Raw genomic sequence first — 114,130 nt, forward strand, 5'->3', positions numbered from 1 at the left:
GTCTGGGCCGCGTGCTGCTCAACGATCCGGCCACGGGCGTGATGCGCCACGCGGATGCCGGCTACGAACTCGCGCAGCAGACCGCGCGCGAGGCAGGCCTCAAGCTGCCGATGCTCGGCCGATGAGCAATGTGACGCCGCCGTTCAAACGCGGCGGCGTCACGCTTGCGGGCGCTTGCTCAGAGCGTTTCGGGCAGCCGGTGTGAGTCGTTGTCGACGCAACAGACTAGCACCTCGGCATCCCCGGCACCCGTGCTGAGATACACGTGCCCCACGGCGCTGTCGAAGTAGAGGCTGTCGCCGGGCGACAGCCTGAAGACGGTGCCGTTTTCCAAATGCAGTTCCAGCTCACCGCGCAGCAGGAACAGAAACTCCTCGCCGCTGTGGCGAATGTAATCGGGAAACGCGTCCATCGTGCGGGCGTGGATGCGTCCGCGCATCGGCACCATGCGCTTGCCCGTGAGGTCGTTGGCGATCAGGCCGTACTCGTAGTTCGGCGTGTCGTAGATCATCTGCTTGCCCGCGCGCGTGAGCGACGGCTTCATCGGGCCGGCCGCCTTGCGCTTCCTGCGCCCGAAAATCGTGTCGAAGTCCACGTTCAGCGCGTGCGCGAGCGCCGCGAACTTGTCATAGGTGAGCGCAATGTCGCCGCGCTCGGCCTTCGAAATCGTCGAGACGGCGATACCCGACAACTCCGATAGCTGCATCAACGTCAAGTCGCGCGCCTTGCGCGCCTCGCGCAGACGCGTGCCGACGGCCGCGTGGTCGATTTCTGTTGCCGCCTGTCCGGATGCTTTCCCGGTTGCGTGCTCAGTTGCGTGATTTCGTGCTGCGCTCTTTGCCATGGAAGGGACGGTTCCCGGTTACGGGTTTTGTCGTATACGAGAAATAATTTTTTCTCGTATATGATAACTCGCATCTCGACTCCCCTTTGAAGGAGCAGCGTCGTGGCCTCAATCGCACTGGGAAAAACGGGTCTTTCGAAGGGCCAGGTCATTGCTGCGACGACGCTGGGCACGGCGCTCGAGTACTACGACTTCACGGTCTACAACTTTTTCGCGATCCTGCCGTGCGGCGTCGATCATGCGGGCATACCGTTCGGACTCCAGATCGTGGGCCCGTTCCGCGGCGACATGAAGACGCTCGCGGTCTCGCAGGCGCTGGAGACGGCGTTTTCAGCGTATCCTCATCTGCGTCGCCCGCGTCCCGATCTCGCGCGCCTGACGCGAGCCAATCCGGCACTGACGTCCATTGTCACGGCGCCTCCCGTTTACAACCCGGCCGGTAGCGACGCTGCCGGTCTTTCGGCGGTATGAACATGAGCAACGATATCCAAAGACTGCAAACCAACGCACGCATGAGCCAGGTGGTGATCGCCAATGGCGTGGTGTATCTCTCGGGCCAGGTGCCCGATACCGCAGGCGCGCCGATCGACGTTCAGGCAACCGAAATCCTCACGCGTATCGACAAGCTGCTCGCATCGGCGGGCGTGGACAAAACGCGCGTGCTGACCGCGAACGTGTGGCTGAGCGACCCGAAGCATTTCGACGCATTCAATGCCGTATGGGACGCCTGGGTTGCGCAAGGGCACGCGCCCACGCGCGCCTGCGTGCAGGCCTTGCTGATGCGACCGGGCCTCGATGTCGAAGTGGCCGTCACCGCACTCGCCTGAGTGCCTTCGAGCCAGGAACTTTACGTGATGAATTTCGATTCGGTCGTGCTTGGCGGCGGTATCGTCGGCGTCTCGGTGGCATTGCAATTGCAGCGGCGCGGCCTCTCGGTCGCGCTCGTTGACCGCAGGGCGCCAGGCAATGAAACATCGCACGGCAACGCGGGATTGATCCAGCGCGAGGGCGTCTACCCCTACGCGTTTCCGCGCGAGCTTTCCACGCTGCTGCGCTACGCGCGCAACCGCTCGACGGACGTGCGCTATCACCCGGGGGCGATGCCGAAGTTGCTGCCGTTTCTCTATCGCTACTGGCACCATTCGCGCGCCGACCGGCACGCCGAGATCGCGCGTGCGTATGCCACGCTCATCGAGCATTGCGTGATCGAGCATCGCGCGCTGATCGAGGAGGCGGGCGCACAGGCACTGTTGCGCACCAACGGCTGGATGAAGGTGTTTCGCAGCGCGGCGGCCATGGACGCCACGCTGGCCGAAGCACAGCGCTGGCAGCGCGAGTACGGCGTGGGCCACGAGGCGCTGGATAGCGTGGCGCTGCGCGCCGCCGAGCCCGCGCTCAGCCACACGCTGGTGGGCGGCGTGCGCTACACCGATTCCGATTCGGTTAGCGATCCGAATGGAGTGGTGACGGCCTACGCAAAGCTATTCGAACAGCTAGGCGGCCGCGTGATGATTGGCGACGCCGCGACGCTCGAACCGTCGTGGCGTGTGATGACACAGGATGGCCCCGTGCTGGCGAAGTCGGCGGTCATCGCCATGGGGCCGTGGTCGGGCGATCTCACGGCGCGGCTGGGCTACGCGTTGCCGCTCGCCGTGAAACGCGGCTATCACATGCATTACGCGCTCACGAACGGAGCGAAGCTGAACCAGCCGGTGCTCGACGCCGAAGCGGGTTTCCTGATCACGCCCATGGTGCGCGGCACGCGCCTCACGACCGGCGTCGAACTCGGCTTTCGCGATTCGCCCAGGACGCCGGTTCAACTCGAAGCCGTGGAGCCGCTCGCGCGTGATATCTTCCCGCTCGGCGCGCGGCTCGATGCCGAGCCGTGGCTGGGCCGCCGCCCCTGCACGCCCGACATGATGCCGATCATCGGGCCCGCGCCGAAGCACGACGACCTCTGGTTCGCTTTCGGCCATGCGCACCACGGTCTGACGCTCGGCCCGGTCACGGGGCGCCTGATCGCGGAAATGATGACGGGCGCGCCGACGGTGGTGGACCCCCGGCCCTTCCGCGCCGAGCGGTTCTGACGCGGCGCGCACCGGCGCACGCGTTTAGAACCGGTAGTTGAGGCCCGCGAACGCCGTGATCTCGCGGCGGCTCTCGGTGATCGGGCTGTCGGCGGCGTAATGTTGAAGGCGTCCGAACGTCGCGTTCACCGAACCGACCCAGTGCTTCGAGAAGTCGTGCGTCATGTAGAACGTCATGTGCAGATCGCGAATGCCCGCGCCCGGCGAATAGGCCGGCAAGCCGGATGCCGCACTCTCATCCGGCGTCACACCGAACAGCGTGCGCGTGTAGACGCCGTTGGCCCACGTGAGCCCCGGTCCCACCGAGAACAGCCAACCCGTTAGCGGCAGCGACACATAGAGGTCCGCCGTTGCCGTCGTACCTTGCCCGTGGCCGCTGATGTCCTGATACATGGCAACTGCGCCCGTGAACGCCCACACCGTGTAGTCGGCGAAGAGGCGCAGCTTGGGGCCGTCATCGACATTGCTCAAGCCGTGCAGATGCGGGTCGTCCGACACGGTGCGCGACTGGAAGTCGAAGCTCAGCGAAGCGCCTACGTGGTAGTTTTCCGCCGAAATCACGTTCACGCCCAGCACGTCCGGCCCTTGCGAGAAGAAGCGGTCGCGGTACGAGATATCGAGCGACGGGAACGGATAGAACTTCATGTGGCGCGCGCCCGGATACTCGGGCGCGAAATAGGCGCCCGGACCGATCGAGATTTTCCACGGCGAGTCGGTTGTTGCGGTACTGGACGTATCGGTATCGGCCCACGCGTGCGAGGCCAGGGTCAGCGCGGCGACGCACGCCAGCCCTTTCGTTGCTACGGATTGCTTCACGTGTTTTTCCTTCCCACTGCCGCCAGTTGGCGCAGACGCCGGGCGAGCGCCTTGGAGACGACCGGCGCGTCTTTCGCGCCGCGCGCGACTTCGCTCTCGCGCAGGAACAGGGCCGTTTCGCGCGCAACGATCTCGCGTTCGTTGTCCGAGGTGATCATGTGATACGAATCGTCGAGCCACAGCGTGCGCAGGAAGTTCGAGCCGATGCGATCGATCACGTGGCGTGGATTGCGCGGGCTCGACGTTTCGTCGTCGATCGCGTGGATCACGAGCGCGTCGTTCTCGATCGCGGGGACATCCTTGCGCGCCGCGCGCGCGAGGCGCAGCGCCTGATGCAGTGCGGGCAGCGCGATCGTCGAGGGGCCGACCTCGCTGAAGTCGCTGCGCTGCATGGCGCGCGCGATTTTCTTGCGCAGCGCTTCGTTACGCACGCCGAACGGTTCGGCCTCGCGATAGCGGTAGCGGTGGCGCAGCGGCGTGAAGTATGCCCAGTCGAGCAGGAAGCGATACCACGGGATTGCCCAGCCGTCGTACGCGAGCGTGAGCGAGAGCAGGACCAGCGATTGAGCTGCGGGGCGCTTGCGAATCAGACGCAGCGCAAGCGCGCCGCCGATCGACAACCCGCAGATCGAGACGCGCTCGTAGCGCGCCGCCAGGGCGTCGAACTCGCGCGCGGCGTTTTCGACCCATTGTTCCATCGGCAGCTGGTCGGTGCCGGCGCTATAACCGTCGATGACGGGGGCGCATACCGTGAACCCTTCGCCCTGCAGATAGCGCGCAAGGTAGCGCAGCTCGATCGGCGAGCTGGAGAGTCCATGAAGCATGAGCACGGCGTGGCCGTCGCCTTCGCAGAAAAAGCGCGTGGATTGCACGGCTGGCGCTTCGGCAGCGGCCAGCTCCAAGTCGAGCGTCGCCATGTCAGCTCTCCGTGCGCAGCACGAGAAAATCGCCTGCGTGAGTGGTGAAGCGTTCGCAGTTGCAATTGACGTGCCGGTACTCGCGCCTGGGCTGCTCGTTGCGCAGACGCACGCGATGATGGCCCGGCGACAGTGCGTGCGTGAGGCGCTGCACGTCGTCGGGATGCAGCGCGTCGAAGAGCGGACCGGGCGCGACTTCGGCGGCGGCCGGCAGCGCTTGCGACATGCTCTGTCCCACGCTCGCGCGCTGGGCGGCATTGCGCTCGAGCCCCTTGATGAGGATGAAGCCTTCATGATGCTGCGCGAGATGCCGCAGCAGGCGATGCGTTTCGTCGACGGCGCGGCGCGCCAGCGCGCGCTCGTTGTCGTGGCGCAGCAGCATTTCGTAGCGGGACTGCGCGACGGAGGTGATCAACTGCGCGCGAAACTGCTCGCGCCGCAGACGCTCGATCAGCGTAATCACGATGATCGTGACGAGCGGATAGGACACCATCAGGATCACATCGCGGGTGTCGAGGAATGTAATGTAATTGTAGGGAGGCACGAACATATAGTCCGCAATGGCGAGACCCAGCACCATCACGGTCAGCGCAGGCGCGAGGCCGAGGAAGTATTCGACCAGCGAAGCGGCAATACAGAACGTCGTGCCCGGCATCATCGGGCCGAGCAGGGGATGGAGTGCGAAGCGGATGGCGCTCGCGAGCACGAGCGCGCCAGCGGCAATGCACCACCGGCGCGGGCCTCTTGGCGCCCAGAGGCGGGCGTTACGGACTTTCATGGTTTCCCGGGTCGCCCGCCGCGTGACGGGCCGTCGCGCGCGTATTGCGCATGGGCAATCGCTGACGCCTTAGTTGTGAGCAGTGCAAGGAATTCGACAGGAACGGCAAAACGGAGCAGCGGTGACCGGCCTGTCACCGTCAGCCCTCTGACGATTTTTGCGTGTCCCGGATATTACCACTGTTTACAATCATCGGATCAGCCGTGCGAGGCCGCCGGGAAACCGTGGGAGCTTTAGAAGTCAGGCTTCCACGTCGGCCAGGCTGAATATTCCGGTCTTGTCGTTATACGAAAAGATTTCGGCGTAGCGGCCCCAGGCAATCACGGTGTCGAGCGTTTCCTCTGCGGCGTCGTCGGCAAGCAGATCCTCCAGTTCCTGCTCGAAGCGCACGCGCGGGGCGCGATGTCCAGGGCGCTCGTTGAGCACCGTGTTGATCCGCGCGGCCAGCGGCACGTTGCGCAGCAAATGTTCGGCGAACATCAGCTTGCGCTCCTGCGTACTGAATTCGTTGAAGGTCTTGCCCGCGTGCGTGAGCACCACGTCGCCTTCGCTGACCTCCGCAAAGCCGAGATACTGCAGCATTTCCGCGACCGGGAAGAGCTCGTCGACCTCCAGTTGCAGCGCTCGCGCGATTTCCGGCATGTCTGCGCGGCCGTTGTAAGGCGCGGCGGCCAATGTTTCGATCAGGCCCGCCATCAGGTTCACCGACATGCCCGGCAGCCAGCTGCCCGGTTCGAGTTCGGGTTTCGCCGGGCCGCCCGGCTGGCGCGCGGTCATTTTCGCGTAGATCTCGTCGACGAGCGCGCGGAACGCCGGGTCGAGGCGATTGCGCGGGTGCTTGAACGCCACCGGAATTTCGGCCACCACGCGGCCGGGGTTCGACGACAACACGAGAATGCGGTCGCACATGAATACCGCTTCCTCGATGTTGTGTGTGACGATCAGCACCGACTTGATCGGCAGGCGGCCTTGCGTCCACAGGTCGAGCAGGTCGGTGCGCAGCGTTTCGGCAGTGAGCACGTCGAGCGCGGAGAAGGGCTCGTCCATCAGCATCAGCGTGGGATCGACCACGAGCGCGCGTGCAAAGCCCACACGCTGGCGCATGCCGCCCGACAGCTCGCGCGGATAAGCGTTTTCGAAGCCGTCCAGACCGATCAGGTCGATCGCCGCGAGCGCGCGCTTGCGCCGCTCGTGCGGGCCGACGCCGATCGCCTCCAGTCCGGCCTCGACGTTTTCCAGCACCGTGAGCCACGGGAACAGCGCGAAGGTCTGGAACACCATCGCGACGCCTTCGGCCGGACCGCGCAGCGGTTTGCCGAGGTAGTTCACGTCGCCGCTGGTAGGCGGAATCAGGCCCGCGATGATGCGCAGCAGCGTGGACTTGCCGGAGCCCGAGCGGCCCAGCAAGCCGACTATCTCGCCTTCACGCAGCGTGACGTCCACGTCGTCGAGCACCAATTGCTCGCTCGGGTTCTTGCCGAAGCCGCGGCACACATGCTGGACGCACATCACGTCCTGGCCGATGCGGGGCCGCGTCTGCGGCATGTCGGGAGCGATCGTTTTGAGGTTTTGCATGAGATTGATACTCAATCAAGGCGAAGACAGGACTCGGCATACGCGTACAACAGCCGATTCATGGCGAAACGAAAAGCGCGCGAAAGGGAATATTCAACTCACGGCCACGATCAGGGAGCGCTTCGCTCTTTTAACGATGGCGAAACTTCGTGACCGGAGTTTGGCAGAACTTAGGAAAGCCGGGACTTGATGCGGCGCCACAGATTCTTCCAGGGGTGACGGCGGACAGGTTCGAGCGACAGCAGCGCTTCGTAGTGCGCGCGCGCCTCGTTGACGTGAGGCAGATGCGACAAAAGCAGACCGAAAATCATGATGTTTCTCCGGACGTCTGGCGTGTATGGGCGAGTGCGAAGCCCGCAGACGCGGGCGCAAGCGCTCGCGAGGTCGCGCCAATGCCAAGCAGAGCAGAGATTCGATTCTGAAGGTTGAAGCAACGCGATTGAAAGAAATGGGAGTCTGCGGGGCTGTTGCTGGCCGGCCTCGTGTTTATGCTTTTTTTACTTGCTTTTTGGCCTGCGTGCCCAATACAATCCGCCCCGTCATAGCAAAGGAGTCCTCCGTGGACGCATGTTCTAGTAGTGGAAGTCCGATGCCGGCCAGCGCCGGCAGCACCACCGCGAGATAGTCGCCGCAGGTTCACTCCTTCGCCGCTAACTCGCTTACGCCGGGTTAGCGCGCTTCGTTACTGACTGGTCTCAGTCGCCTTCGCGACCAGTCTGCCAGCAGCACGCTCCCTCTTGTCGATTGCCATTTGCAAGCTTGCTTGCAGGAATGGCTGCGCTTTCGCATTTCGTCCGCTTTTGAAGCGGTCAACGCGGGGGGATGATGTTCGTCTTTCTTTTTCCTGTTTTTCAGCTGCGCGCGTTGCGGACTGTCTGCCGTCGCGCACGGGCGCTGATGGCCGCAGCGGCGCTCGCCTGCCTGCACGGCTTCGCTTTCGCGGCTGCGGTTCGCGCCACGCCCGCCGGCGTGCGCCGCCGTTCGTTGCACCTCGCACGCCGCGTCGCGTATGTGGCGGCGCGCGGCGCGCTGCGCACCGTTCACGCGGGGCATCCGCTCACGCCCATGGGTTACGTGCTTCTCGGCGCGACCGTAGCCGCAGCCGCACTGGTTTCGCTGCTGTGCGCGTCCGCTTGCGCCTGCACCTCCGAGCCGGAGCGCCCTTTATGTCGGCATTCGGGCTTCGCGTAGAAACCTGCGCGCCGGACACAGTTTCATCAAGCTTCGCAGGCACGCTCTGCGTTGAATAGCGGCCTCGTCCGCAACTTACTACAGCCCCACAAATACTATGAAAAACATCCTCAAGAGCAGGCTGCTCGGTTCTGGCGCACCTATTACACTGAGCGCGGTTCTCTCGCTGGGCGTCGTGCCCGCCGCCTTTGCGCAGACCAGCAGCGATAATGCGTCCGCCCAACCGGCTCCGCCTGCAGCTGCTTCGTCATCGGGTGCAGCGGATCAGCAACAAGCGCCCGCTGCCGATCAGAGCGCTGCCGCGCCGACGGGCCTTTGGGAACGCTCGAATCTCTTCGGCGACATGGGCGGCTTGCGGCCCTGGCTCGCCCAGTACGGCTTGTCGTTCGGCCTGCAGGAAACCAGCGAGTACATGGGCAACGTGAGCGGCGGAACGAGTCGCGGCGGCGCCTATCAAGGTGTGACCGAGTTCAGCCTCGGCATGGACACGCAGAAGGCGTTCGGTTTGCCTGGCGGCATCTTCAATGTGTCCGGCTTCCAGATTCACGGCACGAGCCTGACTTCGCGCAATCTGCAAACGCTGCAGAACGCGAGCGGCATCGAGGCCGATGCCTCGACCCGCCTATGGGAATTGTGGTACCAGCAGACGTTGCCCGGCGACAAGGTCGACGTGAAGGTCGGTCAGCAAAGCCTCGACCAGGAGTTCATGGTCAGCCAGTATGCGAATACGTTCATGAACGCGACGTTCGGCTGGTCGGTGGTGCCGTCCGTCGATCTGCCAGCGGGCGGCCCTGCGTATCCGCTTTCGTCGCTCGGCGTGCGCGTGCGTGCTACGCCTACGGACGCGATCACCGTGCTCGGCGGCGTATTCGACGGCAACCCGGCGCCGGGCGATGGCGACCCGCAAAAGCTCAACGCGAGCGGCACGAATTTCAACCTGGGCAATGGCGCGCTGGTGATCGGCGAAATTCAATACGCAATCAATCAGCCGCCCGCCAATAATTCGGATCCCAAACCAGGTGGCATGCCCGGTACCTACAAGCTTGGCTTCTGGTACAACAGCAACCGCTTCGCCGATCCGGCAACGGGCGTGACGGGCGTGGGCGGCCCGGTCAGCCATCGTGGCAACTACAGCATTTATGCCGTGGCGGACCAGATGGTGTGGCGTCCGAGCGCCGATAGTCCGCAGTCGGTGGGCGTGTTCGCGCGCGTGATGGGCGCGCCCGGTGACCGCAACCTGGTGGACCTCGGGATCAACGCGGGCGTGACGCTCAAGGCGCCGTTCAAGGGACGCGACAACGACGTGGCCGGCCTGGCCGTTGGCTACGCGCACATCGGCTCGCATGCGCAGGACTACGCGAGCGCCCAGGCGGTCTCGACGCCCGGCTACCCGTCGCGCAGCGCGGAGACAGTTCTGGAAGCGACTTACCAGTATCAGATCGCGCCATGGTGGCAATTGCAGGCGGATTTTCAGTACTTCTTCCGCCCGGCCGGCGGTATTCCGGACCCGCAGAACGCGTCGCGACGTATTGGCGACGAGGCGGTGTTCGGCGTGCGTACGACAGTCGCGTTCTGATTGGAAGACGCCGCTCCTGCCGCTGGCTTGGCGGCGGCAGGAGCATGCAGGACGACGAGGCGTTGCGTGGTCTGCCCGAAAATCTGAGCGAAAGACGAGGGAAGACCCCGATTGGTCGTACTTGCGATTGATCTAGACTCCAGGGGCAAGTGCTGCGCAGTTATTCGATGCGGCACCAGTTTCCAGACGCAGATTTCGTTCCATGAAGCATCCGATCCAGGGATGGCTTTTGGGTGTCTCTCTGCTGGCGCTTGCCAGCGTCTCGGCGGCCGAACCCACCAAGTCGGCGCACACCCAGAAGCCCGTCCAGAAGCACGTCCAAAAGCACGTCCAGAAGGACGCGAGCGGCCGCGCCCCGAAACACGCCGTTGCGGCCGCACCGGCGCCGGCGGCGCCATCCGTCTCTTTGCCCGCCATTGCGAAGCGCTTCGAGTACCAGTCGCCGTTTGAACGGCAGTACGACGCGCATCTGGCGAAGACCACCGCTGCAACGCCTGGCACTCCGGATGAGACCGGCGGCGCGGTCGATGCGGCAGGCAACGGGGCGCGCACGCCCGGAGCCCAGGTTGACGGCAACGGGATCCCCAACCAGGCGCTCCATCCGCAAACGCCGCCGCTCGTCACGGTCGGCGACTGGGATCTCTCCGCCGATGCGCATCTTCCGCTGTCGCGCTCGCATGACACCGGGGCGGCGATCAGCGCCCGGCATGGGTTCTAACGCGCGAGCCGAACATCCCCCGCCACCCGCTTCCTTACCGCCGCGAGGTAATTGGTAAGGCATAGCCGTTGTGACACGTTGCTCCCGGAAATGCGAATGAGGCGAGTCAGTAAGCTGACAACCTCAACTTCCGCAAAAAAAATCCTCCCGGACCCACGCCCCATGTCACAACGACGCCCAACCTGTTCGCGCATTCTGGGTCAGTTCCTGCTCCCCGTGCTGCTCAGCTCGACGCTGATGCTGCAGGGCTGCGCGACCACCGCGGAAAATATTGCCCTGGGTTTTGGTATCGGCTCGGTCGGCACGATCTCCGCCCTGGGTTGCCTGCTCGCCTGCCAGATGAACGACGCGCGCTGGTAGCCGGCGCTCAGTAATACATCCAGCGCCCATACTGCGGCGACCAGTACACCCAGCGTGCCGGCGGTTGCTGGTACTGCGCGCCCCACGGTGCGGGTGGCGGGTAATAAGCGGGCCGGGGTTGAGCGTACACGGGCTGCTGCTGCGGGTATTGCTGCTGGGCGTATTGCTGCGCATATACCGGTTGCTGCTGCGCGTAGGCGGGCGGCTGCGCGTAGGCCGGCCGCTGCTGCGCATACGCCGGCTGCTGGGCATAGCCATACGGCTGGGGCGGCGGCGCGTATTGCTGGGCCTGCGGCGGGACTTGCTGCGGGACCCGTGGCTGCGCCGGCTGGTAGTAGGGCTGGGCGTAACCCTGGCCTTGCGTCGAGTAGATCTGCGCAGAGCGCGGCGGCTCCGGTTCGTCGACGGTTTCGTCGCTCGCCAGCGACTCCGGCGGCGCGACGTCGTCCTGCGCGGGCGGCGTGGCCGCAACGGGGCGATGGTTCGCACTCGCCTGCGCGTAGGCGTGCGCCTGCGCTTGCGGCTGCGGTTGCCGGGCGGCCGCAGCCGGCGCTGCGTTGGCTGCGCGCGCGACGGTGGCGCGCGCGTTCGTCTGCTCGGGCGCCGCCGCTGCGGCCGGAGCCGCGGCGGTGGAGTCCTGGACGTCTTGCGCCTCTTGAGTCTCTCCCGCGCTGTGTTCGCTTTGCGCGCCTTGCCCATCCGCGAGCGGCTTGACCACGACCGGTACGGTCATGACCGTCGAGACCTCGCCCGCGTCGCTATACGTATGCTTGATGTCGAGGATAGGTTTCTGCGCCGCCGCGCCGGCGGCCTTCTTCGCTGGCGCTGCAGCAGGCGCAGCAGCGGGAGCCGCCGCCTGCGCCATCTCCTCCCTGGCTGCCTTGTAACCCCGGTCATAGGCTGCCTGGACTTCGCGGTCCTGCGCCGTGGCGTCTTCCTCCTTGCTATAGGCGTGAGACGCTGCCGATATTGCGCAGCCCGTTGCAAGCAATGCAATGGCCGTCGCGTGCCGTGCGGTCGTGTCCATGGAGGGACCTCTAATTCTGTTCTTTGATGATCTCATCGTACTACGCGGCTGATGACATTCAAGCGGCGGAAAACCCCCTGGGTATGCAGACGAACGCAAGCGCTCACCCCGCCGACGCTTGCGCCAGCAATCACTGCCGGAATACGGCCAGGCGGCTCTGCTTGACGTCGGTCGTGCGGCACGAAAGGAAATGCGTTTCGCGTCAAAAGCGCGTGAAGCGGTCGGCGCCGACCTCCACCAGATCGCCGCGCGCAAGCTCGCGCTCGGCGAGGCGCGTGCTTTCGAGCACGATGCACATGCCGTCGGCCGCCGCCGAAATCGCCAGCGCCGCGCGATCGAACAACGGGCGCGGCCGGTCGGTCAACGGCAGACCGTTCGCGGCGAACCGGTCGCGCCAGGTCACGCGGCTCGATGGGCTGTCGATCAGCGTGGCCTCCTGCATCAACGCTTCCACCGAGCTTGCGCTCGTAAGCAACGCGGGCGAGCACATCGGCACGCGGCTCTGGCTGTAGAGCAGGCGCAGCGCCTCCGGGGTCGGATCGATGCGGCGATTGCGCCGGATGAAGAGCGGTCGCCCGAAATACGCCTCGAGCTCCTTGACCTGATGGCTGATCGCCGACGGTGTGAGATGGAGTTCGCGAGCCGCGAGCGCGAAGCTCTGGAGCCGTGCCGCGGCTTCAAAGGCGCGCAGCAGCACAAAATTCGGGATTTTGCGCATGGGGCCCGGACTCTTCTGAACGGTGGGCTTGGGAAATCGCTTCCAGGCCTGCCATCACGAATCGCGCGTAGTCCAAAACCATTGCGTCACGTTTGGTGCAAGCGGCGGCCAGAACCGCCGCTTGCACTCGCCTCGGGACGCCAGGCGAAACCGCGCATGCCAGGCGCTGCTCGCGCGCAAGTTATCGGGATTCCGAAAGAGTTGCCGATGCGCAATAGCCGAGCTGCGTCGCCGCCTTTTCGGCGAGTGCGAGGAGCGCGTTGTCCGTCGTTGGCGTGGGCGGCACGATGTAGAGATCGGCGATATCGGTCACCGGATCGCTGAACGGCGTTGGGGCGCTGCGCTGGGCGTGCAGAAAATCGCGCATCGGCGCAGGGTCCGCGAGGCCCAGAAAACGGCTGATGCTCGCGATCGTCGTATCCGCATCCTCGATGAGATTGCGATAGCCGATCGTCAGCGCCTGCTCCTTCGGGATTTCGGCGAAGAAGTCGATGATCTCGCTCACATACTGGCCCCAGACGCGCACGCCGTCGTTGACGGACCCGATCCAGTGCTTGCGCACCAGAGAATTGGCAACCCAGCCAGGATCGCGATGAAGATGGATGAAGCGAGCGTTGGGCAGCAACTCGTGGATGAGCCTCAGGCACGATCCGGAGCGCGGCAAGCGCTCGATTGCGCCGGTGCGCCCGGAAAGAATCGTCGGATCGGCGTAAGGGGGATGCTTGTCGCCCCAGATCGGTGCCGACATGTCGAGGTCTTCACGATAGAAGCGCTCGACCCAGGCGCCGAGCGTGCGCCGGCTATAAGCGTTGAAGCGGTCGCGGCACGCCGCGCCAAGAAGATCGGGGCGCTGGCTGTCCACATCCAGCATTTCCTTGACCAGCGCGAAAATACGGCATTCGTTGGTGAGCTGGATGTGCGGGTGCGCATTGAGAACCGAGCAGAGGAACGTCGTTCCCGAGCGGGGTGCGCCGACAATGAATAGCGGAAAAGAATGCATTCTGCCCTCACCTCTGTTGCGTCCTGCGCCATGGCTTCGTTTGCATCGATCTTACCTGCCGACGCTGGCGCGAAACTGACGCCGCGATGGCCAGGGTGACAAAGCGGTTATGCCGGCCGGGCTACCGGGCAGCGTGAGAGCTAGCGCCGGGAAGATTGATTGCGGCCACAACGAAGCCCGCATCGGCGAGCACTTCGGCAAGGTCATGGGGAAGAACGAACTGCGGATACGAGGAGTCCGAATGCGCAGCACTTTCCGCACTGCAAGGTGAGTCATCCTGATTTCCTGCCGCGTGCGCGGCTGCGCAACTGGTCACGCTGCCCGAAAACCACGGCAATCGTCACTGCAAGCCGGTTTCTCATGACAGTTGCGCCTCGATTGCAGACTTGTCGATGACCGACCAGACCTGTGCGATTTTCCCGTCGCGCCAGGCGTAGAAGACATTTTCCGAAAACACGATGCGCCGCCCGTCGACAGGCAAGCCCAGAAAGACTTGTCGAGGCGTGCAATCGAAACGTAAGCGGGTGGCAACGAGCGGCGGCTCGACGGCAAGCAGTTCGATTTCGAAGCGCAAATCGGGAATGTCGTGAACGTCCCGTTCCAGCATGGCGCGATATCCCGCGAGGCCAAGCGGGCGTTCGTTGTGAATCGCGTCCTGAGCGACGAATTCCCCGAGAGAAGCCCAATCGCGCCGGTTCAGGCAGTCGATGTAGCGCCGGTAAAGGGTGCTCAGTTGCTGTGCGTCCAATACGGTCTCCTGATCGGATGACGAAGCATACGCGATGGTAGACGAAAGCGGCGTGAGGGGCCTCGAACGCGCCGTATGGGCATGCGAACCGTGCGCGCCCGGTCTCCCGCGCCCTGGCACCCTCCTTGCGCATCCTGGATGCGACGAGATCGGGAGGGCATGAGCAATGAAAGACATATCGGCACTCGCAGTGGTGCGAAGAGAGAACGCGTGCACGCTCGATGCACGCATTCTGCTCGACGAGATGAGCGCCATGCTGGCGCTCTACCGGGGGGACAGCGTGCAGTCGCAGTTCTACCTGGGCGACCTGGGTTCGGCGCGCAGCGCCTTTGTCATGGCGCGCACCATGGATGGCCTCGCGATCGGCTGCGGCGCGCTGTGCCGCTTCTCGTTCGAGGTGGCCGAATTCCAGTGCCTCTACCGTCGGCCCGAATGGCCTGGAACCGGCACGGCGATTCTTCGTTTTCTCGAGACGGTGGCGGCCGGGGCGGGCTATCGGCGCGTCATTCTTCAGGCGCGCGAAGCCAACCGGCGCGCGATCGCGTTTTATCAACGGCACGGTTACGAGCGGGCTGAGCCGTTCGCGGATTGTGCCGGTTTGAGCGACGTGCGGTGCTTCGCGAAGGCGCTCCCGCTCCGCGCGGACGAATGACGCTGCCCCTCCGCCCGCGCGACGGGAGGCACAGAGATTGCGGAAACGAGGGGTTGGGGCGCGGGCTGCGGCCCGCGCACCGCCGCAACTATCGACGAGGAGGGACGTCTTTCGATGCCGGAGGAAGCACTGTGGTTTTTGCTGATCGGCGTGCTGCTGATGTTCGTGGCGCTCGCGCGCGGCCCGATCGCGCGTCTACCGCTCACGGGCGCGATGATCTATCTGGCCGTGGGCGTGGTCGTCGGACCCGGTGTGCTCGGGCTCGTGCATGCCGACCTTGCGCAGAACGTGCGCACGCTCACCGTCGTGGCAGAAGCCGGGCTCGTGATTTCGCTGTTTTCGGTCGGCATGCACCTGCGCGTGCGGCTACGCGACCGCCTCTGGCGTTTGCCGCTGCGCCTGGGCGTGCTGGCCATGGCGCTCAGTGTCGCGCTGATGTACGCGTTCGGCGTGGCGTTGGGTGCGGCCACCGGCGTGGCCCTGTTTCTTGCCGCGGCGCTCGCGCCGACCGACCCGGTGCTCGCCAACGAGCTGCGCGTTCATGAGGCCGGCGACGCCGAGCCCGTGCGATTCGCGCTCTCGGGCGAGGGCGGCCTCAACGACGGCGCGGCGATGCCGTTTGCGCTGCTCGGCCTCGCGTTGTGCGGCGTGCATGGTGTCGGCACGCAGAACGCGGCGGCATTCGCCGGGTGGGTGGCGTGGGGCATCGCGGGTGCGCTCCTCGTGGGTGCCGTGCTCGCTACGCTGTGCGTGCGCATCGTGTTCCATCTGCGTACTCGATATGGCGAAGCGGTGGGCCTCGACGGCTTCATCGCGATCGGGTTGATGTCAGTGACCTACGGCGTGGCGCTGCTGCTGCATGCGTACGCGTTCGTGGCCGTATTCGCGGCGGGCGTGGCGCTGCGCCACGAGGAACTGCGCGCAACGGGCGAGCGCCGCCCCGCAGAAGCGCTCGAAAGCGTGCAACTCGGCGAGCGCACCGAGGTCGCGAAAGACCCGCAGCGCGCGCATGCCTGGCTCGCCGAAGGCATGACGGGGTTCACACTGGAAATCGAGCGGCTGGCCGAGTTCTCGGTACTGCTGATCATTGGTTGTGTGATTTCCGCGCATTGGCGCGAGATGCTCGATCTGCGCCCCGTGCTGTGCGCACTCGTGCTGGTATTCGTTGCGCGGCCCCTGGCCGTGTTCGCGGCAATGGCGGGTTCGCACGCGGACGCGCCGCAGCGCGTGCTGATGGCGTGGATGGGCATACGCGGCGTGGGTGCGTTCTACTACGCGGTGTGGGGTATCGACGAGGCCGGCGACGTGTTGCGGCCCGTGCTGCCCGCGGCACTCGACGCGATCGTGCTGTCCGTCGTGCTGCACGGCGCGACGGCGGGCTACGTGCTCGAACGCTATTACCGGCGCCAGGAAGCGCTCGCAGCAGCGGAGCGCGGCGTGCGCGCGAGGCAAGCGTACGACTAGCCGGCGGGTGGCGCGGCACGCATCGATGTAGACCCGGGTCGTGCCGCATCCAGCCCGATGGTTACGGCACGCGCCGCTGGGAAATGTCTTCGAGCGTATTGGGGATGCGCTCGCGCTGCGCGCCGTCGCAGCGCGTGGCGATGTCGCCGAGTGAGAGCGTGCCGACCAGCTCGCGTTCGTGGTTCACCACCGGCAGCCTGCGCACCTGCGCCTCCGCCATGCGGCGCTGAACGACGTTCACGTCTTCGTCCTCGTAGCACCACTGGACGCCCGAGGTGGCCACGTGCGAGACCGTTTCCTCGCCCGTGCAACCCTGGGCAAGCCCGCGCATGGCGAGGTCGCGGTCGGTCACCATGCCGACGATCTGCTCGCCTTCGCATACCGGCAGCGCGCCGATGTCATGGTCGCGCATGAGCTCTGCGGCGTGCCGGATTGTCGTATCTGGCGCGATATGGACGACCTCGCGTGACATCACTTCGCGAACCTGGGTCATTGTCTTCTCCTTTCGTGGTTGTCGTGTCTTTTCTCATGCAAATTGCGCCGCGCGCTCGAACCGCTCGGGCGGCACGTGCGGCGGCGGATCGCCTTCGGGCAGCGTGGGCGGCGGGCGGTCGTCCGGTTGCGGCGGCAGCGGCGGGCGTTGCGGGTCGTCCAGCGGATCGGGCGGCGGCAAATGAAACGACGTCATGCAGGCGTACGGCATCGGCATGAATAACTCCTGTGGAGAGGCCATGGCGGTTGGAGGTGAGACACTTGCGTGCTACTGCGGTTTGGACACTTTCAGCTCGTTCGTTACGTAGACCACGCCGTCGAGCCCGTGGACCACGCTTTCGGCCTTGTCGCGCTGCGCCTCGTCGGGGACGGTGCCCGTGAGCGTGACGGCGCCGCGCTGGGTGGTGACGTGCACGTCGCTGGAGTTCACGCCGTCTGCAGCCATCAGCGCAGCCTTTGCGTGGGCGGTGATGAACGTATCGCTTGCCTCGCCGCCGTACCCCGGATTGCCCCCCGCGAGGTTGTGCGGCGGCAACTGATTGGGCCGCGCGGCGTGCTGAGACTCGCCGCTGCCCGCCTGTGGGCTACTCTGGGAAAGCGCCAACTGCGTGCCGAGCACGGCACAGAGGCCGACGAGGCCCGCGCGCAAGGCGCATTGCAACGGGTACATGGCAGCCTCCTTCACTTTGAGAGCCACAACTTGCCTGCCGCAACAGGCGTGCCGCAGCACTCAGCGCGTCCCGAGACACGCATCGCTCTCGCAAAAGCCGGTTCGGGCACAGCCGGTGCGCATAGGCGGGGAGACCTTTTCAAAGGAGCCGGCAATGCTTTACTACGCGATCGTTTTCTTCGTGATAGCCATCATCGCGGCTGTGTTCGGATTTGGCGGGATTGCGGCGGGCGCCGCGAGCATCGCCAAGATTCTGTTCGTCATCTTCGTGATTCTCTTTCTGGCGAGCTTGCTATTTGGCATCACGAGGCGATAAACATTCCCCGGCGGCGGTCAAGGCGCCACTTCGCCTGGGCATGCATGATGCGCGCGCCGGGGAGAAAGCGGCATGGAACCGTTGAAAATCGTGGTCATAGCCGCTTCGCGCGACGGTTTTTCTGCGCTGCGTACGCTCGCGGCCGGGCTCCCTGGCGATTTGCCGGCCGCCGTGTGCGTGGTTTTGCATATTGGCCGCCACAAAAGTACGCTGCCCGAACTGATGTCGCGCAGCGGTCCGCTGCCAGCCGCCCACGCCGCCGATGGCGAAGTGATACAGGCGGGCCGGATTTACGTGGCGCCGCCCGACCGGCATCTGATCGTCGAGAAAGGGCGCCTTCGGCTCTCCGATGGCGCAGCCGAGAACTTCTCGCGGCCCGCCGCCGATCCCTTGTTTCGCAGCGCCGCCATGGCGTACGGCAGCAAGGTGGTCGGCGTCGTGCTGAGCGGCGATCTCGACGATGGCTCAGCGGGCCTCGCAGCGATTCGCGCGTGTGGCGGCGCGTGTCTCGTGCAGGATCCGCAGGAATGCGAAGCGTCGTCCATGCCTGCAGCGGCCCTGCGCGCGGTAGACGGCGCGGCGACGGTGGCCGGCATTCAGGACATGGCTGCCGCGATCGGCGACGCCGTGCGTGCGGCGCCATTGGCTACCCTGGCTAAGGAGCGTGCCATGAAAGCGGGCTCGCAAACTGAAGAGGAGGCGCGTGTGGCCGCGCGCGGGTTCGTTTCGCCCGAAGAACTCGACAACGTCGGCGAACGCACGGCCCTCACATGCCCCGAGTGCGGCGGTACGCTCTGGCAGATAAAGAACGCGCGTCCACGCCGTTACCGTTGCCATACGGGTCACGCGTTTTCGGAGATGTCGCTGGAGGAGGGCATCGTCAGTCAGGTGGAGCGCGCACTGTGGACCGCGGCGCGCTCCGTCAGGGAGCACCTGGTGTACGCCCGCGAACGCAAGGACTGGGCTCAGCGTTCCGGCGACAGCGACTTCCTCGTAGTCGAAAGCGCGCGCGTGGCGAGGGCGCAGGAACTCGAAGCCATCATGCTTGAAGCGCTACGCGCGGTGGCGCGTACATCCGGCGTGAGCGGCTAGGACGCGTCGAGCAGATTGGTCGGCAAGCAATTCAGGAGTCCATCGATCATGAAAATCACCTTTCCCGAAGGACCGGTCGAGTACGACACGGAGGAGCTCGCGCTAACCTTTGTTGCCGTGGCGGATTCCGTCCCTGTGGACTGTGCCATTACGGCCGAAGCGCTGGAAGACCGCTTCGGCGCGAGATCGCTGCGCGAGCCCGATCTGCGCCAGGCATTTCACCGCAACCGCGACGCAATCGAAGCGGCGGCCGCCCGCCTCATCGAAGAGACGGACGGCAAGCCCGTGATGCTGCACAGCGGCTATTTGCGCATGTACGGCACCGGCAGGCACTGACTACTCGTACTACTCGCTCGCGCCAGCCTTGCAGCGCGCAATCTGCTTCTTCGCCTCTTCGACCACGCGCTCCGGCGTGAAGCCGAATTTGGTCTTCAGCGCCTTGAGCGGCGCGGAGGCGCCGAACGTGTGCATCACGATCTGCGAGCCGAAGCGGCCGACGTAGCGGTCCCAGCCGAGCGTCGCCGCCTGCTCCACGGCCACGCGTGCATGGATGTGCGGAGGCAGCACCGACTCGCGGTACGCCTCGTCCTCCAGTTCGAACACGTCCCATGACGGCATTGAGACCACGCGCGCTGCGATGCCCTCCTGTTTCAGCGTCTCATAGGCGGCAATGCAAAGCGAAACTTCGCTGCCCGTGGCGAGCAGCAGGACTTCGGGCTGCTTGCCGTCGGGTGCGTCGGCTAGCACGTATGCGCCGCGCCGCACGCCTTCCGCGCTCGCATATTTTTTGCGGTCGACGGTGGGCAGCGGCTGGCGCGACAAGACCAGGCAGGCCGGTTCGCGCGAACGTGCGAGCGCTACGCGCCAGGACTCGGCGACTTCGTTGGCGTCGGCGGGGCGCAGCGTGAGCAGGCCCGGCACAGCGCGCAGCGAGGCGAGCTGTTCGATCGGCTGGTGCGTGGGCCCGTCTTCGCCGAGGCCGATAGAATCGTGCGTGAACACGAAAACGACGGGCAGCTCCATGATTGCGGCGAGCCGGATCGGCGGCTTCATGTAGTCGCTGAAAATCAGGAACGTCGACGCGAAAGGCCGTAAGCCCGAAAGCGCGAGGCCATTGGAGACCGCGCCCATGCCATGTTCGCGAATGCCGAAGTGCAGGTTGCGGCCGTCGTAGTGATCGCGCTCGAAGCTGCCCGCGCCTTCGAACTTGAGATTGGTTTTGGTCGAGGGCGCGAGGTCGGCGGCGCCGCCGATCATCCACGGCACGCGTTGCGCAATGGCGTTGAGCACCTTGCCCGACGACTCGCGCGTGGCCATGCCCTTTTCGTCGGCCTCGAAGGTGGGAATATCGGCGTCCCAGCCGTCGGGCAGCTTGCCATCGAGCATCAAGCTCAGTTCCTTCGCTAGCTCCGGGTAGCGCTTCGCGTAGTCCTCGTAGCGTTGCTTCCATGCTTCGTGCTCTGCCTTGCCACGCGCGCCCATGCCTTGCGCGAAACGTTCGTACACACCATCGGGTACGAGGAAATGCGCGTCCTCGGGCCAGCCGTACGCGCGCTTGGCGAGGCGCACCTCGTCCTCGCCCAGCGCCTCGCCGTGCGCCGCCGCCGTGTCCTGCCGGTTCGGCGCGCCCCAGCCGATGATGCTCTTCACCACGATGAGCGTCGGCTTGTCGGTCACGGCCTGCGCTTTTTCGATGGCGGCTTCGATGGCATTCATGTCGTTCGCGTCGTCCACGTGCAGCGTGTTCCAGTGGTAGCCGCGAAAGCGCGCTTCGACATCGTCGCTATAGGCGAGGTCGGTATGGCCCTCGATCGTGATGCGGTTGCTGTCGTAGAACCAGATCAGATTCGACAGACCCAGATGGCCCGCGAGCGAAGCCGCTTCATGCGAGACGCCTTCCATCATGTCGCCGTCGCCGCACACCGTGTAGACGCGGTAGTCGAAGATCCTGGCGTCCGGGCGATTGAAGTGCTGCTCGAGCCAGCGCCCGGCCATGGCCATGCCCACGCTGTTGCCGAGCCCCTGGCCGAGCGGCCCGGTGGTCGTCTCGATACCTGTCGTCATGCGATATTCCGGGTGCCCCGGCGTCACGCTGTCGATCTGGCGGAAGTGTTTGATATCGTCGAGCGAGACCGCGGGCTTGCCCGTGAGCTTGCCATTTTCATCGATGGCCTGCACGCCCGCGAGGTGCAGCAGCGAGTACAGCAGCATTGAAGCGTGGCCGTTCGAGAGCACGAAGCGGTCGCGATTGGGCCATAGCGGCGCGGCAGGGTCGTAACGCAGATGATGCTGCCAGATCTGGTACGCAAGCGGCGCGAGCGCCATGGGCGTGCCGGGGTGGCCGGAATTGGCCTTTTGCACGGCGTCCATCGACAGGGTTCGGATCGTGTCGATGACGAGGCGGTCGAGATCGGATGGGTCGGCTTTCGTGGGCCTGGCATTCGACGATGAGTTCGATGACATGAGCGGAGACTCCTCGGCAGGGGCGCACTGCAACCGGGCGGCAGCGCGCGAAGGGATGGACGCGCAAACGCGGTGCCAGCCAACGCATGGCGGTTTGCACCGTACTCTGGATCGCGTCAGGAACCGATGGGCATAGCCTTTGCGGATTGAGACTACTCCTCTTTCCGATTACCGGCCCCGATGCGCACCACGTCACAACGCAAAATTGCTCTCATCACCGGTGCGGGCGCGGGCGTGGGCCGCGCCGCTGCGCAAGCGTTCGCGCGAGCGGGCTACGACGTCGCGCTGCTGTCGCGCGAACCCGAACGGCTCGCGCGGGCCGCTGCGCAATTACAGGCAGCCTACAGTGTGCGCGCGCTTGCGGTGCCCACCGACGTCGCCGACGCACAAGCCGTCGAAGCAGCCGCGGCGCGGGTCGAGCGCGAACTGGGCGACATCGACGTCTGGGTGAACGTCGCCATGGCGACCATTTTTGCGCCGCTCTCGTCGATCTCGCCGCACGACTTCGAGCGTGCGACCCAGGTGACGTATCTCGGCCAGGTGTACGGCACGATGGCGGCGCTCGCGCGCATGCGCACGCGCAATCGCGGCGCGATCGTCAACGTGGGGTCGGCGCTCGCCTCGCGCGCAATTCCGCTGCAATCTGCGTATTGCGGCGCGAAGTTCGCGGTGCGCGGCTTTACCGACGCCGTGCGATCGGAGCTGATTCACGATGGCCTCGACGTGCACATCTCGCTGGTCGATCTGCCCGCCATCAACACCCCGCAGTTCGACTGGGCAGCCAACCGTACCGGGCAGGAGGCACGGCCCGTTGCGCCCGTGTATGAGCCCGAAGTCGCCGCGCGCGCCATTCTGTTTGCTGCGCAACATCGGCGGCGCACGCTCTGGCTGGGCTGGTCCACGGTGCGCGCGATCATTGCCGACCTGATCGCGCCGGGGCTGCTCGACCGCTATCTCGCGCATGCAGGGTATCGCGGACAATTGACGGGCCACCCGCGCGCGCCCGACGTGCCCGACAACCTGCATGCACCCGTGCCGGGCGAGATCGGCGCGCACGGCCGCTTCGACCGTGAAGCGCGCAATGGCGGCGCGCCGCTCTTCACCGAACGCCATGTGCATGCGTTGATGGGCGGTGTGGCGATGGGTGTCTTTGGCGTGGCGATGGCATTCGCACGTTTGCGCAGGCAGGCGCGCTCACGCAGGTAATCGTTTCGCTGGCGCACGCTTGCCGCTCACGTTCGGCACGCAGGATGCGCATGCGCGCTGGTGCACCTCACCGACGTACGCGACGGCGCATCGGTGCAAGTGCTCATCGACGCTACGGTCGCGCGTTTCGGGCGCTTCGACGTGCTATATCGCGGGCGTAATCGTGTTTCTCGCGAGCGAAGACGCGCGCTTCATCACCGGTGCGAATATTCCCGTGGATGGCGGGTCGAGCGCTTCGAACGGGCAGCCGTGGCAGGCGCGAGGGCGCGCTTTGCAAGGCACGCGTTCTGCGCGCGTCGTAGTCGCATCGACAATACAAGGAGCCTGCCATGAACAGCACGCTGGACCCCGACAACGATCTTCCCGACTCCATGCCGCCGGGGCACGACACGGGCTCGCTGGGCCCGGGCGATTCATCCGATTCCGGCAGCGACACCCAGGGCGCGAAGCGCCACGAATTCGACCGCGACACGGAACTCGACAATCATGCGCTCGAAGCGGGCGAAGACGAAGCGCAGAGCGACACCGATAGGGCGGGCACGGGCGAACGCGCCGCAGCAGACGGCGACGAATCGCTGGAACCCGACGGCGACGTGCATCCGGATCGCATCGACGATCTGGGCGATGTTTAAACAGGTGGGCGCCCGCGATATTGCTGTCGTGCCAGGCGCCCGCACTTCTACCACATGTGTCGCCGCAGCACGGCCACTGTTACCGATGCGCCGTGTCCTTTCCGCCAGATCGGCGGCATAAATTTCCGCACTTTCACTCACTATCACGCCGCAGTTGATTCGGTGTGCGAAGTCATGCGATGCTCTCGTTGCCCGGGACCCGGCGATGCCATTGCGCATCCAGCCGGACCCGCACGCCGCAAACAAACGGCGTGAACGGGCCGGTGCGAAGAGACCAGCGAAGTGCCCCAACACCAAGGAGGCAACATGAGCACGCAGCTGCAGTCTCGCATCCACGCCGCATCGCCAAACGATGCGCATCGCATTCAAGCCAGCTTACAGTCACTCCCGCCCCGAAAGTCGCCGCAGCGTTCCCGCACTGCGATCAGCGCGGCCAGTATCGCGACGCTTTTGCTCGCCTGTGCAAACTGTTTTGCGGACACCCAGGTAGGCGCGCCGCTGCCGCCGGCGCCCGATATTCTGTACGGCGATCTGTTCGTGGCGGTGCAGACCGCTCAGATCTTCTCCGACCAGAAGACCTTCGTCGATTCGACGCCGACCACGGACCCCGCAACCATCGTTCAGCTCTACGAAACGCAGAAGAACCAACCCGGCTTCTCGTTGCAGAATTTCGTAAATCAATACTTCACGCCGCCGCCGGACCAGAGCATCACGCCGCCTGCGGGGCAGACCCTGCGCCAGCATATCGACTGGCTCTGGACCGGGCTCACGCGCACGACCACGTCGGCGCCCGACAACAGCTCGCTCGTGCCGCTGCCGAAGCCCTATGTCGTGCCGGGCGGGCGCTTCCGGGAGGGCTATTATTGGGACACGTACTTCACGATGCTCGGACTTCAGGAGTCGGGCCATGAAGATCTCGTCGACGACATGCTCGACAACTTCGCGTACATGATCAACACCTTCGGCCATATCCCGAACGGCAATCGCACCTATTATCTGAGCCGCTCGCAACCGCCGTTCTATTCGTACATGGTGGAACTCGCGGCGCAAAAGGAAGGCAACAGCGTGTACCAGAAGTACCTGCCCGCGCTGCGTAAGGAGTACGCGTACTGGATGCAGGGTGCGAGCAGCACGCCGCGTGGGCAAGCCACGCGCAATGTGGTCGTGCTGCGCGACGGCATGGTGCTCAACCGTTACTGGGACGAACTCGACACGCCGCGCGACGAGTCGTATATCGAAGACGTCCAGACCGCGCAGCAGGCCACGGGCCGCCCCGCCAACGCGGTCTACCGCGACCTGCGCGCCACCGCCGAAAGCGGCTGGGACTTCAGCTCTCGCTGGTTCGGCGACAACCAGAACCTCTGGACGGTGCGCACCACGTCGATCATTCCGGTCGACCTGAACAGCCTCCTGTTCCATCTGGAAACGACGATCGTGCGCGCCTGCACAGTCGCGCGCGATTTTGGCTGTGTGGGGCAGTTCGCCGGCTACGCCGCGCGCCGCGCCGAAGGCATCAACCGGTACCTCTGGAACAACAAGGGCTACTACGGCGACTACGACTGGCAACTCGGCAAATCGCGCGACAACCAGACACCGGCGATGATGTATCCGCTGATGGCAGGGGTGGCGTGGCCCGAGCGCGCGAAGAAGACGGCGCAGACGATGCAGAACGTGCTGCTCCAGCAGGGCGGCCTCGCCACGTCGATCTACAACACCGGCCAGCAATGGGATGCGCCGAACGGCTGGGCGCCGCTGCACTGGATCGCCATCCAGGGCCTCAAGCAATACGGGCGCAGCGATCTCGCGCAGCCAGTCGGTACGCGTTTTCTTGCCGACGTCGAGAACGTCTATAACACGCAGCAAAAGCTCGTCGAGAAATATATCGTCGAGGGCGCAGGTGAAGGCGGCGGCGGGGGCGGCGAATACCCGTTGCAGGACGGCTTTGGCTGGACCAACGGCGTGACGCTGATGCTGCTCGATATGTACGGGGGCGGTCAGTAAGTGTGAGAGCGGACCGCTTCCGGCGAGGCTACGTAGCGGTCCGTTTTAGTTTCGTTCCAGGCAATGTGATCGGAAGTCCGAAGTCCTGTCTTTCGCCGGCAGAGAACTGCGTGATTTGCCGCTGTGCGCAAAGTGCGAGCGGCGGCGCTCCGGTTCCAATGCGCGTGAGCGACATCTGCGGGAGTACTTTTTGCCCACGAAGAAGAGACCGGTCAGGGGGTCGTCTTCTTGCGGATCGATCCGATCGGGGCGCGAGTCCAGATCGAACAGTCGCCTGACGCACGGCAGAAGCTGCCCCACGACCGGCATCAGCGACATCGGCAAGGTGACTTCGAGCGCGTAGCGGATTCTGGCCAGATTTGGACATAAGTATTCGGGCCCTGAGCACCGGTCTGCGACTTGTGCAGCCGTATGTCTTAACAGCGCCTTTATGACTCGAACGGATTAACGTATCGGATTTGCTTCGTTGTCAGCCGGTGGCCGGATCACGTAGATTGAAGCTGTTGCTTACCTGAAAGGCATGCTGCGTGACTACCACCGCGACATTTACCGCTTCTGCGGCGTCGAACGCGTCCCACCGCTTCGACATTCTTCCCTTGAGTGCACCGCTCGGCGCGGAAGTGGTCGGCCTCGATCTCGCAGAGCCGCTGTCGCGCGAAGATTTCGCGCGCATTCATCGCGCGCACCTCGATCACCATGTGTTGGTGTTTCGCGACCAACGCATCACGCCGGAGCAGCAGGTCGAATTCAGCCGCCGCTTCGGGCCGTTGCAGATCCACGTGCTGCATCAGTTCGCGCTGGCGGGCCACCCGGAGGTGCTGATCGTCTCGAACATCGTGGAGAACGGCAAGCCCATCGGCCTTGGCGACGCGGGACACTTCTGGCATTCCGATCTTTCGTACAAGGAGAAGCCGAGCCTCGGCTCGCTGCTGCATGCACAGGAGTTGCCGGCAGAGGGCGGCGACACGCTGTTCGCCAACATGCATCTCGCATGGGACACGCTGCCTGCGCATTTGCGCAGCGCCGTCGAGGGGCGGCGCGCCGAGCATACCTATCTCGCGCGCTATGCGGAACTCCAGGCGCGCAGCCCGTGGCGGCCGAACCTGACAGCGGAACAGATCGCGCAGGTCAAGCCCGTTGTCCATCCCGTCGTGCGTACGCACCCGGAAACGGGCCGCAAGGCGCTGTTCGTGAGCGAGCACTTCACGACGCGCATCGTCGATCTACCGGAAGACGAAAGCCGCGCGCTACTCGACGCGCTGTTCGCACACAGCGTGCGTGCGGAGCATTGCTACCGGCACGAATGGCGCGAGCACGATCTCGTGTTCTGGGACAACCGCTCGCTCATGCACCTCGCGGCGGGCACGCCCGATCATCTGCGCCGTAAGCTCTATCGCACCACTATCGAAGGCGACACGCCGTTTTGACGCGCCAGATACAGCACAGAAGAATAGCGAATCCATCGTATGTCGTGGGTGCCGGGCTCGCTCGAACGGCCGCGCTATGCGCAGCGGCCCGCCTCTGCACGAACCGCGCGGCACATTTAGCTCCCCATTGCGGGATCGCTGACACTGTCCGCCCCCGTTTCGACCCGCCCTGCAAATCGGCGGGTTACGCCGTTCTCGGCGGCGAGCGTGAAGTCATACCAGCCATTCGATGACGTCACCGACCAGTACGGCTCGACCTGCATGCCTGGCGGAACCGCGTAGGTCCACGGACCATCGCTCCGGTACGCGTTCGATGTGACAGTCGTATTGGTGGCGACGCTGCCTGTGTTCATGATGGTCAGATAAACGGCGTTGTTGCCCGTGTCATAGCATACGCGAACCTCAGGATTGGGCCCGCTTTTCGCTTTGGTAACGTTGCCGGTGAACTGGCGGTGCAGGCCGTTCGGGCCGAGCACCCAAAGATCATAGGCGCCCGCATCCGCAGCGGCTGGCGTCCAGACATCCGAAAGCTCCTTGCCGGCTTCCACCGTGTAGCGGTGAGGTGGTTTGTCGAGATGCAGCTTGTCGTAGACGTGAAAGACAGCGCCCGCGCTGCCAGTGTTGCTGAAGATGAGCCACACGTTGCCGTTCTTCGTGTCGACATTGGCGCTGGTGTGCAGCTGATACGGCAGGGCACGCGACGGACGCGCCATTAGCGACTGCTTTGGCATCGTCTGGCTCGCGACCGAAGGCACCGGCACCGCGCCGAGCGCGCTTTGCTGCGCACTCTGGGCATCGGCGGCGGATTTGGTCGGTGCGGGGAGCGGCGCGACGGCCGTATCGTTTGGATTACTGAAGTTGAAGCAGGAGGTCAGGTCGCCGAATACTGCGCGACGCCACGGGCTGATGTTCGTTTCGCGTACGCCGAATCGCTGTTCGAGAAAGCGCAGCACCGAGGTATGGTCGAAGACCTGAGAGTTGACGAAGCCGCCCGTGCTCCACGGCGACACGACGAACATCGGCACCCGCGGGCCGGGTCCGTATGGCTGGCCGTCCGGTGCGAGCGGTGAAGAGTCGCCCGGCGGATTGGGAAGGGTGAAATATTCGTATTGCGTCGTGACCGTCGACTTGCCGGCATAAGTGCCGTTGCCATTCGGGGAAGGCGGGTTGGGCGCAGGCATATGGTCGAAGAAGCAGTCGTTCTCGTCGTAGTTCACGAAGAGCACGGTCTTGCTCCAGACATCGGGGTTAGCCGTGAGCGTGTCGAGCAGTAACTGGAGGTAGTAAGCGCCCTGGCCTGGGGTAGACGATCCAGGGTGCTCGCTATACGCCCCCGGCGAAACGATCCAACTCACCTGCGGCATTTGTCCCGCAGCGATGTCGTTGGCGAGGGCCTGCAGGAATCCGCCATCGGGCATCGTGTTGCCGATGCCTTTATAGAGCGGCGAAAGCGCCTCCATTGCCGGTGTGTAGGGTGCGTTCGGCGAACCGGAAATGGTTTCGTTGACCTTGCGAAACGCTGCGAAGCCAGCGAGCGGGTTGTCACCGTAGTTATCGGGCTGGTTCTCGTAGACCTTCCAGCTCACCCCCGCGGCTTGCAGACGCTCCGCGTAGGTGGTCCAGGTCAGGCCCGTCGCCGACGGGCCGAGGCCGTCCCATCCATTGTTGTTGACGACCGCATAGTTAGAGCCGGTGGGGCCGTTCGTGCCGGTCCACATGAAGATGCGGTTCGAGTTGGTGCCGCCGTGCAGCGAGCAGTGGTACGCGTCGCAGATCGTGAAGGCGTTCGCGAGGGCGAAGTGAAAGGGAAGGTCGGTGGACTGCAGATAGCCCATCGATACGTCGCCCTTCGATTTCGGCCATTGCGTCATGCGGCCGTTATCCCAGGCGCTGTGCGTGTCGGTCCACGAATGCGCGCCACCCGCAAGCAGCGCATTGCCTTTGGTGCTGTCCAGATAGAACGGTAGCACGGTGCGGCTGCCGTCGTTCTGCTGCCAGACAGTAGAGCCGCCCGGCTGTGGGATCGTGAAGCGGTCGGCGAAGCCGCGCACGCCAGGTAGCGTGCCGAAATAATGATCGAAAGAGCGGTTCTCTTGCATGAAGATCACGACGTGCTGCACGTCGTTGATCGTGCCGGTCGTGTTATTCGCGGGAATGGCGAGCGCGCGCCGGATGGCGGCCGGGAACACGCTGAACGTCGCGCCGGCCGCCGCGGCGCGCAGGAATTGACGGCGATCCAATGAAGTCATGATGTGGTGGGTTTTCTTCTACGTTGTCTTCGCGCGTAGCCGCGCGATACGAGGGCCGAACCGAGGGGCACGAACAGGCACTTTGCGTGCAGCGCGAACCGTGCGTCGGGCGTGCGCTGGGCACGCCTTGCGCGCGGTTCGCGTGACGTTCATGGCGCGCAGTTCAACTGCGTGTTGAGCAGCGGCTGCGAGGCGGCCACGCCAAGGGCCGCGTAGCTGCCCGAGGCGGGCGCCGCCACGATCGCGACCGGCGCGCTTGCGCCACCCGCACCCGCAGCCGCAGCCGCTCGCGCGGAAGACCCGCCGTTCGAACCGGGGCCGCAGGCCGCGAGCAGCGTGCACAGCATTCCGGTGAGCAGCGCACCTGCGCTGCGGTGCAGGTGCTGTGCGCCGTGCATTGCGGGAAAGCTATTCGCATTCATCGAGGAGTCTCTTACGGGAGAAGGGTGGAGAGCGGCTTGCCCGAAGCGAAGACCGTCTTCAGTTCAGCCTCAGTGACGGTGCGGTTCCAGAGCGCGAGGTCGCTGAACGACTGCACATCCGGGGGCGTAGCCGCGCACTTGCCAGGCGTGTAGGGCGGGGTGTCCTTGCACGCGTTCATGTAGTACTGGCCTGTGCCGTCCTCGTTGAGGCCGAAAGCGCCGAGGCCCGGCAGCTTCGACGCGGTCACCGTGACCGAGGCCGTGTACTTCTCTTCGCCGAGCACGGGATCAAACACGTAGCCCGTCATGGTCTTGCCGACCGTGTCGATTGTGAATGCTACGTAGGCCCACTTGTTCGCGGTGATGGTCGCAGCGTTCATGTCGTTGCGCGTTGTCCCATCGCCGATATTGAAGCGCACGTTACAACTCGTGCCCGAACCCGGGAACAGCGCGAACGTGATACCGGGGTTGCCCCCCGAGTAGTAGTTTTTGTTCGAGAAGATTGGCGTGCCGTTGCCCGTGAGATTCTGGCAAGACGTCATGACCCAGAAGCCCATTGTGAACTGCGGCTGTTTCGTCACGTCGTTGTTCTGCACGAGCTTGTAGCCGTCGTACCCATTCGTGTCGACAATGTTCGTATCCACCTTGAGACCCTGGCCGCCAAACGGATCTGGCGTAAGCGAGCCGCCGTTCGCATCCGCCGCCCAGGGGCCGAGCGTGCTGGCCGCCATCTTGTCGGCGGCTGGCAGCGCGCCGAATGCATAGTATGTCGAGAGGCCGTTGGTCAGCGTCGTCGCGAGAGCGGGCGGCGGGGGCGGGGGCGGAGGGGGTGCCACATACTCGATCTGGATCAGCGACGCGAGCGGCGCATTGCCCGCGGCCACCACGTAGTTGAACGTATAGGCGCCGGTCGTGCTGACGCCGAGCTGGCTGTCTGTGTACGTCGTCGTGCCTGCAGGGAGCGTGGCGATCTGCTGGCCGTTGCGTAGCACCGAGATCGCGCCGCTCGAAGGCGGGGTCCAGCTGAGCACCGTACTCGCATTGTCGCTGCCGGTGACACCGATGAGCTGCGACACCGGCTGCTGGCCGACCAGTTCGCCGCCGTCGAGTGCATACGTCACCGCGCTCGGCAGCGCACTCCAATAGGCGAGCAGCGTGGGCGTGATGTCTGCAATGCTGGCGCGGGTATATAGGTCCGCGAGCGAGGTGGGGGCGGCCGGATTGGTGAGGCGCCCGTTGGGTTGCTGGTTGATGCCGATGAAGCTCGTCGACTCCGGCGCGAGGGGGAGGGCGTCGGTGCCACCCGCGGCATTGAGGCCGTGGCTGGTTGTCACGAGCACGAGCCAATTCTCCCCGCTGCGTTGCGACACGTCGCCGACGAGCGTGCCGACGGCACTGTCGAGTTGCGCGAGCGTGGCTGAATAATTCGACGAGTTGAGGCCCCAGTTGAGAGCGGCGTCTTCGGCGGAGTGATACTGGGCGACGACGAGCGAGTAGCCGTTGTCGATCATGCTCTTGCCTTGAGTCGTCACGCAGCTGTCGACTGAGGCGCAGTTGACCACGGTGTCGATGTAGCCGGCGTTCTGGTCGGGCGTCAGGATCGAGGCGAAACCAGGCGAATCGACAGCTGCACCCAACTTGCCCGCACCCGCGGACTTCAATATCGAGAATACGGTAGGCGCGTGCAGCGCCTGTTTTGGCGCGTCGGATTCGATCTGATGGCGGTCGGCCCAGGAACCGGTCACGATCGTGGCCCAGCCGGGCATATCGAGATTCGGTTGCTGGCTGAGCGTGCTGTTCACGCCGCCACTATAGGCAGGCGCAATGTTCAGCTTCGCGAGGTTCGGCAGAGTGCCGGCCGCGATGCCTGCAGTGAGGGCGCTATAGGTTACGCCGTCGAGCTCAATCACGAGCATCTTGTTGAGAGTGCTGCTGGCTGTGCCCGATGATCCGATCGCCGCGTCGCCTGAGAAGGTCCGGTTTGCCGCCGATTGCGTGCCCCCACCGCAACCGCCGAGCGCGGTGACGAGTGCGAGACCACATGCGGCGTATACGAATGCCTGTCTTGTCATGGTTATCCCCCTGCAAAGATTCGCCGGTGTATCCAGCGATTGAGGGCGATATTAGGCAGCAGGCAAGACGCCTATATTGCGTTCTGCGAAAGATCCCCGATACACGTATCGGTTTTTTTTATGGGGAGGCCGATCGTCTCGGCCAACGTCGCCATGAATGTGGTGATGAGACGCGCGCCCGAACGGCTGCGCAGGTGGTAAAGATATTCGTATACGGCAGGGCATTCCGGCTCGATGGACACGGAAACGAGCGCTGAGCCAAGGGGCACCTCGCCCGCGGGCATCAGGGCGCAGCCGAGGCCGAGGCGGATCGCTTCACAGATCGCTTCGCGGCTGCCGATCTCGATGAGCGCGCGAGGCTCCACGCGGCGCTGCCCAAGCGCGGCCTCCGTTGCGGCGCGCGTGCACGAGCCCTGTTCGCGCAGCAGCAGCGTTTCGGCCGCGAGCACGTTCAAGTCGACGTTGCGCTGCCCCGCAAGCGGATGGCGAGGTTCGACGACGAGTACGAGCCGATCACTCGCGATGCGATGCAACTCGAGGCTCGCGTCGTCCACGTAATGGGATGAGACCGCGATATCGACGCGATGCTCCGCGAGCGCGTCGAGCACGGCTTGCGAATTGCCGATCTCGATGCCGATCTGGACGTGAGGATAGCGGCGACGAAATGCGGCGATGGTCGGCAGGACGTAGTAGGGGCCGGTGGTCCCGAGCCGGAAGCTGCCCGCGAACAACTCGCACTCGTTGCGCAGTACGAAGTCGATGTCGCTCTCCGCCTGCGTCATCCGGTCAATGAACGGCATGAGCGCCGCGCCGGTCTTCGTCACGTCAAGGCGGCTGCCGCGCCGATGAAAGAGTTGCACGCTGTACCGTTGCTCGAGCTGCTGGATGCGCGCTGTGACGGTAGGCTGACTTATCCCCAACCGTCGCGCGGCAGCCGTGACGCTGCCCTGTCGAACCGTTTCGTAGAATGCAGCAAGCAAAGGAGCAAGCATTTTCTGTTTTCCCAGACATTATCCGGCGGAGGGGATGCAGCATGTGGGGCGACCGTACACCACCGGTCCAGTCTCACGTTCGTGAGATAAGTAAGGACTGGAAGCTTTATCCGGGGCACGCGCTACCGAGTTATGAAGTCATTTCCTTGCGGTAGCGATTTGCCGTTCGAGATACGGGGCGGGCAGCACCGGCGAACGCCAGTACGTCGTCCACTCCCATGAAATTGTCCGGCAGTTCTTCGATTTGCTCGATCGGTGGGCTATATTGCGACCATGCGTTCGCTTAATCTCTCGGCAAATGCCGGCGGGGTGTATTCCGAGCGGTCCACGTAGATGTAATCTCTCATTCGGTCGTCGACATTCTGAACGATTTCCATGGCGTCGCCAAGGCAGCTATCGAGCGGCTCCGCGTTTCTCGCTTTGAGCAAAGCTGTTGCCTTTCAGCAAAAGCCGTTAAATAAGGCCACTCAGCAACCGCTTAGTTCTATGCGTCGAAGCAGTCGAAGGATTCAATGCGCGACGGTCAACGCACGCGTGTGACACGCGCCGACGGTCATGCCGAGCGTGAAGCGGCCAAGGATCATGATCCACGACGCTCGGCAAGCGGCAGAGGGTCCGGACGCAGAAATCACGCTGGATGCAGACAAGGGTTACGACGCAAGGTCGCCGGATGTATAGCGCCGCGACGCAGCACAACTTACCCTCAACCAATCTCAACCACAACCTTGCTAGCCGCACTCCCGTCGGCGACAGCCTCATAAGCCCACTCGGTGTCGTTCAGCGAGAAGCGCCGCGAATCCACCCGCGGCTTAAGCTGCCCCGCCTCGACAAGCCGCGTAGCCTCACCAAGCATCTCACCGTGATGCCCACGGTTCTTCCCACTCAAAAGGGGATAAAGCGTAAACACCCCCGAATAAGTCGCCTCACGAAACGACAGCGGCGCGAGCGCATGCGTGCCCCACCCAAGCGCGCTCACCACGTGCCCAAAATGCTTGACCGCGGCAAACGAAGCATCGAGCGTCTTGCCACCCACCGTGTCCACCACGAGATCAAACCCGGCACCTGCCGTATGAGCTTGAACGTACTGCTCGACGCTCAACGCGCCGTAATCGATAGGCGTCGCACCCAGTTGCGAAATCACATCGGCATTGCGCGTGCTCCCCGTCGCGAAGACAGTCGCATGAAGCGCGCGCGCAATCTGCACGGCCACGTGGCCGACGCCACCCGCGCCGCCCTGAACGAGCACGCTCTGACCCGCCGCCAGGTGTGCGCGATCGACGATGCCCGACCACGCCGTGATGAACGCAAGCGGCAACGCGGCGGCTTCGCGCATCGAAAGATTCGCGGGCTTGCGCGCGAGGAGGTCCGCGTCGACGGCAGCGTACTCGGCCAGCGAACCTTGGATGCCGCCCACGCCGCCCGTCATGCCGTACACCTCGTCGCCGGGCGCGAAACGCGTGACGCCCGCGCCGACCGCTTCCACCACGCCTGCCATGTCGATGCCGGGCACGAGCGGCAGCGGATGCTTCGCATGATCGGCCTTCCCCGCACGAATCTTGACGTCGAGCGGATTGAGGCCCGCAGCATGAACGCGCACGAGCACCTGGCCCGTTTGCGGTTCCGGGCGATCGAGCGTGGTCAGTTCGAGCGGACCATCGTACTGGCTGAGGACGAGTGCTTTCATTGTTAGTGTGTGTGCCGTTGCGAATTGAAATGGTTAGCCACGCGAGATTCACTCAGCCCTTGTGATTCAGCTGCGAGGCAGCGTCTCGCAATGCCGTGCGCAAGCCTTCTTCGACCACCGGGTGATAGAACGGCATCGCCAGCATGTCGTCCACGCTCAATCCCATCTGCACGCTCCACGCGAGCAGGTGCCCGATATGTTCCGCCGCCGGCCCGAGCCATTCCGCACCCACGAAGCGCCGCGTCGCACGCTCCACGTACACGTGGCCCAAGCCGTGGTTCTTGAGCATCACGCGGCTGCGCCCCTGATCTTCGAAGCTCACGGCGCCCGTCACGAAGCGGCCTTCCACCAGTTCCCGATGTGACTTGCCAACCATGGCGATCTGCGGATCGGAAAACACGACTGCTAGCGGTGCGCGGCGCGCAACGGGTTCGACTTCGGGAAAGCGAGCCGCATTGCGGCCCGCGGCGCGGCCCTCGTCGGCGGCTTCGTGCAGCAGCGGCAGCACGTCGTTCGCGTCGCCCGCCAAAAACACCGGCGCGGTGCCGATCTGCAGCGTAGCCGCGTCGAAACGCGGCACGCCGTGCGCGTCGAGTTCGAGCGAGGTGTTTGCGAGGCCCAGCTTCGCCACGTTGGGGTTCCGGCCCGTTGCTGCCAGGACGTAATCAAACGTTGCTTCGGACTGCGTGCCATCCGCACGGGCATAGCGCAGCGTCACGCCCGCGTCGCTGCGCGTAGCCGATACCACACGTCCCTGCGTCTCGAACTGCATTTCTGCGCCGAACACGCGGTGTGCTGCGCTGATCAGACGCGGGTCCGTGAGCGGTCCCACGCTGCCGTGCGAGCCGCCGTACAACGTCACCCGCACGCCGAGCCGCGCAAGCGCCTGGCCGAGTTCCAGACCGATTACGCCCGCACCGACCACCGCCACACTGCGCGGCAAGTCCTCCCACGCGAACACGTCGTCGTTGACGATCAGCCGCTCGCCTAGTCCGGCGAGCGACTCGGGTACCGTGGGCGTCGAGCCCGTGGCGATCACGACGCTCTTTGCGCGCACCTGTATATGCTCGCCAACCTGGAGGAGCCCGTCGTCGATGAAGCGGGCGTGCCCGACCAGGCGGTCCGCTTCGGGCAGGGCGAGCGTGCTGTCAACGACGAACCCAACGAACCGGTCCCGCTCGCTGCGCACGCGCTCCATCACAGCCCGGCCGTCGATCTCCATACCGAGCGGATTCACGCCGAAACGCGGCGCCATCGTTACCGCGTGCGCCGCCTCGGCCGCCGCGATCAGCAGCTTCGAGGGCATACAGCCCACGCGCGCGCACGTCGTGCCGTAAGCGCCGCCTTCAATGATGATCGCGCTTGCACCTTCCGCCTTCGCGGCGCGGTAAGCGGAGAGTCCGGCCGTGCCGGCGCCGATGATGGCGACATCCGTTCGCAGGGTTTGCATCGTGTTTCCTCGAGGGGTTCATGCATTCGTTTCCATGACCCAGTCTAGGAGGTCCACACACGCGGGTGAATGTCGGCGCTGCTCAAGTTCATGCCCGATCGTCTCACGGGCGGCGGCGCGCGGGCCGCCGGTCAACCGGGCATGTGCTGCGCGAGCCAGTCGATCAACACGCGCACCTTCGGCGGTAAAAACCGGTTGGGCGGATAGAGCATCCACACTGGGCCGCTGTAAGCGCGCGGCTCCAGCGACCACTCAGGTAGCACACGAACGAGCAGACCGTCGCGCAGAGCATCCGCCGCGGCGAATTCGGGCAGGCTCGCAATGCCCCAGTCCGCGAGCGCCGCATCGCGCCGCGCGCCCACGTCGTTGGCGATATAGCGGCCCTTCACCTCGACGGTATGCGTCTGTGTGCCGCGCCGGAAGGTCCAGCGGTTGTCGTCGGGCGTTTCGCCGAGATAGAGGCAGTCGTGGCGGGCGAGGTCCTTTGGGTGCTTCGGCGTGCCGTGCGCGCGCAGATAGCCGGTGGACGCGCACGGCATCCACTGCAGCGTGCCGAGCCCGCGCGCCGCGAGCCCCGGCGGCGGCGTGGGCGTCGGGCGAATCACGATGTCGACGCTGTCTCGTACCGGATCGACGTCGCGGTCGGTAAAGATGAGCTGCACCGCGACCTCCTCATACGCGCGCAGGAAGCCGGAAATCAGCGGATGAATGACGCTTTGCGCAAACGAAATCGGCGCGCTGATGCTGACGCGGCCATGCGGGCGGTCGGTGAGGCGGCTGGCGGCTTGCGCCGCGCTGGCGGCGGCTTCGACCATGTCCGTACAGTGACGGTAGACTTCGGCGCCGGATTCCGTGAGCCGCAGGCTGCGCGTGGAGCGCTCCAGCAGGCGCGTGCCGAGCGCGCGTTCGAGCCGCTGCATCTGGCGGCTCACCGTGGAAGGGGTGCTGCCGAGCTGGCGGGCCGCGACCGAGAAATTACCGGCGTCGACCACGCGGGCGAAGGTGGCTAGATCGGGGAGCAGGGGCAGGAGGTCAGCGGGATTCATGGCGGTCAGGGTTGAGCCATCTGTGCATCCAGAGCATAAATGATGTTCCGTCGAAGTGGATTATCGCCGGGAAGTCATTGCCGGACAATGTGCCCGTTCCCGGCCAATCTGCACGCTCGTTCCCCATGAATGCCCTGACCCGTTCGTCCCGCACCGTCGATCTATTGCTTGTTGCTGTCGCGCTTATCTGGGGCACGAGCTATGGCGTGGTGAAGGGTGCGCTGCTTGTCTATCCGGTGCTGGGTCTGCTCGCGCTGCGCTTTGGCACCACCTTCGTGCTGCTGTCGCCCGCGTTACGCGGTCTGCGTCATGTGACGTGGCGCGAGCAGATCGGCGTGATCGGCGCAGGACTCCTGCTGCTCGGCATCTTTCTGGCCGAGACGTTTGGCGTTTCGCTCACGAACGCCTCGAACGCCGCGTTTCTCATCAGCCTGTGCGTAGTCCTCACGCCGCTCGTGGAGTGGGCGTGGCTCAAGCGCGCGCCGCGGCCGGTGGAATGGGCGGCGGCTGGCGTGTCGCTGTTTGGCGCGCTGCTCCTGACGGGCGGCCATGTGGCGGCGAGCCCCGGCGATCTGCTGGTCGTGCTGGCCGCGCTGCTGCGCGCATTGACGACCTGCGCGGTCAAGCGCGTGATGAAGTCGGGTGCCGTGCCGCCGCTCACGGTGACGGCGGTCCAGTCCGCCATCGTTTCGATCGGCTGCGCCGCGCTCGCGTTGACTGTTGCGCCCGAACAGTGGCGGCCGTTGCCGCCCTGGCAGGGGCACGGCGTGTTCTGGGGCAGCGTGATCTATCTCGTGGCGGGCTGCACGCTGTTCGCCTTCTTCGTGCAGAACTACGCCGTGAGCCGCAGCAGCCCCACGCGCGTGGCGTTGCTCATGGGCAGCGAGCCGGTGTTCGGCGCGCTCTTTGCATGCGTGTGGCTTGGCGAGCGGCTTACTTTGGCCGCGTGGATCGGCGGCATGCTGATCGTTGCCGCTTCGCTTTTCGCGCTCAAGCGCGAACCGCAGGCCGAAGCGCAGATAGAAGCGCAGGACGCCGTGAAAGCGTAGGCCGCGCCCACATCCGCAAAGCTGATATGCAATTGCGAATTAACTGGTAGGGGATCGGGACGCAGGCTGTTCCAATGGGCGTTTGGACCTTCGATGCCGCAGGAGCGAGCCTTACGATGGCGAAAACGAACAAACCCATTTTGCTCAACGCGTTCAACATGAATTGCGTGGGACACATCAATCACGGGCTGTGGACGCACCCGCGCGACCGCTCGACCGACTACCGCACGCTCGCGTACTGGACGAATCTCGCGCGTACGCTGGAGCGCGGGCTCTTCGACGGGCTTTTTCTCGCCGATATCGTGGGCGTCTACGATGTCTATCAGCGCAACGTGGACGTGACGCTGCGCGAGTCGATCCAGTTGCCGGTGAACGACCCCACGCTCGTCGTGCCGGCCATGGCCGCTGTGACCGAGCATCTCGGCTTTGGCGTGACGGTGAACCTCACATACGAGCAGCCTTATTTGCTGGCGCGGCGCTTTTCGACGCTCGATCACCTCACGCAGGGCCGCATCGGTTGGAACATCGTGACGGGCTATCTGGACAGCGCGGCGCGCGCCATGGGACTCGAGCAGCAACTGCCGCACGACGAGCGCTACGACCGGGCGGACGAATACCTGGAAGTCCTCTACAAACTCTGGGAGGGCAGCTGGGAAGCGGACGCCGTGCGGCGCGACAAGGCCGCGCGTGTTTTCGCCGATCCCGCGAAGCTGCATCGCGTGGAGCATGCGGGACGTTACTACCGCGTGGACGGTTATCACCTGGCGGAACCTTCGCCGCAGCGCACGCCGGTGCTGTTCCAGGCGGGCAGTTCGGGGCGCGGGCAGCGCTTTGCGGCGCGTCACGCGGAATGCGTGTTCATTTCGCCGCCAAGCCGCGCCGCCGCGCGCGAGACAGTGCGCGCGTTGCGCGAACAATTGGTGCAAGCGGGGCGCCGGCCCGACGATGTGAAGGTCTTCGTCGGCGTGGCGGTGGTGCCGGGCTCCACTGAGCGCGAAGCGCGCGAGAAGTATGCCGACTACCGGCAATATGCGAGCCGTGAAGCGGGGTTGGCGCATTTCGCGTCGAGCACGGGTGTCGATTATTCGCAATACGATCTGGACGCGCCCGTGGATTATGCGCCGGGCAATGCGATCGAATCCGCCACGCGGACGGCGAAGCAACACGGCTGGACGCGGCGCAAGCTGCTCGAGATGTTCGAGCTGGGTGGGCGCTATCCGGCGATTGTCGGCAGCGCTTCGCAGGTGGCAGATGAACTGCAGGCGTGGATTGACGAGGCGGATGTGGATGGGTTCAACCTGAGCCGCACTGTCGTGCCCGAGAGCTACGAGGATTTCGTGGATCTCGTCGTGCCGGAATTGCAGGCGCGTGGGCGGTATAAGACGGCGTATGCGCCGGGGACGTTGCGGGAGAAGTTGTTTGGGGGGGAGGCTACCTTGCCGCAGCGGCATGCTGGGGCGGGGTATCGTTGGGCGGGTGAAGTGGCTTGAATGGGATTTAATGGGAGAGGCCAAAGCGCCGGGGAGCCGCGAACAAAAAGCATCACGGCGCCCCGCGGCAAACCCACCCACTCGCTTACTGCTGCGGCGCCCCCTGCCAGGCAGGCAACGTAGCCCCGTGATACACAGCAATAATCTCCGACGCCACATTAGGCTGCTGATAGCTCTCCACAAGCGCACGCACCCAACCCGCGTTAGCGTCCTTCTCATTCACGGCAATGAAGTTGCGATAAGGATTGCCAGTCACCTTCTCCTGAGCAATCCGCTCCTGCGGAATCTTGATGCCGGATTTGACGGCCCAGTCCGTATTGACAACGGCCGCATCCAGATCGCCAATCGCGCGCCCGACGATACCCGAATCAAGTTCCTTGATATGGATATTCTTCGGGTTCTTCGCGATGTCGCGTGCGGTCGGCAGCAGGCCGACGTCCTCGCGCAACGTAATGAGTCCCTGTGCCTGGAGCAGCAGCAGCGAGCGGCCTTCGTTGCTCGGATCGTTCGGCACGCCAATGGTCGCGCCCTGCGGCAGGTCCGCCACTGACTTCACCTTGCGCGAATACAGCCCGATAGGCTGCACGTAGGTAAAGCCGACCGGCACGATCTTGTAGCCGCGCGCCTTGATCTGCGCGTCCAGATACGGCTTGTGCTGGAACGAATTGGCGTCGAGGTCGTGGCTGGAAAGCGCTTCGTTGGGCTGCGTGTATTCGGAGAACGTGGTCACCTTGATCGTGAGGCCGCGCTTCGCGGCGTTGGCGGCCACCACGCGCCATACGTCCTCGTCTTCACCCGACATGATGCCAACGCGCAACGTCTGGTCTGCCGCGTGCGCGAGCGTCGCGCCCCCAATACTTACGCCCAGCGCGAGCGAAGCCAGCAGCGCGCCCAGCAAGGTTCTTTTCTTCATAGAATCCATTATTCGAAGAGTTGTGGATAGGGCGATGCTAGAGAGCGCGCGGCAAGCGGACAACCAATTTTGGGAGGATTGCTTAGCTATATTCGTCGTTTTGCGGCACGCAGCGACGTGGCTAGGATGCAGCGATTCCATTCCTCACGCGAGTCTCGTTCCATGTCCACTCTCGCCGTTCCCGCTTCGGAACTCGTCGAAGCCACCGGGCAAGCGCAAGCCCCGCAACATGCCGTGATCCGCTCCGCTCAGGACGTCTCCCGTATCGTCAACGCCGGCGCAGCGCAGGGCAGCAACGCGCGTATCGTGATCGCGATCGCACTGGGCGGTGTGTTTCTCGATGCCTACGATCTCACCTCGCTCGCCTATGGCATCAAGGATATCGCACGCGAATTCTCGCTATCGCCAGTGCAAGTCGGCTTCGTTTCGGCGGCCATTACGTTCGGCGCGATTCTCGGCGCCCTGTTCGGCGGCTATCTCACGGACCGCATCGGGCGCTACCGCGTATTCATGGCCGACATGCTGTTCTTCGTGGTGGCCGCAATCGCGGCCGGGCTCGCGCCCAACGCCTGGGTGCTGGGCGGCGCACGCTTTCTCATGGGCTTCGGGGTGGGGCTCGATCTGCCGGTCGCCATGGCGTTTCTCGCCGAGTTCTCGCGCGTGGCGGGCAAGGGCAACAAGGCGGCCAGCGTGGCGGCGTGGTGCCCCGCGTGGTACGCGGCCACGAGCACCTGCTATCTGCTCATTCTCGGCCTCTATGCGATCCTGCCCGAGCATCAGCTCGGCTGGCTCTGGCGTATCACGCTCGCGTTCGGCGCGGTGCCGGCGCTCGTCATCATTGCCGTGCGTAGCCGCTATATCAGCGAGTCGCCCGTGTGGGCCGCGAATCAGGGCGATCTGGAAGGCGCGGCGCGCATTCTCAAGCGCTCGTATGGCGTGGATACCGTGGTCGAGCGAGGCGAAGCGCCCACGCGAGCGCCGCGTGCCGCTTCATGGCGCAACTACGGCGTGCTTTTCAACGCCACGTATCGTCGCCGCACGATTCTTGCCGCAACGATCGGCGCGGCGTCTTCTTTCGGTTACAACGCGATCATTTTCGGCCTGCCCGTGATCATCGCGAGCTTTCTCCAGCAGGGTCCGCTCACGACCATCGTTGCTTCGCTCACGCTGAACCTGTTGTTCGCTTTCGTTGGCGGGTTGATCGGCGTGCGTACCGCGCCCACCGTCGGCGCGTGGAAAATGACCGTTCTCGGTCACACGCTGCAGTTCGTCTCGCTCATCGGTCTTGCGCTGATCGGCCATCCGGGGAGCGCCTTTTTCGTTGTGGTCGCCATTCTGCTGCTGGGCGGCTATCTGTTCGGGCAGGGCTTCGGCCCCGGCTCGCATTGCATGACCTATGCATCGCTCAGTTATCCGACCTCGCTGCGCGGCATTGGCGTGGGTTTCAATCAGACGCTCGTGCGCTCCGCTTCCACGGTGTCGCTATTCCTGTTTCCCGTGCTCGCCGCGGCGCTCGGCACGAAGGTCTTCTGGGTGATCGCCATCGCGCCGCTCGCTTCGCTGCTCGTGTTGCTCGCGATCCGCTGGGAACCCTCGGGCTACGACATCGATAGCGAGGATTATGCGGATGAGCGCGAAGACGCTGCGATTGCAGCATAAGCAAAGAGGAATAAGTCATTTTCGTTTCGAACATGCGCATTCCATACTGAGTGCGAGGCGCGTGCTTCGGGATGTGTAGCGCCTGTTTAACGGCGACATGGCGATTGCCGCAATCGAGGTTTGAACAGGGGAAAACTAACTATGAGCCATACGACTCTTGCGGATGAGGGTGGCAAGCGCGCGGGTGAGACCGTCACCGCGCAACGCAGGCCGTTCGGGACGGAAGACTGGTGGGCGGTTGCAATCGGGCTGTTCGTAATTGCGATCGCGTATGGGCTGTTTGCTTCGGGCGGCAGTATCAAGAGCCTTGCCGTGGCGCCCGGGCGCTGGAACGACTTCGACGAGCTCGCTCGCAACCTCGCCGCGCATGTGGGAGCCTATGTCGCGCTTTTCGTGGGGTTTGCGGCCGTGTTCTCGGTGGCCATTGCGGCGCTCGGCTTGCCGGTCGCGCAATTCATTCGGGGATTCTTCGTCCTCTTCGTGGTGTCGGCGGCCATCTTCATCGTCGGCGCCTGGGCGCAGGCCGCGCGCTACAACCTTGAGCCGCCGCTCATCGCACTGGCGCTCGGGCTCATCGTGTCGAATATTTTCACTGTGCCCGCCTGGCTTGCGCCGGCGCTGCGCGTGGAGTTCTACATCAAGGTCGGGATCGTGCTGCTCGGCGCGACGCTGCCGCTCACGTTGATTGTGTGGGCGGGGCCGGTTGCCGTGGGGCAGGCTACCATCGTTTCGCTCGTCACGTTTTTCGTGATCTATGGCACGGCGCGGGCGCTGAAGATCGACCAACGCTTCGCCGCAGTGCTCGGCGTGGGCGGTGCGGTGTGCGGCGTTTCGGCCGCGATCGCGATTGCGGGCGCGGTGCGCGCGCGGCGCGAGCAGGCTTCGGTTGCGATCACGCTGGTCGTGGTGTGGGCGATCGTGATGGTGTTCGCGCTGCCGGCGCTTTCGCGTGCGTTCGGCCTGCCGACCGGTGTGGCTGGGGCGTGGATCGGCACTTCGGAGTTCGCGGACGCGGCGGGCATTGCTGCCGCCCAGGCCTACGGCGACTTTGCGCGACACGCGAGCGGCGCAGTGGCGGGTGCGCCCGATGCATCGCTGCAAGCATTCGTGTTGATGAAGGTGGTGGGCCGCGACATCTGGATCGGCATCTGGGCCTTCGTGCTGGCGATCGTGGCGACCACGCGCTGGGACCGCGAGGCCGGTGACGAAGTGCAGACCACGACGCGCGCCCGCGAAATCTGGACGCGGTTTCCCAAGTTCGTGGTCGGGTTCGTGATTGCTTCGGCGTTTGTCACGTGGGTCGCTTCGCACTACACGCTGGCCGAATACCGCAGCGCCGTAACGCCAGGCTTCGTCGCGCCGATCGTCGCGTTGCGCACGTGGGCGTTCACGTTCTGCTTTCTCAGCATCGGCCTCACGACACGCTTCGCCGCGCTTTCGTCAACGGGCGTCAGGCCGCTCGTCGCGTTCACGGTCGGTGTGGCCGTGAATGTGGTGCTCGGGTATCTGCTTTCGGCGCACCTGTTCGCGCCGTACTGGCTTGCGCTCGGAAAATGAACTTGAATGGCGCGGCGCAATCCGGGAAGCGCCCACTGTGCGGGCAGTGTGCGCACTGGGCCGAAGACCGCGCGTTGCTGGAGGCACGCATCCCCGGGTTGGCTTCGTTCGGCTCGGCTTATGGGGCGAGTGTCGGGGAGAGCCGGTTATGTCTGCGGCACGACCGTTTGACTCAACCGGAGGACCGCTGCGCGGCATTTGTTGCGCGCATCGCGTGAGGCCATTCAACGAAGCTCGGGATAGCCTTGCTGCGCGGCGGCATTCGCGATTGCTTCGATCTCGGCGTACGTCTCTCCCCTGAGTCGCGCGAATCCGCGCAGGCGCAACGTGCGTGCGCGCTCGGCGTCGGCTGCATGAGCGGCATCTAGCGCATCTCGCAGCGCCTGCGTCTGATCCTCGCCGAGCGCACGTGAGGCGATCAGCGGAAGGCCTGGGGCTGAGGCTGTCATGCCGATGGTTTGCACGCCGTCGAACCGTTCGGGGTGCGAATCGTGCAGCAATGCGAACGTGACGCAGTCGATCGCGCCCACGTCGGCCGCGCCGCTCGCCAGCGCGCGTAACGTGGCCGCGTGCGAGCCTGTCCAGAGCACCGAGGCGAAGAAGCGGCCCTCGCGGGCGAGCGGCGCGACCGCGTGGCGCAACGCGTTCATGCCGCTATGCGAATCCGCGCTGTTGCATGCGGCGCGCAAGCCGCGGCACGCTTCGAGCGTTTTCGCGCCGCGTTCCCACGCCTGGGATGAAACGGCGAGCACGCTTCGATAGCGCGGGCCTTCGCAACCGGGTGCGTCGAATATCGGGGTCGCGATCAGGCGGACTTCGTTGGTGAGTCCGAGCACGCGGTACGGAAACCCGCAGGTCTGCGAGAGCAGCAAGTCCTCGCGGCGCCAGTGCGGCATGAGTTCGCCCTCCGGCGTGTTCTCGATCGTGACGTCGCCTATGTCGAACGAGCGCGCCACGATGCCCAGACTGTCACTCAACAGCGAGCGCCACGCCGCCGCATGTTGCGGCGTCACGTTGTACATCGGCAGGGAGGCGATCCAGCGGGTCATGGGCGCATTCTACGCCGCACGCAACTGGCGCGTCGCGCAGCGCGGGGAGATAAGCAAATGGCAATTCGTTGGTTGGTGAGGCGCCGCGCGTTCGGTATGGTGAGGACCTGCGTTGCTTTGCTCTCCGTATGGAGTGGCACCATCCTTCATCGCGGGAACTGGCGGACATGGCCGAATATTTCGACGCAGACCACGCGCGGGAAGTCGCCGCGCTCGCCACCGGGTTCACGGCCCGCACGGAATGGCCCACGTGGCTACTGATTGCCGTGATCTACGGCGGCTGGTTTGCGGTGCTGGCCTTCGTGCGCTCGGGGCTGATCACGCTCGTGGCCGCCACGCCGTGCCTCATCGTGCTGTGCGCATGGCACATGTCGCTCCAGCACGAACTGCTGCACGGTCATCCCACCCGGTTCGCATGGCTGAACATGGCGCTGGGCTGGCCGCCGCTCGCCGTCTGGTTTCCCTATGCGGTCTACCGCGAGAGCCATATGGCGCATCATCGCGACGAAGCGTTGACCGTGCCCGGCATCGACCCCGAAACGAACTACGTGCAGCACGAGCAGTGGGCCCGCCTGCCGCGCTGGCATCGCGTGCTGTGGCACGCACGCAAGAGTTTCGTGGGCCGGGTGGTGATCGGGCCGCCGATGAGCGTGGCTGCCATGCTCGCCGGCGCGGCGAAAGCGCTGCGAAGCGGTGACTGGCGAGACGTGCCGATGTGGCTCGCGCACTGCGCGGCCGTCGTGGTGCTGCTCGCGTGGGTGCAGCGTTACGCGGGCGTGCCGTGGTGGTGGTATCTCGCCGCCGTCACCTGGCCCGCGCTCGGGCTCGCGATGGTCCGCTCGCTGTACGAGCATCGCGCGGTGTCGCATCCGAAGGCGCGCATCGCCATCAACGAGGCCGGGCTCGTCATGCGCTTTCTGTATCTGAACAACAACTACCATCTCGTGCACCACGATCTGCCGCGCTTGCCGTGGTTTCAACTGGCGCGCGCCTATCGCATGCGGCGCGACGACTATCGGCACAAATGCGGCGGATTCGTGATCGAAGGCTACGCCGCGCTGCTCAGGCGTTACGCGTGGCGCGCGACGGATGCCCCCGCGCATCCGTTCGGCGACAACGCCGCGCAGTGACCTTCATTCCCGAAACCGTTTAAAGAAGCGGCGAATGTCGGCCGCGAGAAGATCGGGCTCTTCCATGGCGGCGAAATGGCCGCCGCGCGGCATGTCGGTCCATTGCGCGACATCGAACACGCGCTCGAGCCACGACGGCGGCGGATGATTGATCTCCTTGGGAAAGCGCGCGAAGGCGACGGGCGGCGCCACGCGTTGCTCGGCCGCGAAGCGAAACGGCTGAAGACGGTTCTCCCAGTACATCTGCATGGATGTGCCGATGCTGCCGGTGAACCAGTACAGTGAAAGATCCGTCAGCAAGGTGTCCTTCGAGAACCGGCGCTCGATGTCACCGTCGCAGTCGCTCCATGCGCGAAACTTCTCGCCGATCCACGCGGCCAGTCCCGCGGGAGAGTCGTTGAGCGCCGCTGCCGCCGTCTGCGGCTTCGTGCTGTGCATATGCGCGTAGCCGCCCTCCAGCGCTGCCCAGTCGGTCTTTTCGCGCAGATAGGCCTGTTCCGCCGGGGTGAGCGGGGCTTGCGCGGCGTCGATTGCCGGTTCGTAGGAGCTGGGCAGGAAGTTCAGATGGATGCCCTCGACGGCCGGGCTGTGCCGCGCGGCGAGCGCAATGGACACGCCCGCGCCGAGGTCGCCGCCCTGCGCACCGAAACGCTCGTAGCCGAGACCGCGCATCAGCGCGGCCCACAGGTCTGCGATCTGGAACGCGGAGGTGCCGGGCGCCGCCGGCGCGGGTGAAAAGGCAAAGCCCGGCAGCGACGGGACGACGACGTCGAACGCTTCGGCCGGGTCCGCGCCGAATGCGGCGGGGTCGCAGAGCCGGTCGAGCAGCGCATGGAATTCGACGAACGACCCCGGCCAGCCGTGCGTGATGACGAGCGGATAGGGCTTCGGGCCCGCGCCGCGCCGATGCACGAAGTGCACGCGCTGGCTACCTGCGCCACCCGCACCGCCTACTTCGGCCATGAACTGCGGCAACTGGTTCAGCGCGCATTCGGCGGCGCGCCAGTCGTATTCGTCTGCCCAATACGCGACGAGCTCGCGCAGCCACGCAGTGTCGGCCCCTTGTTGCCACGCCGGCGAGGGCGTAGCGTTGGCCCAGCGCGTGGCGCGCAAACGCCGGCGCAGGTCGTCGAGTGCCTCTTCGGGAACGCGAATTTCGAATCGGTCGATATGCATGGTGGTTCATCCGTACGCTGGCAGGCCGAGGAACTGACGATTATGAGCGAATTCGCCGCAGCGCACCGGCCGCCCCCAGGGACCCTTCGAATTCCATCGATCGCTTACCAGATGTTTATCGAGCCATCGATTTAATTTATCGGCATTTGGCCGGCGCGGCAGGGCGGTGCGCCGCCTCATCCGGGCGAGGCGGCGCGGCGCAAACCCCACGGCGTCCATGGTTGCCGGTATTTTCAGCCGTCGGCTCCCGCACTCGCGTATTGGCGCCAGCGGTATTATTTGCGCAGTCCAGGTAATAGCCCTGGCTACTAGCGCGGTGGGGCCGATTCGTACCGTAGCGCCACGCTTCGAATCAGCAGCAGAGGTCCCAATGATCATCGACATTCACGGCCACTACACTACGGCGCCTGCAGCGCTGGAGGCGTGGCGCAAACGCCAGATAGCGGGCATCGCCCATCCGTCCGGGATGCCGAAGGCATCGGAGCTGAAGATCAGCGACGACGAATTGCGCGAATCGATCGAACTCAATCAGCTCAAGCTGATGCGCGAGCGCGGTCTCGATCTGACGATTTTCAGCCCGCGCGCGAGTTTCATGGCCCATCACATTGGCGACTTCGAGGTGTCGAGCACTTGGGCCGCGATCTGCAATGAGCTGTGCCACCGCGTGAGCGAGCTTTTTCCGGAGCATTTCGTGCCGGCCGCGATGCTGCCGCAAAGCCCGGGTGTCGATCCCGCCACGTGCGTGCCGGAACTCGTCAAGTGCGTGGAGCAGTACGGCAATGTAGCGGTCAACCTGAACCCCGATCCCTCGGGCGGCCACTGGACGAGCCCGCCGCTTTCCGATCGCCACTGGTACCCGATCTACGAGAAGCTCGTCGACTACGACATTCCCGCGATGATCCACGTAAGCACGAGCTGCAACGCGTGCTTCCACACTACGGGCGCGCACTACCTGAACGCGGACACGACTGCGTTCATGCAGTGCCTGACGTCGGACCTGTTCCGCGATTTCCCCACGCTGCGTTTCGTGATTCCGCACGGGGGCGGCGCGGTGCCCTATCACTGGGGACGCTTCCGCGGTCTCGCGCAGGAGCTGAAGAAACCGCCGCTCAGCGAGCATCTGCTGAATAACGTGTTCTTCGACACCTGCGTCTATCACCAGCCCGGCATCGACTTGCTCACGCGCGTGATTCCCGTGGACAACATTCTGTTCGCGAGCGAAATGATCGGTGCGGTGCGCGGCATCGACCCGGAAACGGGCCACAACTACGACGACACGAAGCGCTATATCGAAGCCGCGCATGTCGATGCCGCGGATCGCTACAAGATTTACGAAGGCAACGCGCGCCGCGTGTATCCGCGCCTCGACGCGCGGCTCAAGGCAAAGGGGTTGTGAGCGCGCGCGTAGCGGCTCGCAGTCCATGCGACACCAGCGAAGCGCAAGACAAGGCGGCCTCGCTCACTCTGGACTGAAACGGAAGTCAATGACAAAGGACGATGTGAAAAGCAACGCCGCACTGGCGGGGGTCGGGTCGATGGCGACGCGTCTCCTGCTCGCGGACCTCGCCGAGCAATACGAGCGTGAAACGGGGCAGCGGCTGACCGTTGCGGCGATAGGCGGCGTGGAAGCCGCGCGCCGCGTGCAGGCCGGCGCGGCATTCGATTTCGCTGTGCTGGCCTCGGCGGCGATCGACCGCCTGGCGGCGGGCGGGCACCTCGTCGGTGCGCGCACGGACGTCGTGCACTCCGGCATGGCGGCGGCCGTCGCCGCCGGCGCGGCGCACCCGGATATCGGCACCGAGGACGCACTGCGCGAGACGATGCTGCGCGCGGCGCGCATCGGCTATTCGACGGGGCCTAGCGGCGACCATCTGTTGCGGCTGGTCGAGCGCTGGGGCGTGGCCGAAACGCTCAGGCCGCGCCTCGTGATGGCGCAGCCGGGCGTGCCGGTGGCGAGCCTGATCGCGGCCGGTGAGGTCGAGATCGGCTTTCAGCAATTGAGCGAGCTAAAGGATGTGCCGGGCGTGGACGTGATCGGGCCGCTCCCGGCCGGGGCGCAACTCGTCACGGTCTTTTCCGCGGCGATCTGTGCGGTGTCGCAGCAGCGGCAGGCGGCAGCGGATTTCCTCGCGTTCCTCGGTTCGGCGCGCGCCGAGGCGACCAAGCGGGCGTTCGGCATGGAGCCGGCCGGCAACGCGGCGTACGGGCCGTAGCAGGGCACGAGCAAGACGGCAATAAGGGAAATAGAAGGGGCAATATAGAAGGGGCAATAACGCGATTGGATTGGACATTTCATGTCGCATGGTCTACGTATCCAAAGTAATTAGGCTTACTAATCAGAAAAAACAGAATCGGAGGCGTGAAAGTGAATCAGAAAAAAACCAGGACGTACGACACCAGGAGGCAAGCATGAGAAACCTGCATACCCGATGGCTTTTCACGAGCGTGCGCGCTCGTGCCGCCTCGCTGCTCTCGCTGCTCTCGCTGTTCGCGCTCTTCGCGGCGGCCACGCTCGTGGCCGCGTGCGGCAGTGGCGGTAGTGGCAGCAGTAGCGCCGATGCATCGAAAGCGCCGCTTGCAGTCGTGGCGCCCGTGGTGGATTGCTCGAAGCTGGCGTCGGTCGATATCACCGATATTGGCGGCGCGGGCAGCGCGATTACTTCGGCTAGCGTGACCACGGCGACCATCAACGGTGCTTCTGTCAACTTCTGTACCGTAAAGGGCACGCTCGCGCCTTCGAATACGTTCGAAGTGGCACTGCCGGTGAGCACGTGGACGCAGCGCTTTGCGGCGCTGGGCTGTGGAGGCCTGTGCGGCAACCTGAGCGACCCGACCCAGCAGTCGTCGTTCAGCTTCAGCTACACGTGCCCGCTCGTGCAGGAAGGCGGCTTCGTGACGGCGGCGACCGACATGGGCCACTCGGGCAACGACACGACGTGGACTACGGACCCGCAAAAACAGGCCGATTTCGCCTATCGCGGGCAGCACATCACGACGCTCACGGCGGAGAAGCTCATCAAGGCGTACTACGGCCAGACGCAGAAGTACGCGTACTTCATCGGCTGCTCGGACGGCGGCCGCGAAGCGCTGATGGCCGCCCAACGCTATCCGAACGACTATAACGGCATCATTGCGGGCGCGCCGGCTGCGCACTTCCAGATCCAGAACTCGCTGTATCACGGCTGGAGCGTGGAGTCGCAAAGCACGACCGGCGACAGCACCGGCAACGCCGTTCTGTACGCCGACAAGGCGCTCATGCTGCACAAGGCAGTCATCGCGGCATGCGGCGGCCAGGCGGGTGTGCCCGATGGTCTGATCGCCGATCCGCGCACCTGCAATTTCGATCCCGCATCGATCCAGTGTGCGCAGGGCGCGACGAACACGAGCAACTGTCTGACCGCAGCCGAAGTCGCCACCGCGAGCAAGATCTATGGCGGACCGGTCGACGCGACAACGGGTGAGCGCATGCTGGCCGGCTCCCCGCAGATGGGCTCGGAGGAGAACTGGGTCGGCGTGGAAGTGCCCACGACGAATTCGACGGCCACGCCGGTATCGGTGAAGAGCCTGTTCAGCTACATGATCGTGACGGGTGCTTATAACCTGATCTTCACGGGCTCGCCCACCATGCCGACCATCGACACCTTCGGCTACACGGATGCGAGCTTCTACCCGACCTACCTGCAGGCCAACCATCCGCTGATGGACGCGACGAACCCCGATCTATCGGCGTTCAAGAAGGCGGGCGGCAAGCTGATCCTGTGGCACGGCTGGGCGGATCAACACATTTCGCCGCTCTTCACGATCCAGTACTACGAAGCGATGCAGAACACGATGGGCGCTTCGAACGTGAGCGATTTCGCGCGCCTGTACCTCGTGCCCGGCGTGGCCCACTGCGGCGGCGGCGAAGGCTTCCCGAACATCGACCTCGTCTCGCAGATCACGGCGTGGGCCGAGCAGGGCACGGCGCCGAATGCGGTCATGACGTACCAGACCGATTCGTCGAACAACGTGACGGCCAGCCGCCCGGTTTATCCGTACCCGGCCGTCGCGCAGTTCACGGGCACCGGCGACTGGCACCTCGGTGCGAACTGGACGCAGGGCGCACCGCTGTACAACCAGCCGACGCATACCTGGGCAGGCTCGAGCTTCTATGCGACGTACACGCCGACTACGCAGGCTGTTGCCGCGCCTTAACGGGTGAATTTCCGGCACACTCGTTTGATTCGACGTTGAACCGGCCAGCCCTTCGGGGCTGGTTTTGTTTTGGAAGCGATAACTGAATCGCATGGCATATGCGGGGCAAGGGCAGCGGCTCGAACGGCGCCGCCGCCTCGAAAAGCGGCGCGTATGGAAGCGGCCCCCGGCGATGTAGCGGCAACTGAATTCCGCACGATCGTCCAGCGCGTTTGCGAATCCTTTCGGAGAACATCGATTTTGTTTATCACGCTGGATTCGATTCCAGCCCCGGGCCGCGACAGGCAAAGCGCGGGCCGATTGCGCATGGCCTTTACGCGGCGCGGCTTCCCGGGCGGTATCGCGGGTGCGAGCGTGCGGGAATCGCCCATGCGGACGGGCAAGGACGTATCCAATACGTGGTTAACCCGCACTTTCAGACGAGGGGTTGGCCACCTATCGTGCCCCCGACGGATAGCAGTTCGTTGAAATTCGACTCGGGCACGAGCGAGCGGCAGACCACAGAACGGACAGGAGACGACAGATGTCTGGCAGCAAAACAATCGATATCAAGGCGTTCATCGACGAACGCCACATTTCGGCCTACCAGTGGCTACTGGTGGCGCTGTGCTTCCTCGCGGTGACAGCCGATGGCATGGACGTGGCCATCATGGGCTTCGTCGCGCCCTCCATCATTCACGAGTGGGGCATTTCGCGTCCCGAGTTCGGTCTCGTCATGAGCGCGGCGCCCATCGGTCTCGTGATCGGCGCGCTGGCCGCCGGCCCGGCTTCTGACCGCGTTGGCCGCAAGTGGGTGCTGATCACCTCTGTGTTCCTCTTCGGCGTGTTCACGATCCTCACGGCGTTCACGCAGTCGCCGGTTTCGATGGCGGCGCTGCGCGTGCTGACCGGCATCGGTCTTGGCGCGGCCATGCCGAACTCCACGACGCTGCTCTCGGAGTACTCGCCGCAACGCCGCCGCGCGCTGCTCATCACGATCATGTTCACGGGCTTCAACCTCGGCTCGGCGTTGATCGGCTTCGCGGCTGGCTGGCTCGTGCCGAACCATGGCTGGCGCGCGGTGCTGATTTTCGGCGGCGCCATTCCGCTCGCACTCGTGCCGCTGCAGGCCTGGCTGCTGCCGGAATCGGCGCGTCTGCTCGCCGTGCGGGGCGCCACGAGCAAGCGCATTGCCGCGACGCTGAACCGCGTGACCGGCGCGAGTTTCGCGGGCGACGAGAACTTCGTTTCGACGGAGCCGCCGCTGCCCACGCGCAAGCCGATCGGCGTGCTGTTCTCGGAAGGCTATGGCGTGATGACCATCGCGCTGTGGGTCACGTATTTCATGGGTCTGCTCGTCATCTATCTGCTGACCGGCTGGCTGCCCACGCTGATCAAGGACGCGGGCCTCTCCATCACGGTGGCGGCGAACGTCACGGCCATGTTCCAGATCGGCGGCACGATCGGCGCCGTGCTGGTGGGCTGGATCATGGACAAGGTGCGCCCGGCGCGCGTGATCAGCGCGGCGTATGTCGGCGGCGGCATCTGCGTGCTGGCGCTGGCCGGTGTGGGGGCGCTTTCTTCGTCGCTCGCGCTGCTGGTGTTTGCCGCGGGCTTCTGCATGAGCGGTGCGCAAACGGGCCTGAACGCCTACGCACCGGGCCGTTATCCGACGGTTGCGCGTGCAACGGGTGTGAGCTGGATGTTGGGCATGGGCCGCTTTGGCAGCATCTTCGGCTCGGCCATCGGCGGTGCGCTGCTGGGTCTCGGCTGGGAATTCGCTGCGATTCTCGCCATGCTCGCCGTACCGGCGGTGCTCGCGGCGCTTGCGATCCTTGTTTCGCAGCGTGCGCGTCATTCGGAACCGGCTACGCAGGTGAGCGCGGCACACTGAGCTGGATTTAACAGCAGCGCTGGACTGATCGGCGCGGCGGTGCGAATTGCACTGCCGCGCCGTTTTTTTATTTGGTGTGAGAGCGGAGGCAGCGCCTCCGCCTTAGTGCCGTTCGGCTAGTCAAATTCTGAACGCACCCACCGTTTCGATCACGGTCTGCGCATTCCTGCCCAGCGTATGGGCCGAAATCGAAAAGTGATTCACGAGTGCGCTGTCTTGTTGCGTGAGCGCTTCGATAGGATCGAGAGCCTGCTTGATCTCGGCGATGCCGGCGCTTTGTTCGCAGAGTGGACGCCGTCTGGTCCTGGTCATTGTCTGTGTCGCCGACTCATCCGTTACTTCGTCAGGCGAACCACATACAGCCCCGTCCGGTTCGGAATGCCGGCGACGCTGTAATTCGGGCTGACGGTGAACAGCGCTCCCGGAATTGTTGGAGAATAGGTCACGCCCGCAGCCGTAACGGTCGCCAGCTCGAGTGCAGGAGTGCCCGTCACAGGCTGCGTTGTCGAGAAATTGAACGTCAGCATCCGGTTGTCAAACTGCGTGATATCGCCAGCGCCACCTTCCGTGATTTCGTAGGCGAAGGGCGTCGTGATGCCAGCGGGCACCGGGTCAGGTTTGCCGAGGCAGAGCGTCAAGGCGCGCGTAACGCCACCTGTGGGGGCCTTGAATGTCAGCGTTGCGATATTGTCATTGGAGACCATCGTCATCGCCGTGCCCGCAGCGGTACTCGGGGGGATATCGAGGCGACTGTAGCTGGCCGGACAGTTGAACGTGGTCGATTGCGGCGATGAGGCCGCGTCAGGCGCAGAGGCCGCACCTGGCGAGGATACTCCCGCGGAAGCCGACGAATCCGCCCCTGATGCTCCGCCACCGCCGCCGCTGCCTCCGCCACACGCGGCCAGCAGCACGGCGGCGCTAATCAGACCCATCGAAAATTTTCGGCTCATCAACATTGTTAGCTCCTTATCGTCAGTGAATCGCACATCAGAATTGTCCCGTCACCTGAAAGCCCAGCGTCACGCCCGGCGCGGGGAAGCCGCGCGGCGCGTAGACCGGCGTGCCGGCGAACACGTCATAGGTGAACGCGCCCAGGCGCGAGGATACGGAACCCTTGAAACCAAGGACCGCGCCCGCGAGCTGCGTTCCGGCAAGAAACGCCGTAGATGGTCCCCAAAGGTGGCCGTAGTCGAGGCCCGCATAAAGCAACTGGCCTGTTGCCCCAAGCGGATACTGGAGTTCGTTGCGCCAGTAGAAGCCCTTCTCCGCGGCCAGCATCGTTTCACCGCTGAAGCCGCGAACCGTGTAGCGGCTGCCGATGGTCAAGTCATCGATATAGTTCAGTTCGTCGTTGGTGAACTGCCCGTGCAGCGTGCCGACATAACGCAGCGTCTTACCGGCCACCGCGAACGGCACCGAGAGATTGGCGTCGAGTGTCGCCATGTGGAAATAGTACGTAGGCCCACTCGCTGTATCCGGCATCGCCCCGAGCCAGCCGATACCCTGGCGATAGGCGAGCGTGCCGTCGAACTGCGCCGCGCCGAAGTAATGGCGATTGGTCAGCCCCGCCTCGATGAACGTGTTGTCGCGCTTCTGCTGTGGGATTTCGACGTCATTGATGAAGCTCGCGCCAAAGCGCTTGACTAGCTGAAACTCGACGCCCGAAACATCGTTCTGGCTACGACGAATGACGCGCTCCAGCTTCAGACCCGCTGTCTGCGCGTTTCCGCTCGAAACGAACGTCTGGTTGACCCCGGCAATTTGCTGGTAATACGTGTTCGTGTAGCCGAACAGCGTGCCAGTCCAGTAGCCCCACGGCACCGCATACGAGGCATTCCAGCCGTGTGTCCCGAGGTCATGGTTGCCGAACTGCAAATCCTGGTTGTAGCCACCTGAAAGCACGTCGTTGATGCCCAGGAGGTTATAGAGCGCGAGCGACACGTTGCCGATGTAACGGCCCGTCGCGTCGCTGCCCGAGTTATCCGCCGAGACGACGAGCGACCATGGCTTCGTGCGCTTGACCGTAACCACGACATCACTCTGGCCGGGTTCGGTACCGGGCACTATCTCCATGGAGGCGTCCTGGTTCGGGACGCGCTTCATCTGCTCCAGTCCCTGTTCAAGGTCGCGCAACTGGAGGATGTCGCCGTCGCGAGCCGGAAAGGCGGTTTTCAGCGTGCCCCGTATACTGGCGTCGGCAAACTTCAGGTTGCGGATCACGCCCGGTATGAGCGTGAATTTCATCGTCCCTTTCGAGAGGTCCTGGGTCGGCGCGAGTACGCGTGTCCTGATGTAACCGTGGCTCAGGATGACGCCATGCAGGCCCTTCGCCAGCATGTCAACGCCTTGTTTGCCAACACATTGGCCCTCATAGTGGCGCAGCCAGTCGTGCAGGAATCCGAACGGATCGAGCGGCAACGCCGATGCACCCTTTACACGAACTACCTCAGGCAGCGTATCGGGAACCTCGACCGTGAACGTGTCGATACGAAAGCACGTCGTCTCGACGGGCAGTACAGGGTACTCGCCGACTGCGGTCGCGGTCGAGCGTACAACGGGCGCGGCGACGGTCGCAGCGCGCTGCTGCGCGTCGCGCCGCTGCTCGACCTGCTGTTGCTGCGCCGCATTCGTGCGGGCTGCTACGTCGGGCGCAGTCTGCGCATAAACGGCAAGCGGTACGAGTACCGCGAGCGGCAGCACCGCAAGATTCTTCTTACTTTTCATCGTTATTCGCTGCTTTCGTTATGGTTCTTTTCGTAGCGCTTGCGGAGTTTCTCGTAACGGTTTTCGAATGGATTTGATGCGCGACATATATGCGTGACTCGACTGCGGCCACAAAACACTACTGAGCATTGGTCGAAACCGATGGAGCCTCTGCCACGCATTTCAAGGCGCGCGTCACGGGAACCGGTTCGTCCATACCGTGGTCGTCAATATGCCGAACCGCAGTCCAGCATGCGCCCCGTCCGGTATCGAGAAAGACGTCGTAGTCCTGCCCGGCTACGGGTTTGAACATTACCGCCGGCGCTGCACAGCCGCTCGTCCCACCGTAGCTGCCATAGTAGGTACTCGTTGCGAGTGCCACCGTTACCGGTTTTCCCGCGGGGACGACATACTCTCTGATCATATCCTTGGAAAACAATCCATCGACCTGCATCGATTTTCGTGGACTTGGAGGCATCCCGATCACAACGCTCCGTGATGAATATTTCCAAGAGGTAAGAAAGCCGTCACTTACCCTAACGGCCGTCGCGTCGGTTTCCGACTTGTAGCAGTCTCCCTCCCAGAATGTTGCACTTCGGTCCGGGCCATTAGAAGACAGGACTCTCATGCGTGCGGACACGGCCGGGTCATAGACCGGCGTAGCCGTATCAACGTAATGGGGAGGGGGAATAACGTAAGCGCAAGCACTTAGGCATGCTGATAGTCCAGCCAAAATGAGATGACGTTTCGTATTCGATTCAGTCATAAGAGAGATCAAGCTCAATCTACCATCTAAAAGGATGGGGCCGTACTGATAGCCCCTGTTGAATATTTGCTTTAAGTTTTTCAACCAACCCTGACGAGCCAACCCGCTAGTAAGCCAGCACACACGCCGCCAATCCAGAAAATTGCGAAACAGCGAAGTGATTTAAGTAGACGTGATCGAGCTAGTTTTCCTTCTTCACTTAGGTAGAGATCAGAAAACAACGATTTTCCTTTCAGCATTCTGGCATCGAAAACTGTCTGACCAGACTGAGGGCTATTCACCATTCGAAGGAAGAAGTAGCCCGACGCAAAAAACGATACGGCAGTCAAGACCAGCAGTACGATAAAGACTGCTGCGATGACACTTGCGCAAAACTTGATAGGCAACGAGCGTATTGTGTTGAAGGTCTCGCCAAACAGCAGCGCCGCAATGACCATTACGATCAAAGCCGCGCTCGCCGCAAGAGTCCTTGTATGTACTCTCATCTTCGGTAACGTCCTCACTTGCAAATAGATTGAGTCAAACCGCTCGTGATGTTACTAATCCCCAGCGTACACGTGGTCATATTGGTAACGGACGCGGTTCCCCCTGCGACGGACGGTACGCCTTTGATCGCCACTCCGTAGGACGCGCCGGTCGCTTGACCGTTACTGTAAGTCACCGAGCCACCTACGCCAACGTCAGCAAGGGATACCGCAGTGTTCACGTTAGAGGCTACACCGCGCAAATCGGCCGCGCTCCCTTTATTGAAGCCGACAGAGCCACCAGCAGACGGGTCAAACCCATACCCAGTACCGTATGTAGCGTAGAAGCCTGCGTCGAAATTTGTGTTACCGAATCCCGGCGTGAGATAAAAGCCAACTCCCGCCGAAATCCCATACCCAAGGACGAACGTTCCTCCGACACCAGCCACGGCAGTCACCGCTGGCAACCCTGCTGTCGTGTTAAGTGCCGCCTGCGCATTCGCGCCTGTCGCGTTCATCTGTGCCGTCATCACCGATTCATTGCAAGGCCCAGTCGCCGTGCATGTAGACGGAACCAGGCTCTTTCTCTTCATCAGCGGATCAAGCTGCCGGTTGTAAAGCTGCACATTCGACGCCGTTGCCGCGCCAGCCGTGCCGCCCACCAGAGCGCCGCCCACGCCGGCAACCACGTTCCCTGCAATATTACCCAGCAGGGCAGAACCCGTTGCGGATTCAACGCCTCCCGCAACGTCGTTCAATGCCTGGGCCTCCATCGAGGCCAGGCCTGCGCCCGCTGCACCACCGACGGCCGTGAAAACACTGCCGCCGCCAAGGCCGCCAATCAGCGCGCCGCCTGCCGCCTGCAAGATCGCGCGGCTATCGCCTCCTTCCGTCCATGCCGCAGCGGTTGCGGAATCGCCAGCGTTCTTTGCGGCTTGCTCCTTCATGTCGGCATACGCGCCGATACCCTGTGCGACAACCTGGCCTGCTGCCTGCGCAGCCTGCATCGTGTCGGCCTGCTGGTTCAGGATTGCATTCACGTCCGGCGTCTGCGCGACAGTGCCGTTGGTATTGGTCGTATCGCGGCTCAGGGTCGATACATCCTGCGTCTGCGCTGCCTGGTTCGTGATGTTGATCGAACCCGCGCTGATCGCGCTGCGCGTGGTCGCGCTCGAATCACCGCTTTCGTTCTGCGACATCATCGGTGATACACCACCTGTCCCGCCGACCGAGCCCGGCCCGATTGCCTTGCCGGTACTGCCAACGCCTACGCCCGCGCTAATACCGTTGCTCGTCGCGTCATAATGCGACTGGTTCTGGATATCGCTGAACGTGAGGGTACCGGTCGTCAAAATGTCCCACTGTTCGAAACGGTTCCCTCCGTGCCAATCGCGGTGTTGCCCAGCGCGTAGATGGTGCCCGTATTCGCGACGCCCGTCGCACTGATTCCGACATTGCCGCTCGCATTGACCTTGCCGGACTGCACAAGCTGACCCGCGCTCGTGAGGATGAGGTCGCCCGCCTGCGCTGCAATGGCGCCCGCATTCGCGACACCCACGCCATTCTCCGTGCCGACCAGGATGATGCGGCCACTGTACATGCCACCCAGTTGCGATACGTCGATGGCGACGCCGGGTGCAGGTCCCGTACCTGCGATGGGCGTGGGAACGAGGCTCGTGTAATCGATGTTGTTGGCGCCCGTCACGACATGAAGTGTATTGCCGCCATATATGGCCGCATTCACTTCGAGGGCTCTGGACAACAAATCGACCTCATCGATATTCGAGGCGTTCAGGCCCGCGCCCTGGACAGTAATCAGGCCGCCCCTTACACTGAAGCCCGTCAGATTCCCACTGCCATCGATAAGCGGATTACCGGTCGTTAAAATTCCACGTGCGGTATTGATAAAGCCGCCGCCATCGACCACGATCCCGGAACTGTTCGCAATCACGACATCGGCTTTTTTTCCTGCGACTTCGACGTAACCTCTCAACTGGGACGGATTATTGCTGTTAACCTGGTTGACGATAATCTTCGCTGCGTCATTCGGACCAAAATTCGGATTCCCCGATATTTGCCCGGCGAGTTGCGTGCCTGCAATAACAGGCGAATTATTTAGAATTGTTCCGTTTTTCTGGACGTCGAATTGTGAATATGTATTAAGTGATACGCCAGCCCCGGAGGGCTTGGTGACGTTCACTTGCGGGAGCCCGTTTGCCGTAGTGATTACGTTTGGCGCGTGCGCGCCGGACGGTGCAATCTGTGCTTCGGAGAGGGCTGGCGCGAGACCAAAGAGAACGAGCGCAGCAAACGCTGCATGACGCATTGAAAAGAGCGCAAAGGACTGAAGCGCGCGCGCGGGGCCGGTTTCCCCATGATAGGCGCTACTGTGTCCCGTCGCTGTTTCTGAAACTGCGACCAACATGCCCCGCAGCTTGCTGAAGACAAGCCGATAACAACGGTCATTCATTTTTATTAACTCTTGAGGCCAGATGATGTCCGGCATCGCTACCAAAGGCGCGCGCGAAAGACAAAATCATCGCCTGGGCGGCAGAAAAAATCCGTCAACAATCGTTAAGCGAAATGACGATCGACAAGAATTCGGGCTAAACAAATTTCGAGATACCTGATTCGCATTACTTACGCTTCGCTAGCGCCGTGCATGTCCCGTTCTATCAGTTGTGCTGACAAGATTTTTGGACTGCGGCTCAGCATGCGGATAACGGCTTCCATGCAAACGGTTGGATATCGACGCGCGGTAGGTGTCGATTACGGCGCTCAGTTCGCCGGCCACTGGCGGGTGTGCACTCGTGGTCTCCGACGTTTTTCGATTGGGTTGTCCCGCTGACCGCTGCTTATCGGCCAGTGTTTTTCGATCATGAATGGGGCGGTTCGGGGGCAAAATTCGTCGCCGCGGCGAAGGAGGGCGATAAATGGAGCGGGGTGCCGGGGCGCCACGGCTGAAACCGCACGGCATAAGGCTTGCAGCCAGGAAGGCAAAGGGTTCGAGGCATTCGAGCGGGCGTTTGCATGCACGATACCCGATGACTTCTTCGCAAGTCCCTAAAAGCAGATTCGATACGACCGTTCGAAATGCATCCCGCAGGACCTGGGCGGCTACGCCAGGCGCGCCGCCCGGAAGCGCAGCAAGCGACATAACGCATACAATTGAGCCAGACACACTCAAAATTGAACGGCGATGCGCATTCTCGTGATCGAAGACGAGCCGAAGACCGGCGCGTATCTGAAGAAGGGCTTCGAGGAATCCGGCTATGCCGTGGATGTCGCGGCGGACGGCGCGGAAGGCCTGATTCTCGCGAAAGAGGCGGCGTACGACGTGATCGTGCTCGACGTCATGCTGCCCGCGATGGACGGCTGGACGGTGCTCAAGACGCTGCGCGCCACGCACACCACGCCGGTGCTGTTCCTCACCGCGCGCGACGACATCAGCGACCGCGTGAAGGGCCTCGAGCTGGGCGCGGACGACTACCTCGTCAAGCCGTTCGCCTTCGTCGAACTGCTCGCGCGCGTGCGCACGCTGGCCCGCCGCGGCCCCCCGCGCGAAAGCGACGTGCTGCTGCTCGGCGACCTCGAAGTGGACGTCACGCGCCGGCGCGTGAAACGCGGGGCCACGCGCATCGACCTCACGCCGAAGGAGTTCTCGCTGCTGCAGCTGCTCGTGCGGCGACAGGGCGAAGTGCTCACGCGCACGCAGATCGCCTCATACGTGTGGGACATGAACTTCGACAGCGACACCAACGTCGTGGAAGTCGCCATCCGCCGCCTGCGCGCGAAGGTGGACGACGCGTTCGACGTCAAGCTGATCCACACGGTGCGCGGCGTGGGCTACGTCGCCGAAATCAAAGGGAACGCCTGATGCCGCGCATGGCGGTGCGCTCGCTCGCCACCGGCCTCGCGCTGAGTTTCGCGGGTACGACGCTCGCGGTATTCGCGCTCGTGGGCAGCACGCTTTATTTCACGCTGGACCGCGAAGTGAAGCAGCAGGACGACCTCGACATCGTGCTGATTTCGCGCCACACGCGCCGGCTCGCGCAGGAACTGCACAACGAGCATGACGTGCGCGAGCATGCGGAGCGGCTCACGAGCCAGGTGCTCGGCAATCCCGCGCTTTCCATGGAAATACTCGGTACCGGCGGCGCGCAACTGGTCGAGCACAACACGGCGGGCATTGCAGACGCGGCGTTTCCAGAAGCGGCGCTCGCGCGGCGTCTCCCGCCGACGCAACGCATTACCGAAGGCGATGTGGTGGAGTGGCGCAACGCGCGCGGTGTGCCCGTGCGCGGACTCGCTACCGACGCCGCGCTGGCGGACGGCACGCCTGTCACGATCGTCATCGCGCGTGACATGACCGATCGCTGGCAGCTGCTCGATCACTATCGCGAGCGGCTCTACGGTTTCGGCCTGGCGGGCATGCTGCTCGCGTTCCTCATGAGCTGGCTGCTCGTGCGCGAGTCGCTGCGTCCGCTGCGCGAGATGGCGGCGCGCGCGGCCACGGTCACGGTCGACCGGCTCGATACGCCCATCGAAGTCGAACGCGCGCCGAGCGAGCTCGAAGCGCTCACGAAATCGCTCAACGCCATGCTCGACCGTTTGCATGGCGGCTTTGAGCGCATGTCGCAATACACGGCGGATCTCGCGCATGACATGCGTACGCCGCTCGGCAACCTGCGCGGCGCGAACGAAGTGGCGCTCGCACGCGAGCGCACCACGGCCGAATACGAGGCGTTGCTCGAATCGAATCTGGAGGAATGCGAACGGCTTTCGCGCATGATCGAAAGCGTGATCTTTCTCGCGCGCGCGGAGCACCCGCAGTTCATGACGACGCTCGCGGAGTTCGACGTGCACGATGCGCTCACGCAGATTGCCGACTACTTCGAAGGTCTCGCCGACGAAGCGGGCGTGCAAATCCGCGTGGAGGGCGAGGGCCGCCTGCGCGCGGACAAGGAGCTGTTCCGGCGCGCCGTGGGCAACCTGCTCGCCAATGCGCTGCGCTATACGCCGCGCGGCGCGGCGATCACGCTGAGCGTCGAGCAGACGCCACGGGCCGTCGAGGTCACGGTGGCCAATCCGGGCACGCCGATCGAAGCCGCGCTGATGGAACGCATTTTCGATCGCTTCTATCGCGCGGATGCGTCGCGCCATCGCGAGGCGCGTGCGGGTGCTTCGGCGGGTTTGGGGCTCGCGATCGTGCGCACGATCATGGCGCTGCACGGCGGCTCGGCGCGCGCCGAAAGCGACGCGGCAAGCACGCGGTTCATCCTGACGTTCGCCCGTTCCTAGCGCTCAGGTCGCTCAGCGCCGCGCGGTCCCAGCCGCCGCCGAGCGCCTGGAGCAGATGCACGCTCGCATCGAGCCTCCTTGCCGCGATCTGCTCCTCGTTGCGTTCGTTCGAGAGCGCGATGGTCTGCGCCGTCACGACATCGAGATAGTTCACCGCGCCCGCCTGGTAGCGGTTGGTGGTGAGCTTGAGCGAGAGTTGCGCGGCGGCGGTGGCGCGCTGCTGGCTTTGCGCTTCGCTCGCCAGCGTGTCGAGCGCGCTCAGGTTGTCTTCGACTTGCTGGAACGCCGTCAGCACGGTTTGCCGGTAGCCGGCTACTGCCGCATCGTATTGTGCGCTCGCGCCTTTGAGCGTGGCGTCGCGCCGGCCGCCGTCGAAGAGTGTGCCCGCCAGTTGCGAGCCGAGCGACCAGAAGAGGCTGGGCGCGCTCAGCCACGGCGCGAAGAACGTGCTTTCGAGGCCCGCCGTCGCCGAGAGCGTGAGATCGGGATAAAAGGCCGCGCGCGCTGCGCCGATTCCTGCATTGGCCGCGGCCACGCGCCGCTCGGCCGCCGCGATGTCGGGACGCCGTTCGAGCAGCGCGGAGGGCACGCCCGCGGGAATCGACGGCACGGCGGCGGGATCGACACGCGGCAGCAGACTGAACGTCGAAGCGGGCACGCCGATCAGCGTGGCGATGGCGTGCTGAAGCTGCGCGCGTTGCACGTCGATGTCGCTATCCGCCGTGCGCGCGCTCTCGAGCTGGGTCTGTGCCTGGGCGACGGCGGAGGCGTCGATCGCGCCATCGGCGAGCTGCTGCTGCACGATGCGCAGCGCCGCCGTGTAGGCGCTCACGGTGTCGTCGAGCAGCTTCTTCTGGCGATCGAGCGAACGCAAATCGAAGTAATCCGTCGCCAGCTGGCTCGCAACCGAAAGGCGCACCGATTCGAGGTCGGCTTGCGTGGCCTGGGCGTTGGCGTGGGCCTGGGTGGTCGCGTCCTTCACGCGCCCGAACAGGTCGGGTTCCCAGCTTGCCGTGAGGCCCGTCGAGTAATCGGGAATCGTCTTGCCCGCAAGCGAATGGTCCACGAGATTCTGCGAGGTCCGGTAACGCTGCGCCGCCACACCCGCCGTGACGGTCGGCGCATAGCCCGCGCGCTGATAGTCGATCATCGCGCGCGCGGCTTCGAGATTGGCGACGGCCTGGCGCACGGTCTGGTTCGACACGTCCACGCGGGCTTCGAGCTGGTCGAGGTCGTTGTCGCCGAAGAGCGTCCACCATGGGCCGCGCGTTTGGGCGTCGGCGGGCGCGGCGACGGTCCAGCCGGGTGCCGCTGCCGGTTGCGTTGTTTGTGTCGCGAAGTGCGCAGGCACGTCCGCCGAGGGCACGCTGTAATGCGGCAACGTGGTGCACGCCGCGAGCGATGCCGCCGTGCAGGCGACGACGATCCGGCGCAGCGCAGGGAGAGGGCGTTCGAACATGATGAGCCTCGCTTACGCTTTCGCTTGCGCAGCCGTCGAGGCTGCCGCCACGCGCACGCTCTGGCCGCTCGCAATGGCGTCGCCGGGATTGTTGATGACGCGATCGGTCGGCGCGAGTCCGGTGGCGATTTCCACATAGGTGCCGAAGTCGCGGCCGATGGTCACCTTGCGCAATTGCACCATGCTCTTTGCATCCACCACCGCGACGGTCACGCCGTCCGGGCGGAACAGCAGCGCGCTCACGGGCAGTTCGAGCGCCGGCGCGGCCGCCGTGAGCGCGAGGTGCACCTGCGCGTAGGCGCCGGGCATCAGCGCGCCGTCGTGATTGTCCGCATCGACTTCCACATGCAACGTGCGGCTCACGGGATCGATCACGTTCGAACTGCGCGCCACGCTGGCTTCGAAACGGCGGCCCGGATATTGCTGCGTCGTCAGCCAGACTGCCGTGCCTGGCGTGACGAGGCTCGCGTCGTCCTGAGGCACGTCCACGTACACGCGCAGCCGGTCGGTCTGCGAGAGATGGAACAGCTCGCCTGGCATCGTGGCGAGGCCGGGCGTGCCGCCCGCGGTGACGAGCGCGCCCACTTGCACGTTGCGCGCCGTGATGACGCCGTCGAAAGGCGCCGTTACGTTCTGGTAGGAAACCAGCTCCTGCAGCCGCGCCACGTTGGCCTGCGCCGCCTGGAGCGTGGCCAGTTTCGCGGCGGCGTCGCTCGTTTTCGCCTGGGCGTCCTGCTCGGAGACCGATTGCGTCTGCAGCATCGTTTGCCAGCGCTGCGCCGTGCTGCTGGCGAAGCGATAGTTGGCCTGTGCGGTGGCTTCGTCGGCGCGCGCCTGCTGGAGTTGCGCATCGAGTTCGGGCGTGTCGATCTGCGCGAGCGTCTGGCCTGCCTTCACGTGCGCGCCGATATCCGCGTACCAGTGCTGCACGTACCCGCTCGTGCGAGCGTAGATCGAGGCGTCGGCCCAGGACATCACCGAGCCGGGCAGCAACAGGTCCTGCGTGGCGGGTGCGCGCGTGGGCGTGAGGGTGGAGACGATCAGCTCGCGCTGTGCCGCGACCTGCTGCGCTTGCGCCGTGCGCGCCTGGAGGCGCGGTACGATGCCCGCCGTGAGGAGCGCCGCGGCGATGGCGAGGCAGGTCAGGCCGGCGACGACAGCCGAGCGACCTCGCGTTGCGGTTCGCGCCGCGGCATCGCGTTCTTCGTGCGGTGTCTGCGATTTCATTATGGAATCCTTATTCAACGTGAGTGGTTGTATCGGCTTGCGCATCGTTGCTGGCATCGCGCGCGGCGCGGCGTTGCGCGAGCCAGCCATGCACCATGCCGAACACGACCGGCACGAACACGAGCGTGGAAAGCGTGCCGACCGCGAGGCCGCCGATCACGGCGCGCCCGAGCGGCGCGTTCTGCTCGCCGCCGTCGCCGAGACCCAGCGCCATCGGCAACATGCCGATCAGCATCGCGAGCGCCGTCATGAGCACCGGGCGAAAGCGGCTGAAACCCGCGTCGAGCGCGGCGGCGAGCGGCTCCATGCCCGCGGCGAGCGACTCCCGCGCCGTGTTGATGACGAGAATGCTGTTGGCCGTGGCGATGCCCATGCAGAGGATCGTGCCCGTGAGCGCCGGCACGCTCAGCGTGGTCTGGGTGACGAACAGCATCCACGCGATGCCGGCGAGCGAGGCCGACAGGCCGCTCACGATGATGAGCGGATCGAGCCACGACTGGAAGTTCACGACCATCAGCAGGTACACGAGCGCGATGGCGAACGCCAGGCCCGCCGCAAGGCCGCTGAACGAGGCGTTCATCGACTGCACCTGGCCGCGCATCACGATCGACGAGCCAGGCGGCAGTTGCGCGCGCGCGGCGTTCACGAGGCGGTTCACATCGGAGGCGACGCCGCCCAGGTCGCGTCCCTGTGTCGACGCGAAGATGTCGAGCACGGGCTGCACGTTGTAGTGCGACACCACGGCTTCCTGCGAGCTGCGCGAGACCGTGCCGAGCGTGCCGAGCTGGTTTTGCGGCGAGAACGTGACGGATTGCGACGTCGTCAGCGGAATATTGGCGAGTGTTTGCAGCGAATGGATATCGTATTGCGGCACCTCGGTCACGAGCGGATAGCTCACGCCGTTCTTCGGATCGAGCCAGAAGTTGGGCGTGGTTTGCGAGCTGCCCGAGAGCGCGATGAGCAGGTTCTGCGCCACGTCGTGCTGCGTGAGGCCCGCTTGCAGGGCCTTCGTGCGATCTACGTCGACGTTGATGGTGGGCTCGTCCCCGGGCTGCTGGATGCGGGCGTCGACGAGGCCGCGCACGCCACGCATCTGGTCGAGCAGATGATTCGCCACGACGCGGTTCTGCGCGAGCTTGTTGCCGACGATCTGCACGTCGATGGGCGCAGGCAGGCCGAAGTTCAGGATCTGGCTCACGATGTCGGCGGGCAGGAACGCGAACGTCACGCCCGGAAACGAGGCGTTGAGCACGTTGCGCAGCTTCGCGACATATTGCGCGGTGGGTTGGTGCTTCGGCGTGAGCGTGATGAGGACGTCTGCGTCTTCGGGGCCGATGGGGTCCGACGAGTCATACGTGAGGTTAATGCCGCTCACCGGCACGCCGATGTTGTCGAGCACCGCGGCCTGTTCGGCGGGCGGAATCACGCTGCGGATTTTCGCTTCGACTTCGTCGGTAATGCGGGCCGTTTCCTCGATGCGCGTGCCGGTAGGCGCGCGCAGGTGCAGGCGGATTTCGCCGGTATCGACAGCGGGGAAGAAGTCGCGGCCGGTGAACGGCACGAGCACGAGCGAGCCGAGGCACAGCGCGAGCCACAGCACCACGAATCGGCGGCGCTGCGCAATCGCCGCCTGAAGCAGCGCGCGATAGCGGTTGCGCACCGCTTCGAAGCGTCGTTCGAAGCCCGCCTGAAAGCGCGTCAACGCACCGGCGATGCCGCGCCTGGGCGCAGCGTCAGGCTTACGCGCGCGCAGCAGATACATGGCGAGCGTGGGAATCAGCGTGCGCGAGAAGAAGTACGACGCGCACATCGCGAACACCACAGCCTCGGCGAGCGGCACGAACAGATACCGCGCCACGCCCGAAAGCAGGAACATCGGCACGAACACGATGCAGATGGAGAGCGTCGAGACGAACGTCGGCACGGCGATCTCGCCGGAGCCGTCGAGAATGGCGTCGTGCAGCGGCGCGCCGCGCTCAAGATGATGCGTGATGTTTTCGATAGCGACGGTGGCGTCGTCAACGAGGATGCCGACCGCAAGCGCGAGGCCGCCGAGGGTCATGATGTTGATGGTCTCGCCGAGCGCCGCGAGCGCGATGAGCGACGTGAGCACGGCGAGCGGAATCGTCACGGCGATGATGAGCGTGGCGCGCCAGCTGCCGAGAAAGAGCAGGATCATCGCGGCGGTGAGGCAAGCCGCAATGAGCGCCTCGCGCACCACGCCCGAGATCGCCGACTTCACGAACACGGACTGATCGGAGAGCGGCGTGATCTTGAGCGCGCTCGGCAGGCCCGCGGCGATCGTCGGCAGCATGGCCTTCACTTGCTGGATGATCGTGAGCGTCGAGGCGCTGCCGGTCTTTTCGACCGTAAGGAGTGCAGCGCGTTTGCCGTCCGCGCGCACGATGTTCGTTTGCGGCGCGTAGCCGTCGATCACGTGCGCGACGTCGCGCACATACACCACGCTGCCGTTCACGGTCTTGATGGGCAGGTCGTTGAGCGCCGCGGCGGTTTGCGTGCTGCCGTTCATCTCCACGTTGTATTCGCGCGAGCCGATCTTCGCCGTGCCGCCGGGCAGGATGAGGTTCTGCGCGTTCACGGCGTTGACGACGTCCGCGGGTGCAAGACCTTTGGCCTGCAACGCTTTCGGATCGAGCTGCACCATGATCTGGCGGATCTTGCCGCCATAGGGCAGCGGCACGGCCGCGCCCTGGACGGTCGCGAGCTGCGTGCGGATGAAGCTGTTGCCGAGGTCGTAAAGCGACTGCTCGGGCAAGGTCGCGCTAGAGAGGCCCAGTTGCAGAACAGGCACGGTGGAGGCGTTGTACGTGATGATGTTCGGCGGCAGCGTGCCGGGCGGCAGCACACGCAGGATCGACGCGGAGTTGGACGCCGCCTCGGCAATCGCGCGGTTGATGTCGGCGCCAGGATGGAAGAACACCTTCACGACCGACACGCCGTTGAGCGACTGGGATTCGATGTGCTCGATGTCGTCCACGTCCGAAGTCAGCGCGCGCTCGTAGTTCGAGGTGATGCGGTGCGCCATGTCCTCGGCGGAGAAGCCGTTGTAGGTCCAGACGATGCTGACCACCGGGATATTGATGTTCGGAAAAATGTCCGTGGGCGTGCGCATGATGGCGAGCGGCCCGAGGATAAAGAGCAGTACGGCCAGCACGATGAACGTGTAAGGCCGTCTGAGAGCCAGTTTGACGATCCACATGACGGGGTCCGGGTTGAGGCGGGAGTGGCGCAAGTATCGGGAGGGCGCGCTTACCCGGTGCTGACCTCGACATTACGGATTTGTCATCTTTGCCGTGCAAGGACGCTAGCCGCCGGGGGCGCGCTGCGCCCAGATAACGAACTCGTAATCAGCAGGTCAGCTTTGGGTCAGCGCCGCGCGACCAGAATGCGTTCAACCTTCGCGACATTGCCGAGGGTGGCTGAGGCGGCATCCCTTCCCGATGCAGCGGCCATTCATTGAGAGGTGAACATCATGAAAGCACTCGTTTCCACATTGCTCGTTGCCTGCGCCCTGGCCGCTCCCGCTGCCGCTTTCGCACAGACTGCCACCCCCGCCGACCCCGCCAACGCGCCGGTCACGCGCGCCCATGTGATCGCCGATCTCGTGCGGTTGGAGCAGGCGGGGTATCGTCCGGTGGCCAAGGACGTCAACTACCCGGATGACATCCAGCACGCGGAGGCGATCGTGGCGCAGGAGCAGGCGCAAAAGAACCAGCAGGCCGCGCCGGGCAGCACGGCGGTCGGCGGCGTGGCGATGACGGGCAGCTCGGACGCGGGTGCGCCGGTCGTGGCCAGCGTCGGCGAGCGGTCGATTTATGCGGGCCACTGAGCGGGCCACTGAGCGAGCCACTGGATGCTCGAACGCGGCGCAGCAGCCCCGGCGATAACGCCGGGCGCCCCCGCGCATTTCGATTCGCTTGAACAAACGTTTGCGCGAACGTAATTCGCCCCATTCGCGCGCAAGAAATCGCTATTCATTTTTATTGAAGCCCCGAACCTACCCTACTAATTACGGCGGCGTTAAATCAGCCGCATCGGCAAATTCCCCACGATACCGCGCGTTTTCACGGCGCTATCTTTCCGGATCACGCAAATTCATAATGCGCTGGTAAGATACGCGCGAATTGGGATGGCCGTTCTCCATTCCGGGCTATTGGCGCGAATCTAGACCACTCGCGCTGCCGGAACAGGAGTCTGCGCCGTCAGGCCGACGGGGAGCGGCCGTCTTGCACTACGAATAGCGCTCCATGTTTAAAAAAGCGCGTACGTTCGGTTCGTGTGTTTAATCGCAAGCGTTTGAGACTCGCGTTTCGCCTTTCTAGCGAATCGTCGTCCGCCGCTTGCTGCTGTTGCGCCTTGCGCAGACGGTCATTCCCCTCGCGGTCTAATCCCGCCGTCATGCCAATCAGGCGTAAAAAACAGTCGCACATACTGGCCGAACCCGTCATGTCCACCCAGTCGACCCACCATCACCGCCTCTTTATGGCGCTGGTCGGTGTCATCAGCGCGGCGCTCAATACGGGCGCGCTCGTGGCGCTGTTGTTGCTGCGCGGACAGACCGGCGATACGCCGTACACGCGGGCGCTGACCGGGGCGTTCGCCGTGGCCGCGTTCGTCGTGTTTGCGCGCTTTCACCTGGTAGCCAGCGCGCGTCATCTCTGGTGGATGCTGGGCCGCGGCGCATGGCGCTGGTGCCGGCTGCCGGTCGCGCTCATGGTGCTGCTGTTCGCGACGCATGGCGATAGCGGCACGACGGCCCTGCGTACGCTGGTCGTCCAGTGGGCCGCCATTGCGCTGCCGCTGCAACTCGTCGGCCTGGCTGTATTGCGCGGCGTGGCCCACAGCGTCAACAACGCGCCCGGCAACCTGCGCCGCGCGGTGTTCTTCGGGATGGGCCGCGAGGCGCGCAAGCTGAACCTGCGCCTGCAGCGTTCGCCGATTCTCGGTATTCACGTGATGGGCTATTACAACGATGCGCCTGCCACGCCGCGTGACGGGGAAACGCTGCCGCCGTATCTCGGCCGCTATGAAGACGCCGCCACGCGCATCCACGCGAACGACTATGAGATCGTGTTCCTCGCGATGGGGCAGGCCGCGATGGCGCGAGCCGACGCAACGCAAGTGAAGGACATCACGGCCGACATCGTGACGCGCCTCTACGATTCGACGGCTGCGATCTATCTCGTGCCCGAGCTGCATTACCTGGAGGACGTCGCGACGACCGGAGCGGACCTGGCCGGCGTGCCGCTGCTGGCACTGCACGACGTGCCGATTCTGGGGCTCTCGCGCATGCTCAAGCGCGTGGTCGACATTGCCGGCGCGGCGTTGCTGCTCGCGCTGCTGTGGCCCGTCATGCTCGCGATCGCGCTGGTGATCCGGCTCGATTCGCCGGGCCCGGTGATGTTCAGGCAGCGCCGCAACGGCGAGCACGGCCGGGCGATCGTCGTGCACAAATTTCGCTCGATGCGCGTCGCGGCGGAGAACGAGGGCGATGCACAAGAGCAGGGCGTGCGCCAGGCCCGCAGCGGCGACGACCGGATCACGGCCGTGGGGCGCTATCTGCGCCGGACTTCGCTCGACGAGTTGCCGCAGCTCTTCAACGTGCTGGGCGGTTCGATGAGTCTCGTGGGTCCGCGTCCGCACGCGGCCGAGCACAACGAAGAGTACCGGCAGCTGATTCCCGGCTACATGCTGCGCCATAGCGTGAAGCCGGGCATTACCGGCTGGGCGCAGATCAACGGGTTGCGCGGCTTGACCGATACGCCCGACAAGATGCAGCGCCGCGTGGAGTACGACCGTTACTACATCACGCACTGGTCGCTGTGGCTCGACCTGCAGATCCTGCTGAAGACGATCCCGTCGATCGTCTCGGGCCGCAATGCGGTTTGAAGCGCGCGCCGCGCGAGACGTGGCCGGACATGAGCCGGCCGCGTCCGCATCGGCGGCCTTACGCCGCGCGCTGCTGCGTGCGCGCCATGCGCCAGTGACGCCACAGGATGGCGAAGAAGCGGCGGTCGTCCACGAGGTAGCGGCGCCACAGGCGCGCGGGGTCCTGTTTGATGCGCCAGCACCATTCGAGGCCGCAGCGCTGCATCCACACGGGGGCGCGTTGCTGCAGGCCGACGGCAAACTCGACGGCCGCCCCGGCGCACAGCATGAGGCCGCCCGGCAGCTTGCTCGCGTGATGCAGGGCCCAGCGTTCCTGCTTGGGCATGCCGAGGCACACGAACACGATATCGGGCGCGGCCGCGCGCACGCGCCCGGCCACCGCATCACCCTCGGGGCCGGTCGGATCGAACGTCATGGAAGGTGCGATCACCTCGACGTCGAGGCCCGGATAGTGCTGCGCGAAGCCATTCAGGAGCGTGGCTTCGTGACCCGGGCGGCCGCCGACTACCACCACTTTCCAGCCGGCTGCGTGGGCGCGCTCGCACAGGGCGGGCAACAGGTCCGCGCCGGTCACGCGTTCCGGCAGCGGCGCGCCGAACAGGCGGCTCGCCCAGACCACGGGCATGCCGTCCGCAAACAGGAAGTCGGCGGTGCGGTAGAGACGATGAAGATCGGGCTGCGTGTCGAGACGCACCACGTGATCGACGTTTGGCGTGACCGCGACACGCGCCCGGCCGTCGCGCTGCAAGGCGGCGGTGCAAAGCACGTCGAGCGCGGTGTCGAACGACACGGCGGCGATGTTGAGGCCGAACAAGGGAATGCTCGGCTTGAAGACACCCCGTGCGGTCGCCTGCGGCGCCGCTGTTATGTAAGGCGTACTCATGTTGTTTTTGTGACCCCGACGTGCGCACACGACGAGAGCCACGCACGGCGCCCGTTGAACCGGCGTCGTGCCACCCCGTCATGCGACGTACGTTATGTTTTTTTCTGGTCTCCTGGCTTTTGCCAAGGCGTTTTGGACTTCAGACGGAATCTTACTGCTGTGTCGGTGCTGCGGGTAATACAACAGTGTTTTTTTAGAGACAAAAATCGGGATGCGTCTGAAATTTCTCTGGTGGCGCCGTTGGTTGCACGCGAGCGATCGGCTACGATCGCCGCGGCCCGTCTTCCCTTTCCCATACGTAACAGACGATGATCACCGACGCCCGTGAGATTCCCGCCGGCACGACGCTGCACGCGGACCTGTGCATCGTGGGGGCCGGCGCCGCCGGCATTGCGCTCGCGCTCGCGCTGGAGAAGAGCGGGCTCGACGTAATCGTGCTGGAAAGCGGCGGCGATGCGCCCGAGCCTGCCACCCAGCAGCTGTACGCGGGCACGGTGGCGAATGCGGCGCTGCATCCGCCGCCGGACAACTACCGCGTGCGGCGCTTCGGCGGCTCGACCACGCTGTGGGGCGGCCGCTGCATGCCGCTCGACGCGCACGACTTCGAGGCGCGCGATTACGTTGCGCACAGCGGCTGGCCGATCGCGTTCGCCGATGTGCTGCGCCACTACCCGCAAGCCAACGCGCTGTGCGAAGCGGGCGAATTCGCCTATACGGCCGAAGGCGCGTTCGCGGCGCCCCCGCGCCCGATGATCGGCGGCTTTGCCAGCGACGTGTTTTCGACGCACACGCTCGAGCGCTTCAGCTGCCCGACCGATTTCGGTCAGCGTTACCGGGCGCGCCTGGCGAAAGGCGGCGTGCGTGTGCTCCAGCATGCGAACCTGTGCCGCCTGCCGATGCTGGCGGGTTCGACGCGGCGTGTCGGCGCAGCTCAGGTACGCGTGCTCAATGCGAAGGACGCGACGGGCGGCGCGACGTTCGCGGTGGCCGCACGCGCCTACGTGCTCGCGGCCGGCGGTCTCGAAGTGCCACGCCTGTTGCTCAACAGCCCCGGGCCGAGCGGCGGGGGGCTCGGCAACGCCCACGACGCGGTGGGCCGCTATTACATGAGCCATCTCGCGGGCACGATCGGCACGCTCGATCTCGCGGCGGCGCAGTCCGTGTGGCACGGCTACGAGGTGACGGAAGAGGGCATCTATTGCCGCCGCCGCCTCGCGCTGCGCCCGGAACAGCAAGACGCGCTGCGCGCGGGCAACTTCATTGCGCGCCTGCATCATCCGCGCATTCCGGACGCCGGACACGGCAACGGCATCCTCTCCGCGCTGTATCTCGCGCGCGGCATCGTGCCCTACGAATACGCGAAGCGCCTCTACGACGGCACACCCGAAGGCTATGCGGGCTCCACGCTCGCGCACGCGAAAAACGTCGTTGCGGACGCGCCGAACACGGCGCGTTTCCTGTGGCACTGGCTGCAGCGGCGCACGCTGGCCGCGCGCAAGTTCCCCTCGGTGATCGTGCGGCCTGCGAATCTGCGTTTCTCGCTCGACTTCCATGCGGAGCAGGAGCCCAATCCGGCGAGCCGCGTCACGCTCGGCGATGAAACCGATGCACTCGGCCTGCGCCGCATTCATGTGGACTGGCGCTACACGCAGCAGGACGTCGCGACCGTGAGCCGCGCGCTCGCCGCACTTGCGCACGAAGTCGAGCGCGCGGGCGTGGGCCGTTTCACCTACGACCCCGCGCAGGTCGAGGCCGAAATGACGCGCTACGGAGCCTATGGCGGCCATCACATCGGCACGGCGCGCATGGGGCGCGATGCGCGCACGAGCGTGGTCGATGCCGACTGCCGGCTGCACGAAGCGGACAACGTCTATGTGACGGGCGCCGCGGTGTTCCCGACTTCGGGCCAGGCGAATCCGACCTTGACCATCGTCGCGCTCGCACTGCGGCTCGCCGAACACCTCAAGGGCGCCGCCGATCTCGGCGCGCTGCCCGTTCCAATCGCAAACCCTTCCGAACCCGCGTAATGAAAGCCCGTATTCTCGTTCTTGGCGCGACCGGCTTCGTCGGCCGCCATCTGGTGAAAGCGTTGAGCCGTACCGAATGGGCCGAGCCGGTGGCCGCCTCGCGCAGGGAAGGAAGCGGCTTGCGCAGTGTCGATGCCGCGGACCCCGCGTCGCTCGCCGCCGCGCTGGCCGACGTGCACGGCGTGGTCAACTGCGTGGCGGGTGCGCCGGCGACGATCGTCGCGAATGCGCGCGCGCTGGCGGCCGCGCTGGCGGCACGCGGTGCGCCGCTGCCCGTGGTCCACTTCAGTTCGATGGCGGTGTACGGCGCCGCCGAAGGCCGTATCGACGAAGCGGCGGCGCTCGACGCCGTGAGCCCCTATGGCCATGCGAAGGTCGAGTCGGAACGACTGCTCGCTGCGCTGCCCGCGCTCACGATACTGCGCCCGGGTTGCATCTACGGAGGCGGCAGTCCGCAGTGGTCGGCGCGCATTGCGCAGCTGCTGTGCGCGCGGCGCCTGGGTGACCTCGGCGCCGCCGGCGACGGTTGCAGTAATCTCGTCCACATCGACGACGTCGTGCAGGCGGCGCTGGCTGCGCTGCGCACGCCGGCTTCGGGCGCTCAGGCCTACAACCTCGCGATGGCCGAGGCGCCGCGCTGGAATGAATACTTCGTCGCCTACGCGCGAATTTTGGGGGCGACGCCCGTGGAGCGGATCGGTGCGCGGCGTCTTGCACTCGAAACGAAGCTGTGGGCGCCTGCGCTGAAGATTGCCGGGATCGCGGGGCGCAAACTGGGTGGCGTGAAGGTGCCTCCGCCGCTGCCGCCTTCGCTCGCGCGGCTGTGGCAACAGGACATCCGGCTCGACGCGCGCCGCGCGGAACAGGCATTCGGGATGACGTGGACGCCGTGGCGCGTCGCGCTGCAGGCCGAAGCGTTCATGGCGGCGTCGTCGCGCGCCGACTGAACCGGTCGGGTTAGGCGGGGTTTCGGCGCGTCGAAGGCTTCGGCTTCGACCCATCACTATAATTCGGAGTCCTGCGGATAAATTTTGGGACTTCAGTCGCTTCGACCATCGTACCCTCATCGCTACGCTTTAGTGGTGCCGGATCGCGCTTCGACAGCTATTCAGCGGCGGCGTAAAAATGCGCGCGTTGCGCTCGTCAAATCAGCGAATTGAGGCCATAAAAAAGGCCTGTTCGCGACGCAGACGTGCGCGCACGGCCCATAGAATTTGATCGTAGATCCACTCACGCAGCGTCAGGCGATCGATACCTGTCGGATCGCTCCCCCACATCGGATTTCCGGTTAATTCAGCATGACACGGCTTGCACGGCACTACGTCCCAGAACAACCGCAGCACGTTATCTTGCAGGGGCTCAAAGGGCCCGCATTCCTCGACGAAGGAGACTACCTTTACTTCCTCGCCTGCCTCGCGGACGCCGCGCGCGTCGCCGATCTGGCAGTCCACGCGTGGGTGCTGATGCCCGACGCGGTGCAGTTCCTCGTCACGCCTTCATACGAGTCGAGCGTAGCCATGGCGATGCAGGCGGTTTGCCGTCGCTATGTCGAGACATTCAACCGCCGCCATGGACGCCGCGGTGCGATGTGGCGTGGCGAGTACCGGGCAACCGTGATCGAACCCGACCGCTATTTCCTGCTCGCGAGCCAGGTCATCGATCATGCGCCGGTGCGCAACCGCCTCGTGGCCGAGCCGGGCAACTATCCGTGGTCGAGCTACACGCACCACGTCGGGCTGCGTGTCGACAGGTTCGTCAAGGATCATCCGCTCTATCGCGCGCTCGGCGATACGCCGTTCGAACGGCACGAGTCTTACCGCGACCTGGGCGCACAGCCTCTCGACGAAGCCGAGGTCAATAACCTGATGCGGGCGACGCTCGAGGGCTGGGTGCTCGGCAGCGCCGCCTATTGCGAATGGGCGGCGCAGACAGCCAACCGGCGCTTGATGCCGTTGCTGCTGCGCGACCGGCCGAGCAAGGTTCGCACGGCCAGCGCCCACGCATGACGAGGGACGGTGGGCTAGCCGCACAGCGGGGGCGGTCGTTCGTCCTGATGGGTCGATCGTCTACGAGATCCATCCGGACGGGGATCGTTCGCCGGCCATCCGCGCACGGCGTACCTGGGTCCTGGCTACGAATACTGGCACAACATGTATGGCACGCCGGCTTCCGAACAACCCGGCACGACGCAGACATCCGTGCCGATGTTCGGGGCCGAAATCCACTTCCAGGCAGCGGTGACGGTCATCGCCAGCCGCAGTGCGGGCTGCCGATGACCGCGGATAACGAAGCCGTGTCGCCTGACGGCTAGCCGCCGAGCGCAATGATCGCCATCGTCAGCACGATCCCAAGCAGCATCATCGCGAAGCCCGCTTTCATCGCGCCCGCGCCGGTGTAGCGTCCGAGCGCGAAACCGGCGGCGAAGAGCATCGCGAGCGTGAGTATGCGTGAGATGACGAGCGCCGCTATGTGATCCCTCACGAGGATAAAGGGCAGGGCAACCGGGAACGTCGATACGACCACCAGCAGAAAAACGCTCACTGCCCCAAGAAAGTCATCGCGCTTGAAATGCGCGCGAGGTGGCAGCGTAGGCGCCGCGGCGAGGCGCGCGCGAATCAGCTCGAGTTCTTCGTCGTCGACGAGCGGTTCCAGCGCCGTCGGCAATGCGTCGCGCAACGCCCGCACGGCCGCGGCGCGGTCTGGTTCGCGTTTCACGGTCAGGGCGAGTGTCAGGCGCTGTCCGCGATCCGCGAGCGTGCGGACGAGATACATCACGGCGTCTGCGAGGCCCCAGGCGAGATTGCATCCGAGGGCGGCCAGGAACAGTTTGCGGCCGGCGTCCTCGCCCGCTGTGACCGCCTTGACGGCGCCGACGAAAGTCAACGCCATGAACAGGCCAAAGCACAGTTCGGTCACGCGCTCGACGGTGTTGAGTACGGGCTCGCGCTTTTCGGCCGCGTTTTGCTGTGTCGGGGTAGTGGTATTCATATGGCCTCTTGCAAAAAGTAGATAAGCGCTCAGGGCGTTCTCTGTCCAGGGTGCCTACTGGCAGACGATACGTCATCGCGCGCAATGGCATGCTGCGCCTCCCACCACGCGGCTAGCGCCTGTTCGAGATTGAGAAACATGCGCTCGTGTCCAAGCACGCTGCCGAGCGGCGCCTTCTCGAGCACGGCAAAGACATCGGGATTGAGGCCCACGACCCAGACTTCGATTCCACTCTCGCGACACTTCTTCTCGGCCTCGGTCAGCATCTTCAATGCTGTGTACTCCACATCGAATACGGCCCGCATATCGAGCGCCATGACCCTGGGGCGCGTCTGGGCGAGGAGCGGCATGATCTTGTGCACGATGTTGGAGGCGTTGAGAAAGAAAATTCGTCCCTCGGGCCGCAGGAGCAGCAGTCCGGGAAAGTCCTCGTCGTCCGGATGCTCGTCCGATACCGGACGGAATACGTTCGTGCCGCGTTTGCGCCGCAGTACGTACACAGGGGGATCGGACACCTGATGGGCGAGTGCCACCAGCGATACGACGATGGCGATCAGGATGCCTTGCAGCGTGCCGAGCAGCACGACGCCCACCAGCGCCACGACCGCCCAGACAAACTCGGTGCGCCGGATGGCGAGGATCGCGCGGAAGTCCTCCGGATTGAGCAGGCCGATCGAATAGACGATCACCACGGCAGCGAGCGTGGCATGCGGCATGAGTCCGATGACGGGCGCGAGCAGCACCATGGTGCCGAGCGTCACGGCCGCGGTGGCGAGTTCGGCCAGTTGCGAGTGCGCACCGGCCAGCCGGTTGACGGCCGTCTGGGTCGTCCCGCCGCCCGCGGGCATCGAGCCGAACAGCGCGCCCAACGTATTGCCCAGGCCCGTCGCCAGCAGTTCCCGGTTCGGCAGCGGAACGGGCTCCCCGCTGAGCGCGAATGCGCGCCCTGAAGCAATCGTTTCGGTAAAACTCATCAGGGCAATACCCACCGCCGCCGGCCAGAGCGCGTCGATCAGGGAAAGATCCGGCATCACGAACGAAGGCAATCCGGTCGGGATCTCGCCGACGATCTCCACGCCGTACCGCTGCACGCCGGCGAAAGCGACACACGCTATGCCGAGCGCCACGGCAATGAGCGGGGCGGGGGACTTCGGATACCAGTGTTCGAGCGCGACCAGCACGGCGATCGTCAGTGCGCCCATGGCAACCGTCGACATCGACGCATGGGGAAGCCCGGCAGCGAGCGCATATACGTTATGAAAGAACGATCCTTTCACGACGTGAATGCCAATCAGTTTCGGCAGTTGATCGAGCACGATGACGATGGCGATGCCGGCCTTGAAGCCCGTCAACACGGGCTCGGAAATGAAGTTCGCGACAAACCCCAGCCTGAGCAAGGCCGCGAGAACGAGGAAGAGGCCGACGAGCAGCGTGAGTGTGGCGGTCGCGATGACCAGTTGGGCGGTGTTGCCATCGGGCGCAACCTGACCGAGCGCGGCCGCGCTCAGAATGGCCAGCGTCGCGCTGGTGCTGACGCTCAGTGGCCTTGACGTACCGAAGAGCGCGTAGATCACCATCGGCACGAACGCCGTGTAGAGCCCGGTCTCGACGGGCAGTCCGGCAACGCTCGCGTAAGCCATCGCTTTCGGCAACACGACAGCCGCCGCCGTGACGCCCGCAACGATGTCGGGTTTGATCCACGATGTCCGGTAGTCGCGTACCCATTCGAGAACGGGAAGACGAAAGCCGGATTTGCGGTGCGACGCGGGCTGATCGCGCATGATGCTGTGGCCTCCAGGGGCAGAAACACGACCGACGCACATCTACGTCGAATGTCTCACCGTTACTTCCCCGTGGGCTACTGCATTCAACATGCTGAAGCGGAAATTTGACGAATCCCATGTTGTTGATCAAGCGTCAATCGGACTTTGGTCCTACTGCTGCAAGGGCAATCGTTACGGCGGGGTATGGGCCGATGGTCCTATAGAGAAAGCACGCGAGCGGCTGCACGATTCAGTTCGTGCAGACGGAATCGTCGCCGGCCCGGCGCGGCGCCGTAACGAACCTGTCACGTGCGTCTGCCAGTGTCTGGAGAGATAGCAGTCATGCCGGCCTTTACGGCTACGCGCGCGACTGCCCAGCATATTCGTAAGCATTCCTTTCATTCAATCGAGGCGGCGGAGGTGGCTTTTGCCACCCCTTCGCGGACCAGAAGGTGATGCCATGACCGACCTAGCCAATCAATATGCGCGTTGCCAGGAGATCGGCGGCAAAGTTGCCCGGCTCCTCGCCAGGCGATCGGAACTAGCGCAAACCCAATTCAGTCAGCGTTTAGCGGATGCGACTGGGCGGCTGGCCGAAAGCGACAAACCCGCTTCGGCGAGCCCAGCATGGGCAACCGCGCTGGACCCCTGGGCCGGCTACCGCTACGCGGTGGATGTCGCCGAGCGGTCCGTGCTCTTCTGGGACACCCTGCGCCAGCGCGGCAATGGCTTCGTCGAGCAGGCCCGCAACGGTCTTCGGCCGGTCCTCCATTTCGGCCACGAACTCGTGATCGACGGCCGGAAGCTGGCGCGGCCGGTCAACTACGCGCTGGTGCGCCTGCTGCCGCCCGACGGTGTGGTCATCGACGTTAGCAAGCGTCCTTATGTGATCATCGACCCGCGTGCGGGCCACGGTCCGGGCATCGGCGGCTTCAAGGACGATTCACAGGCCGGTGTTGCGCTCAAGGCGGGCCACTCCGTGTATTTCGTCATCTTCTTTCGCGATCCGGAGCCTGGCCAGACCCTGCTCGATGTCTGTGCGGCGGAAGCGCAATTCGTCAAGAAGGTGTGCGAACTGCACCCGGACAGCCCGAAGCCGGCGATCGTCGGCAACTGCCAGGGCGGCTGGGCCGCCATGATGCTCGCGAGTTCCGACCCGGACCATACGGGGCCGCTCGTCATCAACGGCGCGCCGATGTCCTACTGGAGCGGCGCGTGGAGCGAAGGCGAGGGCGACAACCCCATGCGCTATTCCGGCGGCATGCTGGGCGGGACCTGGCTCGCCTCGCTGACGGCCGATCTCGGCAACGGAAAGTTCGACGGCGCCCATCTCGTGCAGAACTTCGAGAATCTCAATCCCGCCAACAGCCTATGGGACAAGTACTACCACCTGTTCGACAACGCCGATACCGAGCCGCCGCGCTTCCTCGACTTCGAGCGCTGGTGGGGCGGCTATTACCTGATGAACCGCGAGGAGATCGAGTGGATCACGCGCAACCTGTTCGTCGGTAACACGCTCTGGTCGGGCGAAGTTCGAGGTCTCAACGGGACGGCATTCGATCTGCGGGAAATCAAGTCGCCGATCATTCTGTTCGCTTCGCTGGGCGACAACATCACGCCGCCCCAACAGGCATTCAACTGGGTCGCCGACATTTACGGCAGCACGGAAGAAATCAAGGCGCGCGGTCAGGTGATCGTAGGACTCGTGCACCAGAGCATCGGCCACCTCGGCATTTTCGTTTCGGGCAAGGTCGCGAAGAAGGAGCATCAGCAGATCGCCTCCGTGCTCGAAGCGATCGAAGCGTTCCCGCCTGGTCTTTACGGCATGGAGATTGCCGAGCGTCGGGGCGAAGACGGAGAACCGGCATACGACGTGTCATTCCGCGAGTATCGGCTCGAAGAGATTGCCGCGCGCCTGAACCGCTTCGAGCGTAGCGACGAACAGCCGTTCGAGGCCGTCAAGCGCGTATCGGAGTTGAACCAGCGTGCGTACGAGCTGTTCCTGCAACCGTGGGTACGGATGTGGTCGAACGAAACGACAGCGAATCTGCAGCGGCAGTTTCATCCGCTTCGCGCGCAGCGCTGGGCGCTTTCGGATCTGAATCCGTGGCTCGCCTGGCTTGGGCCTGCTGCCGAGGCAGTCAGGGCAAAGCGGCATGCCGAAGTCCACGAAGAGACGCCGTTGAGGGAGTTCGAGCACTACGGTTCGGAGATGTTCAGTGCATCGCTCGACTTCTATCGCGCGATGCGCGACGCCATGACGGAGAGCGCGTTCTTTTCCTTCTACGGTAACCTGTACACCGTCGAACACGGTGAAGAGGCGCAAGCCAGACCCGCCGTGGCGGCCGGAGACCCCCGCGATCTGCCCTACGTGAGGGACGCGTTGGCGTCGATGGCCGAAGGCGGCTACACGGAGGCGCTGGCTCGCGCCGCCTGCCTGCTCGCGCGCCGGGGCGAGCCGCTCCCGCTCGCGCGGCTTGCCCTGCGCCACGAACTCGCGAAGGACTACGCCGCTTATTTGCCTCAGCTGCCGGGCGACCAATGGCGGCGCGTGCGCGGCGAGCAGGAAATCATCGTGCGTTACGAGCCGGAACAGGCGCTCGCCACGCTGCCGCATCTGCTGGCCGACCCGCAAGACCGGGAGAAGCTGCTTGAACTGGCCGAGAAGCTGCTGGACGACAAGCGCGTGCAGGAAGCCGGGCCGACCGCTGCCCAGCTCAGCATGCTCGACAAGATCCGTTCGTCGCTGCCGCTGGAACGCACACCGGCGGTAAGCACAGTCGGAGCCATGCATGAGGTTCCCGAGGCGCCGCCCACTCGCGTGGCGCCCGATCTCAAGGAGGCGTCGTGAATCGCGAATACGAAGAGTATGAGCGGCTTGTCCGCGGTCCGTCGTTGCTCGCCGGCGCGCGGGCGATAGGGTAGAACGATGGCCGACGTCATCCTCGTTCTCAATGCCGGTTCGTCGAGCATCAAGTTCAGCGCGTTCAATGCGCAGCCGGACGATCTGCCGCTTGTCATGCACGGCCAGATCGAAGGCCTGCTGTCGGCGCCGCGTTTCGTCGCGTTCGATGGGAAAAGCGTGCTGACAGGGAGTCACGATTGGGGCAATCAACCCCTCGGGCATGATGAGGCCGTTGCTCACATCGCCCAGTTCCTGCGCAGCCATCGCGACGGCAACCGCGTGGTCGCCGTCGGGCATCGCGTGGTGCATGGCGGCCGCGAGTTCTCGAAGCCCGTGGCCGTCACACCCGCTGTGCTGGACGCACTCGACAAGCTCGCGCCCCTCGCGCCGCTCCATCAGCCACATAACCTGAAGCCGATTCGTGTCATCGCCGGACGCGATCCTGAGCTGCCGCAAGTCGCCTGTTTCGACACGGCGTTTCATGCGACACAGCCTGCGCTTGCCTCGACGTTTGCGCTGCCGGCAGCGTTGACGGAGCAAGGCGTGCGGCGCTACGGCTTCCACGGGCTGTCCTATGAGTACATCGCCAGCACGCTGCCCCATGTCGCTCCTGACGCAGCGAAAGGCCGCACCGTCGTCGCGCATCTCGGCAATGGCGCGAGCATGTGTGCGATGGACGCGGGCAGGAGTGTGGCGAGCACGATGGGCTTCACCGCGCTCGATGGGCTGCCCATGGGCACGCGCAGCGGCAATCTCGATCCCGGCGCGATTCTTTACCTGCTAGACGAACTGAAAATGGATACGCGCGGCGTCGAGGACCTGCTGTACCGCCGTTCGGGTCTGCTTGGGGTATCGGGTATTTCGGGCGACATGCGTACGCTGCTGGCGAGCCACGACGCGCGCGCCGCCTTCGCCGTCGAGTTGTACGCGTATCGCATCGGACGCGAACTGGGATCGCTCGCCGCCGCGCTGCAGGGGCTCGACGCGCTGGTCTTCACCGCGGGCATCGGCGAGCACTCGCCGGAGATCCGGCGGCGGGCCTGCGAACAGGCTCGCTGGTGCGGAGTGGAAATCGACAGCAGGGCGAACGAAGCGGGCGGCCCCTGTATCAGCACGGCGTCGAGCAAGGTCTCGGTCTGGGTGATACCGACCAACGAAGAACTCATGATTGCGCGCCACACGCGTGAAGTAACGGGCGTTGCGTGACACTGCCCGTTGCGAGGGAGAGGACGGATGAGCCAGAGCGTTCAACATCCGGGTTTTGCAGCGGCCATGGACATTTCATGCCGCGTTGAGTGAATTTTTTGTGACGCGGCTTTCGTCGCGCCGCCCGAGCGCGCCGTAGCACGGTTCACGCGGGCAGCGGCGCCGGACGTGCCGCCGCATTCGCCGCGATGTCGGCGATCGCGCCGGCGCTCACGGCGTGGCTGTACAGGAAACCCTGGGCATGCGTGCAGCCGTTTTGCAGCAGGAAATCGCGGTGACCGCTGGTTTCGACGCCCTCCGCGATCAGTTCGAAATTGAGCGCCTTCGCCACGGCGATGACGGCGAGCGTGATCGCTTCCGTTTCCGTGTCCTGGCCAATCTCGCGCACGAATTCGCGGTCGATCTTGAGGCGATCGACGCGAAAGCGCTTGAGATACCCGAGGCTCGAATAACCCGTGCCGAAATCGTCGATGGCGACGCGCACGCCCATCTCCCGCAGACCGGCCAGCGTGCGCGCGGCGAGATCGGGCGTGCGCATGAGCGCGCCCTCGGTCACCTCGAGTTCCAGCAGCGCCGGCGGCAGACCCGAATCGCGCAGTGCCTCCCGCACCTGGCCCATCAGGTCGCCATGCTCGAACTGCAAGGGCGAGACGTTGACGGAGACGCGTATCGGCTGCGCCGGGTCCCGATTCCAGCGCGCTGCTTCCCGGCATGCCTCGCGCAGCACCCATTCGCCTATGCCGCGAATCAGGCCGGTTTCCTCGGCGACCGGGATGAACACGGCCGGCGACACGCTGCCGAGCTCCGCGTCGGTCCATCGCAGCAGCGCCTCGGCGCCGATCATCGTGCCCGTTGCCATATCGAATTGCGGCTGATACAGCACGGTCAATGCGCCGTTGCGGAACGCCTGGCGCAGGCGCGTCGAAATGCGCAAGCGCGAGGTCGCGGCTTCGCTCAATTCCGGGCGATAGAACTGGTACTGATTGCGGCCGTTCTGCTTGGCCAGATACATCGCGGCGTCGGCATTGCGCACCAGCGCGTCGGCATCGTCGCCGTCGGCGGGGTAGAGGCTGATGCCGATGCTGGCCTCGATGAAGAGTTCGTGGCCCGCTACCTGTATCGGTTCCGTCATCGCGGCGAGCAGTGAGTCGAGCAGCGGTTCGAGCAACGGAGCGGCGCCGTCGGCGACGACCATGAATTCGTCGCCGCCATAGCGCGCCACCGTGCCACGCTCGCCGACGACGCGCTCGATGCGCCGCGCGATCTGGGCGAGCAGCGCGTCGCCGATGCGGTGGCCGAGCGAGTCGTTGACCTCCTTGAAATTGTCGAGATCGAGGAAGATCATCGCGAGCGTCTTGCCCGCACGGCTAGCCTGCTGCAGTTCCCGGTTCACGCGCTCGTCGAAATACTTGCGGTTCGTGAGGCCGGTGAGCGCGTCGTATTCGGCCCGATGTCTCAGTTCAGCCTGTGCTGCGAGCTGCGTCGTGACGTCTTCCATCACGCAAAGGGTCGCGGTTCGGCCGTCGAAATCCGTTTGCAGCTGGAATACGTTCATCGAGCGCAACTCGCCGCTCTTCGTTCGGTGTTCCCAGATGGCTGTGCCGTCGTCGTGCCCGCGCGCGTGCGCGAACGGGGCCCCATGCAGCGCGGTCTTGTTCATGCGCAGATCGCCAAGCCTCAGCTCGAGCATCTCGCTCGCGCGGTAGCCCAGGGCTTTCGCCGCCATGTCGTTGACGGCGACGAGCCGCATGGACGCGTCGTCGACGATCCAGATCGGCAGCGGATTCAGCTGAAAGAGGCGCTTGTACTTCTTGCGGTTGACGTCCGCCGCCTGGAGCGCCTTGCGCAACGATTTCGTGATGCGCGCGTTGCGGCGAAGGAATGCCAGCAGCAGGCACGCCGCGGCCAGCCCCGACCCGAGCAGGAGCGCCGAAGCCATTTGCGAATCTCGCGACGCCCTCGTGACCGACTGGTCGAGATGCGCGTCTTCGTCCATGCGGATCTCGCCGATCTTTTGCATCGTCTGGAAAAAGCGCGCGTCGAGTTCGCCCAGCGACGGCGTATCCATCGTCACGCTGCCCGGCTTGAGCATGGAAAGCATCGCGAGCCGGTTGCTCAGGGCGCCCAGATGGCGAATCATGTCCTTCAACTCGTCGAGCAGGGCGATGCAGCGCTCGCGGCCTTCGCAGGTCCGCTGCGCCGCGTTGGCGTTGTCGATCAGTGCCGGAAGCGGATAGATGTAGGCGGCGCGCCGATAGAACGGCCGCGTGCCGATTACCGTGTAGAGCTGCTCATGCTCGTCGAGAAGTGCATTCTGCAGTTCGTCGAGATCCCGCTTGGCCGATTCGACCGCACGCTGCTGCGAAAGCGCATAGCGCTGCTCATGAGACTGCCGCAGGGCAATGGCGGTATTGAGCGCGATGGCCGACAGGATCGCAATGAGGGCCAGCGGCGCGACCAGCCGGGTTTTTTGTGCGCTCCATACGTGCAACACACGCCATAGGCCGATGAGCGCCGGCTTTGCGGCCGGATTTCCTGCGCTATCTCCCATCTTGCTGTCCTCACGCTGCATGCTCGTCACCCTGCGCCCACAATCTCTGCAATTGACATATCGACAAAGATCCGGGCAACTTGAGGGCGGCCAATCGCTATTTCGCCAGGGCCGATTTGGGGCGGATTTTGGGTCGGAAGGAGGCGGTCACGCCCAGACGCTAAAGTTTGTGTGCCGGCCGCCGAAAATCCCAGCATGGCGCACGAACAACCCAAACCACCGCAAGAGGATCCGATCCGGGCAGAAGCACGGGCGCTGGAAGGCAGCATCCGCGCGATCAGACGGGCTCAGGGAAAGCGCAATCCTGAAGACTGTGTGCCGGGCAGCCCGGAATCTTTCGCGGTCATGGAAGCGTTCGTGCGTGATGTCGGACGTGTGCTTGCGCTCGATATGCTCGAACATGAAAAGAACAATGACAGCGATGTGAACGGAGCGAATTCGACTGGTTAGACAATTAGCCGTATCAAATGATAAACGTTATCATCAGGATTCCAGATTTACACCGGAAATAGAGGAATCGACCGGCAGGATCGGTGCATTCACAACGTCGTGGAATCGCCGCACCGTCCTGATACAACCTGTTACATTGAATCAAACGCACGCCCATCAAGCCTCCCGCGCTCCAGTGGAAGACATCCGAAAGTAATCTTTCACGGCATTTACTCATTCCGCGACTTATCTCCTCTAGGGCGCATTCGCGCCCAATTCATAATTCATATCAAGAGGTGAAGAATGAACGAGATCGGAAAGCGGTTCGGAGTCAGGGCAATCTTCACTGCGAGCGTGCTGGCATTTGCGAGCATGGCCGCGGCAGCGCAGGATCAGGATGGCGATCACAACCAGCAATACACGCACGTTTTGCTGATCAGTGTGGACGGGATGCACGAGGCCGACCTGGAAAACTACATCAAGACGCACCCGCAATCCACCTTCGCGAAGCTCGTCAAACACGGTGTCGAGTACACCCACGCTTCGACATCCCGGCCTTCCGACTCGTATCCCGGCCTCCTCGCATTCGCAACCGGCGGCAGCCCGCTGAGCCATGGTGTCTTCTATGACGACACCTACGATGCGACGCTGTATCCGCCGGGCAGCAATTGCACGGGCACGCCTGGCACGGAGGTCACCAATTTCGAAGCGCTCGACTGGGATCTCTCCCAGCTCGACGGCGGTTCGCCGCCTGCGGGGGCCACGTATGACAAGCGCAATCCGCACATCAATCCCGCAAAGCTTCCACTGCGCAAGACGGCCGGCGGCGCCTGCGTGCAAGTCTGGCCGCATCTGTACATGAAGAACGGGACGAACACGATCTTCGAGATCATTCATCAGGCCGGCATGCGCACCGCGTGGTCGGACAAGCACCCGGCCTACGAGATCGTGAATGGGCCTTCGGGGCTGGGCCTCGACGAACTCTACGCGCCCGAGATCAACTCGACCTCGCTGCAAGCCAATGGCTTCCCGAGCGCGCCCGCGACCGTCGACTGGACCGCCGACCCGATATATACCCGGGCTTATGACGGCTTCAAGGTCAAGGTCGTCTTGAACTGGATTCATGGGCTCGATCAGACCGGGACGAAGCAGGTGGGCGTACCCGCGATCTTCGGCATGAACTTTCAGGCGGTGAGCGTCGGGCAGAAGGTCACGTCCGCGATGGAAGGCACGACCACGACGCGTGGCGGCTATCTCGACGCAGCCGGCACGCCGACCGTGCCGCTCGAACAGTCGCTCGACTTCGTCGATGCCTCGCTGGGCCAGATGTACGATGCGCTCAAAGCGGGCCATCTTCTGCATTCGACGCTGTTCATCGTCGGCGGCAAACACGGCCAGTCGCCGATCGACCTCAAGAAGCTTCACATGCTGAGCGGTTCGAAGAACGCCTATGCCACCGCCGACGTGAGCGATGTCGCCACCGTGCTCGGCAATGGCGGCGTGCCGGTCGCCCAGGAGACGGCCGACGACGTGTCGCTCATCTGGCTCAAGAACCACGGCGATACCGCAAAAGCGGTATCACTCCTCGACGCTGACGAGGCGAGCGGCAATTCCACTCGCATCCAGACGCTCTACCACGACACGGCGCTGAAGGCGATCTGGGGCGACCCTGCCCAGGGCCGTGTGCCTGACCTCATCATTCAGCCGATACCTGGGACGATCTACAGCAAGAGCGCGGCGAAGCTGGCAGAGCACGGCGGAATGTATACGGACGATACGAACACGCTGCTGGTGGTTTCCAATCCGAAGTTGCAGAAGAACGTCGTCGATTCGCCGGTGACCAACATGCAGGTGGCGCCGACCATCCTGAAGGCGCTCGGTCTCGACCCGCACAAACTCGTAGCCGTTCAGCGTGAAGGCACCCATGTCCTTCCGGGCCTCCAGACCACGGGAGACGACGACTCGGACGATCAATCGGAGCAGTAAGAGCAAGCGCGCCGACGGTCCCTTTGGGGTTGGGACCTTCGGCGTCTTCAGTGCGCTTCTGGACTGCGATCAGAACGGGAACATGCCAGCCGCGCCCTCGTTGCCATTGCCCGCTGCCGCCTGCCTGGCGGGCTGGAACTGGAAGGCACCGAACAGGTCGCCGATCGCCGGCGCGTTCGTCGGCACGTACGGGCTCGCGGGCAGCTGGACCGGGTTGGGGAGATTGTCGCGACTGCGCGCCGTGATCGGTCCCAGCGACCAGTTGCGTTCGATGAATTTCACGAGCGATACGTGATCCGAATAGTCGTGAACGACACGGCCGCCGCGCGAGTACGGTGAAACGACGATGAGAGGAATGCGCGGGCCGTCCCCGAAGAAGTCCACGGGTTGAATGTACCCTGAGTCGTAATAGCCGCCACCTTCGTCCGTCGTGATGAAGATCGCAGTGGAGGACCACAGCGCGGGGTTCGCCTGAACGGAATCGATGATTTTGTGCACGAACCCTTCGTAAAGACCGAACTTCGAAGAGGACGGATGCCCATCGAGCAGTCCGCCGGGTTTCACGAACGACACCGCGGGTAGCGTGCCGTTTGCGATGTCGGCATACAGGTTCGGCGTGTCCTGAAGATGCGCGGCCACCAGCGACGGATTGGTCATGATCGCCCTTTCATAGAGAAACGGATTGCAGATATTGCAGTAGACACTCGTTGACGGACGGGTGATGAACGTCTTCCAGCCTTCGCCGTAGTATTTCCACGAAATATTGTTCTCGAGGAGCGTATCGGCGATCGTGCGCACCGGCGAAGGCGGAATGGTGAACGTACTCGTGTTGACGGTGCCGTCACCGTTGTAGCCAGGGTTGTAGTTGTTCAGCAGATAGTACGTGCTGGGCGCGCAGTTGGCATTGGGGTGATACGGCAAGCTGTCGAGATATTTTCGTATCGCGCCGACGCCAGGCTGCTTCGGATCTGAGCAATTGCTATAGGTCCCGCCAGAGTAGCCGTCCTGCGCGTACCAGTTGTTGGTGCCAGGCTGCGGCCGCGGGTTTTCGATCTCGTTCTGGGGCGGCGTCGCCGGATTGCCTTTGCCGTCCGTGTAATAGAGCGCGTCGGCCGTTCCGATCATGATGCTGTTCGCGCCCGTGCCGCCCATCACCGGCTGGTGATAGTTGTCGCTGATCGTGTAATGACGCGCGAGATCCGTGAAATAGGGCATATCGCCGGTATTCACGTTATAGAACCCGAGCGCGGTCGCGCCTTCGTGGGTCGACTGATCGGTGAAGTGGGCCGCTTGCGCATTGCCATTCGATCCGGCGCCGACCGACACTTCGACCCACGCAAACAGATCCATCTTGCAGCCGCTCGGATTATCGAGGGTCGCGTTCGCGATATTGCAATCCGACTGCTGCCAGTTCTGGTAGAACCGATGCACCGGACTGTTCATGTACTGGTCGTAGTTCGGACCCACACGCGAGATCTGATAGGGGCCACTCTGCAGGTTGTACAGGTTCGACCCAAAGCGCGCGTCAGGCACGTCGTTGGGGAGGCCCGTTGCGCCCGTCGTCAACTGAACGACATCGTTCGATTCGAGGGCATAGCCTTCGGCTGCCTGCGCAGCCGCCAGTGTCGCGAACGGCGGAGGATTCGCGTCGCTCGCGGCGGTCGGCGCCGAGCCGGTATTCGGCGCCGGCAGCGTCGGGTAAGGCTGTTTCGACGTCGGGCTGGCGTCGAACTGCGAGGGATTCGTGGCCTTGGCCATGTATTGCTCGGCGACCTTGTAGTTGGGTCCGGGTCCCCCGTCAGCCCGGATGATGCCTCTCGACAGAAGATTCCATATGGTTTGGCCCGAGCGCGGCTGATAAGCGCCAAACACGTGATCGAACGTTCGGTTTTCGCCCACGATGATGATGACATGCTTGATCGGCGTTGCCGTGATCGAAGATGTATTCGCGGTGGACTGGCTATCGGCAGCAGAACAATAGAGTGCCGTCGCCGCTAGCGAAACTGCCGCAAGCAAGGCAGGAACAGCAGGCCGTTGGTGTCTGGATCTCGATGTCTGGCGCATGTGTCTCTCCATTGAAGCGTTGCACTTCTTTGCATGACGGTGGGGCGGCGATTGCGTCACTTCATTACGGCGTGTTACAGGCTGGAAAGCTAGACCTTCCACATGACGTTCCGAGGGCGGCAGTAAGTCGGTTCTGTGCAGGTCACGTGACCGTGCCTACGATTTACCTTCGCGGATCTTTCGATTGATGCAGGACTCGGGCTGCGCAAGATGACAGGAGTCCTGATGATGTGGGTGCTGATGTGGGAGATGCGGGGAAATAAGGGACCCTCCCCATCTGCACGATGAGTTGCGAGAATGCGAGTTCTTAGTGAGTCAAGCCAGGCAAGAAATGCGCGCCCATTACCGAAACCTTCACGACTGCACGGGCGTAAAGCCGTCGGGACTCCAGTCCTCGCTGCCCACGCCGTGATGGACGTAGAAGAAGCCTTCCGGATCGTAGCGATTCTTGATCGCTTTCAGCCGCGCGTAGTTGACGCCCCAAAACGCTTCACGCCAATCGCTGCGAAAAAAATCGGTCTCCGAAATATAGGAGCCGCTTTCTGGCGATAGCGCCTTGAGAATGGCCGCGGCCTTGGCTATGTTCGCGGCGTTGCGATGTGCCTGCGCCATGTCAGGCGCGGGGATGGGCAGGCCCGGAAAGGGTGGCGGGCCGCCTGTGGCGACGATCATCAGGCCGAAGGCGTCGGCGACTTTTGGGTTGGTCGCACACTGGCGCGCCTGCTCGTTCACCTCCGGCGGCGCGCCCGCGAGTCCCTTGTTGAAATGCAACTCGACGGCCTGAAACTGGGCCGCCGCCACGAAGGCGTCGACCAGCCGGCCGCGTTGCGCCGGTTCGAGAAGGGCCGCGGGCAGCCATTGCGACTCGTAGCCGTGCAGGAAGGCGGAAGCCTGCTCGCCATCGCCTTGCCACCAGCCATGGTTGTGCGCAGCGCCCGCGCGTGGGTCGGGCACGAGCCCCGGGTTGGCTTCGACGTCCCACCAGCGGCGCGATGGACCGGCGCCGACGCGAGGTCCCTGGTTGAAGGTGAAATCTGCCGGCGAGGCGCGCACCCACTCGATGACAGGCGCCCAGGCTGACTTGACCTGATGGTCGTCGAGACCCTGGCACACCATCGCCACTTCGATCTCGTCGCTGTGAAAGACGAAGCGCTCGCCCCATGCAGGGTTGAACAGATGCTCCGCATAGTGATCGACCAGTCGCGCAGCGAGCCGCCGGTAAGCCTCAGGCGATGAAGTCTTGACCTTGAACCTGGCCCAGCCGAAGTTCTCGGGCAACTCATGGGTCTGCAGCGTGAGCTTCGTCACCACACCGAAACTGCCGCCGCCGCCCCCTTTGAGCGCCCAGAAAAGATCGGGCTGCTGGCATGCGTTGACCGTGCGGACAACGCCGTCGGCGGTGACGATCTCCGCCTGGAGCAGACTCGCGGCCGCGAGTCCGTAGCGCTTCGAGTGGGACCCGAAACCGCCGCCGAGAACGAGTCCGGCAACGCCCACGGTCGTACATCCGCCGCCCTGAACGTAGCGTCCCGCCTGCGTCGTGACGGCGGTGTAGACGTCGATCCACATGCAGCCAGCCTCTACCGTCACGGCCTGCTGTGGCGGTGACTGGCAGCCGGCCGGCACGAACGCGTCATGGAGTGCGATGCGGTTCATCCCGCGCGTCCAGACCAACAGGGAATCGGGCGCGTTCGAGCCGCCAAGGTAGCTGTGACCGCCGCCTTTCACCACCAGGCGCAAGTTGTGTCGGCGCGCGAAATCGACGCCCGCGACGACGTCCGCGGTCGAGCGGGCTGCCACCGCGTAGGCGCTTGCGTGCGCCGTCCATGCATTGAGCCAGCCGGAGACCTGGGTGGCGCCGGGATCGTCGCCGAGCGCGAACGGATTGCGCGCTTCCTCGATTCTTGCCAGACATGCTGGTGCGTGGGGCGCTTGCGCGCAGGTCTGCCAGATCGTGGTGGGTTGCAGCAAATTTCCGCCGACTGCCTGGCTCAACGCCTCCCATTCCGGCGCTTTCGGCCACGCGGGGTCGCTGGGCCGGATGCGGCCCGCACGGGCCGCAGCGGGCTGCACGCCGGCGAAACCCGAGGTAGCGCTAAGGCACGGCAAAGCGACAACCCCCTTTAGCAGGCAGCGTCGTTTCATGACGTTTCTTCTCCTCGCGACGGGTGAAACGCTTAGTTTTCCAAATTATGACGCAGGGCTGCCACAACCCGCTGACGCGAGCGGCCGGCTTCGACGATCGCCTCGTCAATCCCGTCGAGAGCAAGCGCACTCGCGGATCGCACGGTCAGGATGGGTGTAGTTCACGGTATTGCCGAGCAACGTGGCGCACGGTGCGCGCCGTCCCGCCATCGGCGTAAAGCGGTTTAGTTCGCACCGGGGTGCGAGTTTTTTTCATGATATCAGCAAAGCTGCGCGCCTCATGGGCGCGCAGCATATCGCGGGCCGCGGCGCTTTTTTGCGACCGGCTGTCGCCCTGGTGTGCCGTTAGTGCTGGTCGGTCGGGGAAATCACACTCGGGGTCGCGAGCGAATTGTTGCTCTTCGGCCCGCTGGTGTGAGGCGCCACGTCAGGGTTCATGCCCTGCTGCTGGGGCGAGTTCGGCGGAGCCATGCCCATGCCGCTATCGGAGTTCGTCGCGCCAGGCATGCCATACCCGCTCGATGTGTCGTTCATCTGGTTCGTCGTCGCACCGGGCGCGGTGCCAGGGTTCGACGAACCGTTGCCGCTCATGCCTGCGCCCGCCGGCGCCGTTTGTGCATACGCACCCCCGGACAGGGCGAGCGCGGCGGCGGCTGCGATAAGGGTGCTGGTTGCCTTGTTCATGATCCGTACCTCCTTGAGACTGGGTATCGATGCAGACGATTGTTGCCTGCTTGACCATGAATTCCGCAATCGCCGTGCCCCCTGCGCGCGCCGATGCTTATTCGCGCCGGAACGACGTGTCGTTGAAAGCGCAAGCAGTTGAGGCTGGCGTGCACGACGATCCTAGGCGTCCTGTTTGCCGTCTCGCGCCGCGCTGCGTCCCGGCACGCGCCCGAGCACCCATTGCCCGAGCAACGCAAGTGGCAACACGCCCAGCAGCCGGTGCGCCGCCCACGCTGCGAGCGGCCAGGCAAGCTCGGGCTTCTTCAGCACGTCGTACGCGAAGGCGAATGCGCCCGCGCCAAGCGCGATCGACATGGCCGTGGAGGCGAGCAGCACCAGCCACAGCGCGCGACGGATGGCCGGCCGCACGGCGCGCGCCTCGCCCGCCGCGAGGTCCATCGCGATCTGCCGCGTGAGCGCCTGATCGATGCCGAGGCGCCCGAACCCCGCGAGCGCCACCATCGTGCTGAACACGATATAGAAGTCGCCTGTCTGCACCACGCCCAGCATGGCGGCGATCAGCAGATGGAAACCGTAGCGGCTCGGCAGGTCGAGCAGACGCACGCCGAGGCTCACGAGCGAGCCCCGGATCATCGAGCCGCCGGTTTGGCTCGCGGGCATCTGCGCTTCGCCGGCTTCACTCATGCTGCGCCTGTGCGCCGCGCAGTATGAACAGCGTCACGCTCTGCGCGGGCAGGCTCGCGCGCAGCGTGCTGTCCTGGTAGTGCGCGTCGGGCATGCGGAACAGCTGGTTGTTTGCGAGCCGCCAGGTTTCGGCCACGCCGCTCGCCGCAAAATGATCGAGCGTGACGGCGGCATCGACGGGGCGGTCCAGTTGCTTGTTGATGACCACGAGCGTCAACGCGTGGTCGCGCTCGCGCAAGGCGGCAAACGCGGAAACGGCGTCCGGATCGGGCGCGTTCGCGGCAATGCTGGTTGTGCCGAATGCCGCGCCGTTGCCGTCGTAGTTGCGGTAGAGCTTGAATGCCTTGTACACCGGCATCGAAGGATCGAGCGTGCCCCAGCGCGTTGCCATATCCAGCCCCTCGCGGCCGAAAATGCCGAGCACGTCGGCCTGGGCTGTCGCGCCGTTCATCAGCGTGTCGCCGCCCCAGTTGTATTCCGTAATGCCGATGGGCGTGCCCGGGTAGTAGTACGTATCGACCCAATGGCGCATCAGCGGGATCAGCGCGACGACGCTGTTGATCCACGTGGGGTCCTTGTAGTTCGGGTCCCACAGGTCGCGCGTGGAGCGGTTGCGCATGAGCGCGACGGCCTGCGAGCTCGTCACGCCCGTCTCGGCGTATTCGCCGCCCTGCGGGTAGAAGTGCAGGCTGAACACGTCGACCGGATGGCCCGCCGCTTTCCATTGCGCGAGCAGCCAGGGCACGTACGGCATGCCTTGGGTTTCGCTTGTGCGGTCGGGCGTGTGATCGAGGCCGTGGTCCGCGGCGTACTGCTGGTCGAAGCCGCTGTAGAAATAGCCCTGCCAGCCCCATTCTTCCGGCGCGACGATCTGCGCGTGCGGGTCCGCCGCCTTCACGGCGCGCGAATAGACGATCACCTTGCTGGCGATTTCGCTCGCATGGGCGCCCGTGGGGTGCACATCGCGGTGAATGAGCTGCCAGAGGCTCGGCTCGTTGTCGAGCGCGTAGTAGCGCACGCCGCCGCCGCTCGCGCCGCCGAATTGCTTGACCAGATCCGCGACGCGCGCCTGTTCGTTTTGCGGGTCGTCGGGTATCGAGGCGTCGTTCGCGTCGTTGCCGGCAATCGGCTTGCCGCCGGCCGCCACGCCGTTGCCGGCGTCGGCGTGGCCGTTCACGTCGTGATTCGGCTGCGGGCCGTATTTGGCGATCGAGAAGCTCGCGAGCGTCTCGCGCGCGGGCCCGAGTTTCGCCACGCGGCCGAGCATCGGAATGGTCACGATGGGCGTGGCGCCCGCCGCCTGGGAGAGTGCGACGAAGCGCTCGCCGAACTGATCGTTGATATCGGCGGGATTGACGGCGAGGCTCTCGAAATACCAGTCCTTGCCCGCGTTGCGTGCGTCGAGGCGCCAGTTATAGGCCGAGGCGCTGTTGCCGCCCGAGCGGTTGATGGGCGCGCGCAGGTCCTGCAAAACCGCCGTCGTGCCGAAGTTGATGCCGTAAATCAGCGGGCTGATGGGGTGCCGGCCGGCGGCGGCATCCACCGAGATGGCCACCGGCAAGGGCGTGCCCGAAGTCGCGTCGGTGCAGGCCGCCGCGCCCGACATGAGCAGCGCGCCGACCACCAGCGCGTGCAGGTTGGGGCGCTTGATACGCTTATTGCGCTTAAAGCGTGGCATGGTGAACCTGCAGATCGGCATGGTCGTCGTGATCGCCGTCCAGTTCGCCCACGCGCCAGACGTACGCGAAGATCGCGAGAATGACCGCAGTCTCGCCCGGAGTGAGGGTAGGCGGATAAAAGAATGAAATGAGCAGGACGTAGACGAGATAGTCGAACAGCGCGCCGAGAAAATCGTCGTCGACCTTCTTGCGCAAGCGCCGGTAGAACACGATGCCGCGCAGCTGGAAGAACAGGATGATGAGCGCGCCGATCAGGCCGTACTCGAACACGATGCCGAGCCACGTGATGTCGGCGAGGAAGAAGAAGTGGTGAAAGTAGTCGATCAGGTTGTCCTTGCTGGTCGAACTGATCGTGCCCACCCCGAAGAGCCAGCGCATCGGCTCGCTGCCGAGGAACTTCGTGGCGAGCATGATGGTGATGCGGCGCGTGTCGAAGCCCGTGCTCGCGTCGGTGCTGAAGGTCGTGGCGAGGTAGCCCGCCGAGAACAGGGTGACGAGCGCGACGGGCGCGGCGAGCAGCAGCAGAACGCGCGTGCGCATGCGCGACCAGGCGAAGGTGTTGATGACGACCACGCCCATGATGCCGATGACCATGGCGCGCGTCTTGACGATCAGCAGCGTGACCGCGAACGCGACGACCACGCCCAGCAGATAGCCCGCATGCTTTTCGAAGAAGGCGCGCCGGTAGCAGAAGAACAGCAGGATGAGCGGGAAATACATCGACATGCGGATGCGATGGCCGCGGTTGTCGCTGCTGAAAAAGGGCGACTGGCCGATCACGTACGACTCCTGGTACCAGTCCGAGGGCACCACGGCCCAGAGCACAATCAGCACCGCGAGAATGACGACGCCCAGCACCACGAATCCGCGCTCCAGCTCGCCGAGCGTGGGCTTGAGCGTGAGGAGCAGCGCGAGAAACGAGAAGAAGTACAGCACGGGCAGCAGTTTCACCTGTGCCGTGATGCTCGTGAAAAAGCCCTCGTGGAAGTAGAACACGGCCGCAAAGCTCGGCACCAGCAAGAGCCACGCGAAGCTGATGAGGATTTGCCGCGTCATGGGAAAACGCGGTTCGCCGCCCAGACGCAGCACGGCGGGCAGCGAAATGACCGGCAGCGCTTTCGAGAGCGCCCAGAGCGGCACGAGCGTGCTCAGGTAATGGAAGGTCTGGCCAAAGAGCGGCAGGAGCGCGAGCAGCCACCACGTGACCCGCCACCTGGCGGGCTCGCTCGAAAAGACGGGGGCAAGCCCGGTGGTCGTGGTGGCGGTTTCCATCGCGTGTGATTCGTTTGCGCGGCCGTGGAGAGCCGTCGGGCGGTCGAGGCTCGCAGAGCAGGCTTAGTACGTCGTGGGATTGTTCGAGATCGTGTAGTCGAAGCCCCGCTGGAACGGAATGACCTTGTCGATGTACTGATCGACCCACTGGTCGACTTCGGCGATCGAGGACTTCGGCACGAAGATCGTGTCGGTGGCCTGCAGGATGACGTCCTGCGCCGGGTCGCCGCGATGCGTGAGCGCGTCGAGGTCGATCGTGCGCAGCATCGGGCGGCCATCGGGGCTGCGGCGAATCAGCACGACTTCGTTGGTGCGCGCCGTGTCGAGCAAGCCCTGCGCGGCGGCGATGGCCTGCAGCACGCTCATGCCCGTGTGCAGCGCGATTTCGCCGGGGCGCGCGACCTGGCCGGCCACATAGATTTTAGCGGCCGACTGCACGATGGCAACCGAAGCGTGCGCGTTCTTCGCCATGCCGTTGGCAGCAAGCGCCTTGTCGATGGCGTCGCCGAGCTGGGCGACCGTGAGCCCTGCCGCCGGGATCGTGCCCGCGAACGGCATGGTCAGGCCGCCGTCCGGCGCGACCGAACCGCGGAAGTTCAGCTCGGCATTGAAAGGCATGACGACCGAGAGGTCGTCGCCGGGTTCGATGCGATAGACGCCCGGCGAGGCTTGCGACCACGCGGCGAATTGCGCCCGCTGCTGGAATTGCGGCTCCACCCAGGTCTGGGTGCAGGCGGTAAGCGTTATCAGCCCGAGGACGCAGGCTGGTCGGAGTATGTTCATCGGGCGCGTGGGTGAAGCGGTGGCTTGCGGTTCCTGATCTCTTGTCAAGTAACGGCAGGAATTGCCGTTAATGAAGGGTGGAACTCGCACGATTTTTTCGCGGATGTCAGTTTAACGCGACATCCTGGATGTTTTCTTACGTATTATATGCGCCGTCGAATCTTCACTGTTGGCCTGGAACCGCACCTGTATGGTTATTACTACTAGAACAAGGCCTGAAAGGAAGGCGGCTGTTGTCGAACTGACGGTCCGGGACTATCTCAACACCTTTTTTTATTATCGCAAGGTTGCAACAGCGGTATTTCTTTCCGTTGTGGCGATCGGCGTGGCGGTTGCGCTTCTGGTGCCCATGCCTTACCGGGCGCAGTCGACTTTGCTCGTACTCCTTGCAGGATATTACGACCAGTCGAACAACCCGAATGGCGGCGCCGCGGTGCAGCCCGCCATTGGCCAGCTCGACGGCGTCGAAGCGCAGATCCTCAGCAGCCCGGAACTGCATCGCGACGTGGTGATCGCGAAACTGGGGCCGAACGCAAGCGAACAGGAAATCGACAGCCATTTGCAGGAATTCGAGCATCGGCTGCATATCGAGCAAAACGATCTCGCGAGCACCATCAACCTCACGTATTACGACGCCGATCCCAAGGAAGCAGCCGATGCGCTTTCGCGTCTGCTCGACACGTACTTCCGCCGGCGCGCGACGATTTTCACGTCCGGCCGCGTCGATTTCCTCACTGGTCAGCGCGACGAAGTCGCAAGGCAATTGAAAAAAGCCGATGCCGACCTGCTCGCGTTCCAGAAAACGCACGGCATCGTCAATATCGACGACCAGACCTCGCGCGCCGTGCTGCTCGAAAGCCAACTGGTTCAGCAAAAGCTCGAGAACGACACGTCGCTCGCGCAGCATCGCGGCGAACTGAAGTCGGAGCAGGCGTCCTCGAAGGGGGTCAAGGCCACGATCCCGATCTTCACCGACGACTCCGAGGCCGCCCATGCGCTCGACACGATGCAGCTTTCGCTGATGCAGCTCGAAGCGCGCCGCGCCGATTTCGCCTCGCGCTACATGGACAGCTCGCCGTTCGTGCAGCAGCTCGATCAGCAGATCGCCGACATGCACGCGAGCATCGCGCGACGCAAGGCTCAAATGGCCACGGCCACGCGCTACGGCCACAACGATTACTACGACGTGGTGCAAGGGCGGCTGGCCGCACTGAACGCGAGCATCGCGGGCGAAACCGCGCGCCAGCAGGCGCTCGAAGAGCAGATCAAGGACACGCGCGCGAAGCTGCGCAGCCTGAGCGACATCTCCAGCCAGATGCGCCAGCTGCAGGCAACGCGCGACATTCTGGCCGACAGCTTCAAGGACCGTTCGCGCCAGGTCGAGCTGGCGAAGATCCAGCAGGGGCAGGTGAGCCAGGTGAACAGCACGAACGTGCGCGTGATCCAGGCGCCGTTCCCGCCTTCGCAGCGCAGCGTGTCGGCCAGCCTCATCATTGCGGCGAGCGTGGCGGCGGGTCTGCTGATTTCGGCGCTCGTCGTGCTCGTCATGGCGAGCCTGCGCGAGACCTTCCTGAGTCCGGAGCAGGCCGAGCGCTCTCTGCTGCTGCCGGTGCTGAACGCGCCGGTGATGCTCGGCGGCGGCGCACGCCGACCCGGCGCCGCGGGGGCCTCGGCCGACGCGGCCAAAGCGGCGAGCCGGCCCGCGCACATGGCGTATGGCCGCATGATCGCGGCCATCAACGCGAGCACGGACTCGCCCGCCAAGATGGTCATGGCGCTCTCGTTCGGCAAGAACGATGGGCTGCTTTCGGTGATTCGCGGCCTCGCCGTCGAACTCGAGCATCGCACGACCAAGCCGGTCCTCATTCTCGACATGGCTTCCGGCGCCGACTCGCCGCTCTATGGCCCGCCGAACGCGCAGGGCCTGCTGACGTGGTCGGGACACGGCGGGCAAAGCCGTGCGGCGAGCGCGGCGCCCACGGAGATCGCGGCTTCGAGCGGCCTCGTGTTCGAAAGCGTCGAGCGGCACAACATCGTCGTCGCGCGGCCGGAGAGCGGCACGTTCCCGACTTCGTGGCAGCAGACCACGACCCTGTTCAATACGCTGCGCGAGGCGCACGACTACATCGTCGTGCATGCGCCGCCCGCGAGCCAGTCGTTCGCCGGCATCGAAAACGCGGCGCTGGCGGACGCCACGGTCATGGCGGTGCGCGCAGAGGTGTCGCGCAAGCCCGTGGTCCTCGGCCTGAAAACGCAGCTGCTCGACGCGGGCGGCAGGCTGATCGGCATTGCGCTGACGCATCGGCGCGGCTATATCCCGAACTTCATTTACCGATTCTTCTAACATTCGGGACCTGACTGCCATGCACCAGATCAGCGCGATCCTGCCGGTGAAGACGCGGGGACGGCATTACGCCGACAATATCGGCCGTTGCGACATCCTCTTCTCGTCGCTGCGTCACTTCACGACGCCCAGGACGTTTCACCGTTTCGTCATCGTCGTGCCGCACGACGAACTCGAAGAGGTCAAGGGCTACGCGAAAGCGTGGTCCGATTTCCCCATCGAAGTGGTCGACGAATCGCTGTACATGGGCATTTTTGCGGAGTTCTCGCAGCGTCATCAGATCCGCAACTGGCACCGGCAGCAGATCATCAAGCTGAATGCACCCGAATGGATCGAGACCGAGTATTTCCTCGTGCTCGACCCCGACTGCTTCGCCACGCATCGCTTCAGCGCGGATACGCTGATTCTCGACGGTCGGGCGCTCACGCATGTTCAGCCGCGCACGGTCGAGCCGTATTACTGGGAGGCTTCGGCGAAGCTGTTGAATCTCGATCCGCAACTCGCGCGCGACGGCATCTGGTGGACGCCGGCCATCCTGTCGCGCACGTTGTGTCTGAGCCTGCAACAGCGCCTGGCGGCTTTGCACGGCACCGACTGGCGGCGCGTGCTGCTCGCCAATTACGCACTCGACTGGACCGAATACACCCTTTACTGGCTCAACGCGGAACACGAAGGGCTGCTGGAGCAGTACCACACGGGCCCGAAACCGGGCCAGCGCGCGCTGCACGCCGACGAAAGCGTCTGGTTTGCCGACAAGATGGAAGGCTGGAGCGAGGCCCGCCACCTCGCGCCGGAAAGCGACGGCATGTTCGCCGTGGTCCAGAGCAACACGCACATCTCGCCACAGCGCGTGGTGGAGAAGCTTGCGCCGTATTTCCCGATCACGCTGCAGCCTTACGAGCGCCATGTCGACCCAGCGCTCAAGGGCGCCGAGCTTTATTCGGCCATGGCGCGCCGCGGGCTCAAGCTGTTGAACAAGCTGCGCGGCTAAAGCGATCGTTGCGCCTGCAACGAATAGGAAGCGACGCAGGGCGCTTCGTTCATCGCCCCGGCTGCAGGTGGCCCCAGCTCACGAGAATGGCCTGAATGCTGCGCGCGTAGGCATCGCGCTCGTGCGGCGACTCCGAGTGGTATGCGCCAATCGCGCGCCATGTGTTGCCGTATCGCACCATCTTTTGCTTGAGCAGCCAGGCGGCCACGAAAATATTCACGCACGGGTCCGTGAGGGCGCCGTGCGGAATGCCCTCGCGCGAAAGCTCCGAAAAGTGGATCGAGTTGATCTGCGCTTGGCCGACGTCGATCGAGCCGTTCGCATTGTGATTGATGGCCGCCGCGTCGCCTTTCGATTCACGCCACGCTACGGCGCGCAGCACGAGCGGATTCACGCCCTGGTAGGCGCCGGCCTTTTCGAAGCATTCGTCGGCAGGCGGCGCGGCATGCGCGAGCGTCGCGCCGAGCGCCGCGAGGCTCATGATCGCGACCCACGCGCGCATGACTCGCGATCGTAGCTGGCGCAGGGCGTTGGTCTTCTGCTGCATGGGTCGAAGCTCCGGGTTGGGCGTCAATGCGCGACGTCACTGCGCGAGAGCGGAATCGAGTTTCTGCTCGATGTCCTTGAGATAGGCGCGCGAGGTGTCGGAGACAACGAGACGCGGCGTGGGCATGGCGCAGTGGCAATCGCGCTGACGCGTCTTCTTCTTGTTGTGCGACGACGAATGCGGCGCGGGAGCCTCGTCGTCGTCGCCGGTTGCGGGCGGCAGCATGGCGAGCGAGGGCAGCGGCGGATAGACCTTGTCGGCGGCAGGCATGGCGGCAGCGGCAACGACGGTGGAGGCGGGCGCGCTGGCGGCGGGTTGGCCCGCCCAGGCGGCGCTACCTAGGCCGAGTGCAGCGGCGAGAACGATCGGACGCATCGTGTCAGCTCCCAGCATGCATCGGTTCGATCGAGACGCTGTACGTCTGGTTCGCGCCAGCCGTCAGGTTTTCTAGCGCGGGCTTGGGCCCTCGCGCGGGCACGCCCCGCCAGATGGCCTGATTGATGTACTTGAAGTCCTCGCCCAGCGCCGTCACGCGGATCACGGTGGACTGCTTTTGCGCGGCGGCGAGCGCGCCGGCCTTGGCGAGCACGGCGCTCAGTTGCGGGTCGTGCGCGCCTAGTGCATCGGCGGGAATGTCGAACTTCATGATGACGTTCGACTCGGCGGGTTTCCCGGTTTGTGCCGTAGTGGGCGGCTGCAGTTGCGCGCAGCCTGTCACAACCATTACGGTAAGTAAAAGCAAAACGCGCGTCACGTCCGGGTCTCCAAAAATTCGTGGCGATGTACGCGTTGTCGGCCTCGCGCGCGCGGACTTGATACCCGAGAGGCAAACGTTTGCCAAAAAGAAAGACTTCGCTCGCGCAATGCGGCTTCCCGGAAGGTTGCTCGCGCGCCATGGTGTGTTCGGGCAGGGAACTGCCTCCCCCAATCTGGCGGGAGGAATGCGCCGCGCGTGCGGCGAATAGGTATGAAGAATGATGAATGGCGGCGCGGCACCGGCCCGGGTGCCGCGCGCCGGCGCTCATTAATTGAGCTTGCCGAGAACCGCCGTGAACTCATCCTTGCTCAAGGCGCGCAGCGTTTGCGTGCGGATATTGCCGAGCGACCCTAGCGCGAGGCCGAACGCCATGAAGCTTTCCTCGTCGGGCGCTTCGATGACCGTGACGATGTCGTACTTCCCGAGCGTCCAGTAGATCTGCTTCATTTCACAGCCGAAAGTTTTGGCGAGTTCCGCTGCCTGACCGGCCCGTTGCGCGCTGTTCTTGACGGCGCGGATACCCTGGTCGGTGAACTGCGCAAGCACCACATAAGTCGACATGACGATTCCCCTTACGATGACATCGAAACGCGGATTACTGGCTTCCCTCGGCCGACCCTTCGGGCCGGATGTTCTGGTTATGGCGGAAAAGATTGTGCGGGTCGTATTTCGTCTTGACGGCGACGAGACGGCTCATGTTCGGACCATAGGCCGCCTCGACGCGCGAGCGTTCGTCGTCGGTGAGGAAGTTCACGTAGACGCTGCCGAGCGCATAAGGCGCGGAAGCTTCGAAGAAGCCGCGCGCCCAGGCGACGCAGCGGGCGTCGTCGGCGGGATCGCTCCAGCGGCCGTGCACGTTCATGACGTAGAGCGCGTCGCGATTCGGGTAGGCCATCGCATCGGGCGCGACGCGCAGGGTCGCGCCGCCAATTTGCCCGAAGAATATTTCGCACTCCGGCGAGGGCAGCGCGGCGATGGCGTCGATCAGCGTGTCGATGAGGCCGTCGGGCAGCGCGTCGAGATTGTGCGATTTCCAGTAGTTGCGGGCGCCCGGCGTGAGCAGCGGATCGAACGCCTGCTGCCACGCGGCATAGGGCATCGGCCCGAGATGTTCGCCACACGGTGGTCCGAAGCGCCGCACGGCCTCCACCGCGTTCGGCCCGTTTTCCGGCGGCCCCGAATAGCAGATCGCGAACACGATGACGGGCTTGCCGTGCACCTCGGGCGGCAGGAACGGCAGCGGCGGCGCGAGACGCGACACGCTCCACACGGTCAGGTCTTCGGACATCGCTTCGGCCGCTTCGCGGTAGTGTGTCAGCGCTTCTTTCGCGGCGTCGAACGGCAGCACGACCAGTCCGCCGTAGATCTCGGGACCGACGGGGTGTAGCGCGAACTCGAACATCGTCACCACGCCGAAGTTGCCGCCGCCGCCGCGCAGCGCCCAGAAGAGGTCGGCGTTTTCTTCGGCGCTCGCGCGCAGCAGGTTGCCGTCGGCGGTCACGACGTCGGCGGCGACGAGGTTGTCGACCGACATGCCGAAGCGCCGGCTTAGCCAGCCGAAGCCGCCGCCCAGCGTGAGACCCGCGACGCCCGTCGTCGAATTGATGCCGAGCGGCGTAGCGAGGCCGAATGCCTGCGCTTCGTGGTCGAAATCGTGCAGCGTGGCGCCGGGCTCCACATACGCGCGGCGTGTGGCGGGCTCGACTCTGACCGACTTCATCAGCGAGAGATCGATCACGATGCCGCCGTCGCATAGCGCGCTGCCTGCGATATTGTGGCCGCCGCCGCGCACGGCGAGCGGTAGGCCGCTTTCACGCGCGAGCGCCACGGTCTGGCGCACGTCGGCGCAACCCCGGCAGCGCACGATGAGCGCGGGGCGGCGCTCGATCATCGCGTTCCAGATTTGCCGGGCTTCTTCGTAGGCCGCGTCGCCGGGTTGCAGGGCTTCGCCGCGCAGCGCGCTTTTCAATGTGGCGATGGATTCGCTCGACAGGCTCGACATGGCACACCTCTCAATTCAACGGATCGGACAAACGCGCGCCATTAGCCGGACGTGCGTTTTCATGGACTGAACGGAACTGCAGGCGACCGCTTCAATTGTCGAATCAATGCGGCTGACGCACGCGCGTGACGCGGCGTGCGTCCGGTCGGGAAAGCGGGAAGGAAGGGCTTTCGCAAAGGGCGGCGGGGGCCGCCTCTGGCCGGACCGCGAGGGGCCGGGCGGCGAGCGCTTTGTGACAATCTGGATTGCACCCAGGCAGCCACCGAGCCTCGTCGATTCATTAGATAACCTAAATTACGCAGCTTGATAAAAAAACGTGCAATTAATTCAGATTATTGTCGCGTCTGGATTCGCTTTAATAGTTTAGCAAGCACAATGCATGGATTCTATAATTTTCACGCGCGCGGCCTGCATGCGTGCCTGTTTTTTTACCCGCCCAGCGAGAGGTTCCACCATGACGCGAAAGTACATTGACTGCAGGGAGTTTCCCAGTGAGATGAACTGCACGGTTGCTATCTCGGCGGACTCGGATTCGGAGCTTCTGGAAGCTGCCGTGCAACACGCGGTGAGCGTGCATCGTCACGCCGATTCGCCCGAACTGCGCGCGCAACTCAGCCAGCTCTTTCATGAGGGCTCGCCGCCCGAAATATCGCCACGTTCATGACGAGAAACCGGCCCGGCATGCAATGTGCCGGCCGGTGCGCCTGCCCCCCGAGGCGCACGAGAAAACGCAGCGCCGCAACGTGGCTCGAACAGCGCACCGCCGCGCTGCTCACGGCGCAGGCGCGCGCCGCAAGACGGGGCAAAAGGCGTGAACGCCCTCGCTAAGCAGTGATTCCTTCGACATCCTGAACCGCAGCATTGCACCGCGCGTCACTCGTCGCGCACGCGCACCGGCAGCTCGGTTTTGTACTCCACGCGGCGCAGCGCCACGGAAGTGTGAATGTCACGCACGCCCTCGATCTTGGTGAGGCGCGTCATGACGAAACGCTCGATGCCCGCAATATCGCTCGCCACCACGCGCAGCATGTAGTCGAACGCGCCCGTCATCAAATAACACTCCATCACCTCGTCGTAGTTCGAGATCGCGCGCTCGAACGCGGCTAGCCGTGTCTCGTTCTTCTTCTCGATTGCCACCGACACATAGGCGTTGACGGGAAAGCCCGCTTTCTCCTGATCGAGCAGCGTGACGTACTGCGTGATGACGCCGCGCTCTTCGAGCATACGGATGCGCCGGTAGAACGGTGAAAGCGAAAGCCCGAGCGATTCCGCGAGGTCGGCGGACTTCACGTGCGCGTCGCGCTGCAGGGCGTGCAGGATGGCCACATCCACGCGGTCGAATTTCATTGGCCAGCTTTCCCTGAAAAAGTTGAATTTGGGGCGAGTGTTGCTAATTGATGAACAAAATGTGGCTCAGTTTGGCACGAATCGCCGCTATTGGATACCTAGAATCCGCTAATACCCACAAGTCGAACAGCGGAGACACCATGAACATGCGAGCCGTCGAGACCGATCGCCAGATCGATACGGACTATCGACTCGAAGACCGCTACCTGCGCGAGGACGGCGCGGTCTTTCTCACCGGCACCCAGGCGCTCGTGCGCATCCTGATCGAACAGGCGCGCGCGGACCGCCTTGCCGGGCTGAAAACGGCGGGTCTCGTCTCCGGCTATCGCGGCTCGCCGCTCGGCGGATTCGATCAGGAACTGTGGCGCCAGGAGGCACTGCTCGCGGACTTCGACGTGCGCTTCGAGCCGGGCCTGAACGAAGACCTCGGCGCGACCATGCTGTGGGGCGCGCAGCAACTCGACGCGTTTCCCGGCAAACGTGTGGAAGGCGTGTACTCGATGTGGTACGGCAAGGGGCCGGGCGTGGACCGCACCGGCGACGTGTTCCGCAACGCCAACATGCTCGGCACCGCGCGGCACGGCGGCGTGCTGGCGGTGGCCGGCGACGACCACGCGGCGCAGTCGTCGATGTTTCCGCACCAGACGGACCACGTCTTCGAAGGCGCGATGATGCCGATTCTCTTTCCGGCGTCGGTAGAGGAATACATCGAGTACGGGCTCACCGGCTATGCGCTGTCGCGTTTCAGCGGACTGTGGGTCGGTTTCAAGGCGATTACGGAGACGGTGGAAAGCGGCCGCTCGATGCGCGTGGGCAGCGGCGTGCCGTTGCGCTTGCCCGCCGACATCGCCGTGCCGCCGAAGCGCGGCTTCAACTACGACCCGCAATTGCGCTGGCCGGCGGAGCGCGCCGAACTGGAGCGCCGCGTGCTCGAAGAGCGCCTGCCCGCCGCGCTCGCCTTCATGCGGGCGAATCCGCTCGACCGCGCGTTGCTGCGCCCCGCGCAGGCGCGCGTGGGCATCGTGACGGTGGGCAAGGCGCATGCAGACGTGCTGGCCGCGTTCGAGGCGCTGGGGCTCACGGCCGAGCGCCTCGAACAACTCGGTATCGGGCTTTATAAGGTCGGCATGATCTGGCCGCTCGAAACGGAAGGGCTCAAGGCGTTTGCGCGCGGCATGCAGGCGCTTTTCGTCGTAGAGGAAAAGCGCTCGTTCGTGGAGCGGCAGATCAAGGAAGCACTCTTCAACGTGCGGGCCGACGAGCGGCCGTCCGTGCACGGCAAGACGCTCGGCGAGCGCGAGCCGCTGCTGCCCGCCGCGATGGAGTTCGCACCCGAGCAGCTCGCGCACGCACTGCAGCGGTTTTTCCGGCACGTCGAAGTCGATGTGCCGTTCGTCGCTACCGGCGCAACCCATGCGCGTTCGGGCGCGCAGCGCGTGATCGCGCTCGCGCAAGCGCCGCAAGGCGAACCGCTCACCCGCAAGCCGTTCTTCTGCGCGGGCTGCCCGCACAATACGTCGACGCGTCTGCCCGACGGCTCGCATGCCGCGGCCGGTATCGGCTGCCACATCATGGCGCTCGGCGAGGCGGGCAACACGGCGACGTTTTGCCAGATGGGCGGCGAAGGCGTGCAGTGGGTCGGGATGTCGACCTTCACGGACATGCCGCATCTGTTCGTGAATCTCGGCGACGGCACCTATCAGCACTCGGGCAGCCTGGCGATCCGCCAGGCCGTGGCGGCGCGCGCGAACGTCACTTACAAGATCCTCTTCAACGATGCGGTGGCAATGACCGGCGGCCAGCCCGCCGAGGGCGGCCTCACCGTGCATCGCGTGGTGGCGCAGGTCCGGGCCGAAGGCGTGAACGAAGTCGCCGTGATGACCGACCGGCCCGAGCAGTACGCGGGCTCGCAGGCGTTGCCTGCGGGCGTGACGCTCTCGCACCGCGACGCGCTCGATACGCTGCAACGCCGCCTGCGCGAGCAGAAGGGCGTTTCGGTGATCGTCTACGACCAGACCTGCGCCGCCGAAAAGCGCCGCCGCCGCAAGCGCGGCAAGCTGATCGATCCGCCCACGCGTGTGGTGATCAATCCGGCCGTCTGCGAAGGCTGCGGCGACTGTTCCGTGCAGTCGAACTGCATCGCGATCGAGCCGCTCGAAACGGAGCTGGGCCGCAAGCGGGCCATCAACCAATCGAGTTGCAACAAGGACACCTCGTGCGTGAAGGGCTTTTGCCCGAGCTTCGTGACGGTGGAGGGCATGGAGCCGAAGCGTCCGGACGCCGCGCGCATTCAGCGCATCGAAGCGGAACTGCGCGCCACGCTCGCACCGCCCGCGCGCGTGCCGCAGGCGCTGGAGCAACACCTGCGCATGGTTGTGACGGGTGTGGGCGGCACGGGCGTCGTGACGATCGGCGCGATCCTCGCCATGGCCGCGCACCTCGAAGGGCGCGGCGCCTCGACGCTCGACTTCACGGGCCTCGCGCAAAAGAACGGCGCGGTGTTGAGCCACGTGCAGATCGCGCAGAGCCGCGGGCTCATCACCACCTCGCGTATCGGCGCGCATGCGGCCAACGTGCTGCTGGGCTGCGACGCCGTGGTGGCGGCATCGTTGGGCGCGCTCTCGCGCCTGCCGGGCAGCGGCGCGCGCGCGATCGTGAACGAGCGCATCAACGCGACCGCCGACTTCGTGCGCGACGGCGATCTGCCCGTGAGCAAAGCCGTGCATCAGGCGGCGATCGAGAGCGCGATGGGCGCGGACGGCACGGTGTTCTGGGACTGCACGGCGGCGGCAGAAGCGATTTTCGGCGACGCCATCGCTTCGAACATGATGATGGTGGGCTACGCGTATCAGTCGGGGCTCGTGCCGCTTAGCGAAGCATCGATCCTGCAGGCAATCGGGCTCAATGGCGCGGCCGTGAAGATGAATGAACGCGCGTTCCTTTGGGGTCGTTTGATCGCACAGGACGCTCGCGCGCTCGAACGCGTGACGGGAGCGGACTTAGCGGTCGCTGACACGCCGTTCGATCTCGCTCGCTTCGTGGCCGAGCGCGAGCACGATCTCACGCTGTACCAGAACGCCGCCTATGCGAAGCGCTATCGCGCGCTGGTCGATGCCGTCGCGCAGGCAGAGCGCGCGATCGAAGGGGCGAGCGGTGCGCTTGCGCAAGCGGCGGCACGCCAATACTTCAAGGTGCTCGCCTACAAGGACGAGTACGAGGTTGCGCGCCTGCACACCGATGGCGGCTTCGGCGCGTACCTGTCCGCGTTGTTCGATGGCACTGCGGCCAGGAAGACGTTCCACATGGCGCCGCCGCTCCTCACGCGCCGCGATGCGCAAACCGGGCGCCGCAACAAGATCGCGCTGCGCGGCGTGTGGGCCGAGCCGCTGCTGCGCGTACTCAAGCACGGCAAGGCGCTGCGCGGCACGGCGCTCGATCCGTTTGCACGGCAGCGCGACCGCGTGATCGAGCGCGCGATGATCGCCGAATTCGAGGAAGACGTGCGCCTCGTGCTCGGCAAACTGACGCAGCAGACGCTGGCGGCAGCCGTCGGCCTGCTTGGCGTGCCGGGTGCGGTGCGAGGCTTCGGTATCGTCAAGGAGCGCAATTACGAGCGTTCGCGCGGCGTGCGCGAAAAGTATCGCGCGAAACTGGCTGGCGAGACGGTTTGAAAGATCGGATAACGAATCGATAACCAACGGAGAAGACTCAAATGGTTGTGCAGGACAAGACGTTTTTCATCACGGGCGGCGGTTCCGGACTCGGCGCGGCGGTGGGCCGACACCTGCTCGAACGCGGCGCGAATGTGGTGTTCGGCGATATCGACGTAGCCCGTGCGCGTGACGCGGCGGCGCTCGGCGGCGAGCATGCACTGGCCGTCGAGGTGGATGTGACGCTGGCGGCAAGCGTCGAGGCGGCGATCGCGCTTGCCACCCAGCGCTTCGGTGCGCTGCATGGCGTGGTCAACTGCGCGGGAATCGCGCCGGCGCAGCGCATCGTCGGAAAAGAAGGCGCGCATTCGCTCGATCTGTTCGCGAAGGTCGTGAGCGTCAACCTCATCGGCACCTTCAACGTGATGCGCCTCGCCGCCGTGGCGATGGCGAACAATACGCCGGATGCCGGCGGCGAGCGCGGCGTGATCGTCAATACGGCTTCGGTAGCCGCGTACGATGGCCAGATCGGGCAGTCGGCCTATGCGGCTTCGAAGGGTGGTGTCGTTTCACTCACGTTGCCGGCGGCGCGCGAACTGGCGCGCAACGGTATTCGCGTGGTGACCGTCGCCCCCGGCATCTTCGAAACGCCGATGCTGCTCGCCATGCCCGCCGAAGTGCAGCAGGCGCTGGGCGCGGGCGTGCCGTTTCCGCAGCGTCTTGGCCAGCCCGCGGAGTTCGCGGCGCTCGTCGAGCATATCGTCGGCAACCGCTATCTGAACGGCGAGGTGATCCGGCTCGATGGCGCGTTGCGGATGGCGCCGCGCTGATACCCGGTTTGTGTGGGGCCGGCCGCTGCGGGCACGTTTAAGACCACGTATCGTAGAATCGGAACCATCGACTCACGATATTCGAAAAGCACATGGCCAAGGACGTGACCTTGCGGCAGTTCCGCTACTTTGTGGCGGCGGCGCAGAACGGGCAGTTTTCGATGGCGGCGACGTCCGAGCATGTCTCGCAGTCGGCGATCACCAATGCGGTGCTCGCGCTCGAGGAGGCGCTCGGCACGCGGCTCTTCGTGCGCTTGCCCCAGGGCGTGGAACTGACGCCAGACGGGCAGGACTTCCTCAATCACGCGCGCCACGTGCTGGAGTCGGTGCGCGACGCACTGCACAAGGCGCCGTTTCGCGCGCACAGCTTGCGCGGCACGGTGCGCATGGCCGCCTCCTATACGCTGCTCGGCTACTTCCTGCCAGAACTGCTCGCGCGGTTTCGGGCGACCTATCCCGAGATCGAGATCGATCTGCACGATCTGGACCGGCCGGCCATCGAGGAGGCGGTGCTCGCGGGCAAAGTCGACCTTGGCGTGGCGTTGCTTTCCAATGTGGAGCGGCGCGCGCGCTTCGGTCACCACTTGCTGATGCGTTCGCGCCGCCAGTTGTGGGCCGCGCCGACTCATCCGCTCGCGCAGATGGGCACCGTCACGCTGCGCGACATCGCGCGTTACCCCTATATCCAGCTCACGGTGGACGAGGGCGAGGCCTCGACGCTGCGCTACTGGAAAAAGAGGCGCGTCGCGCCGAATATCGCGTTTCGCACGAGTTCGATGGAGGCGCTGCGCGGGCTCGTGGCGCATGGCTTCGGCGTGACGATACTCTCGGACATGGTGTTCAGGCCGTGGTCGCTGGAGGGCAAGCGCATCGACGCTTGCGCCATCGAGGATGCCATTCCGCAGATGGAAGCGGGCATGTTGTGGCATCCTGGGGCCGTGCTCAGCGATCCGGCGCGAGCGATGCAGCAGTTTTTGATTCATGCTTGCGGGAATTGAAGGGGGCGGCCGCGCTCCTCCACTCACCGTACCTGGGTAAAAACAAGGAAGCGTCATGTCGGCTGTGTCGGCGTTCAAGCTCGTGCTCCTTTCGCTCATCGCCATCATCGCGCTCGAGTTGCTCGCCAAGCGCCTGCGCCTGCCGCCCGCTGCCGCGCTGCTGGTCGGCGGCGCCGCCATGGCCTTCGCGCCCGGCCTGCCGCCCGTGGTGATCGACCCGGACCTCGTCCTCATCGTGTTTCTGCCGCCCTTGCTGATGGACGGCGCCTACTTCTTCGTCTGGTCCGACTTCAAGCGTCACCTCGCGCCCATCCTGCTCTTCGCCATCGGCGCGGTGGCATTCACGACGTGGGCCGTTGGCGTGGTCGCGCATTGGGCCGTTCCGTCACTGCCTTGGGCCGCATGTTTCGCACTGGGCGCGGTGGTCTCGCCGCCCGATGCGGTCGCCGCGAAAGCGGTGCTCGAGCGGCTCGCGCTGCCGCGCCGGCTGATGGTGCTGCTCGAAGGCGAGAGCCTGCTCAACGACGCCGCCGGTCTCGTGCTGTTTCGCTTCGCCGTCGCGGCGGCATTGACGGGCGTATTCAGCGAGCCGAATGCGGCGCTCAGTTTCGTCGGGCTCGCGCTGGGCGGCATTGTGGTCGGCGCTGTCGTGGGCTATGTCGTCGTGTGCCTGCTGCGTCAGCTCCAGGACGAGTATCTGATCATCACCGCCTCCGTGCTTGCAGGCTGGATCGCCTATATCGCGGGGGACATGCTGGGCGTTTCGAGTGTGATCGCCACGGTCACGTGCGGCATGCAGCTAGGCTGGCATCAGCACGAAATCTTTTCGGCCACGGTGCGCAGCCGCGGCACGGCGTTCTGGCAGGTCATGGTCTTCGTGCTCGAGGCGTTGGTTTTCGTGCTGATCGGCCTCTCGCTGCGTGGGGTCATGCTGCGCCTCGGCGGGACGGGCAATGCTGTCGCGCTGCTCGGTCCCGCTGCAATGGCCGTTGTGCTCGCCGTTGTCGTCTCGCGCTGCGTGTGGACGTATGGCATCGAGATCGTCAGGACCGCGCTGCACCGGATGTTACCGACCCGCGTAAAAGCGGCGGACTTTCGAGGCGCAACGGTGGTGAGCTGGGCCGGCATGCGCGGCGTGGTCACGCTGGCCATTGCGCTTGCGCTGCCGGAAGCGATGCCGGGCCGCGATCTCATTCTCTTCGCCGCATTTGCCGTCATTCTGTTCACGGTGCTGCTGCAAGGCACGACCATCGGGCCGCTCATCAAGCTGATCAGGCCTGCGAACGATACGGAAGGGGAGGAACCCTACCTCAACGAGCCGCAGGCATGGGCGCGCCTCGAAGCCGCCCAGCTAGCGGCAATCACGCCGCTCGTCCATGGGCCGGACGGCAGCGTGATCCACCCGCGGCTGCTGGAGCAGTACACGTATCGTGCGAACCTGACGCGCAATTTTGCAAACGCCGAGAGCTATCCGCAGGAGATGCGTGCCTCGCACTACGATGTCGTGCTGGCCGCCGTGGAGGCCGGACGCGCGGAGCTGTTGAAGCTGCACCGCGCCGGCCTGATCCACGACGAACTATTGCGCGTGCTCGAACGCGATCTCGATCTGGAGGAGCTTTCGGCGCGACACGGGAGGGGGTGACGCTTCCCCTCGCGTTCTTCAGGCGTGCACGACGAGTGGCGCAAACAGGTTCGAGAGGTCGCGCTGCTGATCGAGACTCCAGAGAAAACCTAGCGCATCGTCGGCGCGCGCCTTGCCGATCACTGGCACCGCGTTCTTGCGGAACTTCGCTTCGAAGTCGCCGCGCTGCATCGGCCGCGTGGCGAAGCCTGGAATGTCGTCCACGCGCTTCGACACGGTTTGTCCGTCCGTAAGCGTGGCGCTTACGATGGTCGCGTAATATTTCGGATAGAGCCGGGTCAGTTCGGGATCCTCTACAACCTTGATCCTTTGCATGAAGGCGCGGATCTTCGGGTCATGGAGCGCTTCGGTGCGATAGCTCGCCAGGCTGATATCGCCGTCGAACATGGCGCGCGCGGTCACGTAGGGCAGGCTGTGATCGGCAGTCTCGCTCGTTTCGGGGGCCCATTTCTGCGGGTCCATGCCTGCCGAGAAGTAGCCTTCGTGCGAGGTGCGAATCTCCATGCTGACGATACGATCGAGGTCGCCCACCTGTTTCGCCACGTCGATGCCGGCAGCAATCGCCGTTTGCGTGAGCGCCTGCGCAGGGTAGAACTTCACGGCACAGTCGTTGATGCGAAACGGCCGGCCTTTGCCGCCGAAGCTCGCCGTGTCGATGCTGAATGGGCCGGATACCTGCTTGAACAGCCCTGCGTTGCCCTCGAAGATCGGCGCGGGGCCCGTGAGTCCGTCGCGCGCGAGGGCGGCCGAGAACACGGCGTTGCGTGCGGCGTCGGCATCGGCGAGACCCTTCCAGTTCGACATGGTCTGCACACGCGTCTGGTTCAGCGCGAGGTGGCCGTTGAGCGCGAGGTTGACCGCTTCGGCCAGTTGCCGCTCGTCGAGCTTCATGAGCTTGCCCGCCGCGAGCGCGGCCGCGGGCAGGCTGAAGATGGGGTGATCCCAGCCGCGCGAACTGATCGAAGCGGCGTCCATGAGGCGGCAATCGATCTCGTAGGCGAGAGCGATGGCGACGATCAGATCGCGGCCATTCGCACCTTCGGCCTCGGCCTGGGCGAGACATGCGGCGATGTTGTCGCTCGGGTGGCCGATTTCCTTGCCCGCATAGACGTCGTTGAGGTCGTAATAGCGGATGGCCGCACCGTTCGCGAAGGTCGCGAGGTCGGGCGACGTGCGCCGCTGCGTGCCGAGCACGGTTGCGCCCCGGCCGTCGCCGCTCGCGTAGTTGAGCGCAACCTGGCGCGCGATGCCCACCGGTTTCTCGCCGAGCGCGGCGATGCCGCAGCCCAGCGCGTCGGCGGAGTGGGTCTTGACCGCCTCGATCGTACCGGCATCGAGATCGTCGTAGTCAAGCGAGGCGGCGTAAGCCGCAAGCCGCTGCGCGATCGTGGCCGAAGCCGATGCGGAAGCGACCTTCTGAGCGCGCGCCGCGCCGATGCCGCCGAATGTGCCCGCGCCCGCGGCGAGCGCCGTGAGCGACGCCATGAATGCACGCCGTTGCATGCGGTGTCTCCTTGTTCTTTGTTCGTTTCAGGGAAGAATGCGCATCAAACGAGCAGCAGCAGCGCCGCGCCGAACACCACGGTGCCGAGCAGGAACGTCATGACCGTGAAGCCCAGTACGCGCTGCACGCCGATGCCCGCCATCGCGACCACGGGCGCGGCCCAGAAGGGCTGCATCATGTTCGAGACCTGCTCGCCCATGGCGACGGCCATGGTGGTTGCGGGCATCGAAGCATGCAGCGCGATCGCCGCGGGCACGACGAACGGGCCCTGCACGGCCCAGTGGCCGCCGCCGCTCGGAATGAAGAACGTGACGATGAGCGAGCACACATAGCTCCAGAACGGCAGCGTGTGCGTGTTCGAGATCGCGATGAAGAAGTGCGAGATCACGTTGGGCAGGCCCGTGGCGTCCATCATGCCCATCACGCCGCCGTAGAGCGGGTATTGCAGCATCATCGAGCCGGTTTGTTTGGCGGCGTTCTTGACCGCATCCGCGTAAGCGAGTGGATAGCCATGCAGGATCACGCCCGCGATGAACATCACGAAGATCACGGCGTTCACGCCGGAGAACGCTTCGATGTGCTCGATGTGCGCGAGCACGAGGAACGTCACGCCCACGAGGCCGATGAATGCGCTGCCGATCCACGAGTATTCGAGCCACTTCGCGAAGCTCAGCTTGCCTTCGGGACGCTTGCGCGGTTCCGGGTCGGGGTTCTTCTCGATGTCGAGCACGACGGCGTCTTCATCGCGCGGCTTGAGCAGTGCGAGCACGATGGGCGTGGCGACCAGCATCACGACCACGGGTACGAGGTTGAACGCCGTGAACACGGTGTCGTTGAACGGCAGCACTTCGCCCGTGAGCT

General features: G+C 64.6%; 94 protein-coding genes and 4 pseudogenes (1 of these 98 cut by a window edge). 46 read left to right on the top strand and 52 right to left on the bottom strand.

Annotated elements, in window-relative coordinates; translation table 11 throughout:
• Window positions 1-125: hypothetical protein (locus tag AB4Y43_RS09705; RefSeq protein ID WP_343676248.1), on the top strand; the 125-nt coding region annotated here is incomplete at its 5' end.
• A gap of 53 nt (window positions 126-178) precedes the next feature.
• Here the strand turns inward: AB4Y43_RS09705 and AB4Y43_RS09710 are convergent.
• On the bottom strand, window positions 179-844 hold the full coding sequence (locus AB4Y43_RS09710; RefSeq protein ID WP_342948659.1) for an XRE family transcriptional regulator: 666 nt from the start codon (window positions 842-844) through the stop codon (window positions 179-181).
• A 219-nt stretch (window positions 845-1,063) separates the two neighbouring features.
• Between AB4Y43_RS09710 and AB4Y43_RS09715 the strand changes: the two are divergent.
• The 3 genes and pseudogenes from AB4Y43_RS09715 to AB4Y43_RS09725 form a co-directional block, all read left to right on the top strand.
• Window positions 1,064-1,315 (top strand): annotated as a pseudogene (locus tag AB4Y43_RS09715) (amidase); the annotation flags it as partial.
• Window positions 1,316-1,317: 2 nt separating this feature from the next.
• Window positions 1,318-1,671 (top strand): RidA family protein, encoded by a 354-nt coding sequence (locus AB4Y43_RS09720; RefSeq protein WP_069263227.1) that lies wholly within the window; start codon window positions 1,318-1,320, stop codon window positions 1,669-1,671.
• 27 nt (window positions 1,672-1,698) lie between these two features.
• Window positions 1,699-2,931: an NAD(P)/FAD-dependent oxidoreductase gene (locus AB4Y43_RS09725; protein WP_368727692.1), complete on the top strand. Its 1,233-nt coding sequence runs from the start codon at window positions 1,699-1,701 to the stop codon at window positions 2,929-2,931.
• 24 nt (window positions 2,932-2,955) lie between these two features.
• On the opposite strand, the gene AB4Y43_RS09730 is transcribed toward AB4Y43_RS09725, so the two are convergent.
• From AB4Y43_RS09730 to AB4Y43_RS09750, 5 genes are all read right to left on the bottom strand, one after another.
• A complete protein-coding gene (locus AB4Y43_RS09730; RefSeq protein WP_368602670.1) occupies window positions 2,956-3,747 on the bottom strand; it encodes a MipA/OmpV family protein in 792 nt (263 codons plus the stop codon).
• Window positions 3,744-4,571, bottom strand: a complete 828-nt coding sequence (locus tag AB4Y43_RS09735; protein ID WP_368683340.1) for an alpha/beta hydrolase — start codon at window positions 4,569-4,571, stop codon at window positions 3,744-3,746. Before AB4Y43_RS09735 ends, AB4Y43_RS09730 begins: the two co-directional genes overlap by 4 nt.
• Window positions 4,572-4,665: 94 nt before the next feature.
• Window positions 4,666-5,442, bottom strand: a complete 777-nt coding sequence (locus AB4Y43_RS09740) for a DUF4118 domain-containing protein (protein WP_069263232.1) — start codon at window positions 5,440-5,442, stop codon at window positions 4,666-4,668.
• A gap of 240 nt (window positions 5,443-5,682) precedes the next feature.
• Complete coding sequence (locus AB4Y43_RS09745) at window positions 5,683-7,017, bottom strand: AAA-associated domain-containing protein (RefSeq protein ID WP_069263234.1); 1,335 nt, start codon at window positions 7,015-7,017, stop codon at window positions 5,683-5,685.
• Between the two features lie 170 nt (window positions 7,018-7,187).
• Complete coding sequence (locus tag AB4Y43_RS09750; protein ID WP_176732856.1) at window positions 7,188-7,328, bottom strand: hypothetical protein; 141 nt, start codon at window positions 7,326-7,328, stop codon at window positions 7,188-7,190.
• Window positions 7,329-7,914: 586 nt separating this feature from the next.
• On the opposite strand from AB4Y43_RS09750, the gene AB4Y43_RS09755 reads away from it, so the two are divergent.
• The 4 genes from AB4Y43_RS09755 (at window position 7,915) to AB4Y43_RS09770 (ending at window position 10,862) form a co-directional block, all read left to right on the top strand.
• Window positions 7,915-8,208, top strand: a complete 294-nt coding sequence (locus AB4Y43_RS09755; protein WP_368727693.1) for a hypothetical protein — start codon at window positions 7,915-7,917, stop codon at window positions 8,206-8,208.
• A 97-nt stretch (window positions 8,209-8,305) separates the two neighbouring features.
• Window positions 8,306-9,784, top strand: a complete 1,479-nt coding sequence (locus AB4Y43_RS09760; RefSeq protein WP_368727694.1) for a carbohydrate porin — start codon at window positions 8,306-8,308, stop codon at window positions 9,782-9,784.
• Between the two features lie 202 nt (window positions 9,785-9,986).
• Complete coding sequence (locus AB4Y43_RS09765) at window positions 9,987-10,502, top strand: hypothetical protein (RefSeq protein WP_368683112.1); 516 nt, start codon at window positions 9,987-9,989, stop codon at window positions 10,500-10,502.
• A 162-nt stretch (window positions 10,503-10,664) separates the two neighbouring features.
• On the top strand, window positions 10,665-10,862 hold the full coding sequence (locus AB4Y43_RS09770) for a hypothetical protein (RefSeq protein ID WP_368618248.1): 198 nt from the start codon (window positions 10,665-10,667) through the stop codon (window positions 10,860-10,862).
• 7 nt (window positions 10,863-10,869) lie between these two features.
• On the opposite strand, the gene AB4Y43_RS09775 is transcribed toward AB4Y43_RS09770, so the two are convergent.
• The 4 genes and pseudogenes from AB4Y43_RS09775 to AB4Y43_RS09790 form a co-directional block, all read right to left on the bottom strand.
• Window positions 10,870-11,889, bottom strand: a complete 1,020-nt coding sequence (locus tag AB4Y43_RS09775; RefSeq protein ID WP_368727695.1) for a hypothetical protein — start codon at window positions 11,887-11,889, stop codon at window positions 10,870-10,872.
• A 130-nt stretch (window positions 11,890-12,019) separates the two neighbouring features.
• Window positions 12,020-12,607, bottom strand: a pseudogene (locus tag AB4Y43_RS09780) (LysR family transcriptional regulator).
• 181 nt (window positions 12,608-12,788) lie between these two features.
• Window positions 12,789-13,607, bottom strand: coding sequence for a sulfotransferase (locus AB4Y43_RS09785; RefSeq protein ID WP_368727696.1), 819 nt, complete (start codon window positions 13,605-13,607; stop codon window positions 12,789-12,791).
• Window positions 13,608-13,965: 358 nt separating this feature from the next.
• The gene (locus tag AB4Y43_RS09790) at window positions 13,966-14,355 is read right to left on the bottom strand and encodes an ester cyclase (protein ID WP_368602663.1); all 390 of its coding nucleotides are present in this window, start codon (window positions 14,353-14,355) and stop codon (window positions 13,966-13,968) included.
• Window positions 14,356-14,608: 253 nt separating this feature from the next.
• Here AB4Y43_RS09790 and AB4Y43_RS09795 point away from each other — a divergent pair, with 253 nt between their 5' ends.
• On the top strand, window positions 14,609-15,007 hold the full coding sequence (locus tag AB4Y43_RS09795; protein WP_342948668.1) for a GNAT family N-acetyltransferase: 399 nt from the start codon (window positions 14,609-14,611) through the stop codon (window positions 15,005-15,007).
• A 114-nt stretch (window positions 15,008-15,121) separates the two neighbouring features.
• Window positions 15,122-16,471, top strand: coding sequence for a cation:proton antiporter (locus AB4Y43_RS09800; RefSeq protein WP_368727697.1), 1,350 nt, complete (start codon window positions 15,122-15,124; stop codon window positions 16,469-16,471).
• 61 nt (window positions 16,472-16,532) lie between these two features.
• Here AB4Y43_RS09800 and AB4Y43_RS09805 read toward each other — a convergent pair whose 3' ends face one another.
• From AB4Y43_RS09805 to AB4Y43_RS09815, 3 genes are read right to left on the bottom strand one after another with little or no spacing between them, the layout of a single operon-like run.
• The gene (locus AB4Y43_RS09805) at window positions 16,533-16,964 is read right to left on the bottom strand and encodes a CBS domain-containing protein (RefSeq protein WP_342948670.1); all 432 of its coding nucleotides are present in this window, start codon (window positions 16,962-16,964) and stop codon (window positions 16,533-16,535) included.
• A 33-nt stretch (window positions 16,965-16,997) separates the two neighbouring features.
• Window positions 16,998-17,180: a hypothetical protein gene (locus AB4Y43_RS09810; protein WP_069263253.1), complete on the bottom strand. Its 183-nt coding sequence runs from the start codon at window positions 17,178-17,180 to the stop codon at window positions 16,998-17,000.
• A 51-nt stretch (window positions 17,181-17,231) separates the two neighbouring features.
• On the bottom strand, window positions 17,232-17,633 hold the full coding sequence (locus tag AB4Y43_RS09815) for a BON domain-containing protein (protein WP_342948671.1): 402 nt from the start codon (window positions 17,631-17,633) through the stop codon (window positions 17,232-17,234).
• Between the two features lie 154 nt (window positions 17,634-17,787).
• Between AB4Y43_RS09815 and AB4Y43_RS09820 the strand changes: the two genes are divergently transcribed.
• The 3 genes from AB4Y43_RS09820 to AB4Y43_RS09830 all read left to right on the top strand — a co-directional run bounded on the left by AB4Y43_RS09820 (window position 17,788) and on the right by AB4Y43_RS09830 (window position 19,377).
• Window positions 17,788-17,949: a DUF1328 domain-containing protein gene (locus tag AB4Y43_RS09820; protein ID WP_042267338.1), complete on the top strand. Its 162-nt coding sequence runs from the start codon at window positions 17,788-17,790 to the stop codon at window positions 17,947-17,949.
• 72 nt (window positions 17,950-18,021) lie between these two features.
• On the top strand, window positions 18,022-19,041 hold the full coding sequence (locus AB4Y43_RS09825; RefSeq protein ID WP_069263261.1) for a chemotaxis protein CheB: 1,020 nt from the start codon (window positions 18,022-18,024) through the stop codon (window positions 19,039-19,041).
• 48 nt (window positions 19,042-19,089) lie between these two features.
• Entirely contained in the window at window positions 19,090-19,377 is a 288-nt protein-coding gene (locus tag AB4Y43_RS09830; RefSeq protein WP_069263263.1) for a DUF1488 domain-containing protein, read from the top strand.
• Between the two features lie 9 nt (window positions 19,378-19,386).
• On the opposite strand, the gene tkt is transcribed toward AB4Y43_RS09830, so the two are convergent.
• On the bottom strand, window positions 19,387-21,504 hold the full coding sequence (gene tkt, locus AB4Y43_RS09835) for a transketolase (protein ID WP_368727698.1): 2,118 nt from the start codon (window positions 21,502-21,504) through the stop codon (window positions 19,387-19,389).
• 180 nt (window positions 21,505-21,684) lie between these two features.
• Between tkt and AB4Y43_RS09840 the strand changes: the two genes are divergently transcribed.
• From AB4Y43_RS09840 to AB4Y43_RS09860, 5 genes and pseudogenes are all read left to right on the top strand, one after another.
• On the top strand, window positions 21,685-22,710 hold the full coding sequence (locus tag AB4Y43_RS09840) for an SDR family oxidoreductase (protein ID WP_069263269.1): 1,026 nt from the start codon (window positions 21,685-21,687) through the stop codon (window positions 22,708-22,710).
• Window positions 22,711-22,858: 148 nt separating this feature from the next.
• Window positions 22,859-22,966, top strand: a pseudogene (locus AB4Y43_RS09845) (SDR family oxidoreductase); the annotation flags it as partial.
• A 73-nt stretch (window positions 22,967-23,039) separates the two neighbouring features.
• Complete coding sequence (locus tag AB4Y43_RS09850) at window positions 23,040-23,342, top strand: chemotaxis protein (RefSeq protein WP_069263274.1); 303 nt, start codon at window positions 23,040-23,042, stop codon at window positions 23,340-23,342.
• A 306-nt stretch (window positions 23,343-23,648) separates the two neighbouring features.
• Entirely contained in the window at window positions 23,649-25,343 is a 1,695-nt protein-coding gene (treA, locus tag AB4Y43_RS09855; RefSeq protein WP_368727699.1) for an alpha,alpha-trehalase TreA, read from the top strand.
• A 527-nt stretch (window positions 25,344-25,870) separates the two neighbouring features.
• Entirely contained in the window at window positions 25,871-26,770 is a 900-nt protein-coding gene (locus tag AB4Y43_RS09860; RefSeq protein WP_069263279.1) for a TauD/TfdA family dioxygenase, read from the top strand.
• Between the two features lie 116 nt (window positions 26,771-26,886).
• Here AB4Y43_RS09860 and AB4Y43_RS09865 read toward each other — a convergent pair whose 3' ends face one another.
• The 4 genes from AB4Y43_RS09865 to AB4Y43_RS09880 form a co-directional block, all read right to left on the bottom strand.
• A complete protein-coding gene (locus AB4Y43_RS09865) occupies window positions 26,887-29,019 on the bottom strand; it encodes a phosphocholine-specific phospholipase C (RefSeq protein ID WP_368727700.1) in 2,133 nt (710 codons plus the stop codon).
• A gap of 149 nt (window positions 29,020-29,168) precedes the next feature.
• Complete coding sequence (locus tag AB4Y43_RS09870; RefSeq protein ID WP_368727701.1) at window positions 29,169-29,441, bottom strand: hypothetical protein; 273 nt, start codon at window positions 29,439-29,441, stop codon at window positions 29,169-29,171.
• Between the two features lie 11 nt (window positions 29,442-29,452).
• Complete coding sequence (locus tag AB4Y43_RS09875; protein ID WP_368727702.1) at window positions 29,453-31,513, bottom strand: LamG-like jellyroll fold domain-containing protein; 2,061 nt, start codon at window positions 31,511-31,513, stop codon at window positions 29,453-29,455.
• Window positions 31,514-31,584: 71 nt separating this feature from the next.
• Complete coding sequence (locus tag AB4Y43_RS09880; protein WP_368683099.1) at window positions 31,585-32,505, bottom strand: LysR substrate-binding domain-containing protein; 921 nt, start codon at window positions 32,503-32,505, stop codon at window positions 31,585-31,587.
• 536 nt (window positions 32,506-33,041) lie between these two features.
• On the opposite strand from AB4Y43_RS09880, the pseudogene AB4Y43_RS09885 reads away from it, so the two are divergent.
• Window positions 33,042-33,162: pseudogene (locus AB4Y43_RS09885) on the top strand (IS5/IS1182 family transposase); the annotation flags it as partial.
• 46 nt (window positions 33,163-33,208) lie between these two features.
• Here AB4Y43_RS09885 and AB4Y43_RS09890 read toward each other — a convergent pair.
• From AB4Y43_RS09890 to AB4Y43_RS09900, 3 genes are all read right to left on the bottom strand, one after another.
• The gene (locus AB4Y43_RS09890; RefSeq protein ID WP_368727703.1) at window positions 33,209-34,189 is read right to left on the bottom strand and encodes a zinc-dependent alcohol dehydrogenase family protein; all 981 of its coding nucleotides are present in this window, start codon (window positions 34,187-34,189) and stop codon (window positions 33,209-33,211) included.
• A 52-nt stretch (window positions 34,190-34,241) separates the two neighbouring features.
• On the bottom strand, window positions 34,242-35,639 hold the full coding sequence (locus tag AB4Y43_RS09895; RefSeq protein WP_368727704.1) for a dihydrolipoyl dehydrogenase: 1,398 nt from the start codon (window positions 35,637-35,639) through the stop codon (window positions 34,242-34,244).
• 131 nt (window positions 35,640-35,770) lie between these two features.
• The gene (locus AB4Y43_RS09900) at window positions 35,771-36,685 is read right to left on the bottom strand and encodes a LysR family transcriptional regulator (RefSeq protein WP_342948681.1); all 915 of its coding nucleotides are present in this window, start codon (window positions 36,683-36,685) and stop codon (window positions 35,771-35,773) included.
• A 125-nt stretch (window positions 36,686-36,810) separates the two neighbouring features.
• On the opposite strand from AB4Y43_RS09900, the gene AB4Y43_RS09905 reads away from it, so the two are divergent.
• Window positions 36,811-37,734, top strand: coding sequence for a DMT family transporter (locus tag AB4Y43_RS09905; protein ID WP_368727705.1), 924 nt, complete (start codon window positions 36,811-36,813; stop codon window positions 37,732-37,734).
• 116 nt (window positions 37,735-37,850) lie between these two features.
• Window positions 37,851-39,224 carry an LLM class flavin-dependent oxidoreductase gene (locus AB4Y43_RS09910; RefSeq protein ID WP_368727706.1) on the top strand — a complete coding sequence of 458 codons (1,374 nt, stop codon included), beginning with the start codon at window positions 37,851-37,853 and terminating at the stop codon, window positions 39,222-39,224.
• Window positions 39,225-39,309: 85 nt separating this feature from the next.
• Here AB4Y43_RS09910 and AB4Y43_RS09915 read toward each other — a convergent pair whose 3' ends face one another.
• Window positions 39,310-40,137 carry a MetQ/NlpA family lipoprotein gene (locus AB4Y43_RS09915; RefSeq protein ID WP_368618232.1) on the bottom strand — a complete coding sequence of 276 codons (828 nt, stop codon included), beginning with the start codon at window positions 40,135-40,137 and terminating at the stop codon, window positions 39,310-39,312.
• Between the two features lie 162 nt (window positions 40,138-40,299).
• Between AB4Y43_RS09915 and AB4Y43_RS09920 the strand changes: the two genes are divergently transcribed.
• Both AB4Y43_RS09920 and AB4Y43_RS09925 read left to right on the top strand, forming a co-directional pair.
• Window positions 40,300-41,796 (top strand): MFS transporter, encoded by a 1,497-nt coding sequence (locus AB4Y43_RS09920; RefSeq protein ID WP_368727707.1) that lies wholly within the window; start codon window positions 40,300-40,302, stop codon window positions 41,794-41,796.
• A gap of 141 nt (window positions 41,797-41,937) precedes the next feature.
• The gene (locus AB4Y43_RS09925) at window positions 41,938-43,353 is read left to right on the top strand and encodes a YeiH family protein (RefSeq protein ID WP_368727708.1); all 1,416 of its coding nucleotides are present in this window, start codon (window positions 41,938-41,940) and stop codon (window positions 43,351-43,353) included.
• A gap of 224 nt (window positions 43,354-43,577) precedes the next feature.
• On the opposite strand, the gene AB4Y43_RS09930 is transcribed toward AB4Y43_RS09925, so the two are convergent.
• Complete coding sequence (locus tag AB4Y43_RS09930) at window positions 43,578-44,402, bottom strand: phosphate/phosphite/phosphonate ABC transporter substrate-binding protein (protein ID WP_368727709.1); 825 nt, start codon at window positions 44,400-44,402, stop codon at window positions 43,578-43,580.
• 128 nt (window positions 44,403-44,530) lie between these two features.
• On the opposite strand from AB4Y43_RS09930, the gene AB4Y43_RS09935 reads away from it, so the two are divergent.
• Window positions 44,531-45,532: a fatty acid desaturase gene (locus AB4Y43_RS09935; RefSeq protein ID WP_368727710.1), complete on the top strand. Its 1,002-nt coding sequence runs from the start codon at window positions 44,531-44,533 to the stop codon at window positions 45,530-45,532.
• A gap of 3 nt (window positions 45,533-45,535) precedes the next feature.
• Here AB4Y43_RS09935 and AB4Y43_RS09940 read toward each other — a convergent pair whose 3' ends face one another.
• A complete protein-coding gene (locus AB4Y43_RS09940) occupies window positions 45,536-46,708 on the bottom strand; it encodes an epoxide hydrolase family protein (protein ID WP_368727711.1) in 1,173 nt (390 codons plus the stop codon).
• A gap of 370 nt (window positions 46,709-47,078) precedes the next feature.
• Between AB4Y43_RS09940 and AB4Y43_RS09945 the strand changes: the two genes are divergently transcribed.
• The 4 genes from AB4Y43_RS09945 to AB4Y43_RS09960 all read left to right on the top strand — a co-directional run bounded on the left by AB4Y43_RS09945 (window position 47,079) and on the right by AB4Y43_RS09960 (window position 52,775).
• Window positions 47,079-48,104 carry an amidohydrolase family protein gene (locus AB4Y43_RS09945; protein ID WP_368727712.1) on the top strand — a complete coding sequence of 342 codons (1,026 nt, stop codon included), beginning with the start codon at window positions 47,079-47,081 and terminating at the stop codon, window positions 48,102-48,104.
• 88 nt (window positions 48,105-48,192) lie between these two features.
• Window positions 48,193-48,921 (top strand): substrate-binding domain-containing protein, encoded by a 729-nt coding sequence (locus AB4Y43_RS09950; protein ID WP_368727713.1) that lies wholly within the window; start codon window positions 48,193-48,195, stop codon window positions 48,919-48,921.
• Window positions 48,922-49,117: 196 nt separating this feature from the next.
• Window positions 49,118-50,902: a tannase/feruloyl esterase family alpha/beta hydrolase gene (locus AB4Y43_RS09955; protein ID WP_368727714.1), complete on the top strand. Its 1,785-nt coding sequence runs from the start codon at window positions 49,118-49,120 to the stop codon at window positions 50,900-50,902.
• A gap of 523 nt (window positions 50,903-51,425) precedes the next feature.
• A complete protein-coding gene (locus AB4Y43_RS09960) occupies window positions 51,426-52,775 on the top strand; it encodes an MFS transporter (RefSeq protein WP_342948691.1) in 1,350 nt (449 codons plus the stop codon).
• 120 nt (window positions 52,776-52,895) lie between these two features.
• Here AB4Y43_RS09960 and AB4Y43_RS09965 read toward each other — a convergent pair whose 3' ends face one another.
• The 6 genes from AB4Y43_RS09965 to AB4Y43_RS09990 all read right to left on the bottom strand — a co-directional run bounded on the left by AB4Y43_RS09965 (window position 52,896) and on the right by AB4Y43_RS09990 (window position 59,214).
• A complete protein-coding gene (locus AB4Y43_RS09965) occupies window positions 52,896-53,087 on the bottom strand; it encodes a hypothetical protein (protein WP_368727715.1) in 192 nt (63 codons plus the stop codon).
• A 23-nt stretch (window positions 53,088-53,110) separates the two neighbouring features.
• Window positions 53,111-53,731, bottom strand: a complete 621-nt coding sequence (locus tag AB4Y43_RS09970; protein WP_368602637.1) for a hypothetical protein — start codon at window positions 53,729-53,731, stop codon at window positions 53,111-53,113.
• A 31-nt stretch (window positions 53,732-53,762) separates the two neighbouring features.
• The gene (locus AB4Y43_RS09975; protein WP_368727716.1) at window positions 53,763-55,499 is read right to left on the bottom strand and encodes a ShlB/FhaC/HecB family hemolysin secretion/activation protein; all 1,737 of its coding nucleotides are present in this window, start codon (window positions 55,497-55,499) and stop codon (window positions 53,763-53,765) included.
• An 825-nt stretch (window positions 55,500-56,324) separates the two neighbouring features.
• Complete coding sequence (locus AB4Y43_RS09980) at window positions 56,325-56,729, bottom strand: hypothetical protein (RefSeq protein ID WP_368727717.1); 405 nt, start codon at window positions 56,727-56,729, stop codon at window positions 56,325-56,327.
• A gap of 14 nt (window positions 56,730-56,743) precedes the next feature.
• On the bottom strand, window positions 56,744-58,060 hold the full coding sequence (locus AB4Y43_RS09985; protein WP_368727718.1) for a hypothetical protein: 1,317 nt from the start codon (window positions 58,058-58,060) through the stop codon (window positions 56,744-56,746).
• Window positions 58,057-59,214 carry a filamentous hemagglutinin N-terminal domain-containing protein gene (locus AB4Y43_RS09990; protein WP_368727719.1) on the bottom strand — a complete coding sequence of 386 codons (1,158 nt, stop codon included), beginning with the start codon at window positions 59,212-59,214 and terminating at the stop codon, window positions 58,057-58,059. The genes AB4Y43_RS09985 and AB4Y43_RS09990 overlap by 4 nt, the downstream gene beginning before the upstream one ends.
• A 693-nt stretch (window positions 59,215-59,907) precedes the next feature.
• Between AB4Y43_RS09990 and AB4Y43_RS09995 the strand changes: the two genes are divergently transcribed.
• Together AB4Y43_RS09995 and AB4Y43_RS10000 are read left to right on the top strand one after the other, a co-directional pair.
• Entirely contained in the window at window positions 59,908-60,585 is a 678-nt protein-coding gene (locus AB4Y43_RS09995) for a heavy metal response regulator transcription factor (protein WP_069263361.1), read from the top strand.
• Between the two features lie 8 nt (window positions 60,586-60,593).
• The gene (locus AB4Y43_RS10000; RefSeq protein WP_368618358.1) at window positions 60,594-62,009 is read left to right on the top strand and encodes a heavy metal sensor histidine kinase; all 1,416 of its coding nucleotides are present in this window, start codon (window positions 60,594-60,596) and stop codon (window positions 62,007-62,009) included.
• Here the strand turns inward: AB4Y43_RS10000 and AB4Y43_RS10005 are convergent.
• From AB4Y43_RS10005 to AB4Y43_RS10015, 3 genes are read right to left on the bottom strand one after another with little or no spacing between them, the layout of a single operon-like run.
• Window positions 61,984-63,468, bottom strand: a complete 1,485-nt coding sequence (locus AB4Y43_RS10005; protein ID WP_368727720.1) for an efflux transporter outer membrane subunit — start codon at window positions 63,466-63,468, stop codon at window positions 61,984-61,986. The two genes, AB4Y43_RS10000 and AB4Y43_RS10005, sit on opposite strands and share 26 nt — an antisense overlap.
• A gap of 12 nt (window positions 63,469-63,480) precedes the next feature.
• Window positions 63,481-64,695 (bottom strand): efflux RND transporter periplasmic adaptor subunit, encoded by a 1,215-nt coding sequence (locus tag AB4Y43_RS10010; RefSeq protein WP_368727721.1) that lies wholly within the window; start codon window positions 64,693-64,695, stop codon window positions 63,481-63,483.
• Between the two features lie 10 nt (window positions 64,696-64,705).
• Entirely contained in the window at window positions 64,706-67,915 is a 3,210-nt protein-coding gene (locus AB4Y43_RS10015; RefSeq protein WP_368727722.1) for an efflux RND transporter permease subunit, read from the bottom strand.
• 273 nt (window positions 67,916-68,188) lie between these two features.
• Here AB4Y43_RS10015 and AB4Y43_RS10020 point away from each other — a divergent pair, with 273 nt between their 5' ends.
• Both AB4Y43_RS10020 and AB4Y43_RS10025 read left to right on the top strand, forming a co-directional pair.
• Window positions 68,189-68,545 (top strand): DUF4148 domain-containing protein, encoded by a 357-nt coding sequence (locus tag AB4Y43_RS10020; RefSeq protein ID WP_368727723.1) that lies wholly within the window; start codon window positions 68,189-68,191, stop codon window positions 68,543-68,545.
• 617 nt (window positions 68,546-69,162) lie between these two features.
• The gene (locus AB4Y43_RS10025) at window positions 69,163-70,605 is read left to right on the top strand and encodes an undecaprenyl-phosphate glucose phosphotransferase (protein WP_368727724.1); all 1,443 of its coding nucleotides are present in this window, start codon (window positions 69,163-69,165) and stop codon (window positions 70,603-70,605) included.
• Between the two features lie 58 nt (window positions 70,606-70,663).
• Here AB4Y43_RS10025 and AB4Y43_RS10030 read toward each other — a convergent pair whose 3' ends face one another.
• Window positions 70,664-71,488: a WecB/TagA/CpsF family glycosyltransferase gene (locus AB4Y43_RS10030; RefSeq protein ID WP_342948703.1), complete on the bottom strand. Its 825-nt coding sequence runs from the start codon at window positions 71,486-71,488 to the stop codon at window positions 70,664-70,666.
• Between the two features lie 308 nt (window positions 71,489-71,796).
• On the opposite strand from AB4Y43_RS10030, the gene AB4Y43_RS10035 reads away from it, so the two are divergent.
• The 3 genes from AB4Y43_RS10035 (at window position 71,797) to AB4Y43_RS10045 (ending at window position 75,521) form a co-directional block, all read left to right on the top strand.
• Window positions 71,797-73,515 carry an FAD-dependent oxidoreductase gene (locus AB4Y43_RS10035; RefSeq protein ID WP_368727725.1) on the top strand — a complete coding sequence of 573 codons (1,719 nt, stop codon included), beginning with the start codon at window positions 71,797-71,799 and terminating at the stop codon, window positions 73,513-73,515.
• Entirely contained in the window at window positions 73,515-74,462 is a 948-nt protein-coding gene (locus AB4Y43_RS10040) for an NAD-dependent epimerase/dehydratase family protein (protein WP_368727726.1), read from the top strand. The genes AB4Y43_RS10035 and AB4Y43_RS10040 overlap by 1 nt, the downstream gene beginning before the upstream one ends.
• 351 nt (window positions 74,463-74,813) lie before the next feature.
• Window positions 74,814-75,521, top strand: a complete 708-nt coding sequence (locus AB4Y43_RS10045) for a transposase (protein WP_368618214.1) — start codon at window positions 74,814-74,816, stop codon at window positions 75,519-75,521.
• Window positions 75,522-75,822: 301 nt separating this feature from the next.
• Here the strand turns inward: AB4Y43_RS10045 and AB4Y43_RS10050 are convergent, their stop codons facing one another.
• Both AB4Y43_RS10050 and AB4Y43_RS10055 read right to left on the bottom strand, forming a co-directional pair.
• Entirely contained in the window at window positions 75,823-76,503 is a 681-nt protein-coding gene (locus AB4Y43_RS10050) for a VIT1/CCC1 transporter family protein (protein ID WP_342948708.1), read from the bottom strand.
• A gap of 29 nt (window positions 76,504-76,532) precedes the next feature.
• Window positions 76,533-78,284 carry a SulP family inorganic anion transporter gene (locus tag AB4Y43_RS10055; protein ID WP_342948709.1) on the bottom strand — a complete coding sequence of 584 codons (1,752 nt, stop codon included), beginning with the start codon at window positions 78,282-78,284 and terminating at the stop codon, window positions 76,533-76,535.
• Between the two features lie 442 nt (window positions 78,285-78,726).
• On the opposite strand from AB4Y43_RS10055, the gene AB4Y43_RS10060 reads away from it, so the two are divergent.
• Both AB4Y43_RS10060 and AB4Y43_RS10065 read left to right on the top strand, forming a co-directional pair.
• Window positions 78,727-81,117: a DUF3141 domain-containing protein gene (locus AB4Y43_RS10060; RefSeq protein ID WP_368727727.1), complete on the top strand. Its 2,391-nt coding sequence runs from the start codon at window positions 78,727-78,729 to the stop codon at window positions 81,115-81,117.
• 78 nt (window positions 81,118-81,195) lie between these two features.
• Window positions 81,196-82,377 (top strand): acetate/propionate family kinase, encoded by a 1,182-nt coding sequence (locus AB4Y43_RS10065; protein ID WP_069263399.1) that lies wholly within the window; start codon window positions 81,196-81,198, stop codon window positions 82,375-82,377.
• A gap of 145 nt (window positions 82,378-82,522) precedes the next feature.
• Here the strand turns inward: AB4Y43_RS10065 and AB4Y43_RS10070 are convergent, their stop codons facing one another.
• The gene (locus AB4Y43_RS10070) at window positions 82,523-84,928 is read right to left on the bottom strand and encodes a putative bifunctional diguanylate cyclase/phosphodiesterase (RefSeq protein ID WP_368727728.1); all 2,406 of its coding nucleotides are present in this window, start codon (window positions 84,926-84,928) and stop codon (window positions 82,523-82,525) included.
• Between the two features lie 195 nt (window positions 84,929-85,123).
• Between AB4Y43_RS10070 and AB4Y43_RS10075 the strand changes: the two genes are divergently transcribed.
• Both AB4Y43_RS10075 and AB4Y43_RS10080 read left to right on the top strand, forming a co-directional pair.
• Window positions 85,124-85,378 carry a hypothetical protein gene (locus AB4Y43_RS10075; RefSeq protein WP_368618208.1) on the top strand — a complete coding sequence of 85 codons (255 nt, stop codon included), beginning with the start codon at window positions 85,124-85,126 and terminating at the stop codon, window positions 85,376-85,378.
• A 282-nt stretch (window positions 85,379-85,660) separates the two neighbouring features.
• Window positions 85,661-87,343 (top strand): alkaline phosphatase family protein, encoded by a 1,683-nt coding sequence (locus tag AB4Y43_RS10080; protein ID WP_368727729.1) that lies wholly within the window; start codon window positions 85,661-85,663, stop codon window positions 87,341-87,343.
• 69 nt (window positions 87,344-87,412) lie between these two features.
• Here the strand turns inward: AB4Y43_RS10080 and AB4Y43_RS10085 are convergent, their stop codons facing one another.
• From AB4Y43_RS10085 to AB4Y43_RS10115, 7 genes are all read right to left on the bottom strand, one after another.
• Window positions 87,413-89,407 carry an alkaline phosphatase family protein gene (locus AB4Y43_RS10085; protein ID WP_368727730.1) on the bottom strand — a complete coding sequence of 665 codons (1,995 nt, stop codon included), beginning with the start codon at window positions 89,405-89,407 and terminating at the stop codon, window positions 87,413-87,415.
• 354 nt (window positions 89,408-89,761) lie between these two features.
• The gene (locus AB4Y43_RS10090; protein ID WP_368727731.1) at window positions 89,762-91,552 is read right to left on the bottom strand and encodes an FAD-dependent oxidoreductase; all 1,791 of its coding nucleotides are present in this window, start codon (window positions 91,550-91,552) and stop codon (window positions 89,762-89,764) included.
• 345 nt (window positions 91,553-91,897) lie between these two features.
• Window positions 91,898-92,236, bottom strand: coding sequence for a hypothetical protein (locus tag AB4Y43_RS10095; protein WP_368727732.1), 339 nt, complete (start codon window positions 92,234-92,236; stop codon window positions 91,898-91,900).
• Between the two features lie 162 nt (window positions 92,237-92,398).
• Window positions 92,399-92,923 carry a hypothetical protein gene (locus AB4Y43_RS10100; protein WP_368727733.1) on the bottom strand — a complete coding sequence of 175 codons (525 nt, stop codon included), beginning with the start codon at window positions 92,921-92,923 and terminating at the stop codon, window positions 92,399-92,401.
• Entirely contained in the window at window positions 92,916-94,601 is a 1,686-nt protein-coding gene (locus AB4Y43_RS10105; protein WP_368618202.1) for a glycoside hydrolase family 44 protein, read from the bottom strand. Before AB4Y43_RS10105 ends, AB4Y43_RS10100 begins: the two co-directional genes overlap by 8 nt.
• Window positions 94,588-95,874, bottom strand: a complete 1,287-nt coding sequence (locus tag AB4Y43_RS10110) for a hypothetical protein (RefSeq protein ID WP_368618201.1) — start codon at window positions 95,872-95,874, stop codon at window positions 94,588-94,590. Before AB4Y43_RS10110 ends, AB4Y43_RS10105 begins: the two co-directional genes overlap by 14 nt.
• 63 nt (window positions 95,875-95,937) lie before the next feature.
• Complete coding sequence (locus AB4Y43_RS10115) at window positions 95,938-96,591, bottom strand: polysaccharide biosynthesis/export family protein (protein WP_368615663.1); 654 nt, start codon at window positions 96,589-96,591, stop codon at window positions 95,938-95,940.
• A gap of 391 nt (window positions 96,592-96,982) precedes the next feature.
• Here AB4Y43_RS10115 and AB4Y43_RS10120 point away from each other — a divergent pair, with 391 nt between their 5' ends.
• Together AB4Y43_RS10120 and AB4Y43_RS10125 are read left to right on the top strand one after the other, a co-directional pair.
• Window positions 96,983-99,001 (top strand): GumC family protein, encoded by a 2,019-nt coding sequence (locus tag AB4Y43_RS10120; protein WP_368727734.1) that lies wholly within the window; start codon window positions 96,983-96,985, stop codon window positions 98,999-99,001.
• Between the two features lie 19 nt (window positions 99,002-99,020).
• Complete coding sequence (locus tag AB4Y43_RS10125) at window positions 99,021-99,992, top strand: DUF6492 family protein (protein WP_069263421.1); 972 nt, start codon at window positions 99,021-99,023, stop codon at window positions 99,990-99,992.
• A gap of 49 nt (window positions 99,993-100,041) precedes the next feature.
• On the opposite strand, the gene AB4Y43_RS10130 is transcribed toward AB4Y43_RS10125, so the two are convergent.
• From AB4Y43_RS10130 to AB4Y43_RS10150, 5 genes are all read right to left on the bottom strand, one after another.
• Window positions 100,042-100,494 (bottom strand): lytic transglycosylase domain-containing protein, encoded by a 453-nt coding sequence (locus tag AB4Y43_RS10130; protein WP_069263579.1) that lies wholly within the window; start codon window positions 100,492-100,494, stop codon window positions 100,042-100,044.
• Between the two features lie 81 nt (window positions 100,495-100,575).
• Window positions 100,576-100,914 (bottom strand): hypothetical protein, encoded by a 339-nt coding sequence (locus AB4Y43_RS10135; protein ID WP_368727735.1) that lies wholly within the window; start codon window positions 100,912-100,914, stop codon window positions 100,576-100,578.
• 4 nt (window positions 100,915-100,918) lie between these two features.
• Window positions 100,919-101,293 carry a hypothetical protein gene (locus AB4Y43_RS10140; protein WP_368727736.1) on the bottom strand — a complete coding sequence of 125 codons (375 nt, stop codon included), beginning with the start codon at window positions 101,291-101,293 and terminating at the stop codon, window positions 100,919-100,921.
• A 270-nt stretch (window positions 101,294-101,563) separates the two neighbouring features.
• Window positions 101,564-101,857: a GYD domain-containing protein gene (locus AB4Y43_RS10145; RefSeq protein WP_069263426.1), complete on the bottom strand. Its 294-nt coding sequence runs from the start codon at window positions 101,855-101,857 to the stop codon at window positions 101,564-101,566.
• Window positions 101,858-101,891: 34 nt separating this feature from the next.
• Window positions 101,892-103,298 carry an FAD-binding oxidoreductase gene (locus AB4Y43_RS10150; RefSeq protein ID WP_368727737.1) on the bottom strand — a complete coding sequence of 469 codons (1,407 nt, stop codon included), beginning with the start codon at window positions 103,296-103,298 and terminating at the stop codon, window positions 101,892-101,894.
• Between the two features lie 454 nt (window positions 103,299-103,752).
• Between AB4Y43_RS10150 and AB4Y43_RS10155 the strand changes: the two genes are divergently transcribed.
• Window positions 103,753-103,962 carry a DUF1059 domain-containing protein gene (locus AB4Y43_RS10155; RefSeq protein WP_069263432.1) on the top strand — a complete coding sequence of 70 codons (210 nt, stop codon included), beginning with the start codon at window positions 103,753-103,755 and terminating at the stop codon, window positions 103,960-103,962.
• A gap of 209 nt (window positions 103,963-104,171) precedes the next feature.
• Here AB4Y43_RS10155 and AB4Y43_RS10160 read toward each other — a convergent pair whose 3' ends face one another.
• Complete coding sequence (locus AB4Y43_RS10160; protein ID WP_069263434.1) at window positions 104,172-104,645, bottom strand: Lrp/AsnC family transcriptional regulator; 474 nt, start codon at window positions 104,643-104,645, stop codon at window positions 104,172-104,174.
• Between the two features lie 140 nt (window positions 104,646-104,785).
• On the opposite strand from AB4Y43_RS10160, the gene AB4Y43_RS10165 reads away from it, so the two are divergent.
• The 4 genes from AB4Y43_RS10165 to AB4Y43_RS10180 all read left to right on the top strand — a co-directional run bounded on the left by AB4Y43_RS10165 (window position 104,786) and on the right by AB4Y43_RS10180 (window position 111,765).
• Window positions 104,786-108,316: an indolepyruvate ferredoxin oxidoreductase family protein gene (locus AB4Y43_RS10165; protein WP_368727738.1), complete on the top strand. Its 3,531-nt coding sequence runs from the start codon at window positions 104,786-104,788 to the stop codon at window positions 108,314-108,316.
• 41 nt (window positions 108,317-108,357) lie between these two features.
• Complete coding sequence (locus AB4Y43_RS10170) at window positions 108,358-109,125, top strand: SDR family NAD(P)-dependent oxidoreductase (RefSeq protein ID WP_368618197.1); 768 nt, start codon at window positions 108,358-108,360, stop codon at window positions 109,123-109,125.
• A 92-nt stretch (window positions 109,126-109,217) separates the two neighbouring features.
• A complete protein-coding gene (locus AB4Y43_RS10175; RefSeq protein WP_342948725.1) occupies window positions 109,218-110,123 on the top strand; it encodes a LysR family transcriptional regulator in 906 nt (301 codons plus the stop codon).
• A 55-nt stretch (window positions 110,124-110,178) separates the two neighbouring features.
• Entirely contained in the window at window positions 110,179-111,765 is a 1,587-nt protein-coding gene (locus AB4Y43_RS10180; RefSeq protein ID WP_342948726.1) for a Na+/H+ antiporter, read from the top strand.
• Between the two features lie 18 nt (window positions 111,766-111,783).
• On the opposite strand, the gene AB4Y43_RS10185 is transcribed toward AB4Y43_RS10180, so the two are convergent.
• Both AB4Y43_RS10185 and AB4Y43_RS10190 read right to left on the bottom strand, forming a co-directional pair.
• Entirely contained in the window at window positions 111,784-113,268 is a 1,485-nt protein-coding gene (locus tag AB4Y43_RS10185) for an MmgE/PrpD family protein (protein WP_368727739.1), read from the bottom strand.
• Window positions 113,269-113,312: 44 nt separating this feature from the next.
• On the bottom strand, window positions 113,313-114,130 hold the 3' portion of the coding sequence (locus AB4Y43_RS10190) for a short-chain fatty acid transporter (protein ID WP_368602609.1). Its footprint extends 550 nt past the window's final position; only the last 818 of its 1,368 coding nucleotides appear in the window; the start codon falls outside the window, past its right edge — the gene reads right to left on this strand; the stop codon is at window positions 113,313-113,315.

The sequence above is a fragment of the Paraburkholderia sp. BR10872 genome (assembly GCF_040965835.1).
Lineage (GTDB): Bacteria > Pseudomonadota > Gammaproteobacteria > Burkholderiales > Burkholderiaceae > Paraburkholderia > Paraburkholderia nodosa_A.

What these genes read in the sequence shown, in the direction of transcription:
- AB4Y43_RS09710 (WP_342948659.1), bottom strand. Translation starts at nt 844, where the DNA reads ATGGCAAAGAGCGCAGCACGAAATCACGCAACTGAGCACGCAACCGGG.
- AB4Y43_RS09720 (WP_069263227.1), top strand. Translation starts at nt 1,318, where the DNA reads ATGAGCAACGATATCCAAAGACTGCAAACCAACGCACGCATGAGCCAG.
- AB4Y43_RS09725 (WP_368727692.1), top strand. Translation starts at nt 1,699, where the DNA reads ATGAATTTCGATTCGGTCGTGCTTGGCGGCGGTATCGTCGGCGTCTCG.
- AB4Y43_RS09735 (WP_368683340.1), bottom strand. Translation starts at nt 4,571, where the DNA reads ATGCTTCATGGACTCTCCAGCTCGCCGATCGAGCTGCGCTACCTTGCG.
- AB4Y43_RS09740 (WP_069263232.1), bottom strand. Translation starts at nt 5,442, where the DNA reads ATGAAAGTCCGTAACGCCCGCCTCTGGGCGCCAAGAGGCCCGCGCCGG.
- AB4Y43_RS09745 (WP_069263234.1), bottom strand. Translation starts at nt 7,017, where the DNA reads ATGCAAAACCTCAAAACGATCGCTCCCGACATGCCGCAGACGCGGCCC.
- AB4Y43_RS09750 (WP_176732856.1), bottom strand. Translation starts at nt 7,328, where the DNA reads ATGATTTTCGGTCTGCTTTTGTCGCATCTGCCTCACGTCAACGAGGCG.
- AB4Y43_RS09755 (WP_368727693.1), top strand. Translation starts at nt 7,915, where the DNA reads ATGGCCGCAGCGGCGCTCGCCTGCCTGCACGGCTTCGCTTTCGCGGCT.
- AB4Y43_RS09760 (WP_368727694.1), top strand. Translation starts at nt 8,306, where the DNA reads ATGAAAAACATCCTCAAGAGCAGGCTGCTCGGTTCTGGCGCACCTATT.
- AB4Y43_RS09765 (WP_368683112.1), top strand. Translation starts at nt 9,987, where the DNA reads ATGAAGCATCCGATCCAGGGATGGCTTTTGGGTGTCTCTCTGCTGGCG.
- AB4Y43_RS09770 (WP_368618248.1), top strand. Translation starts at nt 10,665, where the DNA reads ATGTCACAACGACGCCCAACCTGTTCGCGCATTCTGGGTCAGTTCCTG.
- AB4Y43_RS09775 (WP_368727695.1), bottom strand. Translation starts at nt 11,889, where the DNA reads ATGGACACGACCGCACGGCACGCGACGGCCATTGCATTGCTTGCAACG.
- AB4Y43_RS09785 (WP_368727696.1), bottom strand. Translation starts at nt 13,607, where the DNA reads ATGCATTCTTTTCCGCTATTCATTGTCGGCGCACCCCGCTCGGGAACG.
- AB4Y43_RS09795 (WP_342948668.1), top strand. Translation starts at nt 14,609, where the DNA reads ATGCTGGCGCTCTACCGGGGGGACAGCGTGCAGTCGCAGTTCTACCTG.
- AB4Y43_RS09800 (WP_368727697.1), top strand. Translation starts at nt 15,122, where the DNA reads ATGCCGGAGGAAGCACTGTGGTTTTTGCTGATCGGCGTGCTGCTGATG.
- AB4Y43_RS09805 (WP_342948670.1), bottom strand. Translation starts at nt 16,964, where the DNA reads ATGACCCAGGTTCGCGAAGTGATGTCACGCGAGGTCGTCCATATCGCG.
- AB4Y43_RS09810 (WP_069263253.1), bottom strand. Translation starts at nt 17,180, where the DNA reads ATGCCGATGCCGTACGCCTGCATGACGTCGTTTCATTTGCCGCCGCCC.
- AB4Y43_RS09815 (WP_342948671.1), bottom strand. Translation starts at nt 17,633, where the DNA reads ATGTACCCGTTGCAATGCGCCTTGCGCGCGGGCCTCGTCGGCCTCTGT.
- AB4Y43_RS09820 (WP_042267338.1), top strand. Translation starts at nt 17,788, where the DNA reads ATGCTTTACTACGCGATCGTTTTCTTCGTGATAGCCATCATCGCGGCT.
- AB4Y43_RS09825 (WP_069263261.1), top strand. Translation starts at nt 18,022, where the DNA reads ATGGAACCGTTGAAAATCGTGGTCATAGCCGCTTCGCGCGACGGTTTT.
- AB4Y43_RS09830 (WP_069263263.1), top strand. Translation starts at nt 19,090, where the DNA reads ATGAAAATCACCTTTCCCGAAGGACCGGTCGAGTACGACACGGAGGAG.
- tkt (WP_368727698.1), bottom strand. Translation starts at nt 21,504, where the DNA reads ATGTCATCGAACTCATCGTCGAATGCCAGGCCCACGAAAGCCGACCCA.
- AB4Y43_RS09840 (WP_069263269.1), top strand. Translation starts at nt 21,685, where the DNA reads ATGCGCACCACGTCACAACGCAAAATTGCTCTCATCACCGGTGCGGGC.
- AB4Y43_RS09850 (WP_069263274.1), top strand. Translation starts at nt 23,040, where the DNA reads ATGAACAGCACGCTGGACCCCGACAACGATCTTCCCGACTCCATGCCG.
- treA (WP_368727699.1), top strand. Translation starts at nt 23,649, where the DNA reads ATGAGCACGCAGCTGCAGTCTCGCATCCACGCCGCATCGCCAAACGAT.
- AB4Y43_RS09865 (WP_368727700.1), bottom strand. Translation starts at nt 29,019, where the DNA reads ATGACTTCATTGGATCGCCGTCAATTCCTGCGCGCCGCGGCGGCCGGC.
- AB4Y43_RS09870 (WP_368727701.1), bottom strand. Translation starts at nt 29,441, where the DNA reads ATGAATGCGAATAGCTTTCCCGCAATGCACGGCGCACAGCACCTGCAC.
- AB4Y43_RS09875 (WP_368727702.1), bottom strand. Translation starts at nt 31,513, where the DNA reads ATGACAAGACAGGCATTCGTATACGCCGCATGTGGTCTCGCACTCGTC.
- AB4Y43_RS09880 (WP_368683099.1), bottom strand. Translation starts at nt 32,505, where the DNA reads ATGCTTGCTCCTTTGCTTGCTGCATTCTACGAAACGGTTCGACAGGGC.
- AB4Y43_RS09890 (WP_368727703.1), bottom strand. Translation starts at nt 34,189, where the DNA reads ATGAAAGCACTCGTCCTCAGCCAGTACGATGGTCCGCTCGAACTGACC.
- AB4Y43_RS09895 (WP_368727704.1), bottom strand. Translation starts at nt 35,639, where the DNA reads ATGCAAACCCTGCGAACGGATGTCGCCATCATCGGCGCCGGCACGGCC.
- AB4Y43_RS09900 (WP_342948681.1), bottom strand. Translation starts at nt 36,685, where the DNA reads ATGAATCCCGCTGACCTCCTGCCCCTGCTCCCCGATCTAGCCACCTTC.
- AB4Y43_RS09905 (WP_368727705.1), top strand. Translation starts at nt 36,811, where the DNA reads ATGAATGCCCTGACCCGTTCGTCCCGCACCGTCGATCTATTGCTTGTT.
- AB4Y43_RS09910 (WP_368727706.1), top strand. Translation starts at nt 37,851, where the DNA reads ATGGCGAAAACGAACAAACCCATTTTGCTCAACGCGTTCAACATGAAT.
- AB4Y43_RS09915 (WP_368618232.1), bottom strand. Translation starts at nt 40,137, where the DNA reads ATGAAGAAAAGAACCTTGCTGGGCGCGCTGCTGGCTTCGCTCGCGCTG.
- AB4Y43_RS09920 (WP_368727707.1), top strand. Translation starts at nt 40,300, where the DNA reads ATGTCCACTCTCGCCGTTCCCGCTTCGGAACTCGTCGAAGCCACCGGG.
- AB4Y43_RS09925 (WP_368727708.1), top strand. Translation starts at nt 41,938, where the DNA reads ATGAGCCATACGACTCTTGCGGATGAGGGTGGCAAGCGCGCGGGTGAG.
- AB4Y43_RS09930 (WP_368727709.1), bottom strand. Translation starts at nt 44,402, where the DNA reads ATGACCCGCTGGATCGCCTCCCTGCCGATGTACAACGTGACGCCGCAA.
- AB4Y43_RS09935 (WP_368727710.1), top strand. Translation starts at nt 44,531, where the DNA reads ATGGAGTGGCACCATCCTTCATCGCGGGAACTGGCGGACATGGCCGAA.
- AB4Y43_RS09940 (WP_368727711.1), bottom strand. Translation starts at nt 46,708, where the DNA reads ATGCATATCGACCGATTCGAAATTCGCGTTCCCGAAGAGGCACTCGAC.
- AB4Y43_RS09945 (WP_368727712.1), top strand. Translation starts at nt 47,079, where the DNA reads ATGATCATCGACATTCACGGCCACTACACTACGGCGCCTGCAGCGCTG.
- AB4Y43_RS09950 (WP_368727713.1), top strand. Translation starts at nt 48,193, where the DNA reads ATGACAAAGGACGATGTGAAAAGCAACGCCGCACTGGCGGGGGTCGGG.
- AB4Y43_RS09955 (WP_368727714.1), top strand. Translation starts at nt 49,118, where the DNA reads ATGAGAAACCTGCATACCCGATGGCTTTTCACGAGCGTGCGCGCTCGT.
- AB4Y43_RS09960 (WP_342948691.1), top strand. Translation starts at nt 51,426, where the DNA reads ATGTCTGGCAGCAAAACAATCGATATCAAGGCGTTCATCGACGAACGC.
- AB4Y43_RS09965 (WP_368727715.1), bottom strand. Translation starts at nt 53,087, where the DNA reads ATGACCAGGACCAGACGGCGTCCACTCTGCGAACAAAGCGCCGGCATC.
- AB4Y43_RS09970 (WP_368602637.1), bottom strand. Translation starts at nt 53,731, where the DNA reads ATGTTGATGAGCCGAAAATTTTCGATGGGTCTGATTAGCGCCGCCGTG.
- AB4Y43_RS09975 (WP_368727716.1), bottom strand. Translation starts at nt 55,499, where the DNA reads ATGAAAAGTAAGAAGAATCTTGCGGTGCTGCCGCTCGCGGTACTCGTA.
- AB4Y43_RS09980 (WP_368727717.1), bottom strand. Translation starts at nt 56,729, where the DNA reads ATGAGAGTACATACAAGGACTCTTGCGGCGAGCGCGGCTTTGATCGTA.
- AB4Y43_RS09990 (WP_368727719.1), bottom strand. Translation starts at nt 59,214, where the DNA reads ATGCCGGACATCATCTGGCCTCAAGAGTTAATAAAAATGAATGACCGT.
- AB4Y43_RS09995 (WP_069263361.1), top strand. Translation starts at nt 59,908, where the DNA reads ATGCGCATTCTCGTGATCGAAGACGAGCCGAAGACCGGCGCGTATCTG.
- AB4Y43_RS10000 (WP_368618358.1), top strand. Translation starts at nt 60,594, where the DNA reads ATGGCGGTGCGCTCGCTCGCCACCGGCCTCGCGCTGAGTTTCGCGGGT.
- AB4Y43_RS10005 (WP_368727720.1), bottom strand. Translation starts at nt 63,468, where the DNA reads ATGTTCGAACGCCCTCTCCCTGCGCTGCGCCGGATCGTCGTCGCCTGC.
- AB4Y43_RS10010 (WP_368727721.1), bottom strand. Translation starts at nt 64,695, where the DNA reads ATGAAATCGCAGACACCGCACGAAGAACGCGATGCCGCGGCGCGAACC.
- AB4Y43_RS10015 (WP_368727722.1), bottom strand. Translation starts at nt 67,915, where the DNA reads ATGTGGATCGTCAAACTGGCTCTCAGACGGCCTTACACGTTCATCGTG.
- AB4Y43_RS10020 (WP_368727723.1), top strand. Translation starts at nt 68,189, where the DNA reads ATGAAAGCACTCGTTTCCACATTGCTCGTTGCCTGCGCCCTGGCCGCT.
- AB4Y43_RS10025 (WP_368727724.1), top strand. Translation starts at nt 69,163, where the DNA reads ATGTCCACCCAGTCGACCCACCATCACCGCCTCTTTATGGCGCTGGTC.
- AB4Y43_RS10030 (WP_342948703.1), bottom strand. Translation starts at nt 71,488, where the DNA reads ATGAGTACGCCTTACATAACAGCGGCGCCGCAGGCGACCGCACGGGGT.
- AB4Y43_RS10035 (WP_368727725.1), top strand. Translation starts at nt 71,797, where the DNA reads ATGATCACCGACGCCCGTGAGATTCCCGCCGGCACGACGCTGCACGCG.
- AB4Y43_RS10040 (WP_368727726.1), top strand. Translation starts at nt 73,515, where the DNA reads ATGAAAGCCCGTATTCTCGTTCTTGGCGCGACCGGCTTCGTCGGCCGC.
- AB4Y43_RS10045 (WP_368618214.1), top strand. Translation starts at nt 74,814, where the DNA reads ATGACACGGCTTGCACGGCACTACGTCCCAGAACAACCGCAGCACGTT.
- AB4Y43_RS10050 (WP_342948708.1), bottom strand. Translation starts at nt 76,503, where the DNA reads ATGAATACCACTACCCCGACACAGCAAAACGCGGCCGAAAAGCGCGAG.
- AB4Y43_RS10055 (WP_342948709.1), bottom strand. Translation starts at nt 78,284, where the DNA reads ATGCGCGATCAGCCCGCGTCGCACCGCAAATCCGGCTTTCGTCTTCCC.
- AB4Y43_RS10060 (WP_368727727.1), top strand. Translation starts at nt 78,727, where the DNA reads ATGACCGACCTAGCCAATCAATATGCGCGTTGCCAGGAGATCGGCGGC.
- AB4Y43_RS10065 (WP_069263399.1), top strand. Translation starts at nt 81,196, where the DNA reads ATGGCCGACGTCATCCTCGTTCTCAATGCCGGTTCGTCGAGCATCAAG.
- AB4Y43_RS10070 (WP_368727728.1), bottom strand. Translation starts at nt 84,928, where the DNA reads ATGGGAGATAGCGCAGGAAATCCGGCCGCAAAGCCGGCGCTCATCGGC.
- AB4Y43_RS10075 (WP_368618208.1), top strand. Translation starts at nt 85,124, where the DNA reads ATGGCGCACGAACAACCCAAACCACCGCAAGAGGATCCGATCCGGGCA.
- AB4Y43_RS10080 (WP_368727729.1), top strand. Translation starts at nt 85,661, where the DNA reads ATGAACGAGATCGGAAAGCGGTTCGGAGTCAGGGCAATCTTCACTGCG.
- AB4Y43_RS10085 (WP_368727730.1), bottom strand. Translation starts at nt 89,407, where the DNA reads ATGCGCCAGACATCGAGATCCAGACACCAACGGCCTGCTGTTCCTGCC.
- AB4Y43_RS10090 (WP_368727731.1), bottom strand. Translation starts at nt 91,552, where the DNA reads ATGAAACGACGCTGCCTGCTAAAGGGGGTTGTCGCTTTGCCGTGCCTT.
- AB4Y43_RS10095 (WP_368727732.1), bottom strand. Translation starts at nt 92,236, where the DNA reads ATGAACAAGGCAACCAGCACCCTTATCGCAGCCGCCGCCGCGCTCGCC.
- AB4Y43_RS10100 (WP_368727733.1), bottom strand. Translation starts at nt 92,923, where the DNA reads ATGAGTGAAGCCGGCGAAGCGCAGATGCCCGCGAGCCAAACCGGCGGC.
- AB4Y43_RS10105 (WP_368618202.1), bottom strand. Translation starts at nt 94,601, where the DNA reads ATGCCACGCTTTAAGCGCAATAAGCGTATCAAGCGCCCCAACCTGCAC.
- AB4Y43_RS10110 (WP_368618201.1), bottom strand. Translation starts at nt 95,874, where the DNA reads ATGGAAACCGCCACCACGACCACCGGGCTTGCCCCCGTCTTTTCGAGC.
- AB4Y43_RS10125 (WP_069263421.1), top strand. Translation starts at nt 99,021, where the DNA reads ATGCACCAGATCAGCGCGATCCTGCCGGTGAAGACGCGGGGACGGCAT.
- AB4Y43_RS10130 (WP_069263579.1), bottom strand. Translation starts at nt 100,494, where the DNA reads ATGCGCGCGTGGGTCGCGATCATGAGCCTCGCGGCGCTCGGCGCGACG.
- AB4Y43_RS10135 (WP_368727735.1), bottom strand. Translation starts at nt 100,914, where the DNA reads ATGCGTCCGATCGTTCTCGCCGCTGCACTCGGCCTAGGTAGCGCCGCC.
- AB4Y43_RS10145 (WP_069263426.1), bottom strand. Translation starts at nt 101,857, where the DNA reads ATGTCGACTTATGTGGTGCTTGCGCAGTTCACCGACCAGGGTATCCGC.
- AB4Y43_RS10150 (WP_368727737.1), bottom strand. Translation starts at nt 103,298, where the DNA reads ATGTCGAGCCTGTCGAGCGAATCCATCGCCACATTGAAAAGCGCGCTG.
- AB4Y43_RS10155 (WP_069263432.1), top strand. Translation starts at nt 103,753, where the DNA reads ATGACGCGAAAGTACATTGACTGCAGGGAGTTTCCCAGTGAGATGAAC.
- AB4Y43_RS10160 (WP_069263434.1), bottom strand. Translation starts at nt 104,645, where the DNA reads ATGAAATTCGACCGCGTGGATGTGGCCATCCTGCACGCCCTGCAGCGC.
- AB4Y43_RS10165 (WP_368727738.1), top strand. Translation starts at nt 104,786, where the DNA reads ATGAACATGCGAGCCGTCGAGACCGATCGCCAGATCGATACGGACTAT.
- AB4Y43_RS10170 (WP_368618197.1), top strand. Translation starts at nt 108,358, where the DNA reads ATGGTTGTGCAGGACAAGACGTTTTTCATCACGGGCGGCGGTTCCGGA.
- AB4Y43_RS10175 (WP_342948725.1), top strand. Translation starts at nt 109,218, where the DNA reads ATGGCCAAGGACGTGACCTTGCGGCAGTTCCGCTACTTTGTGGCGGCG.
- AB4Y43_RS10180 (WP_342948726.1), top strand. Translation starts at nt 110,179, where the DNA reads ATGTCGGCTGTGTCGGCGTTCAAGCTCGTGCTCCTTTCGCTCATCGCC.
- AB4Y43_RS10185 (WP_368727739.1), bottom strand. Translation starts at nt 113,268, where the DNA reads ATGCAACGGCGTGCATTCATGGCGTCGCTCACGGCGCTCGCCGCGGGC.